Source organism: Paenibacillus glacialis, assembly GCF_001637205.1.
GTDB classification, from domain to species: Bacteria; Bacillota; Bacilli; order Paenibacillales; family Paenibacillaceae; genus Paenibacillus_AQ; species Paenibacillus_AQ glacialis.
In genome coordinates this window covers 1-115343 of record NZ_LVJH01000027.1, presented here as the reverse complement: position 1 = coordinate 115343, position 115343 = coordinate 1, and the positions used below count along the sequence as shown (strand labels likewise).

112 protein-coding genes and 3 pseudogenes are annotated in these 115343 nt (G+C 39.8%); 83 read left to right on the top strand and 32 right to left on the bottom strand.

Annotation, left to right across the window (positions count from 1 at the left end; genetic code table 11):
• Positions 1-160: 160 nt before the first annotated feature.
• From PGLA_RS15630 to PGLA_RS15615, 4 genes are all read right to left on the bottom strand, one after another.
• Positions 161-910 carry a (S)-benzoin forming benzil reductase gene (locus PGLA_RS15630; RefSeq protein WP_068534324.1) on the bottom strand — a complete coding sequence of 250 codons (750 nt, stop codon included), beginning with the start codon at positions 908-910 and terminating at the stop codon, positions 161-163.
• Between the two features lie 22 nt (positions 911-932).
• A complete protein-coding gene (locus PGLA_RS15625; RefSeq protein ID WP_068534323.1) occupies positions 933-1538 on the bottom strand; it encodes a TetR/AcrR family transcriptional regulator in 606 nt (201 codons plus the stop codon).
• A 345-nt stretch (positions 1539-1883) separates the two neighbouring features.
• Positions 1884-2417, bottom strand: a complete 534-nt coding sequence (locus PGLA_RS15620) for an SRPBCC domain-containing protein (RefSeq protein ID WP_068534322.1) — start codon at positions 2415-2417, stop codon at positions 1884-1886.
• 54 nt (positions 2418-2471) lie between these two features.
• Entirely contained in the window at positions 2472-2804 is a 333-nt protein-coding gene (locus tag PGLA_RS15615; protein WP_084411146.1) for an ArsR/SmtB family transcription factor, read from the bottom strand.
• 667 nt (positions 2805-3471) lie between these two features.
• Here PGLA_RS15615 and PGLA_RS15610 point away from each other — a divergent pair.
• The 3 genes from PGLA_RS15610 (at position 3472) to PGLA_RS15600 (ending at position 8713) form a co-directional block, all read left to right on the top strand.
• A complete protein-coding gene (locus tag PGLA_RS15610; protein WP_068534319.1) occupies positions 3472-4386 on the top strand; it encodes a class I SAM-dependent methyltransferase in 915 nt (304 codons plus the stop codon).
• A gap of 435 nt (positions 4387-4821) precedes the next feature.
• Positions 4822-5352, top strand: coding sequence for a DoxX family membrane protein (locus tag PGLA_RS15605; protein WP_068534317.1), 531 nt, complete (start codon positions 4822-4824; stop codon positions 5350-5352).
• Between the two features lie 160 nt (positions 5353-5512).
• A complete protein-coding gene (locus tag PGLA_RS15600; RefSeq protein WP_068534316.1) occupies positions 5513-8713 on the top strand; it encodes an S-layer homology domain-containing protein in 3201 nt (1066 codons plus the stop codon).
• A gap of 386 nt (positions 8714-9099) precedes the next feature.
• On the opposite strand, the gene PGLA_RS15595 is transcribed toward PGLA_RS15600, so the two are convergent.
• Positions 9100-9741 (bottom strand): DUF2306 domain-containing protein, encoded by a 642-nt coding sequence (locus PGLA_RS15595; RefSeq protein WP_068534314.1) that lies wholly within the window; start codon positions 9739-9741, stop codon positions 9100-9102.
• A gap of 1001 nt (positions 9742-10742) precedes the next feature.
• On the opposite strand from PGLA_RS15595, the gene PGLA_RS15590 reads away from it, so the two are divergent.
• The 11 genes and pseudogenes from PGLA_RS15590 to PGLA_RS29070 all read left to right on the top strand — a co-directional run.
• Positions 10743-10925, top strand: a complete 183-nt coding sequence (locus tag PGLA_RS15590) for a hypothetical protein (RefSeq protein ID WP_161487926.1) — start codon at positions 10743-10745, stop codon at positions 10923-10925.
• A 25-nt stretch (positions 10926-10950) separates the two neighbouring features.
• Entirely contained in the window at positions 10951-12129 is a 1179-nt protein-coding gene (locus tag PGLA_RS15585) for a hypothetical protein (protein WP_068534312.1), read from the top strand.
• Between the two features lie 290 nt (positions 12130-12419).
• Entirely contained in the window at positions 12420-13877 is a 1458-nt protein-coding gene (locus tag PGLA_RS15580) for a discoidin domain-containing protein (RefSeq protein ID WP_161487925.1), read from the top strand.
• Positions 13878-13901: 24 nt separating this feature from the next.
• Entirely contained in the window at positions 13902-15272 is a 1371-nt protein-coding gene (locus tag PGLA_RS15575; protein WP_068534306.1) for a hypothetical protein, read from the top strand.
• 34 nt (positions 15273-15306) lie between these two features.
• On the top strand, positions 15307-16053 hold the full coding sequence (locus PGLA_RS15570; RefSeq protein ID WP_068534304.1) for a hypothetical protein: 747 nt from the start codon (positions 15307-15309) through the stop codon (positions 16051-16053).
• A gap of 312 nt (positions 16054-16365) precedes the next feature.
• On the top strand, positions 16366-17457 hold the full coding sequence (locus tag PGLA_RS15565) for a hypothetical protein (protein WP_068534302.1): 1092 nt from the start codon (positions 16366-16368) through the stop codon (positions 17455-17457).
• A 25-nt stretch (positions 17458-17482) separates the two neighbouring features.
• Entirely contained in the window at positions 17483-18793 is a 1311-nt protein-coding gene (locus tag PGLA_RS15560; protein ID WP_068534297.1) for a hypothetical protein, read from the top strand.
• Positions 18794-18873: 80 nt separating this feature from the next.
• Positions 18874-19419 carry a hypothetical protein gene (locus PGLA_RS29080; RefSeq protein WP_245699980.1) on the top strand — a complete coding sequence of 182 codons (546 nt, stop codon included), beginning with the start codon at positions 18874-18876 and terminating at the stop codon, positions 19417-19419.
• 47 nt (positions 19420-19466) lie between these two features.
• Positions 19467-20126, top strand: a complete 660-nt coding sequence (locus PGLA_RS29075; protein ID WP_245699978.1) for a hypothetical protein — start codon at positions 19467-19469, stop codon at positions 20124-20126.
• A 14-nt stretch (positions 20127-20140) separates the two neighbouring features.
• Positions 20141-20287 (top strand): hypothetical protein, encoded by a 147-nt coding sequence (locus tag PGLA_RS28390; RefSeq protein WP_169810199.1) that lies wholly within the window; start codon positions 20141-20143, stop codon positions 20285-20287.
• 122 nt (positions 20288-20409) lie between these two features.
• A pseudogene (locus PGLA_RS29070) lies at positions 20410-20573 on the top strand (transposase domain-containing protein); the annotation flags it as partial.
• Positions 20574-20711: 138 nt separating this feature from the next.
• Here the strand turns inward: PGLA_RS29070 and PGLA_RS15550 are convergent.
• Positions 20712-22913 carry an NPCBM/NEW2 domain-containing protein gene (locus PGLA_RS15550; protein ID WP_068534294.1) on the bottom strand — a complete coding sequence of 734 codons (2202 nt, stop codon included), beginning with the start codon at positions 22911-22913 and terminating at the stop codon, positions 20712-20714.
• A gap of 680 nt (positions 22914-23593) precedes the next feature.
• On the opposite strand from PGLA_RS15550, the gene PGLA_RS15545 reads away from it, so the two are divergent.
• Both PGLA_RS15545 and PGLA_RS15540 read left to right on the top strand, forming a co-directional pair.
• Complete coding sequence (locus tag PGLA_RS15545; RefSeq protein ID WP_068534291.1) at positions 23594-24310, top strand: ABC transporter ATP-binding protein; 717 nt, start codon at positions 23594-23596, stop codon at positions 24308-24310.
• On the top strand, positions 24294-25901 hold the full coding sequence (locus PGLA_RS15540; RefSeq protein WP_068534289.1) for a hypothetical protein: 1608 nt from the start codon (positions 24294-24296) through the stop codon (positions 25899-25901). The genes PGLA_RS15545 and PGLA_RS15540 overlap by 17 nt, the downstream gene beginning before the upstream one ends.
• A gap of 437 nt (positions 25902-26338) precedes the next feature.
• Here the strand turns inward: PGLA_RS15540 and PGLA_RS15535 are convergent, their stop codons facing one another.
• A complete protein-coding gene (locus PGLA_RS15535) occupies positions 26339-26557 on the bottom strand; it encodes a hypothetical protein (protein ID WP_068534287.1) in 219 nt (72 codons plus the stop codon).
• Positions 26558-27002: 445 nt separating this feature from the next.
• Between PGLA_RS15535 and PGLA_RS15530 the strand changes: the two genes are divergently transcribed.
• Positions 27003-27188: a hypothetical protein gene (locus tag PGLA_RS15530; protein WP_068534286.1), complete on the top strand. Its 186-nt coding sequence runs from the start codon at positions 27003-27005 to the stop codon at positions 27186-27188.
• 66 nt (positions 27189-27254) lie between these two features.
• Here PGLA_RS15530 and PGLA_RS15525 read toward each other — a convergent pair whose 3' ends face one another.
• Positions 27255-29528 carry a preprotein translocase subunit SecA gene (locus PGLA_RS15525; protein WP_068534285.1) on the bottom strand — a complete coding sequence of 758 codons (2274 nt, stop codon included), beginning with the start codon at positions 29526-29528 and terminating at the stop codon, positions 27255-27257.
• A gap of 1181 nt (positions 29529-30709) precedes the next feature.
• On the opposite strand from PGLA_RS15525, the gene PGLA_RS15515 reads away from it, so the two are divergent.
• Positions 30710-31789, top strand: a complete 1080-nt coding sequence (locus PGLA_RS15515) for an NAD(P)/FAD-dependent oxidoreductase (protein ID WP_068534284.1) — start codon at positions 30710-30712, stop codon at positions 31787-31789.
• A gap of 295 nt (positions 31790-32084) precedes the next feature.
• Here PGLA_RS15515 and PGLA_RS15510 read toward each other — a convergent pair whose 3' ends face one another.
• Positions 32085-32930: a sulfurtransferase gene (locus PGLA_RS15510; RefSeq protein ID WP_068534282.1), complete on the bottom strand. Its 846-nt coding sequence runs from the start codon at positions 32928-32930 to the stop codon at positions 32085-32087.
• A gap of 237 nt (positions 32931-33167) precedes the next feature.
• Between PGLA_RS15510 and PGLA_RS15505 the strand changes: the two genes are divergently transcribed.
• The 4 genes from PGLA_RS15505 (at position 33168) to PGLA_RS15490 (ending at position 36331) form a co-directional block, all read left to right on the top strand.
• Positions 33168-34010: an aldo/keto reductase gene (locus PGLA_RS15505; RefSeq protein WP_068534280.1), complete on the top strand. Its 843-nt coding sequence runs from the start codon at positions 33168-33170 to the stop codon at positions 34008-34010.
• A gap of 232 nt (positions 34011-34242) precedes the next feature.
• Positions 34243-35076, top strand: a complete 834-nt coding sequence (locus tag PGLA_RS15500) for a DUF2785 domain-containing protein (RefSeq protein ID WP_068534278.1) — start codon at positions 34243-34245, stop codon at positions 35074-35076.
• A gap of 15 nt (positions 35077-35091) precedes the next feature.
• Positions 35092-35565: a DinB family protein gene (locus tag PGLA_RS15495; RefSeq protein WP_245699975.1), complete on the top strand. Its 474-nt coding sequence runs from the start codon at positions 35092-35094 to the stop codon at positions 35563-35565.
• Between the two features lie 37 nt (positions 35566-35602).
• Positions 35603-36331 (top strand): metallophosphoesterase family protein, encoded by a 729-nt coding sequence (locus PGLA_RS15490; protein WP_068534276.1) that lies wholly within the window; start codon positions 35603-35605, stop codon positions 36329-36331.
• Between the two features lie 316 nt (positions 36332-36647).
• On the opposite strand, the gene PGLA_RS15485 is transcribed toward PGLA_RS15490, so the two are convergent.
• Positions 36648-37637: an ABC transporter substrate-binding protein gene (locus tag PGLA_RS15485; protein ID WP_068534274.1), complete on the bottom strand. Its 990-nt coding sequence runs from the start codon at positions 37635-37637 to the stop codon at positions 36648-36650.
• Positions 37638-38058: 421 nt separating this feature from the next.
• Here PGLA_RS15485 and PGLA_RS15480 point away from each other — a divergent pair, with 421 nt between their 5' ends.
• The 4 genes from PGLA_RS15480 to PGLA_RS15465 all read left to right on the top strand — a co-directional run bounded on the left by PGLA_RS15480 (position 38059) and on the right by PGLA_RS15465 (position 42717).
• Complete coding sequence (locus tag PGLA_RS15480) at positions 38059-38628, top strand: TetR/AcrR family transcriptional regulator (protein ID WP_245699972.1); 570 nt, start codon at positions 38059-38061, stop codon at positions 38626-38628.
• A gap of 45 nt (positions 38629-38673) precedes the next feature.
• A complete protein-coding gene (locus PGLA_RS15475; RefSeq protein WP_068534432.1) occupies positions 38674-40116 on the top strand; it encodes a DHA2 family efflux MFS transporter permease subunit in 1443 nt (480 codons plus the stop codon).
• Between the two features lie 334 nt (positions 40117-40450).
• On the top strand, positions 40451-41119 hold the full coding sequence (gene fsa / locus PGLA_RS15470) for a fructose-6-phosphate aldolase (protein ID WP_068534272.1): 669 nt from the start codon (positions 40451-40453) through the stop codon (positions 41117-41119).
• 467 nt (positions 41120-41586) lie between these two features.
• Positions 41587-42717, top strand: coding sequence for a rhamnogalacturonan acetylesterase (locus tag PGLA_RS15465; RefSeq protein WP_425415396.1), 1131 nt, complete (start codon positions 41587-41589; stop codon positions 42715-42717).
• Between the two features lie 123 nt (positions 42718-42840).
• On the opposite strand, the gene PGLA_RS15460 is transcribed toward PGLA_RS15465, so the two are convergent.
• Entirely contained in the window at positions 42841-43056 is a 216-nt protein-coding gene (locus tag PGLA_RS15460; RefSeq protein WP_068534268.1) for a hypothetical protein, read from the bottom strand.
• A 78-nt stretch (positions 43057-43134) separates the two neighbouring features.
• Positions 43135-43566 carry a pyridoxamine 5'-phosphate oxidase family protein gene (locus PGLA_RS15455; protein WP_425415391.1) on the bottom strand — a complete coding sequence of 144 codons (432 nt, stop codon included), beginning with the start codon at positions 43564-43566 and terminating at the stop codon, positions 43135-43137.
• Positions 43567-43859: 293 nt separating this feature from the next.
• Here PGLA_RS15455 and PGLA_RS15450 point away from each other — a divergent pair, with 293 nt between their 5' ends.
• The gene (locus tag PGLA_RS15450; protein ID WP_068534265.1) at positions 43860-44411 is read left to right on the top strand and encodes a GNAT family N-acetyltransferase; all 552 of its coding nucleotides are present in this window, start codon (positions 43860-43862) and stop codon (positions 44409-44411) included.
• A pseudogene (locus tag PGLA_RS29050) lies at positions 44402-44656 on the top strand (LLM class flavin-dependent oxidoreductase); the annotation flags it as partial. The gene PGLA_RS15450 and the pseudogene PGLA_RS29050, both read left to right, overlap by 10 nt.
• Before the next feature lie 125 nt (positions 44657-44781).
• Here the strand turns inward: PGLA_RS29050 and PGLA_RS15445 are convergent.
• The gene (locus PGLA_RS15445; RefSeq protein ID WP_068534264.1) at positions 44782-44961 is read right to left on the bottom strand and encodes a hypothetical protein; all 180 of its coding nucleotides are present in this window, start codon (positions 44959-44961) and stop codon (positions 44782-44784) included.
• Between the two features lie 239 nt (positions 44962-45200).
• Between PGLA_RS15445 and PGLA_RS15440 the strand changes: the two genes are divergently transcribed.
• The 19 genes from PGLA_RS15440 to PGLA_RS28070 all read left to right on the top strand — a co-directional run bounded on the left by PGLA_RS15440 (position 45201) and on the right by PGLA_RS28070 (position 66343).
• The gene (locus tag PGLA_RS15440) at positions 45201-48494 is read left to right on the top strand and encodes an endonuclease (RefSeq protein WP_068534262.1); all 3294 of its coding nucleotides are present in this window, start codon (positions 45201-45203) and stop codon (positions 48492-48494) included.
• A gap of 885 nt (positions 48495-49379) precedes the next feature.
• The gene (locus tag PGLA_RS15430; protein WP_068534259.1) at positions 49380-49658 is read left to right on the top strand and encodes a hypothetical protein; all 279 of its coding nucleotides are present in this window, start codon (positions 49380-49382) and stop codon (positions 49656-49658) included.
• Between the two features lie 115 nt (positions 49659-49773).
• Complete coding sequence (locus tag PGLA_RS15425) at positions 49774-50709, top strand: DNA-binding transcriptional repressor DeoR (RefSeq protein WP_068534257.1); 936 nt, start codon at positions 49774-49776, stop codon at positions 50707-50709.
• 233 nt (positions 50710-50942) lie between these two features.
• Entirely contained in the window at positions 50943-51611 is a 669-nt protein-coding gene (gene deoC / locus PGLA_RS15420) for a deoxyribose-phosphate aldolase (RefSeq protein WP_425415390.1), read from the top strand.
• Positions 51612-51668: 57 nt separating this feature from the next.
• Complete coding sequence (locus PGLA_RS15415) at positions 51669-52064, top strand: cytidine deaminase (protein ID WP_068534255.1); 396 nt, start codon at positions 51669-51671, stop codon at positions 52062-52064.
• Between the two features lie 85 nt (positions 52065-52149).
• On the top strand, positions 52150-53331 hold the full coding sequence (locus PGLA_RS15410) for a NupC/NupG family nucleoside CNT transporter (protein ID WP_068534254.1): 1182 nt from the start codon (positions 52150-52152) through the stop codon (positions 53329-53331).
• Between the two features lie 38 nt (positions 53332-53369).
• Complete coding sequence (gene deoB, locus PGLA_RS15405) at positions 53370-54551, top strand: phosphopentomutase (protein WP_068534429.1); 1182 nt, start codon at positions 53370-53372, stop codon at positions 54549-54551.
• A gap of 46 nt (positions 54552-54597) precedes the next feature.
• Complete coding sequence (locus PGLA_RS15400) at positions 54598-55899, top strand: pyrimidine-nucleoside phosphorylase (protein WP_068534253.1); 1302 nt, start codon at positions 54598-54600, stop codon at positions 55897-55899.
• Between the two features lie 276 nt (positions 55900-56175).
• Complete coding sequence (locus PGLA_RS15395) at positions 56176-57747, top strand: ABC-F family ATP-binding cassette domain-containing protein (protein WP_068534252.1); 1572 nt, start codon at positions 56176-56178, stop codon at positions 57745-57747.
• Entirely contained in the window at positions 57748-58497 is a 750-nt protein-coding gene (locus PGLA_RS27490) for a M15 family metallopeptidase (RefSeq protein WP_211269556.1), read from the top strand.
• 15 nt (positions 58498-58512) lie between these two features.
• Complete coding sequence (locus tag PGLA_RS27485; protein WP_068534251.1) at positions 58513-59190, top strand: response regulator transcription factor; 678 nt, start codon at positions 58513-58515, stop codon at positions 59188-59190.
• On the top strand, positions 59187-60563 hold the full coding sequence (locus PGLA_RS15380) for a sensor histidine kinase (RefSeq protein ID WP_068534249.1): 1377 nt from the start codon (positions 59187-59189) through the stop codon (positions 60561-60563). The genes PGLA_RS27485 and PGLA_RS15380 overlap by 4 nt, the downstream gene beginning before the upstream one ends.
• A 77-nt stretch (positions 60564-60640) precedes the next feature.
• Positions 60641-60913, top strand: coding sequence for a hypothetical protein (locus PGLA_RS15375; protein ID WP_068534245.1), 273 nt, complete (start codon positions 60641-60643; stop codon positions 60911-60913).
• Between the two features lie 42 nt (positions 60914-60955).
• Positions 60956-61585: a class F sortase gene (locus PGLA_RS15370; RefSeq protein WP_068534243.1), complete on the top strand. Its 630-nt coding sequence runs from the start codon at positions 60956-60958 to the stop codon at positions 61583-61585.
• Positions 61582-62709: an amidase domain-containing protein gene (locus PGLA_RS15365; RefSeq protein ID WP_068534241.1), complete on the top strand. Its 1128-nt coding sequence runs from the start codon at positions 61582-61584 to the stop codon at positions 62707-62709. The genes PGLA_RS15370 and PGLA_RS15365 overlap by 4 nt, the downstream gene beginning before the upstream one ends.
• A gap of 85 nt (positions 62710-62794) precedes the next feature.
• Complete coding sequence (locus PGLA_RS15360) at positions 62795-64285, top strand: oligosaccharide flippase family protein (protein WP_068534239.1); 1491 nt, start codon at positions 62795-62797, stop codon at positions 64283-64285.
• Positions 64286-64378: 93 nt separating this feature from the next.
• The gene (locus PGLA_RS15355; RefSeq protein ID WP_068534237.1) at positions 64379-65497 is read left to right on the top strand and encodes an ABC transporter permease; all 1119 of its coding nucleotides are present in this window, start codon (positions 64379-64381) and stop codon (positions 65495-65497) included.
• Positions 65494-66177: an ABC transporter ATP-binding protein gene (locus tag PGLA_RS15350; RefSeq protein WP_068534233.1), complete on the top strand. Its 684-nt coding sequence runs from the start codon at positions 65494-65496 to the stop codon at positions 66175-66177. Before PGLA_RS15355 ends, PGLA_RS15350 begins: the two co-directional genes overlap by 4 nt.
• A gap of 28 nt (positions 66178-66205) precedes the next feature.
• On the top strand, positions 66206-66343 hold the full coding sequence (locus PGLA_RS28070) for a hypothetical protein (RefSeq protein ID WP_161487924.1): 138 nt from the start codon (positions 66206-66208) through the stop codon (positions 66341-66343).
• A 94-nt stretch (positions 66344-66437) separates the two neighbouring features.
• On the opposite strand, the gene PGLA_RS29790 is transcribed toward PGLA_RS28070, so the two are convergent.
• The 3 genes from PGLA_RS29790 to PGLA_RS15335 form a co-directional block, all read right to left on the bottom strand.
• A complete protein-coding gene (locus PGLA_RS29790; protein ID WP_068534231.1) occupies positions 66438-66950 on the bottom strand; it encodes a DUF1036 domain-containing protein in 513 nt (170 codons plus the stop codon).
• Between the two features lie 56 nt (positions 66951-67006).
• Positions 67007-67528 (bottom strand): DUF1036 domain-containing protein, encoded by a 522-nt coding sequence (locus tag PGLA_RS15340; protein ID WP_068534229.1) that lies wholly within the window; start codon positions 67526-67528, stop codon positions 67007-67009.
• A 341-nt stretch (positions 67529-67869) separates the two neighbouring features.
• On the bottom strand, positions 67870-69030 hold the full coding sequence (locus tag PGLA_RS15335; RefSeq protein ID WP_068534227.1) for an MFS transporter: 1161 nt from the start codon (positions 69028-69030) through the stop codon (positions 67870-67872).
• A 117-nt stretch (positions 69031-69147) separates the two neighbouring features.
• Between PGLA_RS15335 and PGLA_RS15330 the strand changes: the two genes are divergently transcribed.
• From PGLA_RS15330 to PGLA_RS15320, 3 genes are all read left to right on the top strand, one after another.
• Complete coding sequence (locus PGLA_RS15330) at positions 69148-70023, top strand: LysR substrate-binding domain-containing protein (protein ID WP_068534225.1); 876 nt, start codon at positions 69148-69150, stop codon at positions 70021-70023.
• A 65-nt stretch (positions 70024-70088) separates the two neighbouring features.
• The gene (locus PGLA_RS15325; protein ID WP_068534223.1) at positions 70089-71048 is read left to right on the top strand and encodes a phosphotransferase enzyme family protein; all 960 of its coding nucleotides are present in this window, start codon (positions 70089-70091) and stop codon (positions 71046-71048) included.
• A 181-nt stretch (positions 71049-71229) separates the two neighbouring features.
• Complete coding sequence (locus tag PGLA_RS15320; RefSeq protein ID WP_068534221.1) at positions 71230-71733, top strand: ferritin; 504 nt, start codon at positions 71230-71232, stop codon at positions 71731-71733.
• 184 nt (positions 71734-71917) lie between these two features.
• Here PGLA_RS15320 and PGLA_RS15315 read toward each other — a convergent pair whose 3' ends face one another.
• Positions 71918-72685 carry a class I SAM-dependent methyltransferase gene (locus PGLA_RS15315; protein WP_068534219.1) on the bottom strand — a complete coding sequence of 256 codons (768 nt, stop codon included), beginning with the start codon at positions 72683-72685 and terminating at the stop codon, positions 71918-71920.
• Between the two features lie 276 nt (positions 72686-72961).
• Here PGLA_RS15315 and PGLA_RS15310 point away from each other — a divergent pair, with 276 nt between their 5' ends.
• On the top strand, positions 72962-73486 hold the full coding sequence (locus PGLA_RS15310) for a sigma-70 family RNA polymerase sigma factor (RefSeq protein WP_068534217.1): 525 nt from the start codon (positions 72962-72964) through the stop codon (positions 73484-73486).
• Entirely contained in the window at positions 73476-74444 is a 969-nt protein-coding gene (locus PGLA_RS15305; protein ID WP_068534215.1) for a hypothetical protein, read from the top strand. Before PGLA_RS15310 ends, PGLA_RS15305 begins: the two co-directional genes overlap by 11 nt.
• A 102-nt stretch (positions 74445-74546) precedes the next feature.
• Here the strand turns inward: PGLA_RS15305 and PGLA_RS15300 are convergent, their stop codons facing one another.
• Entirely contained in the window at positions 74547-75380 is an 834-nt protein-coding gene (locus tag PGLA_RS15300) for an alpha/beta fold hydrolase (protein ID WP_068534212.1), read from the bottom strand.
• Positions 75381-75577: 197 nt separating this feature from the next.
• On the opposite strand from PGLA_RS15300, the gene PGLA_RS15295 reads away from it, so the two are divergent.
• From PGLA_RS15295 to PGLA_RS15265, 7 genes are all read left to right on the top strand, one after another.
• The gene (locus tag PGLA_RS15295) at positions 75578-75832 is read left to right on the top strand and encodes a hypothetical protein (protein WP_068534210.1); all 255 of its coding nucleotides are present in this window, start codon (positions 75578-75580) and stop codon (positions 75830-75832) included.
• A gap of 20 nt (positions 75833-75852) precedes the next feature.
• On the top strand, positions 75853-76068 hold the full coding sequence (locus tag PGLA_RS15290) for a hypothetical protein (protein WP_145939567.1): 216 nt from the start codon (positions 75853-75855) through the stop codon (positions 76066-76068).
• A 169-nt stretch (positions 76069-76237) separates the two neighbouring features.
• Positions 76238-79438 carry a bifunctional cytochrome P450/NADPH--P450 reductase gene (locus PGLA_RS15285; protein ID WP_068534205.1) on the top strand — a complete coding sequence of 1067 codons (3201 nt, stop codon included), beginning with the start codon at positions 76238-76240 and terminating at the stop codon, positions 79436-79438.
• A gap of 182 nt (positions 79439-79620) precedes the next feature.
• A complete protein-coding gene (locus tag PGLA_RS15280) occupies positions 79621-79932 on the top strand; it encodes an ArsR/SmtB family transcription factor (RefSeq protein ID WP_068534425.1) in 312 nt (103 codons plus the stop codon).
• Positions 79933-80017: 85 nt separating this feature from the next.
• Entirely contained in the window at positions 80018-81199 is a 1182-nt protein-coding gene (locus tag PGLA_RS15275; protein ID WP_068534203.1) for an MFS transporter, read from the top strand.
• Between the two features lie 325 nt (positions 81200-81524).
• On the top strand, positions 81525-82445 hold the full coding sequence (locus tag PGLA_RS15270; protein ID WP_068534201.1) for an ABC transporter ATP-binding protein: 921 nt from the start codon (positions 81525-81527) through the stop codon (positions 82443-82445).
• Positions 82438-83379, top strand: a complete 942-nt coding sequence (locus PGLA_RS15265) for an ABC transporter permease (protein WP_068534199.1) — start codon at positions 82438-82440, stop codon at positions 83377-83379. Before PGLA_RS15270 ends, PGLA_RS15265 begins: the two co-directional genes overlap by 8 nt.
• Before the next feature lie 150 nt (positions 83380-83529).
• On the opposite strand, the gene PGLA_RS15260 is transcribed toward PGLA_RS15265, so the two are convergent.
• Complete coding sequence (locus tag PGLA_RS15260) at positions 83530-84486, bottom strand: helix-turn-helix transcriptional regulator (RefSeq protein ID WP_068534197.1); 957 nt, start codon at positions 84484-84486, stop codon at positions 83530-83532.
• Positions 84487-84661: 175 nt separating this feature from the next.
• Here PGLA_RS15260 and PGLA_RS15255 point away from each other — a divergent pair, with 175 nt between their 5' ends.
• Positions 84662-85630: a Gfo/Idh/MocA family protein gene (locus PGLA_RS15255; RefSeq protein WP_068534195.1), complete on the top strand. Its 969-nt coding sequence runs from the start codon at positions 84662-84664 to the stop codon at positions 85628-85630.
• A gap of 274 nt (positions 85631-85904) precedes the next feature.
• Positions 85905-86111 (top strand): DUF5316 family protein, encoded by a 207-nt coding sequence (locus PGLA_RS15250; protein WP_068534193.1) that lies wholly within the window; start codon positions 85905-85907, stop codon positions 86109-86111.
• Between the two features lie 140 nt (positions 86112-86251).
• Here the strand turns inward: PGLA_RS15250 and PGLA_RS15245 are convergent, their stop codons facing one another.
• Positions 86252-86614 carry a DUF423 domain-containing protein gene (locus PGLA_RS15245; protein WP_068534191.1) on the bottom strand — a complete coding sequence of 121 codons (363 nt, stop codon included), beginning with the start codon at positions 86612-86614 and terminating at the stop codon, positions 86252-86254.
• Between the two features lie 185 nt (positions 86615-86799).
• On the opposite strand from PGLA_RS15245, the gene PGLA_RS15240 reads away from it, so the two are divergent.
• Positions 86800-87945 (top strand): metallophosphoesterase, encoded by a 1146-nt coding sequence (locus tag PGLA_RS15240; protein ID WP_068534189.1) that lies wholly within the window; start codon positions 86800-86802, stop codon positions 87943-87945.
• A 61-nt stretch (positions 87946-88006) separates the two neighbouring features.
• On the opposite strand, the gene PGLA_RS15235 is transcribed toward PGLA_RS15240, so the two are convergent.
• On the bottom strand, positions 88007-88807 hold the full coding sequence (locus tag PGLA_RS15235) for an arsenite methyltransferase (protein ID WP_068534187.1): 801 nt from the start codon (positions 88805-88807) through the stop codon (positions 88007-88009).
• 94 nt (positions 88808-88901) lie between these two features.
• Positions 88902-89351 (bottom strand): MarR family winged helix-turn-helix transcriptional regulator, encoded by a 450-nt coding sequence (locus PGLA_RS15230; RefSeq protein WP_068534186.1) that lies wholly within the window; start codon positions 89349-89351, stop codon positions 88902-88904.
• A 146-nt stretch (positions 89352-89497) separates the two neighbouring features.
• Between PGLA_RS15230 and PGLA_RS15225 the strand changes: the two genes are divergently transcribed.
• The 3 genes from PGLA_RS15225 (at position 89498) to PGLA_RS15215 (ending at position 92285) form a co-directional block, all read left to right on the top strand.
• Complete coding sequence (locus PGLA_RS15225) at positions 89498-89824, top strand: ArsR/SmtB family transcription factor (protein ID WP_068534424.1); 327 nt, start codon at positions 89498-89500, stop codon at positions 89822-89824.
• Between the two features lie 54 nt (positions 89825-89878).
• On the top strand, positions 89879-91174 hold the full coding sequence (locus PGLA_RS15220) for an arsenic transporter (RefSeq protein ID WP_425415389.1): 1296 nt from the start codon (positions 89879-89881) through the stop codon (positions 91172-91174).
• A 73-nt stretch (positions 91175-91247) separates the two neighbouring features.
• Entirely contained in the window at positions 91248-92285 is a 1038-nt protein-coding gene (locus PGLA_RS15215) for a DUF1835 domain-containing protein (protein ID WP_084411142.1), read from the top strand.
• A gap of 403 nt (positions 92286-92688) precedes the next feature.
• Here PGLA_RS15215 and PGLA_RS28385 read toward each other — a convergent pair whose 3' ends face one another.
• Positions 92689-92856 (bottom strand): hypothetical protein, encoded by a 168-nt coding sequence (locus tag PGLA_RS28385; protein ID WP_169810198.1) that lies wholly within the window; start codon positions 92854-92856, stop codon positions 92689-92691.
• Between the two features lie 169 nt (positions 92857-93025).
• On the opposite strand from PGLA_RS28385, the gene PGLA_RS29040 reads away from it, so the two are divergent.
• Both PGLA_RS29040 and PGLA_RS29430 read left to right on the top strand, forming a co-directional pair.
• Positions 93026-93454 (top strand): hypothetical protein, encoded by a 429-nt coding sequence (locus PGLA_RS29040; RefSeq protein ID WP_245699963.1) that lies wholly within the window; start codon positions 93026-93028, stop codon positions 93452-93454.
• Between the two features lie 59 nt (positions 93455-93513).
• Positions 93514-93639, top strand: a complete 126-nt coding sequence (locus PGLA_RS29430) for a hypothetical protein (protein WP_281197353.1) — start codon at positions 93514-93516, stop codon at positions 93637-93639.
• 478 nt (positions 93640-94117) lie between these two features.
• Here PGLA_RS29430 and PGLA_RS15205 read toward each other — a convergent pair whose 3' ends face one another.
• Entirely contained in the window at positions 94118-94825 is a 708-nt protein-coding gene (locus PGLA_RS15205) for a DUF421 domain-containing protein (protein ID WP_068534184.1), read from the bottom strand.
• A gap of 240 nt (positions 94826-95065) precedes the next feature.
• Here PGLA_RS15205 and PGLA_RS15200 point away from each other — a divergent pair, with 240 nt between their 5' ends.
• From PGLA_RS15200 to PGLA_RS29780, 3 genes are all read left to right on the top strand, one after another.
• Complete coding sequence (locus PGLA_RS15200; RefSeq protein ID WP_068534182.1) at positions 95066-95614, top strand: superoxide dismutase family protein; 549 nt, start codon at positions 95066-95068, stop codon at positions 95612-95614.
• A 126-nt stretch (positions 95615-95740) separates the two neighbouring features.
• A complete protein-coding gene (locus PGLA_RS29785) occupies positions 95741-96076 on the top strand; it encodes an IS3 family transposase (protein WP_068534180.1) in 336 nt (111 codons plus the stop codon).
• On the top strand, positions 96073-96363 hold the full coding sequence (locus PGLA_RS29780) for a hypothetical protein (protein WP_068534177.1): 291 nt from the start codon (positions 96073-96075) through the stop codon (positions 96361-96363). Before PGLA_RS29785 ends, PGLA_RS29780 begins: the two co-directional genes overlap by 4 nt.
• A 190-nt stretch (positions 96364-96553) precedes the next feature.
• On the opposite strand, the gene PGLA_RS15185 is transcribed toward PGLA_RS29780, so the two are convergent.
• From PGLA_RS15185 to PGLA_RS15175, 3 genes are read right to left on the bottom strand one after another with little or no spacing between them, the layout of a single operon-like run.
• A complete protein-coding gene (locus PGLA_RS15185) occupies positions 96554-97231 on the bottom strand; it encodes a hypothetical protein (RefSeq protein ID WP_068534175.1) in 678 nt (225 codons plus the stop codon).
• Between the two features lies 1 nt (position 97232).
• On the bottom strand, positions 97233-98102 hold the full coding sequence (locus PGLA_RS15180) for an ATP-binding cassette domain-containing protein (RefSeq protein ID WP_068534172.1): 870 nt from the start codon (positions 98100-98102) through the stop codon (positions 97233-97235).
• Positions 98103-98109: 7 nt separating this feature from the next.
• Positions 98110-98496 carry a GntR family transcriptional regulator gene (locus tag PGLA_RS15175; RefSeq protein ID WP_068534170.1) on the bottom strand — a complete coding sequence of 129 codons (387 nt, stop codon included), beginning with the start codon at positions 98494-98496 and terminating at the stop codon, positions 98110-98112.
• A 234-nt stretch (positions 98497-98730) separates the two neighbouring features.
• Here PGLA_RS15175 and PGLA_RS15170 point away from each other — a divergent pair, with 234 nt between their 5' ends.
• The 3 genes from PGLA_RS15170 to PGLA_RS15160 all read left to right on the top strand — a co-directional run bounded on the left by PGLA_RS15170 (position 98731) and on the right by PGLA_RS15160 (position 102172).
• A complete protein-coding gene (locus tag PGLA_RS15170; protein WP_068534168.1) occupies positions 98731-99435 on the top strand; it encodes an ABC transporter ATP-binding protein in 705 nt (234 codons plus the stop codon).
• The gene (locus PGLA_RS15165) at positions 99435-101759 is read left to right on the top strand and encodes an ABC transporter permease (protein WP_068534166.1); all 2325 of its coding nucleotides are present in this window, start codon (positions 99435-99437) and stop codon (positions 101757-101759) included. The genes PGLA_RS15170 and PGLA_RS15165 overlap by 1 nt, the downstream gene beginning before the upstream one ends.
• A gap of 188 nt (positions 101760-101947) precedes the next feature.
• Positions 101948-102172, top strand: coding sequence for a hypothetical protein (locus PGLA_RS15160; RefSeq protein WP_068534163.1), 225 nt, complete (start codon positions 101948-101950; stop codon positions 102170-102172).
• Positions 102173-102515: 343 nt separating this feature from the next.
• Here the strand turns inward: PGLA_RS15160 and PGLA_RS26915 are convergent.
• The 4 genes and pseudogenes from PGLA_RS26915 to PGLA_RS15140 all read right to left on the bottom strand — a co-directional run.
• Positions 102516-102888: pseudogene (locus tag PGLA_RS26915) on the bottom strand (transposase); the annotation flags it as partial.
• A 712-nt stretch (positions 102889-103600) separates the two neighbouring features.
• Positions 103601-103960, bottom strand: coding sequence for a VOC family protein (locus PGLA_RS15150; protein WP_068534159.1), 360 nt, complete (start codon positions 103958-103960; stop codon positions 103601-103603).
• Between the two features lie 79 nt (positions 103961-104039).
• Complete coding sequence (locus tag PGLA_RS15145; RefSeq protein WP_245699959.1) at positions 104040-104867, bottom strand: response regulator transcription factor; 828 nt, start codon at positions 104865-104867, stop codon at positions 104040-104042.
• A 76-nt stretch (positions 104868-104943) separates the two neighbouring features.
• On the bottom strand, positions 104944-105684 hold the full coding sequence (locus PGLA_RS15140; protein ID WP_068534157.1) for a spermidine synthase: 741 nt from the start codon (positions 105682-105684) through the stop codon (positions 104944-104946).
• A 192-nt stretch (positions 105685-105876) separates the two neighbouring features.
• Between PGLA_RS15140 and PGLA_RS15135 the strand changes: the two genes are divergently transcribed.
• The 7 genes from PGLA_RS15135 to PGLA_RS15105 all read left to right on the top strand — a co-directional run bounded on the left by PGLA_RS15135 (position 105877) and on the right by PGLA_RS15105 (position 110926).
• On the top strand, positions 105877-106497 hold the full coding sequence (locus PGLA_RS15135; RefSeq protein WP_084411139.1) for a bifunctional transcriptional activator/DNA repair enzyme AdaA: 621 nt from the start codon (positions 105877-105879) through the stop codon (positions 106495-106497).
• 407 nt (positions 106498-106904) lie between these two features.
• Positions 106905-107456, top strand: a complete 552-nt coding sequence (locus PGLA_RS15130) for a methylated-DNA--[protein]-cysteine S-methyltransferase (RefSeq protein ID WP_068534155.1) — start codon at positions 106905-106907, stop codon at positions 107454-107456.
• A complete protein-coding gene (locus PGLA_RS15125) occupies positions 107449-108162 on the top strand; it encodes a 2OG-Fe(II) oxygenase (protein WP_068534153.1) in 714 nt (237 codons plus the stop codon). Before PGLA_RS15130 ends, PGLA_RS15125 begins: the two co-directional genes overlap by 8 nt.
• 16 nt (positions 108163-108178) lie before the next feature.
• Complete coding sequence (locus PGLA_RS15120) at positions 108179-108997, top strand: SPL family radical SAM protein (RefSeq protein ID WP_068534151.1); 819 nt, start codon at positions 108179-108181, stop codon at positions 108995-108997.
• 28 nt (positions 108998-109025) lie between these two features.
• On the top strand, positions 109026-109505 hold the full coding sequence (gene ybaK, locus PGLA_RS15115; RefSeq protein WP_425415388.1) for a Cys-tRNA(Pro) deacylase: 480 nt from the start codon (positions 109026-109028) through the stop codon (positions 109503-109505).
• Between the two features lie 40 nt (positions 109506-109545).
• Complete coding sequence (locus PGLA_RS15110) at positions 109546-110163, top strand: DNA-3-methyladenine glycosylase family protein (protein ID WP_068534147.1); 618 nt, start codon at positions 109546-109548, stop codon at positions 110161-110163.
• 79 nt (positions 110164-110242) lie between these two features.
• Positions 110243-110926, top strand: coding sequence for a DNA alkylation repair protein (locus PGLA_RS15105; RefSeq protein ID WP_068534145.1), 684 nt, complete (start codon positions 110243-110245; stop codon positions 110924-110926).
• A gap of 132 nt (positions 110927-111058) precedes the next feature.
• On the opposite strand, the gene PGLA_RS15100 is transcribed toward PGLA_RS15105, so the two are convergent.
• Positions 111059-111505, bottom strand: coding sequence for a MarR family winged helix-turn-helix transcriptional regulator (locus tag PGLA_RS15100; RefSeq protein ID WP_068534143.1), 447 nt, complete (start codon positions 111503-111505; stop codon positions 111059-111061).
• Positions 111506-111783: 278 nt separating this feature from the next.
• Between PGLA_RS15100 and PGLA_RS15095 the strand changes: the two genes are divergently transcribed.
• The 3 genes from PGLA_RS15095 to PGLA_RS15085 all read left to right on the top strand — a co-directional run bounded on the left by PGLA_RS15095 (position 111784) and on the right by PGLA_RS15085 (position 115068).
• Positions 111784-113226, top strand: coding sequence for a DHA2 family efflux MFS transporter permease subunit (locus PGLA_RS15095; RefSeq protein ID WP_068534141.1), 1443 nt, complete (start codon positions 111784-111786; stop codon positions 113224-113226).
• A 43-nt stretch (positions 113227-113269) separates the two neighbouring features.
• Positions 113270-113626 (top strand): DoxX family protein, encoded by a 357-nt coding sequence (locus tag PGLA_RS15090; protein ID WP_068534139.1) that lies wholly within the window; start codon positions 113270-113272, stop codon positions 113624-113626.
• 311 nt (positions 113627-113937) lie between these two features.
• Positions 113938-115068 carry a hypothetical protein gene (locus PGLA_RS15085; protein WP_068534136.1) on the top strand — a complete coding sequence of 377 codons (1131 nt, stop codon included), beginning with the start codon at positions 113938-113940 and terminating at the stop codon, positions 115066-115068.
• Positions 115069-115343 lie beyond the last annotated feature (275 nt).

Genomic DNA, 115343 nt, shown 5'->3' with positions numbered 1-115343 from the left:
CTGTTTTGATTTCTGATTTAGGGAAGATGAACATTAGCTGTATTTAGGGTATACCTTATTAGTGCACTGGTCTTTGGGGGGGAGTTGGTTAAAATGAGAGGATTCGTTTGCTCAGTTACTGACTAGAAGTTACCTAAGAGTAAAACAAAGAGGCCTGGTCTCATAAATCTTCAACAACAACCGTGTTGCCAAAATATTCACTAAAAAGGATGTCAATTAATTTCTCTGCCGTATATTCGGGTGTTTGTAACTTTCCTTCTTGTGCTACCTGTATAAATTGATCCACGTAGGGAAAAAGTTCTTTGTTTGTCGAACGAATCTCAGTTTGCAATTGTGTGTCTATCATTCCAGGATATACGGAAATTACCTTGGTAGGATACAACTGATTCGACTGCTCTAAGCTCACACTCTTCGAGAAAGAATCCAAACCTGCTTTCGATGTGCTGTAACAGCTTTGAGATGGAAGAAGATAGCGGGCAGAACCAGAAGATATATTCATAATTCGCTTGTCTATGTTTAATTCCTGCGTATGCTTGATGAAATTCGACGTTATTATCATCGGAGCAATTAAATTAACATTTACATTTTCGGTGAGACTTGCAGATGAACATTGTTCAATTGGCGCGATAGGAGTTAACATTCCCGCATTGTTTATTAAGTAGATAGCTGTAATATCTGCTTCACGTTTGATCGTGCTGAATATCTCGTTGAATAGTCTATCAATTTCACCTACATGATTAAGATCGAATGGGTAGTAACTCAATCTGACATTCTTTTCTCTAGCGCGTTCAATCAGACATTCATTGTCAGTCCTTGATATACAAAATATATGATGATTCTCAGCTAATAATTGATAGGCCAACGCTTCTCCAATACCTCTGGATGTACCCGTAATAACAAAATATTTCATCCGATGTGTTCCTCCTAATATATCATTTCTGAAATTCTGCTCTGGCCTCTTCTATGAGAACGCTATTGACTGTTTCCTTCCAAACATCCTGATAGTTCATATCAAATTTCATCATCATGCAACGGGATATATTATCAATGACTAAGGCGAGCATATAAGCCTTGTTATCCGTAGTTTGAGATGAAACAACGCCATATGATACTCCCTTAAGTAACAAGTCACGGAATCCATTCAAAAATTCCTGATGCATATTAGTCAATCTTTCTCTGTAAATCTCCTCACGCTCTGCAAGCATCATAAATTCACCTAAAACCCTCAACACTGCAAAATGTTCTTTGTTCCCATCAGGAAGCATAACTAAGCCACGTTGGTACAAGGTTTCTATAAAATTCTCTTTCGTTATGGAATCCGTTTGAAAGTACTTGTCGTAATGATGATCTTTGAAAATATGGTCAAAAGTCCGGCTGATCAACTCTTCCTTGCTAGAGAAATGATAGTAGATTGAAGGCTTTGTTATACCAACCTTGCTAGCGATCATTCCTAAACTTGTTCGTTCTAGACCATGCTCAGCGAAAAGGTCAAATGCTGCTTCTATTAATTGATTAGTAGTGAGCTCCTTTTTCTTCATATGTAACGACTCCTTTAATCTACCTACCTTCTGGAAAATATTATAAACAGAGGGGACTAGCATGTCAATAATTTAACTATCGTTCGTTAAAAAAACTAACATTGACCAATACTCGAATCCCTGTATAAGAAAGCTAAAAAAAGGAGAGAGGATTGGCTTCATATTTAGATAAGTACAATCGTCAAATAACCATGCTGCACACAACTTGTTGATCAGTGGTGGCAGCATGGTTATTCGGTAATAACTGATTGACATTGATATGATTACCGTTGAGACACAGCATATAAGCAAGATACTGTGTCCCATATGTAATTTAAATAACCATACCATGGGTTCGAGTATTCTTTAGTTATTCTTCTGTATATTCTCTAGATGAATAACTAGGTTATCCAAGGTTTCAGTCATACCTTGAATCATCCCCATATCTAGCACCGTTTGCAACGCCTCAGGTGATGCGTATTTCCCGGTGTTAACTAGCTTTGTCTTACCATCCAGCTCGATGAAATCGAGTGTGACCAGCGTTTCAGGCAAATTGTCTGCAAGATTGCCTTCCGCATCCGAGAAGTAATCCGTATAGAGGATTTGCTTCGGCTCTGAAATTTCCCGATAAAGCGCTTTGCCCCAAGACTCCATACCATAGAAATCGCCCTGGTTCTTATCATCGCACTTCATGCAATAATGCCATGAACCGCCTGGACGGAAATCGATGTTGCATACGGGAATGGTCCAGCCTTTCGGTCCCCACCAATGTTTGAGATGTTCTGCCTCCGAAAAAGCTTTGAATACAAGCTCTCGTGGTGCTTGGAACACTCGCTCCAATACAAGTATGTTGCCTTCCACTTTGGATACTAATTGGTTAATTAGATTAGGGTTAGTCATGATATACATCCTCCTCATATTTGATTATATTGTCGAGCCGTTCACGGCCTATTTCTAATCGTGCTTTCCTGATTCCTTGCTTTGCATCTCAAGTAAATATTCATCCAGTCGATCGTAACGCTCTTCCCACATACGCCGGTACGATTCCAGCCAAGCGTCTAATTCCTTAAACGGATTCGGACGCAACTTGTAAATACGTCGGTTAGCAACCGCCTGTACCTCAACAATACCTGCCTCACTAAGGACGCGTAAATGCTTGGACGCTTGAGGCTGACGTAGCCCGAGTCTTTCGGCGATCTCCCCAACGGTTAGAGGACTCTCGCGCAATAGTTCAACAATCTGCAGGCGGTTAGGCTCAGCTAAGGCGCTCATAACGGTAGCATTCATAAGAAAAACATCCATTCGTTTTATTTGTTTATTTAATCCGTCTTTCTCTCGAGACGAACATCGCTTTATCGACTACGAAATGCCTCCTTTTTTGTATTTCCTTTTGTTGTTTTGAATATACCACATACGGAATATTCCTGTAAAGGAATATTCATAAAATTGTTAAGGCATGATCTTGTTAAGTAATAATAATCAAGAAAACGGATTTCCAACACGCTAATCATGAATGTATTATCAGCTTTTTCCAAAGATAATTAGCTGAATTCATAGGTTGATTTTCTGTTGATTTCATTTCTGTATAAGAATAATGAAAGGAGAGGAGGGGGTACATCCTATTAAACGTAAAAAGGGCAGTGGCCACTCGAAAGAGGAGGCTGCTGACCTTTGATTTGTGGAATAGTAAGGGGACTATAAGAAGTATAGGAGAGCATAATATCGTGCGCACGGTTCGGATCAAAATGTCTGTAAACATGTATACCCAGAAATTATAGACTCTTTATTGAATGGAGCTGCTTTGAATATTGCAGGCATAAAAAAAGCCGCTAAATGTGGCGAAAATGTGAATCTTTTTATAAATTTACCTATTATTATACCATAAATTAACATAAAAATCAAGTATTGTTTCGTTCCGTACCTCCATGTTACAACAGATATGAGGTGATGGATAATGGAAAATAAAAGTTTAACAGCTCTCGTCAGTGCGTTCTCAAGAGCGTATCACGCCCAGCAAAATCAGATCAAAATTTTTGATGATCAACTCGCCAGACAACTAATAACAGATGAGGAATTCAAGAATATCTCCAGCAATATGTCACAGGCAATTGCTTTCTTCCAGCCAGAGTTTGTTGGTTCACAGGAGCAAGCGCTACGTGAAATCGTTGATCATCAACTGTCTCCATCTCCACTTGGCAGGGCCGCATTTGCCGAACAGACACTTGAGGTTGCCGCGACGCTAAGCGCCAGACAATATCTCATTTTTGCGGCAGGTTACGACACCTTCGCTTACCGCCAGCCGAAGTGGGCAACCAATTTGCAAATCTTTGAAATCGATCATCCTGCTACAGCAGCCGACAAGCGCAGACGTGTATCGGCTCTACAATTGGACGTGCCGTCAAACATACACTACATTTCAGCCGACTTTCGTGAACCAGATTGGCAGAGTAGCGTCCTTGCCTGCCCAGCTTTTGACCCGAGTCTAATCAGCTTTAGTAGCTTGTTGGGAATCAGCTATTATTTGTCTAAGGATGTGTTTAAGCATTTGTTGTCTGCCATTGCTTCATTGGTACCAAGCGGTAGCAGCATCGTCTTTGATTATCCCGATGAGCAGACGTTCACCTCGCAGGCAGGTGAACGGGCGCAGAAACAGGTAATGATGGCTGCAAGGGCGGGGGAGCCTATGCAGGCAAGTTATTCCTATTCGGAGCTAGAGGAGATGTTGGAAGAGGTCAACCTGCTTATCTATCAGCATTTGACTCCAGCGGAAATTACCGAAGAGCTGTTTAAAACCTACAATGACAGTCAACCTTCATACAAAATAAAGGCATTCGATAATGTGAACTATTGCTTGGCGGTTAAACGATAGGTTCACTAAAACCTAGTCCTGCGTTGCGGTTGACTGCTTGTCAAACACCTGGATTTTTGAGCTCGATCTCAAGATGAAGTCATGAATTATCGAAGTGAATCCAAGCCCAGGTCCATATATTTTTAACAAGCTCGGGGATAAAACGATGTATCGTAAAGTCATGAATTATCGAAAGTTTAATGCTTAGAATAGAGGAGTCGAGATTCCAGTGATAACCAGAAGGCACTCTTAGGAGTGTCCTTTTTCATAGTTATTGTGGGTATATTCCCATTCTGACGAAGGATTTATATGGTTGATTATAGAATCAGGACCTATGCAGAATCATTAGTGAAGAAGCGGCTCAAGGAAAGAAGTTGTAATTTGTATTGACAACACCCTCCAAACAATTGATAATAATAATCGTTCTCAATTATAACTGACAAGGAGTTTTACTGGATGAATTTTTCTCATGTTTTAAAGCATCATGTTTTCTTATTTTTTGTTGTACTTATGCGAGTTTCCTTCGGGGTAGGCTGGGTGTTGGCCGGGGTTACCAAAATAACTGAAAAAGGGTGGTTCGAGCAGCCTAGTGTTTTTCTGACAAACTATCTGGAAGTAGCCTTAACGAAACCCAATGTCTCTTTATTCTACAAAGACTTTATCAAGCATGTATGTCTCCCTTATGTTGATTATTTTAATTATGTCATTCCCTGCGTTCAGATCGTGGTTGGCATTCTACTAATCGTTGGTTTGTTCACGTTACCAAGCATTCTCATTTGCTTATTTATGCATGTCAATTTCATTCTGTCAGGTAATATGAATCTGATCAGTCTTATTCTTTATACATGTTCTTTTGGGTTATTACTCTGCGGCTCGCGTACATTCACGCTTAGTCTGGACCGATGGTTTAAACGAGTGCCCTCATTTGCGCAGAAATCGAAATCTTCTTCCGACCTTACTATGACTAACAGATCCTTCGTGAACTGATTCGCGTGATTGCTCCAATACTCTTGATGTATAAGGCTGAATTTTTTAAAAAAGATTGACAATCATTAAAATTTAATTAATAATTTGATCTGACATAATTGATAATGATAATCATTATCGAAAATATGAATAGTTGATAAAAAGCAGGGGAGCAAACAATATGATACAGAAAAAGGCAATCTTTAATGTTATGGTTTCTACGAGTTTATTGACATCTTTGGTGTTACCGACTGTGGTGTCTGCGGATGGATTAGCCCAGGAGGTACAGAGCGAACAACTTCAAGGAAATTCGATTATTGAGGGGCCAGTGGAGAACTCGGAGTCTAAGATAAATGCGGCAAGCGTAAGTCAGGAATCCTATTCTACCGCGAATGACATCGTATCGGTACAAGCTATTCCAGATTCAACGTATCCGTACCGGACGAAGGCGTCGAATTTTGAGCTGCCAAGTCGGGTCATGGTCCAATTAAACGGCGGCAGTGAAACAGAGCTATATGTCCGTTGGGATTTTAATGATTATAATCCCGAAGATATTAAGGAACAAACGTTTACGGCAGTGGGAACACTAAGGGAAAATCCATGGGGCTCTGAACTCCCAGACGGAATAAATAACCCGCAAGATGTAAAGGCAACGGCTAAAATTACAATTTCTGTCGCGAAGCAGATTAAGAGTGTTGACCCGCTAGCTGATATGCTTGATGTAGAGAACGGTACAAACTACTATAGCCTTGGATTGCCGGATAGTGTCGGTGTGGTCTTGGATGATGATACAACGACTACGGTTGGGGTTACTTGGAGCCAGGGCGATTATGATATGCACGATCAAAGCGCGAATACGGTCGAGTTCACGGGGCGATTGGGAGACCGTTACGGTTTGCCGGTTGGGATTGATAACAGCAGCATGAAGTTGGAGGCCAAGGTGAAAGTCTCCTTCAGAAAGGCGCGTACAATTACGAGTCTTCAGCCTGTGGAAATCAACGACGTACCCAGCGGTACGAAAAAAGCAGAAAAAGCATTAGGCCTACCCGAACAAGTAGAGGCTACATTAAGCGACAATCAGAAGGTTCAAGTGCCGATTGAGTGGGATGTGGAGCACAGCGCCTATGATTCAAGCAAATCGGAAGCGCAAACCTTCAAAGTGACCGGTCGGGTACAAGATATTCCAGCCGGATTAACGAATCCAAGTGGAGTAACAGCGGAAGCGACGGTTACGGTCGCTGCTGCGATTCAAGTTACAGATATTGAAACTGTACAGGTGCTTCAAGTGCCCAATGGCATTAGCAAGACAGCTCTTGCTTTCTATCTGCCTAAGCAGGCAGACGTGACACTAAGTAACGACCGCAAGGAAAAAGTGGATGTGACGTGGGATTTGGCGGGATCGACTTATGACCCAACCAATGAACAGCAGCAAGCATTGAAAGTAATAGGCACGCTGGTGCATTTGCCTGCCGGGGTTGCGGCGCAGAGCCAGAAGGTAACGGCGAATGTCACGATTAGCGAGATGCGTTACGTGGAGTCGCTGAATCATGTGGTGGATATTATCGGAATCGTTAACGGCACGAATGCAACCACAGAAGCACTACACTTGCCAAAGCAAGTGAGTGTGGCCTTATCTGATGGAAGCACGATCAGCGTTGATGCTCAATGGGGATTACATAACATCGGCTATGAGAAAGGAAATGCAAAGGCACAAACATTGACGGCAACGGGAACGTTAATCAATCTTCCTCTTGGTGTAAAGGGCAACAACGTCCAAGCAAAAGTAAACGTCCAGGTTGATGCGAAGATCGAACCCAAGAAAAATGTGGGCGCTACGATGAGCGATGTGTCGATGGATAAGGAAGGTCGCAATACGACTGAGGTGCTGAGTGAATACTTCTTACCTTTGTCGGGAGATGTTGCAGGGTCGAATGGTCAACCGATCAATGGTCCTGGGACGGCTCTTATGGTATTGCAAATGTATATCAACGGTGAGGAAGTAAGGACTATTGACTATTTAGGGCGCAGTCTGTCGTTGAATACCAAACTATATGTGGGTTGGAAAAATGAGGACGTACTAGCCGAAGTATCCAACGTGTTGAAAGCTGCATTGTTGCATCACTCTGAGGGAAGGAATTATGAGGTTATCACCTCTACGTCTCCAGCTGGTATTATTATTAAGCAGAAACAAGGAACAGGGAGTAGCACAGATGTGTTTGGTTATGTGCTAGAGAATGGACAAGGTTCGGCTGTTGAAGGGCTAACATGGGGTGATCTGGAGACTAAAGTCGAAGGAAGATGGGGCATGGTCGGCGAAAAGTCTAAATTCAGCGTTCAAGTAAAGAACGGTGCGAGTGCGGATGGCGATCTTGTCGTACACGTGTCTGATGGAATCATCGATAAGCAGATTTCCGTACCTGTAGTGGCGAATGACGATGCGGCTACAGTTGCTCAGAAAGTAAGAGAAAGACTGGTTCAAGACTATGAGATAGTGAACGCTTATATTGTAAAGGCGGATGGAAGCACATTGGCTTTTGAAGCGCTGGAAGAGGGTTCGAAACAAGTGAAAGTATCGGTGAAGACTGCTATCGACACAGGTAGCAAGCCGGACGAAGGAAGCAACAAGCCAGACAGTGGAAATGGAAATAATAACAGCGGCGGATCCAGCAGTAATAATAACAATAATGGAAATAGCAGCAGTAACGGTAACGGCAGCGGTGCTGGAAGCACGGGTAGCGGCACAACCACGGATAAGGACAATGTTGGAGGCAAGGGAGGAACCCCCAGCCCTGATAAAGCTGAAAATGGTGACGGTAAGTCAGTGAGTACGTTTGTTGACTTGCAAAACCACAAGTGGGCCCAAAAATCGATCGATTTTTTGAATTCCAAAGGGATTATTTTAGGTACCTCAGAACATGTATTTGCTCCGAGTGCGGCGATGAAGCGTGGCGATTTTGCGCTCCTGCTTATGAAAATGTTCGGTCTGAAGTCGGACGCAACAGTCCGTTTCTCTGATGTTCCGCAAAGCAGCTATTACTATGAAGCGATCTCAAGCTTGAAGGCACAAGGAATCGTGCAAGGCCTTGGGGGAGATAAGTTTGATCCCGAAGCGCCGATGACTAGACAGGACTTGATGGTTATGCTGCACAAGGCATTGACCAAGTCTGGTATTAAGCTGAAAGTTGGCGAAGCGCCCTCATTAAATGGTTTTGCAGATTCCGATAAGGTGAAGAGTTATGCGAAAGACGCGGTGCTTGCTCTAATTACAGAAGGAATTGTAAAAGGAGACGGCAGTAAGCTGAATCCAACTGATCATGCTTCAAGAGCAGAAGTAGCAGTGCTGCTTGAGCAAGTTTTTAATAAAATTCCTGTTAATAAATAAATTAAATGAGAAAACAATAAAAGAGGATGGTATAGCCCCGTTAAGTAGACAGTAATAAAAAGAGTTTGTTAAGCGGCAATCACTTCTCGGTATTCTACCGATGAGAGGTCGCCTAGTTTTTCGGGAATCGCTCTTGCTTATTTATGAATAGCAAACGCCTTCGCATGATGAAATTGAAGTGGGCAGAAATTGAAAATATTGGGGTGAAGGTTTCGAGGACACCTCCGCGAATGAGTTTAAGTAATAAGAAGATTATATGTAAAGTAGGGACTGGGGGACATCTGTAACAAGGTGCTTCCCAGTTTTCTTTATGTCTATACAGAGAATAAGCGCAAACGCCGTCTCTTTTAAAAGTACACGAGAAAAAGGTGGAGTTTTACGATAACTTATATTGAAGACGCAGGAGGCCTATTCTTATATACTCTCGTACGAATCACTGCTTCGATAACAAGCAGGTTAGGAACCCAGCAAAGCCAAGCTACAACACGATAACCCGCCTCGAAATCGCTAAAGATCAGTACAAGCGGACCCAACCAAATTCGAAGCATAACCGCTGCAAAAGTAAGCGCGTAGCTGCGAAGCATCCATGCTTTATGAGCTTGAACGTTTTTGGTAATAATTTTGCGTAAGGCAATCCAAGTGGTTGCTACCCACAGTACACCTAATCCGACAAAGCCAAGTCCAGAGATCCAACCACCAGTCGCAAAAAGCGATAAATATAGGCTCACAATCCCACTCACAGTAACAGAAATAATATAAACATAACCTAGTCGCCTATGCATATGTACCCTAGTCTTTGATTGCTTCAGAAAAATCTGAAACGGTCCAATGACAAGGGCTAACAACGCAGTTAATATATGAACATACAGCACATACACCCAAGGCGTTAGGTGAAAATCCGGCTTTTGCAATTTGAAAGAAACGAGTCCGGCATTACGAGCACTTAATACGCCATACTGAACAATGACATATCCCGCTATTGCAAACGCTAAAATGAAAACGAGTACTCGAATGATTTTATTCCCCATGCTAAAACCAACACTCCTCTCTCACTTCAGTGATTCAAATATTTTTGACAAAAGTATGCTTGAACTTTGCCCTTCTTAGGCGTAGCGGTGTACGGTAAGCATTAGTAAGCTTTCATGCATGTTTCTTTGGACTTCTGAACGGAAGTCCAAAGAGGGCCGTACCAACCCTAAGCTGCTCTTCATTTTCCCAACGCCCATTTCGTCCGGCACGTCCTTCCAGAACTTATTGACCGCACCTGGAATGTGATCTGCTTTAGTGTCAATTGGTTCTTCCAGTTCAGCGTAACGAGGGCTCTCTGGAGTCGATCAGAAACAGAGCAGCATTGAAAGCCTAGTAAGCGGATTAACTTTCTTTATTCCCTCCGACAGCACTATAGGTACTTCAGTATCTATATCATTCCTCGTAGAATCTGCATCAGTTCTTTTAAAATGCGCTACAATCCCTGTGAAGTTGGCATCTGCCTTCGTCGGTTCTGTTTTAGCGGCACTCTTGCGAGAAAGTCGTTTGGAAAGCTACTGCACTTCTTGCATATCTACCAGCAGGGTGGAGTCACAGATAGAGCAAAGGAGCAGGGATTTACTGATCTACTGATAACTAATTTTATAGGTGTTCGAAATCAGTCTAACCGTTGAAGTGGCCTCGGGATGAAATATGAAACTTTCGTAAATGTGAATAAAAAAACATGGAAATAGTCTTATCTTATCATTGAAGTAATCAATATTTATTATATACTAGGAAAGCTATATATTAGGAAAAAAGGTGGATTTATGAATAGGGAAGAATCTTTGGAAGATTTCCGGAAAAATGATATAGAAGGACTAACCAAAGTATACTTAGGTAGGTTGGAAGAACTGTTTAATGATCAGAACACATTCCCTTTTCGATTAATACCCCCTAAGTGATTATTTTTAACTACAGCTTCTCTAAACTCTGAGTAGATACTGGTCCTTATGCTGGTCATGGGGGATGGGGAGACAGCGTGAAAGGTATATACAATAAATTGAGTGATCACCAAGCAAGTAACTACGATCTTTATTTAACAAGTATTAATAAGAGTTGTACTCAAAATATAGCTAAATCTGAAGGTATAAAGCTCCCTGCGATTACCTTTGGAGCGCTTCAAAATGCTCAAGATAGTATTGGTGATCCGAACAGGGAATGGACAATTACGGTGGAGCGCTAAATTGTAGTTAGAAATGGAGATAAAAATGAAGAGGTTGAAATTATATTATCTTATATCACTGTTGTTTGTAACAATATTAGCATTAACCGCATGTAAGGATTCAGATCATATGGATCGATTGAAAGAGGCATCTTATGTTCCACAAAGTAACACCCAGAGCAAAGAATCTGATCAGAATAATAGTGCGGTTTCCCTTAAACCAAAGCCGCTTCAGGAAGATGATTTCACAATCTCATATCGTTCCGAGCAGTTCACTAAAAGTACCAATATTAAAGATCTTATTGCCATGTGGGGATATGGTGAAGGGTTCGAATCGAGCAATAATGGATTCATCAGTGGAAATGGCGAGTTTAGACGATGGAACTTGTCCTATCCAGGATATGGAAAGCCAGAGATTCGATTTGTAGTTTTGTCTAAAATTGAACTTGAGGGCGAAGATCTGGTAGATGGAGAGAGTTATCTGGTAGCCGCCAGTATCGAATCTCCCAAAATAACGACCAGAAGAGGACTCAAAATAGGTGATACGCTTGAAGAGACGCTACAAATTTATGGGCAGCCAGATAGTGTTACCAATGGACGTTTGACCTATTCCAAAAATGGACTTCACTTATGTATTCACTGGGATACTTCAACCAGAAAAATAGATAACATTTTCATCGAATATAATATGGAAAAGTCTATCAAAGAACAACCTTATGTTAATTTATTAGAAGAGGATGGTCAGATAGCTCTTAATATGGAACAGTATAGTATTCAAGAGAAACAGTCTTTTGATACTTCTCTAGCGGGATGGAAGAACGTAAGATTTGTGTCTACTTTGAAAAATGAAGAAAATCACAGTTTCATACAAGCTCAATTTTTTTTGACAGAGAACGGAAAGGAAGACTATGAGAACAAAGTTTTATATCAGTTCCCTGAATTTTATGGTAATACAGGTAGAATGATTGATAAGGTTAAGGCTGTAGCATTTAAGGATTTGAACCAAGATGGACGAACGGATATTGTGATCATTGCGGATTATATTACGGGAGTCAATAAAAACGGAGTAGAAACTCGTCCTGTGGCCGGTGTTTATTTTCAGAAAAAAGACAATAAGTATACTACGCTGCCTGAACTGGATAAAGAAATAAATCAAACAGAACATAACCGTACACTTAATAATGTCATTCAATACGTAAGTAAACAACGGATAAACGTAAACTAGCCAATGAAAGAAGCAGGAACATGGGATATCCAATCATTAAATATAACGGGTTTGTTCTATCTCTTCGAAATCCGAAAGTTAAAATTGTGCAGAAAATGAACGAGCATGTGAAAGTTTTTTGACGAGTGTCTTGTCTGGTAATCACATGGAAGAGTACATGCATAAAGTCATCATGACATGACCTTTGAGGTGGAAAAGCCTTCTTCACAATAGAACCCAATTACCTACGATCTATATATAGATAGCGGTTTTCATAGAAAAGATTGCTACATATCTGAGGAGTAATGATTATGAGAAAAATAATTAAAAGGAAAGTATTGTGTTTAAACAGACTCTTATTATTTTTGTTCTTACTGTTCATCTTGTCGGCCTGTTCTGAATCTGAAACTAAAGAGGTACTCCATGATCCAATAATAGTCGGAGAAAACAGACCGCTCGAACCTGTAAAACATAGTGATGACATAAAAGTGAGAAACTGGATGTGGATGTTGGGTGAAAATGACAGTGAGAGTCTGGATCAGTTGGTAGACATGGATGAACCTAGCGGAAACAGGTATGTACGACTGGACGATATTATAAAGTCACTCCACGAGAAAGAACATGGAGATTACCCATGGTATGAACTGGATGTCGGAGGCATTACGCCAGATGGAAGCCGTATTGCATTAATTCGGGAATCACACGATTTAAATCATGATGTTATTAAAGTGTTCGAATTATCTACAAGCAAAAAAAAATATGAATTTAATATACCTAACAACAAATATTTTTTTATGTCATCCGATTTGAGTACATATGTCTTTGAAAATGATGACGGTTTATACCAATATAATATAAAAAATCAGATCAAAAAAAAATTAGATATAACTAAAGCGGATCTGGATGACCAAAAATCATATGGGCATATGCTCTCGCCAGATGGAACGAAGATAGCTTTAGGAGGAGCTCACCAGAAACTGATTATATTCAACCTATTAAATAATAAAATAGAAAAAAAATTAGCTATGGGGTCAAATGATTTTACAGTGAGGCAGTGGCTTGAAGATGATCGGTTACTGTATACCTTCGGTGAGCAAGAGCAACTTCATGTATTGAACGTGATCACTGAACAAACAGCGTTATTTGAAAAGATGTCTCCCAATGAAACCACACTACCCATTTCGACGCAAGATGGTCAAAACATAAGCTTCAAGGATGTTACAGGTGAGATCTGGCAACGAAATCTAAAAAACAATGATGAAATAAAATATTCTGGAGTGATGAATAGGATCGGGTATTCCTTACAACCGGTACAGTGGTTACAGACAACGACTGATCTAATGAAATTTAAGAAGAGCGTGTCTGTTAGGAAAATTAGTGCTTCCTCGACGCTTTCTGCACAAGCAGGAAATACTTATGATGCAGCTAATCTCGTTGATGGTAATCCAAATACAGCTTGGAGTGAAGGTGTGGCTGGAGACGGAATCGGAGAATCGATTATGATTGATTTTGGTTCAGTTCAAAGATTGAATGGCATTGAATTACTAAATGGCCTAGTTAAATCGAATAAATTATATAAGCAAAATAATAAAATCAAAAAAATGAAACTTGAATTTTCGGACGGCCAAAGCCTGACTCTAGACAGCTATTTCCTGAAAAATAATTTTGAAAAGCCCATCCAATCCTCATCTATGAAAATAACAATTCTCGAAGTAGAACGTGGAACAAAGTATCGGGATACTTGCATATCAGAGTTACGAGTATTCTAGCATATATGTAAAAGGAGCATATGTATGAAGTGGAAAGAGCCGACCTTTGGCGCAACGCCTATGTTAAAAGCGCTGACAGCAGCTAATGCACGTAGAAAGGCACAAGCATTTGATCTGGTAACAGAGCAAAAGAAGCAGAAGCTGAATTACCCCGATTGGGCACAGAAATGGATGCGTAAGTACAAAGAAGCCTGGAATATAGCCAAAGCGAACGGTGACGAGGTAGGGATGCGCAAAGCACAAAAGCTGGCAGAAGGACTTCGAAGCAAGCTGCGTGAAATGGCGACGATGCCTAAATGGGCACAGGAACAGATGCAGATGCAAACCATCCGCTGGATGGAAGGAAATGCGAGCGGAAATATCAAGCAAATGAAAGCGGCGGAAGAAGCAGGTAAAGCCGTTCGTGATAAAGTCGCCCTGATCCATACGATTTCCAAGACATCTAAGGCAGATGCCGACAAGCTAAGTGATCTGACTGCAAAGTGGTACGCGGCTCATGATCATGGCATCGTCGATGGCAAGGATCTAAGCAAAGACCCTAAAGCAGTTAAGGCTGCCATGGATAAGTACAGCAAGGAAGCGCAAGCGATTATTGGGAAATATCAAAGTCCACAAGTACCGCAAGAAAAGCCTGTTCCTTCAGAGGCGTCACCTAAGCCTGCTAACCAGAATAATAACTCTTCAAACGGAAGATGGATACCTACTATTGAATTAAAGTTAAATGGTACGTCTGAAGTGGAACAATATTTAAGAGATAGATTAGGAAGATTCAAGAAAGTTAAATGGACTCAAGAAAAGGTGAACTCGTTATGGGAGGGGACTAGAACGATAGAAAAAGCCTATCAAATTCAAATAGATCCCCGGTTCTTATTGGCCATCATTATTCATGAGGGTACAGGCAGTTTTAACACAAGTAGTACCAATAGGGCGGCGGATGGACAACATGGCGTTGAGACAGATTATGCTAAAGACTTAATGAAAGCTAATAGTCTAATATTTGGTAAAATTCTTGGCTATATTTATTACGGAAAAGATTTTAGAGAAGTGGTGGCAAAAAGTACGAGTCTAACTGGAATTAGTGGTAAAGGAAATGTATTTCAATATTGCAATTGGCACACACCCATTGTCAGAATGAACAAGAAAATAGTTGAATTAGGAATTTACGCTGGCGATGGTTCGTGGCACACGAGTGTGAAAAATATTTATGATAAACTTAGTAACGGATTATCTGACGAGTATGAGCAATATTTATCTGGTATTAACAAAAGTACAGCTCAAGAAATTACCCAGTCCGAAGGCATAAAACTTAAAGCGACTTCATTTAAGGCAAGTCAAAACGCAGAAGATTATAAGGCGGATAAAAATGGGGAATGGACAATTATTGGGAAATTTTAATGAATGTTAAAAACTACAAAGAGGGGGAACATTGTTGAAAATCAGTTATATAACTCTTATATGGTTAGCGATATCCATTTTTGAATTAACAGCTTGCCATAATCTAACTGAGAATAATAATGAGCAATCATACTTACAAGCGACTGATTCTGAGAGAAAACAGACAGATGGATTCAACTCATCTCTCCCTAAGATGAACAATCAGGATAATCTGGATAAAAAGGTGAATATATTAGAGCAAAGTGAACAAAAGCAGTTACAGGAAGATGACTTCACAATTTCCTATAAATCTATGCTAATTCGTAAAGACACAGACCCCAAAGAATTAATCAGTAGATTAGGGTATGGTGAAGGGTACGAAGCGAACAATAATGGATTCGTCAGTGGAAATGGCGAGTTTAGACGATGGAATCTATCATATCCGAACTATATTGACCCTGAAATAAGATTCATTATTTTTTCCGAGAGAGAAGTAAAAGATGAGGAGATTATGGATGGTGACAGTTATCTGGTGGGAGTTAGCTTAGAGTCTGAGTCTGACCGATTCCAAACCAAAAGAGGAATAAAAGTAGGTGATAATCGAGAGAAAATAATACAAGCATACGGGCGACCTTCCAGTATGAAGGGCGAGATTTTGAGATACTCAGTAGGTGGATTACATTTACAATTTAGGATGGATGATAAAACGGAAAAAGTTGAAAATATATTTATTGAATATAACATGGAGAAATCTGTAGAGCAGCAAAAAAGCGCCGACTACATTGATGATTCAGAAGAGTAAAAAGTGGATACGGATCAGTACTTCATCGATAACGAGCAATCCTTTACCACCAACCTGAAAGGATGGGGAAAGTAAAGTTTGTATCCGCCGTAAGGAACACAAATGGTCTAGATCAGGCAGATTTTTTTCATGTGCTACGAATATTATGGACGCATATAATAAATCAGATTTATTTTCTAAGGGAACTACAATGGTAGATGCCCCTATGATTTTTAGAATACCTGTATTTAAAAATATGCCATCCACTGCTTCGCCCGAGCCCTCACATCCATCATCTAGGTGAAATACATTTTCTACGAAAGAGGGGGAAATATGATTTTCAGAAAAAATTGTATGATGATCATTGGCTGTATCGCGATACTGTTCATTTCAGGATGTAACCCGCATACAGAATTAGATACAAAAACTACTACTAGTAGCAACACATCAGTATCTACATCCAATTCTCAGATGGATAACAGCGGCCAAACTGTGAAAGAAGTAAGTCAAGACACTTTGGACGAAGCTAACAAATTAAACCAGTTTATAGAACAAACTCGACCGCCTGATATGGACCAGCATAAAGTAATTAAAGAAGACGTTGATGGAGATGGAAATGCAGAATACATTATCGCCTTTGGAGACAAACCGGACGAATTTCAACAAATAAATGTGATAGGTAATAAAGAGGGGGAATTTAGTACGATTGGAAAGTTAAAGGATCCAATTGTAACAGCACACATTAATACGGATATGAAGATTATGAGTTTAGACCAGACATCGCGTAAATTTATCGTTGTCTATGCTTATGGAGAAATGTATGGTGCCGAAGGGTTTGTAATATATGAACTACAACATAATCAGATAGAAGTTATTAATTATAATTATCCTGACGCTACGGGGAGTGGAACCAGGAAGTTAGAAGATATTAATGAAGATGGTATTTTTGAAACCGTAAGTTATTATTATTTTCGAGATACTCAAAAGCATACAGTAATGTTCTACCAGAAATATGATGGAACAGGGCCTGAACAATCTGAGTTATTATATCTAGAAGACCCTAAGGAATTTATATATCCGGCTGATCCAACGGCAGTGATTCAAAATTATCTGGAAGATATGTATTTAATGAATAGATTTGAATTTCACATACAAGAGGTTGATTTATTTACTGATACGGTAGTAAGCCAAACTTATGATTTCGAACATTTTGAAGATGTGTTTAATTTTTCCTCCATGGATTACGGCGGGTTGGAATTAAACATCTCTGAGGTTGCTAACCAAGGTCAACAGAAAACATTCTTGGTTCAGGACGGATCAGACATGACGGAAGACGATGATGTAAAAAAAGAACTAACGTTCATTCTGGAAAAAAAATCAGGCAAATGGAAAATTGAAAATATAAAAAAAGTGGAAAGTCCGTAAATGATTAAATGGGGATATGGATTAAATGAGAACCTTACATGTTTTACTACTGTTACTGTTGTGTATTACATTGAACGGATGTACTAACTTTCAATCAAAACCGGATATAGGTTCGTCCCATACTAACGAGTCGGTCAAAAGCGGTTCCTATCAACGTGAATTGGAACAATTGAAAGATAGACTAAGTAACAGTAAAAATGAAGATTTAAAGATTGATATAAGACAAAGCAATCTGAATCAGTTTACATCGGGGCTAGTTGCTCTAATGAACATGCAGGAAAGTATAAAAATAAAGGATAGTGAACTTAGTAACAAGTTTGATGCTACAGTATTTTCATCTACTAAAGCGGTAGTACTTGAAGACAAAAAATTTAATATCAGAGTTGTTAATTTTCAGGCGCCTCTTTATCTAAAGGGTACGATAGAAGATAAATATACAATTATTCAGTGGTGGAATGATGAGCATCATGTACGTGCCCAATTAGTTATGAATGAAGGTGCAGAGATGGTTACAGATTTTGTGATCCGTACTAATAAAGATAAGATAGAGCTTTTATTAGGAGGGTACGTTTCTTTGTATTCACCTAAGCCGGTATTTGTTTCGTCGTGGGAGTTGGACAATCAGAAATGGACTGAGAGCAAAGATATTTTCACTAACACAATCAGCACTAATGATTTTTGGAACCTGAGTATTTATGATAATACACTAAATGTAGAAAACCAGCCGCATATAGAAATGAATTTAGAGATCTCAGAGGATACGAATGGATTTGTAATTACAAGTGATATGGATGAAAGTGTAACCGTTCAATTTTCTGGAAAAGGTGTTGAGATACGGCAAGCATTGAAATTATCTAATGTTGATGGGGCAGATCAGCAAAAAATAGACAACAATGAATACGCCATAGACAATAATCAATCCTTTACCACCAACCTGAAAGGATGGGGAAAAGTAAAGTTTGTATCCGCTACAAGTAATACCCATGGGCTAAATCAGGCGAATTTTTTTCTATTGGATAGCGAAGATACTATTTTATATGTGTTCCCTGAATTTAATGGGAATAACAGAGGGATGTTGGAGGCAGTGAAGGGAGTATCTTTCAAGGATATGAATCAGGATGGATACACTGACATTGCGATCATTGGCAAGTACTTTGCAGGGAGCGGCCCCGAGGGTGAAGTTCCATTTCCCGTAGCAGGTATTTATTTTCAGCAACCAGACCATAGCTTCATTACACGGCCCGAACTGGATGAGCAGATCAACGGAAAAGGGCACAACCGGACGCTTTATGATGTGATTCAATACGTAAGTAAACAACGGGCAACCGTACACTAACTGATAAGGGAGTCATAACAAGGGGATATCCAATTGTCTATTTCGACGGTACCGACCTCTCGCTTCAAAATCCTAAGATTATGCTGAAACAGAAGATAAATGAGCATGTGAAGGTTTATATGACAGGTGTGCTAACAGGCTCTCAGACGGAAAAATATGTGGAAAATTTAGATGACGGAATAGGGATGATGGTGTCCTACGAAAATGATGATCACAAGAGGACGTTATTATTCAAAGGTCTTGTTACACAAATTCGGATTAAAATGGTGGCTAATGTATCGTATTTGGTCGTAGAGGCAGTTTCTTATACTAGTCAGATGGATGAGAAGCCGTGTAGGCGTTCCTTTCAAAATAAAAAAATGAAGTATAAGGCATTATTGGAGCAAGTAATGAAGGATTATCCTCAAGCCAACTGCGCACATTCATTTAAAGAGGAAATGTTGCAGGGGTTTACGCTGCAATTTGATGAGACAGATTGGGCATTCCTTAAGCGTATGGTATCCCGTTTCGGGTCGGGCTTGATCCCTGATCCGCTCAGCAACAAGCCGCAGTTTTACTTTGGCCTGCCGGACGGTAATCAGAAGGCTGAGCTGAAGCAATTTAACTACTCCATCTGCTTAACATAGGAGATGAAACGAAATTTAGGGACAGGACGCTGCGGGTGATGCAGTCGGTGACTGTAATCCGCCACGGTTCCCTATGGCATGAATATGTGCTGACGACCGAGGATGGCATGAAGCAGGAGCTGATTCTGAACGAAGACATACGCGGAATGACCCTGAAATCTAAGGTGATTGGCATTGAAGAGGATCATGTAAAGGTCTTCTTTTATGAAATGGATAAGGTCAAACCTGCCGTTCCGGAGACATGCGCCTTCCCCTACGCTACATTTTATACCTCTGAAGGGAATACAGGATGGTATTTTATGCCTGAGCTGTTTGATTTTGTAGATATTTATTTCCCGAGTAATCAGGAAAAGGATGCAATTGTCACCCATTCGATACGCAAGAGATCTAAAGACGGCGATCTTATCAAAGACCCGTCAGTCAAACTATTTATGACGAAGCACCGCAAGGCAGTTATATTTGACAAAAATGAAATTCTAATCACCGGTAACGATGATGAAGTGGTGATCCGACTGCTGGATGACCATGGGATTGAACTGCGGAGCAACAAAGATATCCGGGTTAAGGCAGATGGAAATTTAATTCTGAATGCCGGCAACACCGTGCAGATTACAGCTAAAGATGCTATCGGGCTAAAATGTAAGACAAGTTTGTTAGAGATGGATGGCAACCTCAAAATAACAGGCGCTAAGGTAAATATGCAATAAAGGAGTGGACTCGTATGGGGAAGGTGACGACAGGAGCCAGGGTGAATGAGCAACCCCGGACCAAGCAGGACATAATTCAGGAATGGAAGTTGAAGATAAGCAAAGGCGAGTACCCCTTCATTTATGTTGCAAGCCCCGGGAAGGCAAACGATACTAAATAAAAGAGAAAAGCATAAGGGATTCTGCGGTCATACCTTTGTACTTCTCTGTTTTGAGATGCGAAAAGAAGGATTCGATGATGCGTTATCCAGGTAGTTTGCTTTGCGAGAGTGGCTGCCTTTGACTATATAGCGTGATCGAGACGGCGAAAGAAAACCAACTGAACCCGTTCAAATATTCGAGCAGCTCCCGCAGCTTCTCGATCCCCAAGATCCAGAAGCGCTAGACAAACTGCTGCCATGGTCATCTTCGCTACCACTAACTTGTAGGGTATTTAAGGCCGATTAAAAGCAAAATAGCCCTCATCTTGATAACAAGGGGTGGGCTATTTGACGCTTACTATTAAAGTTACATATTGTCAATCAACCCTAAAACTAAAGAGAGGGAATGACCCCTCTCTTTTTGACGTGCTTTAGCCTTACAATACTATTTGATAAGACGAGCATTTACCCAATCGGCATGGTCACTATTTATACCATCTTCACCATCTGTTACAATAAGTTTTAGCTCATTCTTTCCAGAAAGATTAACGTTTACCTCTTTTGGCTCTGTATTGTTATGCATTATACCACTAGAGAATACAACTTGATTGTCTACTTCAACTTGGAACTCCACAGAACCTACAAAACCTACCTCACCATCTACCCCAACTAGCGCGGCAAAGGATGTGTACTTCCCATCCAGTTTGTAGACAATTTCACTGTTAGCATGTGTGCCCAAACCTTTTGTATAGGTCTTGTCATTTAACTTAAGTGTACTTCCATAAACACTACGATCTTTTTGGATTGTTCCCCAACCTGTTGTGGCAGAAAACCAATCAATATCGCTGAGATACGTTGTAACAGGTTGTGGTGTTATTGAATCGGTTTCAAAGATTTTAATCTCACTTGCAGAGGCAAAACCATTTGTTCCACCACCTTGAGGTACTTCAAGTCGAACATATCTAGCAAGAGTAGGTGTGAAAGTTACTGTCTTTTCTATGCTGTCCTTTGCCCAAGTGCCTGTTTTAATCTCATTGAATGTTGCCCCATCAAGACTAGTTAGGATTCTATAATTTGTAATAATACCATTTTCTCCACCAGTTTGTCGTGGTAGATAGGTTAGTTTGGAGAATGTAGATGGATTTGCGTACTTTGCTGTAATATTGTAAGGGAACTGATTTTGTTTATTCCATGCACTGTGCCAGATACTATTTGTATTTCCATCAAATGCATTTACTGCGGGCTCACTTGAAGTCTCTTGGCTATTTGTTGTTACCCCAATGATACCTTTTACCTTATCCATTCCATCAGTCGGTTTAATGATGTTATAATCTGAACCAAACCAAATTGGTGCAGTTAGAAGAGGTAAATTCAATGAATTAATCTTGTTTCGTGTTTCATTTGTTGCAGACAAACCCCATTTATCAAAGAATGGCGTCAAGTCATAGTGAGCTACTTTTGAAGTGTTTAGAATAAATGCCTGTTTTTTCTGATCATCTGTAGTTGGCAGATCAGCATTTGCCATCTCACGATATAATCGATGTAACTCTGGGTAGAAGTTATCCCCAAAAGCAAGATTAAGTTGCCACAACATTTCTAATTTTGAATTAGAGTCTGAAAAATTCTTGGTTGGCTGATCTACAAATGAGAATGCGGCTAAGTACTCGCCTTGTGACCTTGCAGGCTCAGTAGGTTTAAGAACCTTCTTAGCAGCTAGAGAATATAGATTTACTGTCACCTCACCCATCTCACCCCAAGTCCAAGGTCCTTGTTGTCTCAAATGACCTGCCTCATGATACTGCCCCCAACCCATTCTTGTAAGGTCTAAAGCATCGGCACTTGCTCCAGTTTCTTTAGGCATAATTGCCCCATCCCAACCTGCATATGCATACGCTCCTGGTATGGTTTTTTCTGATTCAACAAAGCCAATCAAATGCCTATCTAACCGATGCCTAGGATCAGAATCAGAATTAGATAGTCCAGATATTTGATCCTGTGCTGTAATAAACGTATCATAAGTCTGTAAAACAGCAATTGGGTCTTGATTCAAGATATGATCTTTAGCAGAAGCATAATAGAAGACAAAGAGAGCTCTTTCTGATTGAAGAACAACAGAAGGTGCATTAGGATAAGCATTCATCATTGCCTGCCAATCCGCATTTGTATTCTTGCCTAATACAAAGAATGGAACAGGACTCCCCCCACTCACTACATTTACATTAATACTACCTTCATTGTTGCTGTTATCAAATGACAACAAACCGCCATTTGGTGAGGAAATTGTGTTTATGCCTGGTTGTAATGGATAAAAAAGTGCCCATTCTTTATCATGACGATGTACCCCAATAACGGCTGTAATTGGTTTGTTACCTGAAACTTCAATCGTAATTTGTTCATTGGGTTGTGCATATAAACCTGTTGGCTGATATATTTTTCGAGCATCTATCGCTCTACGCTCTCGCGCGCCTTCCGCCCATATATCTCCAAGGGCTTTTACTTCAAAATTTCGCTGAACAACAAGATTACTTTGCTGTGTGATGGCTGCCTCTGAAGTTTGGGCTAGTACCCCAGATGGCGAGACAGCTACTACAACTGCTGTTACCACCATTAGAGTCAAAATTTGAAGCGACTTCTTAAATTTTCTCATCAAATCCTCCTAAAATAAATTAAATTTATGCATAGCTAGCATTTAAATGCTGGCATATCCATCTTGGTAAGTGTTAAATGGATTTCAGACTAATGTGATGACGCTATTCAATACCATTTTTTACCAATAATAAACGACACCAATTATTTCTATTGCTTCAATTCCATCTTTATTCTTCTTTTAATGGAATCAATTTCATAAATCGTTTTCTCACTAAATCAGATTAACAGAATATTTACGCCAGCATTTTTAAAATTAAGAGCTACGCAGTTAATTTATTCGCTTTACCTTCAAATAAGCATTCACACGTTCTACAGCCGTTCTCTTTTTATATTGTTCATAGTAACTATCACTGCCTCGAGCAGGGACGGTGTATCTTCTTGGATGATCTTCGACTTTTTTCTTGAATACCTTCTGGTATTGTCCAATCCCGATTGAAAGATATAAAAAACCAATGGTGGAAGAAGGTTGCGATCCGTAGAGGCTTTAGGCTTCTGAATGCATTGCCCCTTTTCTAGAAAAGGAGGGCATCCATCTTTCTGTGTATCCACAGTCCATTTGGCAATTCTACCTCTCTATTTCCGTTGTTCAGTCTATGTGTTAATGAAACTATGCTGTCTCCTATTACGTATAGAAGTAAAAATCAAATGGCATTTTTAGTCGAATGGGGGGATTTGTAATTGCGTCTGATCATAGAAGATATTGTTAAAGAATTTGACGGAAAAAAGGTACTCAAGGGAGCTGGATATACCTTTGAGAAAGGAAAGATTTACGGTCTGCTGGGCCGGAACGGCGCAGGCAAAACGACGTTGTTCAACTGCTTGAGCGGAGAGATGGCCATGGACGGAGGGAAAGCGCTATTGGAGGAGAATGGACATGTTCGGGAGTTGAGCGAGCAGGATATTGGGTATGTCTATTCACTGCCGATTCTGCCTGAGTTCCTGACTGGCTATGAATTCGTAAAGTTTTTTATGGATATTAACCGTGATAAGCTGCGAATGGATCAAAGCATCGACGATTATTTTGATATGATGAGTATGTCAGAGGAGGATAGGCACCGGCTCATTAAGGGTTACTCACACGGGATGAAGAACAAGCTACAGATGCTATTGTTCCTCATTACGAAACCGCTCGTGATTTTACTCGATGAGCCGCTTACCTCTTTTGACATCATCGTAGCGCTAGAGATGAAGGAGATGTTGCGGGAGATGAAACAGAATCATATTCTGGTGTTCTCTACGCACATACTGCAATTGGCCTCCGATCTATGCGATGAGTTGGTCGTGTTGAACAACGGACGGTTGGCTGCTGTACCGACAGAGCTGTTGCATAGCGTGGAATTTGAACAAAACATTATTAACTTGCTGAAGGATGAGGGCCATGCTGAGAACTCTTAATACGCTTCTTGCCATTCGGACATCCATTGCAGCGAATCTTTTCATTTATTACATCCAGAAGCTACCGTTGATTGGCAAGCATGTAACGGATAGTATTTACTCCAATTTAAACTTGAAAAAGGCCGTTTCCGTTATCGTATTTCTTATAAGTTTACTATGGGGATTTGTAATTAGGCTAGCATATGTAGGTCTGCTTATCTACTTGCCTGTAGTCGGGTTAGGTAAAGAGCTCTCTGCGGAAGATCAGCTTCAGCATTTTGTACATATTTATTTTCTAATCAGCTTTGTGGTCGCAGGTGTCAGTAGCGCCACCATATTGGAGCCGAAACGGGAAAAGTACGTAGCTGTGAAGCTAATGAGACAGTCTCCTACAAGATATATGAAGGCTACTCTTGGTTACCGTTATGTTACGTTCATGGTCTATTTATTGCCTGCGATGCTTCTATTCGCCTCAATGCTAGGAGCCTCCATCACAGAGACTATCTTGTTGGTGGCGTCTGTTACCTTGTGGAGGATTCTAACGGAGTATATGCATCTTAAGCTCTTTGACAAAACGGGCATGGTCTTGATAAAAAATAACGTGATTGTCTGGATCGTCATCGGGATTGGTTATGCTGCCGCTTATATACCGCTACTGTTCGATCGGATACCGGTAACCTCAACGATTCTGCTGAGCCTGCCTATCTATCTTGTTCTCGTGGTTGGAGGTATCTTCGCAGCTGTTCGACTTGCCCGTTATTCCAATTACAGTGGGGCTGTCGATGCCGCAACTAAAAGGGACGATCCCCTGCTGGATCTTGGGCGTATGATGTCGGAGGCGCAAAAAACGAGTGTGAAATCGAAAGAAAGCGACTATGCCTTGAATGGGAAGCATCAGGAAAATATCGGAACAAAGGAAGGCTACGGCTATCTGAACGTTCTGTTCTTCTCTAGACATAGGAGTCTTATTAACGACCCAGTATACAAGAGGATGGCTATTACAGGTGCATTTGGTGTCGTGGGAGTTGCAGTCGTGATGATACTATCACAGAGGGCCGAATTCATAAGACCGGATCTGGGAGTTGTATTTCCCTTCCTAGTTATGGCTATGTATTTCTTGTCCGTGGGAGAAAAGATGTGCAGAGCTATGTTCTATAACTGTGATCTCAGTTTGTTGCGGTATAGCTTCTATCGAGTTGCATCTTTCGAGCATTTTCGGATTCGACTAATTAAAATAACGGTCCTCAATCTAAGGATTGCAACAACTCTGGCTACGGCATTAACAACCATTACGTTAGTTGCGAACGGAGGGGGGGGAAGCACTGAGCTACTCATGATGTGGGTGTGCATACTCTCGTTGTCCGTATTTTTTTCCATTCATCATCTATTTATGTATTATATCTTTCAACCATATGCTACAGAATTGAATGTGAAGAATCCGCTGTATTTTATTATAAACATGCTTGTATCATCCGCAAGCGGTATTAGCATTATCGTACGAGCTCCAGCAGATATTTTTACTGCCATTGTGGTTATTCTTACGATTGTGTACTTACTCATTTCGCTTATTCTCGTTCGAAAATACGGAAGCCGCACATTCCGAGTGAAATAAATCGATTGTTGACTAAAGAATTTGCTCTTCTTCAGTTTCTGTACCGCATCAGGGGACTTGTGTTTTTCTGAGTGCTATTATCTAGGGGCAAAGAGCGTTATAAAAGTATAAAGCAGTCAGCGGCACAGTGAGTTAAATACATCAGAACAAGGACATCGATCTAAACCCCAAAGGTGATTATTGTGAAGGAGACCTATACGAGTAGCCCCATGATTATATTCATGGGGCTACTCGATCATTCATTCATATCCAGTGAGAATAGGGTTATCTTCCCATTCGATCAAGTCACCCAGCAAGTAAGCTACCTGTTACTTGGACATGCGAGAGTATGGTTGTCTGAACCCCATTGTATCCATTTTCATGCGCTCTTTGTTGACTCCATGTTGATTTTGAACCATCATAGAACCTCAAAAAGTAAACAATGAGATAAGTGATGTCTATCTGAGATCACATCCCGGTGCCATTAGTGCAGCTCTCGGTGTTTTATCGTCTGCTATATAACATTCTGCAAGCTTCCACATCATCTGCAAAAGAATTTCAAAGGAAATCCACTTTTGCTTTTCCGCAGCCTCGTATTCAACACTCCCAGAAGTAACCAACGGAAGCTCAGACAGCTTGGTTGAATAAAATTTAGGAATTTGATTTAAAGCATTCACAGCACTTTCAGATTCCCTTTTTTCTTTCGCAACAACCTGATTTTATTTCCAATGATAACGTTCAATGGCTTCACCTCTAAATTAAAGTAAAGAGCGCTCTTTCTGATTGGAATATAGAGTAGAGTATCCCAATGCAAAACAACCGCTTAATTGATTAAAAATCAACTCCAAGTTGAATATAGGAAGAGTAATCTGCCCAGTGCGATTGATAATAAAATCACTTCGCATGACATGCGGCATGACTGGGGGGATGCTCATGTAGTTTGGTTTTTGTTGTTGATTAGCTAGACTCCAAGAGTAGCATCGATTAATCTGGATAAGTGGAAACCGGATTTTGCTTGAATTGTGGACTTGAAATCCATGTGTAGAGAAAAAAAGAAGCTCTCCTGAAGTTCAATTGAACTTTGTGGAAGGCTTTTCTTAATTAGAAAAAAGGAGGCTGGCTATGACTTATTCACAGATCTGGAACAACTCAGGAAATGAAGCCGATATTCTCTATTTGGAACAGCAGATTAAGGACATCAAAAAAGAAATAAAACGAGCGGAAGCCGCAGAGCTTCAGGAAATATTGGATCAAGCGAATCGCAAGCTGGCTGAACTGGAAGCGAAGCTGGATGAGCTTGAGGATTAGGGATATCAACCGGGTTGGGTCGGTTATTGCGGATAAATTATCAATACCTATTCAACCAGTTGTATATCAGATTGAATACCGCCCCAAAATCTTGCGAAGCCAATAAGCCATAACGGTCACTGGGGTCCATGAGCTACGCTTATTCTGCATGTATTGATCGTTGATAATATAAGTCCGAGTGGAAGTAGGGCTCTTCAGACCGAACTTTTCCCACTTCGCCGGATCATTCGAACCTCCGAGCCTTACAAGCATAATCGCCGACTCACTATTTATTTTAGCCGGAATTTGTTCGTATGCTTGGGTGATTTGCACATGAAATTCGTCGATCGGATTGCGGCTAGCAAGGCTCTCCAAGTGGATGCCTTCGCGAAGGTAAGAAACGTATGCCAGATGGTCAGCCCAGAACTCGTCGATATAAAAAAGCCGGACCCGCTGCTCCGAAGGGCTCATCAGTTTCTCGCCTTTCAAAATTCCAAGCCGCTCCTCGTATAGAATTCGCCTCTGATCTTCCACCATATCCGAATAACAGTTCAGTTCCTGGCAGATATCGAAGTTTTGGCCCATAATAACGCGCTGAATATGCGTGATTTTGCTGCGGAACACCGACTCTTCGAGAGCCTCATCCTGCCTAGGAGCGCGAATCACTTTATTGATGCCGAACCGAAGCATCAACTCGTCCTCCAAGCTTACGAAAAATGCGGAAGCCCCCGGGTCGCCTTGGCGACCAGAACGCCCACGCAGTTGGTCGTCGATCCGCATGCTTTCGTTCACATGTGTACCAATCACGTACAACCCGCCCAGCTTGGCGACAACTTCTGTTTGCGTGGGGTTGCCGCCGCCGAGCCGAATGTCGACGCCGCGTCCCGCCATATTCGTAGACACCGTCACGGCGCCGATTTCTCCCGCTTTGGCGATGATCTCGGCTTCTTTTGCGTCGTTTTTCGCATTCAGAACATGGCAAGGTACGTCAGCAACCGCTAGCGCCTCCGCCAGTATGTCAGACTCCTCTACGCTTGACGTACCAATGAGAATTGGACGTCCCGTCGCATGGACGGACGAAATCTCTTGTACAAGCGCCTTAAGTTTGGCTTCTTTATGGGTATAAATCCGGTGCGGATAGTCTATTCGTATGTTTGGCCGGTTCGGCGGGATTCGCACGACCTGAAGCACATAAATATCTTCGAATTCCATTGCGGAGGCGTGCGCGGTAGCCGTCATTCCGCAAATCCTCGGATACAGGCTAATGAAGTGTTGAAGGGTGATCGTCCCGAGAATTTTCCCGCCGGCTTTCGACAGTAGCCCTTCTTTGGCCGCAAGCGCGGCTTGTAGCCCTTCCGGCAAATGCCTGTTCTCCGCCACACGGCCGGTATATTCGTCGATCAGCTCGATATTACCATCCCGTACGATGTAATCGACGTCGTTTTTCAATAACAATTCCGCATGCAGCGCGCAATTTAACGACATTAACAAATGACTATTATGGCTTTCGTACAAATTGCCGCATCCCAGTAGCGATTCCGCTTTCGCAGAGCCAGCTTCATTTAAATAAACGTTCCGCATGAACTCGTCGAAGTCGTAATACTCTACTTGCGAGAGCTGGTGAGCCACTTCTGCGAAACGAATGCCCTCGTTTCCGTCGTTGCCGAAAGAGCCCGGTTCGCCGGCGATGACTAGCGGCACCCGCGCTTCGTCAAGAAGCAAAGAATCCGCTTCGTCGACGATGACGTAGTGGAAAGGACGATGCACGGTATCGGCTTCGTTTAATGCGATCGTGTCGCGCAAATAATCAAATCCCGCCTCTTTGGCCGTAACATAGGTTATATCCGCGTCGTACGCTTCCCGTTTCTCGGACAAGCTCATGCCCGCTTGAACCGAGTTTACCGTTAGCCCGAGGAAACGATAGATCGGGCCCATCCACTCCGCATCTCGATTTGCCAAATAATCGTTAAAAGTCAGGACATGAACGCCTTCGCCGGTTAGCGCATTTAGATAAGCAGGCATAACAGCAGAGAGCGTTTTTCCTTCGCCTGTATGCTGCTCGATCAAAAATCTCTCGTGCAAAGCGATGGCAGCCATGATCTGGACATCGTAAGGCTGTAATCCGAGCTTTCTCTTCGCTGCCTCGCAGACTAACGCATATGCATCGACAAGCAGCTCGTCCAAAGGCGTACCCGATTTTGCTTCCTTTTTCAGCCGGAGGGATTCCGCTTGAAGCTGTTGATCGTCCCATGCTTCCAAATTCCGTTTCCTAATGAGCTCCGCTTTGTCCTGATAGACTTTCAGCTTATTCTGGTTATCGCGGTCTTTGAATTTATGCATCAACTTGACGGCTATATTCATAGGAATTTGATCTCCCCTCTATAGAAATACGCTTAGAACAATATTTGCGCTGATCTGTCACCCATCAGGTTCAAATCCACTTCATATAAGCAAAACCATATACCGCACCTACCGCTATCACCGTGCTCCAAAACGCAAGGCTGACCGCCATCCAGCCGAGGACGCGTTTTGGCAAAAAACCGAGCCAAGCGCTATTGCAGCGGCTATGTCAGTGCCCGCGGCGAGGGGGGCTAGAAGAGCCAACACGGGAGGCCATATCGTTCCCAAAGTCTCCTTTGCCTTGGCCATCCTGCGTTTTTCCCGCCAGGCTGAAACCTGCCGAGAGAAAATGCATAACACGATAACAGTTAACAGTTAACAGGTTGCCGGCGAATCCGATGATGCCTACTCCAATCGGAGATAAACCCCACGAAATGCCTAGAGGTACGACAAGAAATACATCGAGCCAAGGGAGCGCAGCGAGAACAAACAAAACCACATACTTCCAAACAGCAGCGTCTATTTGACTTCCCCAACTCACCACGGACTGTCACCTACCCGTTTTAATAGAATCAGACGCGGCTATACTGCCTGATTTATATTTATAGTAAGCTTCAATGTTTGAGGTTTCGAAGAACTGATGAGCATTAATATTAGAAGTAATGGAATCGGCGATATCTAAAAAGCGTCTGATGTATCTCAAATAGTTAGATATAGAGGATTGCACCATTTCTTATTCAGAGTTCAGATACTCTTCGAAATCTAATAACCAATTTTTTCCTTGGATTCAATCTACCAATAAATTCTATTAAATGCAATTGGGACAAATGATAGTGACTATTGAAACGTGAATCAATATTACTTCCTCAGTATTTCAATCTTAAAACTCTAAGCATTCAACACCAGCTTATTTCGGTTGCTATAAGGTGGATACTTCTGGGTACTATGCAACTATTTTCTTCGAGTTCTTGTTTGCAGATTGTTTGCAAAAGAACCTAAAAAGGACTAAACTAGGCAGCTTACTCATCACCCAGTCCAGTCCACAAAACTACTTATCCAAATCCCTCGCGGCCCTATTCTTCCCCAGTAGCCACCGGATTCCCCTCATAACTAATCCAGTCGCTCCAGCTACCCTCGTATGTTATGACGTCGGATTATCATGACGCCTATGTTACAATAGGGTGACAAAGGGGGAGTAATTATTGAGAAAACAAAAAATCGTGATTATTGGCGCAGGGATTATCGGGGCGTCTATGGCCTATCAGCTGGCCAAACGAAATCAAGATGTAACCGTTATTGAACGACACCCCGCCGCGGCGCGTGAAGTCACGGAAAAATCTTTTGCCTGGATACATACGACGCATAGGGTGGCTCCTGAATACTGGCATTTGTACGATGCGGCTTGTGAAGAATATCATGCGATTCAGCAAGAGTTGTCCGAACTGCAAATTCATTGGCACGGAGCGTTGACTTGGGGCAATCCGACCCTAAGGGAGCAACTCCGCTTTCAAAAATTAAACCGGGAGCAGCTTGAGGCATTGGAACCGAATCTGGAGGAATATCCGGATGAAGCGATGTTTGCCAGTGAAGAAGGTGCGGTGGATCCGATAGGGTTAACGGAGCTGTTGTTGAGCAAAGCGCGGGAGTACGGAGCAAAGGTTCAGTTCGGTACTAACGTTACACAGCTGCAGCAAGAAGATTCCTGCCTGGTCGGCGTCCATACTTCCAAGGGTTTTTTGGAGTCGGATGTCGTGGTATTGGCCGCAGGCACGGGCGTACCCGAACTTTGCGACCCGTTAGGTTATCCCGTGCCGGTAACGCCGTCGCCTTCCATTCTGATTCGAATGAAAACTGCGAATAGGCTGATACGCACATTAATCTCAAATGCGCAATTTGAAGCGCGTCAACTGACGGATCATACGTTGCTGGCTGCGGAAGATTATATCGACGAGTCGGAGGAAAACGGGCCAGAGGCGGTCGGCAAGCGAGCGTTCGAGACGTTGCGGCGCAGTCTGAAGGGCGGGAAGCAATTGAAACTGGAAAGCATCAAGGTCGGGATGAGACCAATGCCTGAAGACGGCTATCCGATCGTGGGCTTCCATGATCATATAAAGGGACTTTATCTTACGGTGATGCATTCTGCGATTACGCTGGCGCCGCTGATTGCGCGTCTGGCTGCAAGTGAAATAATCGATCGGGAAGCAAGAAGTGAATTAGACCCTTGTCGACTCTCCCGATTTAAGGACCACTTAAGGGATGATCCCGCTGTTTCTCGCGCGTGAGGTTGTGAATCAAGTGGAATCGCATGCAAGTGAGGCGCTGTAGAGCAACATACAGCTCCAGCATAACGATGGTGGTCGTCCGACATGAGCAAAATCGCAGTGTCTTTCAACTTTCAAAAGTTGGGGGACCAGAATGTAGAATACAAAACTCCCCAAAATCAACATTACCGTTTTGTAAGTACGTTCACCCCCATTCGTTGACTTCGTGTTGCCCTCGATACTCCTGGACACAAAGCAAAGGAGTACATCATCACATGAGCGACGACGTACTCCTTGTCACAACCTGTATAACTGCTTACGCCTTCTCCTCTTCTCCCGTCGCGACCGGATTCTCCTCATAGCTAATCCAATCGCTCCAGCTTCCCGCATACAATTTTACTTTCGTAAATCCAGACTCTACGAGTCCGAGGATATTGGGACAGGCAGTAACACCAGAGCCGCAATAGACGATGATTTCTTGATCTTTCGGGATATCCTTGAAATGTGCTTGTAGTTCATCCGGTGACTTCCAAGCACCGTGTTCATTCTTAAGTTCTTTCCAGAATCTATTAATAGCACTTGGAATATGACCTGCAACAAGATCGATAGGCTCTTCCAACCCTAAGTATCGATTAGTTTCTCTGGAATCGATAATAAGAGAAGTGTGGTCAAGTGTAGACGTTCTCACTTCTTCCATAGTAACAACCATGTCATGTTGAATGTGTGAAGTGAAGGACTGAGGTATTCGAATAGGTTGCTTATTGGTCAGAGGATAACCTGCTTGTTTCCAATCCGTGAATCCTTCATTCATGATATATGTCTCGGAATGACCAATATATTTAAGAAGCCACCAGAGGCGAGAAGCCATGGCACCACCTTGATCATCATAAGCTACAATTCGTGATTCGTTATTAATTCCTGCACGTTCAAGGGTTTTTCTGAAGCTTTCCATATCAGGTAGGGGATGTCTACCACCATGTTCTTCAATTGGACTAGAGAGGTCTGTCTCTAGATCGAGATAAATTGCACCGGGAATATGTTCTTCCTCATAAGCAATACGTCCAGCTTCGGGTTGTCCCATCACAAATCGGCAATCTACAATGACAAGATCTGTTTCATATAACCTAGCAAGTAACCACTGTTTCGAAATGATAGAGGTCATGATTTGACACCGCCTTTTAACGTTATTATGATAAATATAAATACTAGTAAACTTTGGGTATATTCTTTATATTAAGTGTAATATAAAGAGGACTACAAATGCTAGTTAACGCTTCCGAAGTAGTTTTGACGAAGCATTAACTGTAGTATCGCTACAAAACTTTGTAATGCTTACGAAGTAGTTTTGACGAAGTATAATTCCAAGTAACGCTACAAAACTTTTAGGAGGTTCACTCACATGCCAAATAACTTACAAGCTACAACGACACTTCACAACGGAGTGAAGATGCCATGGTTCGGATTAGGAGTATACAAAGCACAAGATGGTGATGAAGTTATTCAAGCTGTGAAAACAGCGATTAAGAATGGCTATCGCAGTATTGATACAGCGGCTGTATACAAAAATGAAGAAGGCGTAGGTCAAGCGGTACGTGAAGCCTTGGAAGAATCGGGACTATCACGTGATGATCTATTTATTACCTCCAAGGTATGGAATTCTGATCAAGGATATGAATCTACATTGGCTGCTTTTGAGACTACGATGACGAATTTAGGATTAGAGAAATTAGATCTATATCTTGTGCATTGGCCAGTGAATGGGAAATACAAAGACACTTGGAGAGCGCTAGAGCAACTATATAAAGATGGACGTGTACGTGCCATTGGCGTAAGTAACTTTCATGTACATCACCTACAGGATCTTTTGCCAGATGCGGAGATCAAGCCGATGGTCAATCAAATCGAGTATCATCCTCGTTTAGCTCAACTGGAATTACACACATTCTGTAAGGAACAAGGCATTCAATTAGAAGCATGGTCACCACTAATGCAAGGTAAATTATTGGACAATTCCACACTACAAGAGTTAGCGAACAAACTTGGCAAATCGGTTGCTCAAGTCATCTTGCGTTGGGATCTCCAGAATGGCGTTGTCACGATACCTAAGTCTACTACAGAACACCGTATCATTGAGAATGCAGATGTATTCAACTTTGAATTGTCAGCAGAGGATATGGAGCAGATCAACGCCTTGAATGAGAATCTCCGTACAGGTCCAGATCCTGATAATTTCAATTTCTAAACTCGCTACACTAACAATCTAACTCATACGGACTTGCAAACTCTATTTGTAAATGTACGTTATGAATCTTAGTAAAGATATGGATGATCGTCCTCTAATGAGGACGGTTTTTTCTGTTGTTCCCTTATTTTTACTGTTTGGATAATTGGGTTTATAGTATTCTTTTAATAGGAAACAAATTATTGAAATATTGGATATAACATCCTACAATATTATTTACAGGGGGATAACGATGACTAGTAGCAACACACAATTAAAAGAAAAATTGATTCAAATCGAGAAAGATGAATATAAAGTACCGGTGTCTTTGAATGCATTCGAGATCGGATTGGAAATGATGAAGTATATCGGTGATGTTGATTCTGAATTGCGTGATAATCTGATCTATTCGACGTTTGCAGAGTGGGTCGATCGTGGTGAATTTACGGATGAACAAGTAAGAGAACTGTTACATATTTGTTTAGATGAACAACACTTATTCTATGGGATTGGGGAGAAAGAGAGTGATTCTGTCTTCACTCGTACTTTCTCCGTACTTATCATTCCACTGGTCATGGGGAAGGATAGAGAACGACCTTTTTTATCCAAAGAAGATATCATGTTGATTAAGAATAAACTGATTAAATACATTGATCTTGAGCAAGACTTTAGAGGATATGTGGAAGAAAAGGGTTGGGCTCATTCCATTGCGCACGTATCTGATGGATTTGAAGCGATTGCGCGATCTCCTTTTCTAGAAAAAGAAGACTTGATTGATATTTTAAATGCCATTCAACCCAAGTTTCTTGTGAATAACTATGTATATATTCATAAAGAAGATGAACGAAATGTTAGTGCAATCATAAGTGTATTTAATCGAGAGTTACTGGAAGATCATGAAATTACGAGTTGGATTCAAAGCTTGGGTAAAAGGAAGAAGATCGGAAGCCATTCGGAAGATGATATTCAATATATAAATATGAAGTGTTTGTTACGAAGTTTGTATTTCCGAATATTAGATGACCCACAATTGGAAAGGTTCACCGTTACCGTTGTTGAAACGCTCCAGATGCTAGATAAGAAATAAAGGGGAATACCAACCATGAATGAAGAGATGATCATAACGCCTATATTTAATCAACTCAACATCGCGATTCAGTCTCTCATTCACATGAGTGAACAATTTACGGAAGAAGAACTATCGAAATGCCCGATCACGAATAAGAGATCTATGATGGAAGTACTTATTCATATTGCAGTCATATGTAGAGCAGATTACGTGATATCTTGTGAAGCTACGATTGATGAGATGAGTGAATTTTACAAGCGTAACGAACCGATCACGTTGTCGGAAATTCGTAGAGATTTGAGTGCGAACTACCAGTATTTATATCAAGTGTATGCTGGATACACGCAAGAAGAATTGCATGAAATCAAGACATCCTATTGGGGAGTATCTTATAGTAGATATGAGTGGTTATTGGAGATAGTAGCACATGTATATCATCATAGAGGTCAATTGCATAGCATGTTAGCGCAAAATGTAAGAGATCCGTTAGTCGCTTTATTTCAATAGATTTGTAGGCTTGAAAAAGAAGAACGGAGATAAACACATGGAGCGTATTGCAATCATTTCTGATATACATGGAAATATGCCAGCTTTAGAAGCTGTGCTGAAAGATATTGGGCAACGAGGCATTACTAGCATTTATTGTCTGGGAGATTTAATTGGTAAAGGTCCCAGTTCTGCCCTCGTTGTAGATACCGTGAGAGCTCACTGTGAACATACCGTTAGTGGGAATTGGGATGAGTTCATTGCATCAGAAAGTGAATTAGCTGTCGTACGTTGGCATCAAGCTGCATTGGGTGAAGAACGTCTTCAATTCTTACGCGAACTTCCGTTTGCTATCGAATTTGTCATGAGTGGTAAATTCATAAGGCTCTTCCATGCCTCACCGAGAAGTTTATACGAACGAATTCAACCATGGGACGAGCAAGAACGCCGAGAATCCTTATTTGAAAGTTCTGATCGTTGCGAGCAAGCTGTATCAGCGGATGTCGTAGCCTATGGGGATATTCATAATGCTTACATGCAGCATCTTAGGGGGAAGACATTAATAAATGTAGGAAGTGTAGGGAATCCATTGGATATGACATTGGCCTCCTATGTCATCATGGAAGGTGAAATGCATAGCATAGATCCGGCTCCCTTTAATATTCAGTTTGTGAGAGTTCCTTATGATATTGAGCTCGCAATTCAACAAGCGATGAACACGGATATGCCAACACTTGAGGAATATAAGAATGAGCTTAGAACAGCCGTGTACCGGGGACTGAAATAAACACGTAGTCACCATCTACGTCGTATTTCCATACGCCTTAGGCGAGGTTCCTTTTATTTTCTTGAACATTTTCGAGAATAATAAGGGGTCTTCGTATCCTTCAGAACGACATACGGGGGAGACAAACAGATGCAAGGTGGACTACATATCCCGTATCTTCATGGTGATTTTGTAAGCAAATGTTATCATTTGAAAGCTAAAGTGTAATCGTAAGCAATGTCTATAATCGAGACTGCGAAATATTAATTAAACAACCCACCCACCTCTTGGATAGTCCTTGAGGCGGGTGGGTTGTTTAATAACTTATCATAAATTGTTATTTATTCTCTTTACTTCGTTCAATTAACATATCTACGATAAGATCAATTTGTCCAACGATAGCAATCGGATCATAACGGTAGAATGTATCAAAGTCGTTGTAGAATAATGTATTATTCTTTATGGAATCTAAGTTCTTCCACACAGGTGAAGACTGTAATTTTTTTAATGCATCACCTTTTTTCTCAGGGTCATATGTTGTCAGAAACATATAATCTGCTGCATATTCTGGGAGTAATTCCATGGAGAGTTGTAAGGTTTGTTCGCCATTACTGTCTTTATGTGGTTTGTTTAACTGTAGTGCATTATACAATACTTGACCTGCACGTCCAGCATTGTCTCCAAAGATCCAGAGTTCGTCTTTATCGGTCAGTTCATAGATGCCGAATGTAGCATTCTTATCAATGACACCTTCAAGTTTGTCACGACCTTCTTTAGCTTTCTGCTCAAAATTAGCAATGAATTGCTCAGCTTTTTCTGAATCACCTACGATGTCACCGAAGAATTTAACAGTTTCAGTAATGTTAGAAGTAGTACCATATGGAATGTGTATCGTTGGCGCAATTTTGGATAACGCCTCATAGTTCTCATCATACATAACTACAATTAGATCGGGTTGTAGTTCCAATACTTTCTCAGGATTAACGGGTGTACCCACATCTTTCGCGTCTTTAAGTAAATCGGTTAAAAAAGGGTTATCAAAAGCTGTAGGTTCAACACCAACAACATTAGCACCCACAGAGAGCAACTCACCAGCATAATAATCCGTGACGATCCGTTGAGGTTTGACAGGTATTTCAACTTTTCCCTTAGCGGTCTCATAGGTTCTTAAAGCAGCAGGTGCCTCCGTCACTGATTCAGATGGGGTAACCTTTTCTTCCTTAGGAGCATTACTCGTTGCATTGTTCTTCCCTCCACATGCCGTTATCAACATGGATAGTATTACTATTAGTGTTGCAACGAAAAATAATGATTGTTTCTTTAACATGATGAACCTCCTAGAAGATATGTATAATTATTGATAATGGGAATCATTATCAGTTAGAACTATAACAAACACCTTATTTTGTGTCAATACAGCTAATGAAACAATTATTTCCTTCTATCCGATGGCTGCTGCGATCAGTGCTGCGACCATTGTCCTCACGCTGAGTCTTAGCCCAGAGAATTATCAATTCGTAGCCTCTTGGATAGCAGGTAGTATTTGTAGGAAGGACAATTTGGGGAAAGTGACCTATCTACAAGTCATTTTTAATCTCTTGGGATTCTTATTTCATATGGTATGAAATTTTTCATGGAAATCATTACATGTTCAAAATCTTTAATTTTAAATAAAAATGGATTGACTCTAGCGTTCAAACCATGATTATATTATATAGACCAATTGTTATAATGAGAGGAGTAGAACGGTGACAAAGAAGTCAAATTCACGTGAAATGATTGTGGACACTGCTTCAAGGCTTTTTTTCACACAGGGTTATCATGCTACTGGATTGAATCAGATTATCAAGGAAAGCGATTGTCCCAAAGGATCACTTTATTATTATTTCCCTGAAGGGAAAGAGGGACTTGCTTCGGAATGTATTGAGCATACACGAGTAGTGGTATTAGAAAAGTTAAATCAATGCTTTGCAAATGCGAGTAATGCAGTAGAAGCGATACAAGCATTCATTCAGAGTGTGGGTGAAGAGGCTGTTGAGTCTCAGTTCGAAGGATTTATGCCGTTTAGCTTTTGGGCAGCTGTAGAAACATCATGTATAAGCATGAACCTGAGAACAGATTCACAAGCTGTATTTAAAGACTGGCAAGATCTTATAGCCTTAAATCTTCAAAAGGAGGGAATGGTAGAAGTCAAATCCGTCGAGGTGGCTTCCATGGTATTATCCCTTCTTGAAGGAGCACTTATACTTACCCTTACCAATCGAAATGAGCAAACGCTCATGAGCGCATCGAAGTACGTAGCATATTTAATAAACTAAATAGAGATAGAGAATATTAGGAGGATGGACTGTTTGGAAGCAACCATGCAACAAGAAACAACACAAATAGACCCAAAGAAAATCAAGGCATTACCAATACTTATTGCATTATTATTAAGTGGATTTATCGGGATGTTCAGTGAAACAGCATTAAATGTCGCGCTTAGTGACTTAATGCAGCTGCTTAGCATTACACCAGCAACGGCACAATGGTTAACGACAGGATATCTATTAACACTAGGTATGCTAGTTCCAGTCTCAGGAATGCTATTACAGTGGTTTACAACAAGACAGCTGTTCGTCACATCGCTTGCTTTCTCCATATTAGGTACATTAATAGCAGCATTAGCTCCATCTTTTGAGATGTTGCTTACGGCAAGAGTAGTTCAAGCGGTAGGAACGGGATTGTTACTGCCACTTATGTTTAATACGATATTGATTATTTTTCCAGCAGAGAAACGTGGCGCTGCAATGGGAATGATTGGTCTAGTTATTATGGTTGCACCAGCCATTGGGCCAACGATCGCAGGACTTCTTATTGAGAATTTAAGTTGGCATTGGATCTTCTGGTTGGCTTTGCCATTCCTTATTATCTCTTTGGTGTGTGGAATTCTATTTATGCAAAATGTAACTAAGATTACTAAGCCAAAAATTGATGCATTATCTATTCTTTTGTCATCTGCTGGTTTCGGTGGAATCGTATTTGGTTTTAGTAGTGCGGGTGAAGCTGCAGGATGGAGTAGCCCTAAGGTTATTATTTCCATCATTATTGGCGTCGTTTCTCTAGCGCTATTCGGAATTCGACAAAAGTATATGAAACAACCAATGATAAATCTACGTGCATTTAAATTTCCAATGTTCTCTATGGGAGTTCTTATGGTATTCCTTTGTATGATGGTTATCTTATCATCCATGTTGATCCTTCCGATGTATTTGATACGAGGTCAAGGTTATACTGCATTCAAAGCCGGTCTAATTCTTCTTCCGGGTGGTATTATTAATGGAATTATGTCACCCATTATGGGACGGTTATTCGATAAATATGGACCGAAGTGGCTTGTGATTCCGGGTCTTGCCATTGTTAGTGTTACACTTTGGTTCTTCTCAAGCATCTCAGCAACTTCTACCATCGCATTCATTATCGTGCTACACAGCACATTAATGATCGGGGTTTCGATGGTGTTCATGCCAGCTCAGACGAATGGGATTAATCAACTTCCTCGAGAACTTTACCCTGATGGTACGGCGATCATGAATACGTTGCAACAGGTAGCTGGTGCGATCGGTACAGCACTTGCTGTTAGTATTATGGCAGCGGGGCAGAAGAGTTATATGAGTGGTATCACGAATCCTGAGGATCCATCGCATATGCTTGCAGCATTTACGCAAGGTGTACAAGGGGCATTCCTCTTCGCAATGACTATTGGTATTGTTGGTTTTATTATCGCTTTCTTTATCAAACGTGTCATTGTTCAACACCAGAAATAAATGTAATGGAAATTCAAAAGGCTCGCATGTAACTTATGCGGGTCTTTTTTTGTGCGGAAATCAGAAATTTAGTGGAAATCATAGCGTTGAAGGTAGAGAGGGAGGTTGATGGAAAGGGCTCATATGTTATGACAATGCTGAAGCATAAATTGATATGAGAAAGTTAAAGCTATATTCGGAATGATCAGAGTAAATGCATTGGAAAAAAATATCATTACTATTATAATTTAATAGTGATTAACCCTAAAATCAATTCTTGATGGAGCGGAAAATGAATAGGGTTGGTGTGGGGTTATGATCCATAATTTTTATAAAAACCAGGAGGTAATTGTTCATGAAATTCTTTATCGATTCGGCAAATGTAGAGGATATCAAAAAGGCGTATAAGATCGGAGTTCTTTCTGGTGTTACAACTAATCCGTCTTTAGTAGCAAAAGAAGGTGTGAAGTTTGAGGATCGCATTGAAGAAATCTTGAAATTAGTTCCTGAGGTTGAATCTGTATCTGCTGAAGTAACACCGGATGCTATCACGGCTGAAGAAATGATTGCTGAGGCAAATGAACTCGTTAAGATTAATGGTGGAGACAAGAATATTACGATCAAAGTTCCTATGAATATTGCTGGTCTTGAGACTTGTCGTTATCTAAATCAAAAAGGAGTTAAAACCAATGTCACCTTAGTGTTCACTGTGAATCAAGCACTTCTTGCTGCTCGTGCCGGTGCTACATATGTATCGCCTTTCTTAGGTCGGTTGGATGATATTTCTGAAGACGGCGTGTTGTTGGTATCTAAAATTGCAGAATTGTTCCGAATACACAACCTAGATGCACAAATCATTGCCGCATCAGTTCGTCATCCGGATCACGTAACTCGTGTAGCTATGGCAGGTGCCCACATTGCAACCGTTCCTTATAGTGTCATTGAGCAACTTACGAAACACCCATTAACTGATCAAGGCATGGAGAAATTTGCTGCCGACTGGGTAAAAGCACCTAAGAACTAGGATTAAATTTTGTGTTTTATAATTCACAATTTATGCTCCTACGCTCATTTAGAGATAGGGCATAACAATGAACCTGACGATACCGCATTCGTCAGGTTTTTTGATTTAGAGAAGAAAGATTTTCTAAAAGAAGGGGTCAAACATAATAAAAATACATCATATGAAAAATTCACAACAGAAAATGGAACGCTCTCTAGTCACATTACAAAATGCAACATTTTGATCTATCTATTCGTTTAAAGAGGTACATCTCCTAACCCGTTCTGAAAGAAAAAGCAACATTAAAAGAGGATTGAATCATCCTAATCATCCTAATTGGGCAACTTATGTCAGTGATGTTTTAAATTACGTTTTATTGTGATATTCTTTAGAACATATGAAATATTTACTAAAATCATCATATTAACGACAAGATTCGTCATTCATAAGGGGGACTAATAGTGAAGACCGGCAGATTAATAACACTCTTGAGTACGATATTATTGACAACGACATTACTTGGACCAGTAAACGTTAAGCAGGTAGATGCAGAAGCAAGTTCGTATAAGTTTGACTTCGGGAACGAAAGTGTTGTACCAGGTTACATAGGTGTAAGCGCAGCTGAGGGATATACAAAGATTAAAGGATACGGATTTAACACACCAGATAAAATGAAGAATGTGAAAAGCTCGGGAATAGGCGTCAACCGTGATGCAGTTCAATTTATAACTTCGGGTACAAAGAGCACGAATACTTTTAACATTGATCTTCCCAATGGACTGTATGAGGTAACTGTAACTTTAGGAGATACGGTAAAAGCAAGTGTAGCTGCGGAAGAGGTTTATCAAATTATGAATATGACGGGGAACAACCCAACAGATAAATTTCAGATTCCGATTACAGATGGTCAATTAAACCTACTTGTCACAGCAGGTGAGGCAGGAACCGCCTACACATTAAGTTCTTTGGAGATTAAACAATTGTCAGAAGAACCAGTTACGAATAGAACAGTCTATATTGGTGGAGATTCAACAGTATGTAATTTTTATCCATTAATGACCAGTGAGCGTGGTGGGTGGGGACAAATGTTATTCCGATATATAAAAAAGGATACATTTCAGCTGAGAAACATGGCTACGGCTGGACAGGCTTCAAGGGGATTCCGAAATGATGGTCAATTAGAAGCTATCGCTAACTATATTAAACCTGGGGATTATTTCATCCTGCAATTAGGAATTAATGATACGCATCCCAAGAGCACGATTACCGAAGAAGAATTTAAGTTCAATATGCGTGATATGATTCAAAAAGTGAAAGCAACGGGTGCAACAGTTATTCTAGCCACCCCGCAAGGATTAGCATCAGACTTTAACGAATATGGAATTCACTCATCAGAAAATAAGTTTTATCGTGGAACCATTCTAGACTTGGCACGTGAGGAAGGTACACATCTCGTTGACTTAAACATTCTCAGTTCAGCGTATTACACATCCATAGGACCAGAGGCAACAAGCGCTCTTTTTCTAGCTGATGGATTACATCCTACACGTGAGGGTGCAAAAGAACTCGCAAGAATTGTTGTTGAGGACTTAGGAAATCAAGGCATAGATGGTTTTTAGAAATGTTACACAAATGATGATTCAAAGTCAAAAGAAAAAGACAGCGTATTTCGCTGTCTCTTTTGCATTAACTATGACTAATCAATTATGTATTTCAAATCATTTTTGGTAAACTTTAAATCGCTATATTCTAACAGAAAGATATATCACTAAACCCCCAACCCCAGCAATAAATGCGACAATATAAAATAAGGAGAGTTTACCTAAATTACGTTTTGTTCTTCGAGTATATTCAGGATTTCTTTTATTGTTTTCTTTTGAAGTTCCAATGACAAACGTGCCAACCCCACCAATTAAGGCAATAAAGATAATGATAAAATACAAAATAGAATAAGGCATTTCAACAACTCCTCTTTTTATTTTGCCAAACGGCGATTATCCATTCCCGTAACATGTTTCGAATGGTTTGAACAATAATTATCTAAGTAGATCTGCTACAGTTTCTTCCCATCGCTGAAGTACTGGTTCAGGTTCTTTGAGATTAATACGTACGCCTGATACAATATCCGCATATTTAGCAACATCTGCACGGAACGACACTACTTTGGCCACAAAGCATTGTCGATCATGTCTAGCATCTGAGATAAACATTTCTTGTACTGAAATCTTGACATAATAAGCAACACCTTCAAAAATTACAACGAATGTGGCTTGACCGGTTCGACTAAGATTCGTTGTGGTTACAGTATTTCGCCATAAGCTAAGTCGAAGTTCGGTTTCATCGATAGCAACAATTTCACCGACACTAATCATAGCAACATGGGGAAACTGATTCTCGTCCATAGATAGAAGTAGGATAGCTTCATGCTGTTTGTCAGGCAGGTTCTGTCCATTTAATAATTCGAGCAAAGGTGTAGAGAGTTTATGTAAGATTCGGTTCACCTTCTTTATCATGATCTTAAAAGGTAATCATAACCTGAAGTGGTGTTGATAATCTACTATGAAAAATGATTTATTTCCAATTAACTGTTAATTAGAACATTCATTCATATTTGATTTATGTATATAGAGATAGATATAATCAATTAGTATGTTGTAATAGAAGATGTTAAAGTGAGTTTAATTAAATTCTGATTAATTCGATGCGAATTATACAAATTTAATGAAAATTCAATAAATCTAAATGGAATGAGTTGAAATATATGAGTGAAATATACAGACTGGCAACGGTTGAGGATATTGAAAGACTTGTTTATGTAACTTATGAGGCTTACGTTACCATTCGTGAACTAGACCTCAAATGGCCTGCTGCACATGCTGACCATGATTTGATCGAAAACAATATACTTAAGAATGAGTGTTATGTCCTTGAGGTTGACGGAGAGATTAAGGCCACAGTAACTCTAAATAAGGGAAATGAGATTAAGTTCATCACCGATTTACCATTCATCATGTGGTTTGCAGTAGATCCTGCTGCCCAAGCGACAGGTATTGGCAGCAAACTACTCACATGGGTAGAGGAGACCATTATTCGAGATAAGCTTGGAGCATCAGCAGTCACACTTGCGACAGCAGAGAAACATCCGTGGCTTCTTCCCATGTATGAACGGAAAGGTTATGAGCGTATTAAGGCTTTCGATTCAGAAAAAGGGGATGGAACGATGCATCTTCTAAGAAAAATAGTAAATCCTTCTGGATTCGAAATATATCTTCAAGAGAAAGAGATCGAAAAAGAATCAGAACAAGAGCATTGATGGATCATTACCGTGAGCGTTTGTCTTATTACGGTCATGATCCCAAGAACGCCATTGTTGACTCAGGTGCAATCAGGTGCAAGTAGTCTATATCTTGCGAACACATCTGAAGAAGCCATTAAACGATTCCGTCCATATAATAATGCGTTTCAGGCAACAGAGCGGCACAGCACAACCAATTACCTTTTAAAGATTTAGCGGACAATATTGAGAATGGGCCCATATTGGTAGGTAATGCTGAACAGTCTAACCTTTCTAAGGAAGATATATACACAAATAGACACATGCCAGATCACTCTGGTATGTGTCTATTTGAAATGAGTTGATGGAGTGAATGGGTGAATAAAAGGTAGATTCGTACAAAGGATATTCAGCTAGGTTCACTCCTAAGTAAATGGAGCTGATTCCTCATACTTAGGTGAAAGCGAATGCTATCCATTATTTTTATATCATTAGATTGTACAACTTCAGCAATACATTTTTGTTTATCTTGATCAGGACAACGTAGAAATATCGTCATCCACAAGGTTTTATGGATATCATTAATCATGATTTATTCCTCCTTTAATGATTGAATGCGGTATTAAAAGAATATATTAATATTGTTAATAGAATATGATAATTTCGTTAAATTCGAATAAATTAGTTGGCGATATAGATACTAAATTACAGATGATATAATTGATTGTTCGCAAAATTATTACATTATTTTAACAAATATGAACACTTTTAGAAGTGTTTCCATGATAGACTGAAGTTGAATTACTAGTCTTTAATCATGGGAGGAATATGATGAGAAAGTTTACTAGATTCCAAGCCGGATTTGTGAAGTCAGCAATTGCAGTGTCTTTGGCGTTATCGTTTCAAGTAGGGTTGAATAGTGGTAATCCATCAGTATTCGCAGAGGGACCAACTGACGCGGCACCTTACATCCAAGCTAAAGTTGTCAATGAAAATGCAGGTAAGAAGGTTCTATTCGACAACACGCATGGACAGACAGCTGGGGCGGCCGACTGGGTCATTGATGGAGCCTTTTCAGATTTCGGAAATGCACTAGCGAACAATGGTTACGATGTGAAAGAACTTCGTAAAACAACCCCAATTACCTACAATGATTTGAAAGACTATGATGTGTTCGTCATTGCAGAAGCTAATATTCCCTTTAAACAAAGTGAACAAATTGCTATGGAACAATATGTGCAAGGCGGTAACAGTATCTTCTTCATAGGAGATCACTATAATGCAGATCGTAACAAGAATCGATGGGACGGATCAGAGGCGATGAATGGTTATCGTCGTGGTGCATGGGTCGATCCTGCCAAAGGAATGAGCACAGACGAACGTAATTCTGCAGCTATGCAGGGTGTTGTAAGTTCTGACTGGCTTGGGTCGAAGTTCGGTGTTCGTTTTCGCTATAATGCGTTAGGTGATATTACAGCGAATAATATCGTAGCACCTAACCAAGCCTTTGGAATTACGTCAGGTGTATCGACAGTTGCCATGCACGCTGGATCAACACTTGCGATAATGGACCCAACCATGGCCAAAGGAATTGTGTATCTTCCTAATACAAATCAAGCTTGGCCAAATGCTGTTGATCAAGGGGTATATAATGGTGGCGGAGTCGCCGAAGGTCCATATGCGGCTGTATCCAAAGTGGGGGCGGGGAAAGCTGCATTTATTGGAGATTCCTCACCAGTTGAAGATGCAACACCTAAATACCTACGTGAAGAAACAGGCACGAAAAAAACAACTTATGACGGTTTTAAAGAACAAAATGATGGTGTGTTATTGGTTAATATCGTTAACTGGTTATCCAAGAAAGAAAGTTATACAAATCTAAATCAGGTAAGCAACTTACAGCTTGATCAGAAGACCGTGTTGTTACCTATTGAAACGCCAGAGACTTCAACAGAACCTCAATCAGAACCATGGTCAGCACCTGCTGCTGGCTACAAATGGTGGGATAGTTCGACGTTTAAACCTGGATCTTATGGAAGTTCAACACCTAGTGCTGCTGTGACTTACAGCTTTGTACATCAAGCTCAACTTCCTAACGCCCAGGATTTCAAAATACGCGTAGTCGTCGACAACCTAGCAGCGAATACTACCGTGACAGGATTCAGTACTGGTATTTACCTGACAAGTGGTGGGACACAAGTGGCTAAGGTTCAAAATGAAGACGGTACTTGGCCATCCGCTTTTGCTTATAGTTCGACTTATAGCTTAACATCGAATGCAAATGGACGTGCCTATAAAGACCTTACGGTTAGAATTAAGCCTGGGACACTGGGTGCGGCTAATCTCAGACTGAGACAAAATGGTAACAATCTCCTCACTTCATCGGTCCAGTTAGCCAATGTTCCTGCTGAGGAACTACCGGCTGAAGGAAATCCAATTCCGAGCAAAATTACGCTTGCTGAAGCTCGTAATAAAGCTCTGGGAACAACCGTGACAGTCGAAGGTGTTGTTACGACTGAACCAGGTTCCTTTGGGGGTCAGGCATTTTATCTTCAAGATGAAACAGCAGGCATCTATGTTTTTCAACAACTAAGCGGATTTCATCAAGGCGATACTGTGAAAATAACAGCGCCACTTGCACTCTATAACACAGAACTTGAACTGATTGATCCCATTGCTATTGTTAAGACAGGAACAACTTCTCTTCCAGTTCCGCAAGTAGCAAGTGCGAATGATGCGAACCAAGGACAACTCGTACAACTTCGTGATGTTACGATTCGCAATATCATCGGTGCAACGCCTACGGGTTCTTTTGAATTCGATGCAGTTAACGGATCTGTAAGCACTCATGTAAGAGTAGACGTACGAACTGGCTTGAATTTAGCAGACTTTTCTTATAAAGAAGGACAAGTTGTTGATGTGACAGGGGTATCAGCAATCTTCAAAGGTGTATATCAATTAAAACCTAGAGGTAGCAGCGACTTCGCTAGTTCTGTTGTACCGATCGTACCCGTTACAACGGCTTCATTCTCCTCCGTACCTAATCTGAATGGTTGGTACAACAACGATGTAACACTTACATTGGCGGCAAAGGGGAGTCAAACGGATATCATTTCGACGAAATATACTATAAATGGTGGATCAGAAGTATCTTATACGGGGCCAATTAACTTCCAAACAGATGGAATTCATACGATTCAGTATTATTCCTCGACAGCTACTGGTCTAATTGAAGCGGTGCAGTCTTTGCAAGTGAAATTGGACAAGACAGCACCTTCAGTAACTGTCACTCAAAACGGTAAAGAGGTAACTGATGTAAAACTAGAGGATGTTCTGAAGTATGAGCTTGTAAGTACGGATTCGTTGTCTGGCCTATCAACACAAAAGTTATTATTAGATGGTAAAGAAATCAATAGTGGTGATGTAGTGAAAGCTGCAGACCTTGGTCTAGGTGTTCATACCATTCAATATATCGTGCTCGATCTAGCTGGCAATCAATCTGAGAGAAGTATTAACTTCAAAGTTAGTAATCCTCTAGCAACGGGGTTACCAGGTAAACCCGTATTATCCGATACGAGTGGAAATGTTAATGGATTTAAGAATGGTAATTACACGGTAACAATGGATTTATGGTGGGGCAATAACGGTAGTGAGTTCAAACTATATGAGAATGGTGTACTCATTAACACACAGAACTTAACAGATGCTTCGCCTTCTGCCCAAAGCGTAAAGACTGAAATAACGGGAAGAACCAATGGGACTTATAAGTATACTGCTGAATTAACGAATGCATTCGGCACAACGACAAGCAATGAACTCATTGTAACGATATCCGCAGCTACTCCTGCACAATCTGTGTTGTCTCACGATAATTGGGATGGAGACGGGAATTATAATGTTACGATGAACATGTGGTGGGGAACGAACGGTTCGGAATATCGACTATATGAGAATGGCGTATTAATCGATACTAAGAATCTCGTGGAGACAGCGTCAAGTGCGCAAAGTGCAGTGACAGCATTGTCAGGCAGAGCGCCAGGCAAGTATGAATATCGGAGCGAATTGATTAATGCTGCGGGAGCAACTTCAGGTAACACTATTACGATTAATGTCGTGAAATAAGAGACCGAATTAGCATTTCATCTCATATACAAAAAGAACCAGCCTAAACACAGAATTGTGTGATGAACTGGTTCTTTTGGATTAAACAATCGTTCGTTATAACATACCATTTATCAATGAATGATAAAGGAATAAACTAAATTAATTTAAAATTTAATAGAATATCGATCTTTTTATTAACAATATATGTTAATATAGTTATAGATATACAATCGAAAACTGACAACAGAATGAAAGGAGGAGCACTCGTTAATCGCAAAATAATTATATATTTTCTATATCAAAGGAGGAATAAAGATGTTGTTATTGAAAAGTAGGCCGCAACACTCGGTTTTCCGTATCCTGGTTTTATGCTTCATTCTGATGTTTTCGATTATTCCGATCGCCTCGGCGGCCGCGCCGGACCCAGTCACCAACCTTCATATTACCAGTACTAACCCAGTAACTCTCGAGTGGACGAATCCCACGACTGATTATGATTATGTTCGGGTTATTAAACTTAACAGAACCAATTTGGTTGAGGTATTCAAGAAACAATTGACAAAAGGAACCACCGTCTTGTGGGATAACACTACTGTGAGTTCTAATAAGCAATACTGGTATATCTTTCAAACGGTCAAAAATGGAGTATACTCCGAACAAGTAAAAGAGATAGTAAACTGATTTTCTGAGCAAGCAAGTATTCATTCTTGCTGGTGTGCTCTTGTAATAACGTAATGAGAGTCCGAATGGACTCTCATTTTTGTGCGACGGCAGTCACTTGAAATAAAACGGTTATATCATGGATGTCAATAGTCGAATTTATCTTTGATTTAACTCATGAACATTTTCTAGGTATAATAGATATTAACAATAGTAATTTAGGACATCATGAAGGGAGCCACAATGAATTGGATCGCTAAACAATCGTATTACAAAATTCATAGAAAAGTTACCAGTACCGAACAAATGACGGTAGTAAATGATCGCGATATGTATTTGTATGAAGATAAAGTAATGACTCAATATCAAGAGTTTCCCATAGAGGATGTATTTGACATGTCGTATAGAAATATCGGCGGCGAAGGAGGTTTCCTATATCTACACACCAAGCAAGGCGTATACCCTTACACGGTGAGAGCAGACCCAAGAGTATTTATTGATTCTTTTAAAGAGCTAAAATAAACGTGTGCGATAGCTTTTGGATTTTCCACCGTTAATTCATATATAAAACCAAGCGGAACTATGTATAATTAGAGGATACATAGTGGGACAAATAAAATAAGTGAGTTGGATAACAATGGATAGTGAGAAGCAACGCTTAAGTATTGAAGCGGCAAGACTATATTACCAGTCTGATTATAGTCAGCAACAGATTGCGAGCTTATTGGGTGTATCCCGGCCGACAGTTTCTAGATTACTACAGCATGCGAAAGAAAAAGGATATGTGAGAATTGATATTATTGACCCCCGAGAAGACTTGGATATATTAGCGAGTGAACTGAAGAATCGCTACCAATTAGATACGGTTCAGTTATGTTATTCACCACTCAATGAATATGAAGAAATCAAAAAACATATCAGCAAAAAAGCAGCTGAATTTATTCATGAGATCGTACAAGATGGAGATATTATCGGAGTTACGTGGGGAACAACCATGCATTCTGTAGCTCTTCATTTACAATCGAAACCACTGAAAGGCGTAGAAGTGGTCCAATTAAAGGGCGGAGTAAGTCATTCTCAAGTGAATACGTACGCTGCTGAAATCGTGAATTTATTCGCAGAGGCATTCCAGACGATTGCACGTTATTTACCTTTACCTGTTATTTTCGATAGTATCGAAGTAAAACGAATGGTAGAGGAAGACCGACACATTGGGCGGATCATTGAATTAGGTAGACAAGCGAATATTGCTGCTTTTACGGTTGGGACTGTACAGGAGAATGCGCTTCTATTCCGACTAGGTTATTTCAATGAACAAGAGAAGGAATTGCTCGGACGTACGGGGGCGGGAGATATTTGCTCGCGGTTCTTCAATACTGAAGGGGAAATATGTAGTGAGGCAATCAATAATCGTACGGTAGGAATTGATCTTTCTGAACTTAGAAAAAAAGAAAAATCTATTCTTATTGCAGGAGGGCAACGCAAAATTGAAGCTATTCAAGCTGCGCTTGCAGGTAAGTATGCGAACATATTAATTACGGATCAATTCACTGCTCAAACGTTGTTAAGATAAATCAGAGCAATGATTTTATTAAGTATAGGATGGAAATGAGCTTTTAATGCCAATTTTTACTGGTGTTGAAGGCTTGTTATATATTTGGGTAAGTAATAAGATAACCAAATGATAAAGGGATCAAGAAAAAAACTCTATTGAACATAATTTCAATAAGGTGTTTACAAATGTTCAACATGGTGGTATTGTAAACATGTACTTAAGGATTCGTATAAAAGAAGGGTGATGACGAAATGATTAACTTATCAGGAATGATCGATCATACGCTTTTACGTGCAGACGCAACAAAGAATGAAATTACAAAATTAACAGAAGAAGCTAAAAAATATGAATTTGCATCCGTATGTGTGAATCCAACATGGGTAGCTTATGCTGCTGAACAGTTGGCGAATAGCAAAGTGAATGTGTGTACGGTGATAGGATTTCCACTTGGAGCGAATACTAGTGCAACCAAAGCTTTTGAAGCAAGCAATGCCATTGAGTGTGGAGCGGATGAGGTTGATGTAGTTATTAACATCGCTGCTTTGAAAGACGGAGATTATGATTATGTTGTACAAGATATTAAAGGGGTCGTTGATGCCGCAACTGACAAAGCGCTTGTAAAAGTAATTATTGAAGCTTGTCTCTTGACGGATGAAGAAAAGAAATTGGCTTGTGAACTATCGGTTAAAGCTGGGGCTGAATTTGTTAAAACATCGACGGGATTCTCGACTGGAGGAGCAACGGTTGAGGATGTGGCTCTGATGCGCAAAACTGTAGGTGAAAATATCGGAGTTAAAGCTTCCGGAGGAGTTCGCAACCTTGAAGATATGGAAAAATTGATTGCGGCAGGTGCATCCAGAATCGGTGCTAGTTCAGGCGTGAAAATAATGGAAGGCGAGCAATCATCGTCGTCGTACTAATTATATTTGTATATCTGTGCTGCTCCATCATGGAGCAGCCTTACAGGGGGAATAACAATGAAGGAACAGTTGATTAAAGAAGCAATAGAGGCACGAAAGCATGCCCATATCCCATATTCCCATTTTGCAGTTGGAGCTGCTGTATTAACAGGAAGCAAGCGGATTTATACAGGATGTAATATTGAGAATGCTTCTTTTGGACTAACTAATTGTGCAGAACGTACAGCTATTTTTAAAGCAGTCTCAGAAGGAGAACATATTATTGAAGCCATTGCTGTGGTAGCAGATACAGAAGGTCCCGTTTCACCTTGTGGTGCCTGCCGGCAAGTATTGGCGGAGTTTTGTGATGAGAATACCAAGATTTATTTAACGAATCTGCATGGAAATACAGAAGAATGGACCATGGCACAGCTTTTGCCGGGAGCATTCCAATCTAAGGATATGAATAAATAATTTGGTTTTTTTGGTCAAATATGTAAGCGCTTCACACCATTTTAATGTAATATAACTCAATTATTTACTAGGAGAAATACACAACATGAGATACTTACTTGTTATACTTGGCATACTTATTGTTTTTGGGCTTTCGTACATCGGAAGCAACAATAAAAGGGATATCCGCTATCGACCATTGATTGTCATGATTATCTTACAGTTCATTTTAGCGGCTGTGTTATTAAATACAGTTGTGGGAGCTTACTTAATTAAAGGTGTTTCAAGTGTATTTGAGAAATTGTTGGAGTATGCAGCAGTTGGTGTTGACTTTGTATTTGGTGGGGTTCTTAACGAAGGGCAATTCTCGTTCTTTATATCGGTGTTATTGCCGATTGTGTTTATTTCAGCCCTCATTGGAATTTTGCAGTACATCAAAGTTTTACCCTTCATTATTAAATATATTGGTCTTGTTCTAAGCAAGGTGAATGGTATGGGTAAGTTGGAATCGTATAATGCGGTTGCTTCCGCTGTTTTGGGACAATCCGAGGTATTCATTTCTGTTAAAAAACAGATAGGTATGCTACCAAAACATCGGCTCTATACATTATGCGCCTCCGCAATGTCTACAGTATCCATGTCCATTGTAGGATCATATATGGCAATAATAGATGCCAAATATGTAGTAACGGCGCTTGTTCTTAACTTGTTTGGTGGATTTATTATTAGTTCTATCCTAAATCCTTATACCGTCGAGAAAGATGAGGATATTATAGAGATGCAGGCAGAAGAAAAACAATCGTTTTTTGAAATGCTTGGGGAATATATCATGGACGGCTTCAAAGTCGCTATTGTAGTAGCCGCGATGTTAATTGGTTTTGTGGCTTTAATCGCACTGATTAACGGGCTCTTTAGTGGCATCTTCGGAGTATCGTTTCAACAATTACTCGGTTACATTTTTGCGCCATTCGCTTTCATCATGGGTGTTCCATGGAAAGAAACAGTTGATGCGGGGAGTATTATGGCTACAAAAATGGTCTCCAATGAGTTCGTTGCCATGCTTGAGCTTGGTAAGTACACCGATCTATCCTCACGCACAGTTGGGATTATATCTGTATTCCTTGTTTCGTTCGCAAATTTCTCGTCCATCGGTATTATCGCCGGTGCAGTAAAAGGTCTAAGTGAGAAGCAAGGGAATGTTGTAGCACGTTTTGGTCTGAAATTACTATATGGAGCAACCTTAGTTAGCATTCTTTCTGCAACGGTTGCTGGGATATTTATTAAATAGGATAACAGAGACTCAGTTAAGAAAGGAAGGAATCAATGATGACAGCATTTAAACGGATTCACTTGATTGTTTTGGACTCGGTAGGAATCGGAGCAGCACCTGATGCAGCTCAATTTGATGATTTTGATGTTGATACTTTAGGACATATTGCCCGTGAATGTGGAGGGCTGAACATGCCGAATATGGCTAAACTTGGGTTATCTAATATTGAGGAGATCAAAGGGATTCCAATTGCCGAGCAACCACTCGCGTATTACACAAAGATGCAAGAAGTTTCTAGTGGTAAGGATACAATGACTGGACACTGGGAAATGATGGGTTTAAGAATTGATACGCCATTTCGTGTCTTTGAGAATGGCTTCCCTGTTGAGCTTATTTCTCAAATTGAAGAGAAAACTGGCCGCAAAGTTATTGGAAACAAGCCTGCGAGCGGAACGGAGATTATTGAAGAACTCGGTGAAGAGCATGTCAAGACAGGCGCTTTAATTGTCTATACTTCTGCCGATTCAGTGCTGCAAATCGCAGCACACGAAGACATCGTGCCACTGAAGGAATTATATGAGATTTGTGAATTTTGCAGAAAGATAACATTAGAAGATCCGTACATGTTAGGCAGAATTATCGCGAGACCCTTTATTGGTGAAATAGGAGAGTTCAAACGAACTTCCAACCGTCATGACTATGCCTTGAAACCGTTCAATCCCACGATCATGAATGCATTGAAAGATGCAGGTCATGATGTCATTGCCCTAGGGAAAATTTCAGATATATTTGACGGTGAAGGAGTAACCCAGGTCGTGCGTACGGATTCTAATTCAGATGGTATGGATAAATTTATTGCGACTTTCGATGAATCGTTCCATGGATTTAGCTTCTTAAATCTAGTTGATTTTGATGCATTATATGGACATCGTCGTGATCCCAAAGGGTATGGTCAAGCTTTAGAGGATTATGATACCCGCTTACCAGAAGTATTCGCCAAAATGACTGAGGATGACCTTCTAATCCTCACAGCAGATCATGGGAATGATCCGACCTATCGTGGAACGGACCATACTCGTGAATATGTTCCACTCTTGGTGTATTCTCCACGATTTAAACAAGGCGGTCAGGCACTATCTATACGGGAAACTTTTGCTGATATTGGCGCAACAATTGCCGAAAATTTCGAAGTTACGATGCCACAGCATGGTAAGAGCTTTTTATTAGATTTGAAATAAGTCATTAGATAGTACAATAAATAACGAACTGCGAGGAGAATATATGATGAGAATGGTTGATCTTATTGCAAAAAAACGTGACGGTAAAGAACTAACGACAGAGGAAATTAATTTCATTATTGAAGGTTATACGAACGATGAAATTCCAGATTATCAAGTTAGTGCTTTGGCGATGGCAATATTTTTCCAGGATATGACGGAGCGTGAACGGGCTGATTTGACAATGGCAATCGTGAATTCAGGGGATACGATTGACTTGTCCGCCATTGAAGGCGTGAAGGTAGATAAGCACTCCACAGGCGGAGTAGGCGATACAACTACTTTAGTTCTTGCTCCTCTTGTTGCTGCACTGGATATTCCGGTTGCGAAGATGTCAGGACGTGGGTTGGGTCATACAGGTGGTACGATCGATAAATTGGAAGCTATTGAAGGGTTCCATGTGGAGATTACTAAAGAGGAATTCATAAACTTGGTGAATAAGGATAAGATCGCTGTCATCGGTCAGTCTGGAAATCTTACACCTGCGGATAAGAAGTTGTATGCGCTACGTGATGTAACTGCGACGGTCGATTCGATTGCACTTATTGCTAGCTCCATTATGAGTAAGAAAATTGCTGCTGGAGCGGATGCCATTGTTCTGGATGTGAAAACAGGAGCAGGTGCATTTATGAAGACTGTAGATGATGCTAAAGAACTTGCTCATGCGATGGTTAGTATTGGTAATAATGTAGGTCGCAAGACGATGGCCGTTATTTCAGATATGAGTCAACCTCTTGGGTTAGCCATTGGTAACGCGCTTGAAGTGAAAGAAGCGATTGATACTTTGCAAGGGAAAGGTCCTAAAGACTTGGAAGAACTGTGCCTAGCTTTGGGGCGTCAAATGGTGTTTCTAGCGAATAAAGCAAGTTCACTTGAAGAAGCCGAAGAAATGTTGAAAGAAGTTATGCTAAATGGTAAAGCATTAGATAAATTCAAAGAATTTATCACCAACCAAGGTGGAGATGCGTCTGTAGTAGACCATCCGGAGAAATTGCCACAAGCGAAATATCTAATTGAAGTTCCTGCTAAAGTGAACGGCGTAGTAGCTGAAATTGTAGCGGATGAGATTGGTATCGCTGCGATGTTGTTAGGTGCTGGCAGAGCAACAAAAGAATCGGAAATCGATTTAGCCGTAGGTATTATGCTGAACAAAAAAGTTGGTGATCCTGTAAAAGCGGGAGAATCCCTTCTAACGATTCATTCAAACCGAGAAAATGTGAATGATGTCATAACGAAAATTTATGAAAATATTCGCATTGGTGACCATGCGGAACCACTTGTACTTATCTACGATATCGTAACGGAATAATAAAGAAACGCAGCCTAAACTATATATACAAGTAAAAACGTCTACGGCCAAGTGAATCTACTTCACTTGGTCGTATTTATATTGTATGAGCGTGAAGCGAGTATAAGCGAGAGTTAAATCGTCGCTTCAAGCCAATGAACAGTCTGTCTTATATCAATGGAGTATGTATGGTTAGCGATATAGTGATATAATCACGCTTGAGCGGATGAAGTGTTCACTCTGATATCCAACAACATTATTTTAAATATAATAGAGAGACTAGAGGGGTAAACTGACATGAGCGTTATTCGTTTGGAGAATGTAACTAAGAAATATGAAGATACACTGATTTTTCGGGATATATATTTTCGCGTAAGCAAAGGTGAACGTATAGGACTAATTGGGCGAAATGGTGCTGGGAAATCGACGGTATTTAAGCTGATTATGGGTAAAGAGGAGCCTACTGCTGGCAAAGTGGAATTGGATCCTCAAGTGAAGATCAGTTACTTCTCTCAATTCTCTGAATTAAATGGAGGGTTGTCTGTTCAGCAGGAGTTAGAATTATGCTTCGAGCAGGTTGCACTTATAGAACGGGAACTATCGGAAATAGGAGAAAACCTAGGTATAGTAACAGATGACGCTCAAATGGATCGACTATTAGAACGCCAAGCAGAGCTTTTTGAACAAATGGAGCATTTGGACGGTTGGAATGTATCTGTCGAGATTGATACTGTTCTAACGAAGTTGGGTTTCAATGAAAGATCGCGCAATCAACCCGTTGATGAGTTATCTGGAGGTTGGAGAAACCGTGCTGCACTAGCTAAAATGCTAATTGAGATGCCGGATGTCGTATTGCTTGATGAACCGACGAACTTTCTGGATATAGAAGGTATTGTGTGGCTAGAGCAGTGGTTACACCGCTTCAATGGGGCGATGATCTTGGTGTCGCATGATCGACAATTTATCGATAGAGTAGTTACGCGAACGATTGAAATCGAGAATTATCATTTTCAAGAATACGACGGTAATTATACGGATTACATACGGAAGAAGAAGATGCGTAAGAAAGTATTGGATCGCCAATTCGAATGGGAGGAAGAACTTCTCATTATGGAATCTGAGGCTATCGATAGTCGTTCGCAGAAAAAGACTTCCAAAGACCGACTCTCACGTAAACTTACTGATATGAAGAAGCGCGTTGATCCTCATCCTGTGAACGTACTTATCACAGACATTTATGAAAATTTACGGTTCCCAGACAAGTTGTGTGAAGTGAAAGGAATCGGACAGACATATGACGGACGCTCTATATTCGAGAACATCAGCTTTGACATTCAGAAGGAAGATCGTTTGGCCATAGTGGGTCCTAATGGAAGCGGGAAGTCGACACTTATTAAGGTTCTTACGGGTCAAGAGACACCAGAATCTGGAGAAGTGATTTGGGAGAAGGGTGTAAGCTACGCCTACTTCAATCGGATGTGGGACGAGCTTGACCGTAAAGATACCGTTAGCCATGCAGTAAACATCTCGGGACTTGGTTTAAATGCGACTCGGAAAAAAGTAAACAAATTCCTAACGATGCTTCAATTCTCGGAAATAGATCTAAGCAAAGTCATCGGTAGTCTATCAGGTGGGCAGCAAGCCCGAGTGGCGCTAGCCAAATGTCTCCTCTCAGGAGCTACGGTCATTATATTGGATGAACCTACTAATCACCTTGATCTAACAAGCATTCAAGTCATGGAGCAGGCACTTATTCATTTCCCTGGCGCTGTCATTACGGTAAGTCATGATCGATTCTTCATAGATAAAATAGCGACCAAGATGCTTACCTTCGATCCTATCTTGGGAATAAGTGAGGAGAACGTATAGATGAAACCCTTTGGATGGGAATTGAAAATGACTTTAAGTGCATTGTTGGTTAGCGTATTCCTTACATCATTAATTTGTGGACAACCCGTAAGTGCTCAATCACTGGTCGTACCTGAACTAAAGGTCGAGAAGAAAAACGCGTTACCTAAGGGATTTGTCTATTTAGATGACATCATTCCTTCTGCACACTATGACATAAGGTATTACGGAGAATATAATTTTGTAGGGAAAAGAATTGATGGGTACAAGGCACCTCTAGCGATCATGTCGCTAAAGGGAGCTACAGCACTAAAGAAAGTTAGCGATGAGTTGGAGAAGAAAGGGTATCTTCTACTAATATATGATGCTTATCGTCCGCAAAAAGGGGTCAATGATTTCGTAAGATGGTCAAAGGATGCAAAGGATACCAAGATGAAGAAAGAATTCTATCCGTTGCTCAATAAACGTAACTTGTTCAATATGGGGTTTATTTCCAGTAAATCAGGACATACAAGAGGCAGCACAGTTGACCTGTCTCTTGTTCACAAATCAACGGGTAAAGCAGTGGATATGGGAGGTCCATTTGATTTCTTTGGAGATATCTCTTATCACGGCACGAAGCTTATTAGCAAACAACAGACAGCTAATCGTAATTTACTTAAGAACGCTATGGTGAAGTATGGATTCAAGCCTTATAGCAAGGAATGGTGGCATTATTCATTAATGAATGAACCTTTTCCAAAGCAGTATTTCAATTTCGATGTGGAGTAACAAGGAGAGTGAATTATGAGAAAGCTATTGGTCGCAGACGATGACCCGAATATTCGGATGTTATTGAAACATGTTCTAACCAGTCATGGTTATGGTGTGATTGAGGCAATGGACGGAGAAGATGCAATAGATCAGTTAAAAGAATCAACGGTTGATCTAGCTATTGTAGATGTCATGATGCCGAATATAGATGGTCTCGAACTGTGTCAATACATTCGTGAAACCTATGATATTCCAATTATATTACTCACGGCACGTCAACAGTTAAGTGACAAGGAACAAGGGTATTTGCGAGGTACGGATGATTATGTAACGAAACCTTTCGAACCAGAGGAATTATTATTCCGTATTACAGCGTTATTTCGCCGTTATTCCATAGCGTCAGATGATAAGATTCGGTTGAATCGGCTCATGATTGATCGTAAGAATTATGAGATAACGGATGGACAACAAGTGCTACTGTTACCGGTGAAAGAATTTGAGTTATTGTCACAGTTAGCGCAATATCCGGGTCGATTATTCTCTCGTAGTGAATTGATTGAGCTCGTATGGGGAGCAGACTATGAAGGAGACGAACGAACGGTAGATGTTCACATCAAGCGTTTACGTGAGCGATTCCTAGATTACCAGGAAGACTTTATCATTCGAACGGTTCGAGGAATTGGGTATAAGGTAGAGGTAATCACCTCATGAAGTCATTGTATGTAAGAATGTGCCTCATTTTTTGTTCCGTTATTCTCGTAAGTAGTGTTCTGGGATTTCTAGTATCTAATGTGCATTATCACACCAAGCTTAAGCCATTAAATGATGCAAAATTGACTCAAATGGCTCTTCAACTGAAGGGATTTAACGAATCACATCCGGAGTCGATTGAAGCGTATTTACAAAGCGTAGCTTCTTTGGGATACAAAATATACTTAAGTAATGGTAAAGGAGACGAAAGATTCTTCGGAAGACCCTTTAGTAAAGTGGAGTTAATAGAAGGAGAATTCCAAAAAGTATTAGATGGACAGATATACCATGGTGTTGGAGATTTTCCGAACGAGGCATTTATTACAGGTTTCTTTGACAATCAATTACGAAATAGCATAGGTGTCCCACTTGATATGAATGGGGAACGGTATGCCTTGTTTATGCGTCCCGATGTGGAAGTGCAATTTGGTGAACTACGTATATTTATTGCAATGCTCATTGGAGTCACCCTATTGTTCTGTTTAGGCTTCGTATTGATCACAGCACTCCACATTGTTAGACCGATTACTCGACTAACAGGGGCAACCAAGAAGATTGTTAAAGGAAGCTATGATATTAAACTGAATACTTCGAGGCGGGATGAAATTGGTCAACTAGCTTCTCACTTCATGACAATGAGTCAAGAGCTTGAACGGACCAATCGAGCTAGACAAGAATTTGTCGCTAACGTTTCTCATGAAATCGAATCTCCTCTGACCTCTATACAGGGGTTCGCTAATACCCTTAAGGATTCATCGCTACCTGAAGATCAACAAGAGCATTACCTCTCTATTATTGAAGAAGAGTGTCGCCGTCTATCCTTACTTAGCAAGCAATTACTCACCTTATCTTCTTTGGATTATGACCACAAATCATTACAGGTGAAATCGTTCGACTTGCGCTCTCAATTACGTCAAGTTGTTCAAATCATGGAGTGGAAATTAACAGATAAGCAATTGGCACTTCGGTTGAGACTACCAGATGTTTCTATTCAGGGTGATGCAGACTTGTTATATCAGGTGTGGATGAATCTAATATCCAATGCTATCAAACATACACCCGAAGGTGGGACCATTACAATTTCAGCGAATATTGACAGTGGAAATTGTGTGATAACGGTATCTGATACGGGTGAAGGTATTCATGCTGAAGACCTACCGATGATATTTGATCGATTCTATAAAGTAGATCGGGCACGAACTCGAGAAACCCATAGTACCGGTCTAGGGCTTTCGATTGCTCAGAAAATTATACATTCGCATAAAGGAACCATTGAAGTCTCAAGTATAATTGGAGAAGGAACGACTTTTAAGGTTTCAGTTCCATATCTGTAATTATTCCCAGCATAATGGTTTTTTCAATTGGAGATTATACTTCTTGGGGAAGAAAACAAACACTAGGAGGGTTACCATTGAAAAAGATCTCAGTTGCTATTATGTCTGCCTGTTTGTTGCTTTCCAGTGTTTCCGCAGTAAGTGCAGCTCCGGTGAATGAGAAAAAAGTGCATGAGGAAAAGATCCATTCCAAAATGATTCACAAAGAAAAAGCAAAAGAAAAAATTCATGAAAAAAAACTTCATAAAAAGAGTCTTCACAAAAAGAATATTAAATTAAAAAGCATGAAGACTAAAGCAACAAAAATGCCGAAGTCAGGGTATGGCGGCGCAAGCGAGCAAACAGAATAGGGAGGACGAAGGAGGGTTCCCCCCTCTTTCTATTCTTAAATTATGAAAACATGGCGATGGATATATGTTCTTCTAACATTCGCAATTTTTACAGTGAATTGTGATCCTAATCCTAATTCTATTCAGTTAGAGACAAATCAAGGGAAACGAAGTTACGATAAAAAATTATCAGACGCTCCTGAAATAATAAAACCACATAGACCACTGGCTCCACCATTAAAACCTTTTATGCCAACGCAACTTATTATTCCATCCATCCATGTATTCTCCAAGATAAAACCAGTGGGTGTTCTTGCTAACGGTCAAATGGACGTTCCACAATCCACGGATCTCGTTGGTATATTACATCCGGGTGTTCTAGCAGGTGCAAAGGGAAACTTGATTATGGATGGGCATGTTGACAGTTATACAGGTCCTGCAGTTTTGTTCGATTTAAAAAAGTTGAAACCCAGAGATATTATTATTGTTCGGGATAACTTGGATCGTCAGTTAACTTATAGGGTCGAGTCCGTTGAATCATTTATTACCTCAGAAGCTCCCATAGAAAGAATCTTTGGGGAGACAGATGAAATAAGACTGAATCTCATTACTTGTACTGGAACATACAGCCGGAAGAAAAAAGAACATCAAAAAAGACTTATCGTTTTTGCGAAGCTGGATGGTGAAAGATGAGCATTTTTAGAAAAGCTATATTAGTCTTGATATTGATCTGTTCAGCTTTATTCTTCAATCTAATGGGAAATGCTAATGCTAATGATGAGAACCCAAAGGAAGAATTAGAAATTGAAGCGGTACTAAATCATATATTTCACCTTAGAGTCGAAGTAATGATTAATCAGAATATACATGAGTTAGACGCACATTACTTAACAAAGCAACAAGTAAGTAGATATGCCTATCAACATGAGAAGAACAGGGTAAACTATCTCAACGAATGGGCTAAAAAACGATCAATAACACTGGTTGATGCCAAAAGTGACATTCGTTTGGTACGTGTTACAAAAAAAGCGGACAAAGCTATTATCTCGCTGATTCAATCACTTCAAATTAGTTATGATTACCCCAATAAGATTGTTCCAACACAATCCTTTGGAGTGGGAACTAGGCACTTTATTACACTTCATAGGGTCAATGGGAAATGGATGATATACAAAGAATGGTACTTGGATCCTCTCGATGAGAATCCTAATAAAATTGCAAAGACTCCCAATGGAATGGCTCCATCCATTAAATCTCCTCGAGAAGTATCCAAAAGTAATAAATATAACCGTTCACGTGCCATTAGTTATGCTAATAAATATGCGGGGGTTGCTTGGGGAGCTGGCAACAACCATCGTTACAATAATAAATATAGGGATTACACTAGCAAGGGTGGAGATTGTACGAATTTCGCTTCTCAAGTTATGGGAGATAAGGAAGCTGGCGGATTACCTTTGACTAATATTTGGCGTTACGATAAAAGGTCTGGAGGCTCGGAGAGATGGATTAGAACAGACTCCTTTAGTAATTTCATCCTACGTAGTGGTTACGGAGAATCTGTTTCTTTAGGAGATTTTGAGCATATTATTTCTCCAACTCCAAAGTATCCTGATGGAGCTCTATCACATATCCAAGCGGGTGACCTTATTGGATATATAATACAAGGAAACGATGTCGATCATTTTTCAATTGTTGTTGGTTATGATGCATACGGATACCCTATTGTAAATTCACACACGGCAGATCGTTATCGCGTCCCATTCGATTTAGGTTGGGATCAGAATACGAAATATATACTGATCCACATCAAAGATTAAATAAATTGTGGGCTTGTCAGCATAATGGTTGTTCAATATCATAAAATAGAGATAAATGATATGGATGGTTATGCTGGGAGGAATTATGAAACAGTCCCACTTATTGAAGCAATCTACCATCAGGGTCGGTGCGATGATTATTGTCAAACTGTTTGGTCTGATCGGTCGTGTAATCTTAACAAGACTTGTGGGTGCCGAAGGCATCGGATTGTATTCAATAGCCTACTCCTTTTATGGATTTTTAGTTATGATTTCAGGGGGATTACCCACGGCCTTGGCTATTATAACGGCAAAAAAATCAGTTTTCGGTTGGCACTTTCTCAAAATAACATCTTTTTATATTGTGCTGTCAGGCAGTATTATCAGCTTGACAGTTTTTTGGAATTCTACTCAAATAGCCGAACTTTTAGGGAATTCCAAATTGGAATATGCTCTTCGTAGCCTCGCTCCAGCTATATTGGCAGCCCCATTATTAGGATTATTGAGAGGTTATTTGCAAGGCTTGGAGAAATTCAGTATTATTGCAGCTTCGGAAGTGTTTGAACAAGGATGTCGGATTCTTTGCATGTTGTTGCTAGTCTATCATTTAATGCCAATGGGAATAGACAGGGCGGTAGGAGGAGGGATTTATGCAACTTTTATAGGAGCTTTTATCTCTTTTGCTATGTTAGCCACTTTCATATCCATCGACAAGAAAAAGTTAGTTCACTCTCCGAATGAATCGCCTACTTTGCCGTTTGTCTGGTTTCTAAGGACATCCGTTATTATCTCTTTCACGCGTTTACTTATTCCAGCATCTGAATTCATTGATGCTATACTTATCCCTAGTAGATTAATTTCGGCTGGATATACTTCTTCGGAAGCTGTATCTATGTTCGGTATTATAAGTGGTATGGCGACTGTTATTGCCTATACACCTACTCTTGTGACAGGAGCTCTGAGCCATACAACAACCATCCGAATCGCAGCATACTGGCAGAAAGGGAATCATGATGAATTCCATCGTCTATCAAGACTTTCTTTTACAATAGGATGGTTATGGGGATTAATCTCAGGAACATTTTTGTTTGTTTATGCTAAAGAACTTTCATTATTCATATTCAATACCGAAGATGCCTATCTTTCGATAAAATGCTTGTCATTGATTCCTCTGATCGTCGGATTTCGCGAAATATCGACCAGCATATTATGGTCACAGGATGTTAAAAAGATACCTTTTTGGGGTCTGTGCGTAGGGATTTGTTGTTCTACACTTGTCCAATACTTCCTCATAGGAATTCATGGATTAGGTTTTATTGGCGCAGCAACAGGAATTCTTTCGATGGAGATCATATCCTCTGCTTGGAACCTCAGAGCATTAAACATCGGAAAGGGTGTATTCATCAGAATGATCCCTTTCATTATTCTAGATACTGTGGCTATATGTGGCGCCATGTCGTTGATATACCTATTTGTCCATTCATTTCAAGACACACTGCTAGATATAACGAGATTTCTAATGAGTGGATGTTTATTCGGTCTAATGTCAGGGCTATATATGTATCTTCGTTGCGTCGCGTTTCCTAAAAATACATAAATACTAGTCGCCTTATTTGTAATTTGTTATTCATACTCCGTTCATTTTCGCCTTCTAAAATGAACCTATAGAGAGTTTAGAAGGAGTGATTACATGTTTCTATCATTAAGAGAACTACGCCATTCAAAAGCTAGATACGCGCTTATTATGGTTATTATGTTGTTGGTTTCTTTTCTTGTGTTGTTCGTAACAGGCTTGGCTAAGGGATTAGCTTATGCCAACATATCAGCGATTGAGAATCAATCAACGAATTATTATGTTGTTCAGGGAGATGCTGAACATAAATTCAGACGTTCGCAGCTGAATGAATCGAATCTGAAAGATGTTCGATCCATTGTTGGAAATGACAATGCAACACCACTAAATATTCAGATGAGTACAATCACAGCCACAGATCTTGATATGAAGGCTGATGTAACTTTCTTTGCAGTTGATATGACAGGTCCAATTGCACCTAAGGTTGTAGCAGGAGATGCGATTACAAATGATACGTTAGGTAGTGTCATTGTTGATCGGAAGCTGGAAGAGTCGGGAATCAAGATTGGAAGTGTTATAAGCGATCAGCAGACTGGAATGACTTTGAAAGTTGCTGGCTTTGTAGAAGACAATTCCTACAGTCATACGCCCGTCGTGTATATGAATCAACAGGATTGGTTGGAAATGATGCAAGGCGATGGCGTTAAGGGTGAAACTGTACGTCTAACATCATTTAATGTCATTGCCGTTCATGCAACAGCCGACCAAGCGACAAGCTTACAAGAAGGGCTGACTGGCGTGGATGTCATTACACAGAAAGAAGCCATTGCTAGTATTCCTGGATACTCCGAGGAACAGGGTTCGTTACTTATGATGATTGCTTTCTTATTCGTAATTTCTGCAGTAGTTCTAGCTGTCTTCTTCTACGTCATAACAATTCAGAAGACAAGTCAGTTCGGGATCTTAAAAGCAATGGGAACGAAGACGTCTTACTTAGCGTGGAGTGTCCTTGGACAAGTGTTGATTTTATCTGTCACAAGTCTTGTAATAAGTCTATTGATGATAGGCGGAATGACAATGGTTCTTCCAGAGTCGATGCCGTTCCAATTGAGCACACCTACCCTGATATTAACCAGTTCATTGTTTGTAGGTATGTCGTTAATTGGATCACTTATATCTGTATTGAAAGTAGCCAAAGTTGATGCGTTAGAAGCGATTGGGAGGGTTGGAGCATGACAACAGCTAAATTAGTAATGACTCAAGTGACTAAAACCTTCGGAGACGGTGATTCAACGCTGTCTGTGTTAAATAAATTAGATTTTACGGTAAATGAAGGAGAATTCGTTGCTATTCTAGGACCATCGGGTTCTGGTAAGAGTACATTTCTTTCAACAGCGGGAGCGCTTCTGAGTCCATCAAGTGGGGAAATACTTATCGATGGAGAATCGATTGCAGATTTAAATAAGGCCGAACTGACAGAATTCCGGTTGCACAAAATAGGTTTTATGTTTCAAAATGCTCAGTTACTTCCTTATTTAAAAGTGGAAGAACAGCTATTATTTGTTGCTGGAATCGCAAAACTAAGTTCAAGTGAAGCCAAGAAACGCTCAGCATATTTATTGAAACGTCTAGGCATATGGGAACGCCGTAATCATTATCCTGAGAAATTATCTGGTGGTGAGAAGCAGCGTGTTGCGATTGCGAGAGCATGGATGAACAATCCTGCTATTCTATTCGCAGATGAGCCCACAGCAAGCCTTGATTTCAAACGTGGTAAGGAAGTTGTGCAAATGTTGGCTGACGAAGTGAAGAGAGAAGGGAAAGCGGCCGTCATGGTAACGCATGATGAACGAATGCTGGAATGGTGTGATCGTGTACTTTATTTGCAGGATGGTGTTCTGGTAAGCCCATTGTAAACATGTTTTAGATTAGGTTGGTCTATTTGTGATTCATAAGTTAATGGAGTTATTGGATGTGATTCCAGAAGAATCCTTAGATTTCACCGTAGAGAATAATATGGTTAATATTAGGAAACAGTATAGGCATATTGGGAACGCGCTCGCAACGAAGTTATCCCGGTGAACATCCCAAGTATCAATACAAGAAAGCCACTTCGGAAAGCATCCGAATGGCTTTTTCGTTTTGTACGAATTTAACTTGGCTAACCTGGATTAACTTATCTAGAATTTCTTTTTTTAGGCAATGACGTGCGGTTAAGCAATATAGGTTTTCCTTTTGGCAGCTTTCCAGCAGATTTCATAGGGATTTTACGCAGTCTAGACTTTACTTTTGTAGGCAATACCATGATGTTATCACCCGAAGTAGATTTTCTTTGTCCGACACTTGAAGTCAAGCTGATTGTCTGGTCCAGTCTGTACCAGCTCACATTAATCTTCTTAAACTTTACAGTAGTGCAGACATTGCAGCCAGTGTCCCAGCACCACGTGAACTTATTTTCAGGGACTTGGGTAGGATACTCTCCCGACCACTCGCTAGATGAATTATAGGCGTAGTAATAGAAAGTGCGTCCACCCGCGTATCCGCTCCAAACCTGCCCTTTCTGCCCAGGGGCCAAACGGAACCAACCAAGTTTAGTCCATTTTGTGTCTCCGTCGGTACAGGTGGGATCGTAGTAGGCGTAGGCAACATATGCGGTTGAGTTGGAAAGGTTACGGAAATAAAGACCCATTGTCATCACTCCTTCTTAGATGGATAATACTTACTTTGCCGATGTCCGTTTTTGTGTTATTTCCCTCTTGATTTTAATGGCAAAGATGAACGATTCGTCATAGCTGATCTGCCTTTAAGCCGTCTTGCCGACATGGACATAGGAACTCCACGCCAAACCTTTTTGTCAGCATTACGTTTTGAAGGCAATTCCATGCGCATATTGCCCATTTTCAATTTTCTTTGGCTGCTGCTAGAGATCAGATTGAGAATAGAGTCCGGACTATGAAAAAATTGTCTCATTCCAACCCTTCTACTATTCGTTGTTCCTAAATCCCAGCACCAGCGGAATTCCTGATTAGACACTTGGGTAAAGTACTGCCCACCCCATACAATCCCAGCCAAATTGTAGGCGTAGTAATAAAAGTATGCATTTACATACCCTGGAAAAAGTCGTATCGTTTGTCCAGGACTAATACGGAACCAGCCTCGTTTTTCGTAGTTGACCGGTTTACATAGTCTATTCTCGTAGGCGTAAACTAGATAAACGGTTGAGTTCGTGCTATTGCGAATATTGAGGTAAGAAACCGTCTGGCTCATCGTCCACACTCCAATCTATTAAAGTTAACCTTTCGGTTATGATTTATAGTATGTGAATGATAATGAAAGGAAATGGACAAACGTTGGTTAAAAAAGAGAGGCCCCACACCCTTTTTTCAAGGTGGAATCGAGGATTCCAGTATAATCATCAGCAGTTATTCATAAATCGCTCAACGAAACAAAAGATTCTCTTCTATTAGCTGACCGGATTTATTCAAATATAAAATGGAAGATTCCCGAAAAGTTCCATGACTTCTCTACGAGCCAATGATTTGCTGAAAGTTTTCTAAGCTTCCATAGAATCTAATTCAGAGTCTCTAGTTCATACATCATCAGCTATTTTACTTAGTAGCTTGTTCTATGTGTTCTGTTGTGTTCCCTATTTTTAAGATTGCAAAAGTCATGATACATATAATGATCACTAATACAATCAATGCTGGAACGAAATTGCCAAATAGATCTACTGTTAGCCCAATAAATGCAGGACCAAGAGATCCTAACAGATAACCTCCGAATTGTACCATCGCAGTCCATGATATGGCTTCGGTTGTATTCCTAGCTTCTTGTATAGGCATGAGTATGGCTAATGGGAATAGACCACCAGCACCTATACCTAGAAATACTGTAGCTACCCATGGGTAGAAGTGTAGCATTAGCAATATTATGCCTATGACTTCAGATAGACTACAGAGTAGTAACCACATTTTTCGATTACCTGTTTTACTAACAATCATCGGCATTGTTAAACTGATCGGAATTTGAATCACTGTAAACAAGGTGAGGATATTGCCAGATTGAGCTTGGCTTAAGCCTGTTGATTGCACGATGGGAGCTAACCAAGCTGTTATAGAATAAAAAATAGCTGCCATACACCCGAAAAATAACATGAGTAGATTCACACGTTTATTTTTTATAAATAAGGACGAAATGGATATGGGATTGTTATTAGGTTTACTACTTTTTAAAAGTGGGAGTAGAAGTAAAGAAGCTGGGATTGCTAATATGCTCCAGAAACTTAATGACTGTTGCCAAGAATCATTCAGGCTGTGGAATAAAGGTATAGAAAAGCTAGATGCAATCGCCGCACCAATGACCATGAATACGGAATAAATACCTGTGAATCCTGGTTTTTCGGGAAAGTACTTTTTAATAAACCCTGAAATTAAGGGGCCAGCAATGCCTATACCCATACCAGATACAAAAGCTGTACTTAGCAATAAAATGCTATCATTGACGGACATACGGAGTAAAGTCGCCGTAAATATTAAGGACATAGCTAACAGTAGAGATTTCTCGATTCCTAAACGGTTATTTAACTTGATGGATGCAATAGCGAATAGGCCCATACATAATACTGGTAGGGTGGTTATTAAACTAGCAGTCAGCCCGCTCATTCCTAAACTGGTCTGGATAATATCGAGTAAGGGACCCACAGAAGTAATGGAGGGCCTTAAATTCAATGAAACTAAACATATAATCATAACGAGGTAAACAACACGCATATGAAGCACCTTCTTCCTTTATCATAGATTTCATTGTAGACTTGCATTTATGATAGATCAATACTACTATTTCTATTAGAACTATAGTTTAAGGCTATAGTTGAAGGAGGATGTCGTATGGAAATCAGGCAACTGCAGTATTTTCTTGTATTATGTAGCGAACTACATTTTTCTGAAGCGGCATTTAAACTGCGGATTTCGCAGCCTACGCTAAGTCAACAAATTCGTGTATTAGAAGATGAGTTAGGCGTACCTCTGTTCGATCGTATAGGAAAAAAGACGTTTAAGACTGAAGCGGGTGAGCTCCTTCAGCATCACGCTTTACAAGTTATTCAACAATTAGAAAATGCTACGAATGCCATAGCTGATCTTACAAATCTGAATTCCGGTTATTTACGGGTAGCAGTCCTACCATCCGACCTTGATTATCGATTAACCTCTTTACTCGTAGACTTCCACAAGGAATTTCCAAATACGAAAGTTCAAGTGATACCATCCATGGATATTTTAAATAATGTGCTAGATAATGAAGTTGATATTGGTGTTGGGTTAGAGATTCAACCTGATCATCGATTACATCGGATACCTTTCTATACAGAGTCGTATAGTCTTTATGTTAATGAAGAACATGATTTAGCAGATAAAGAGGTTGTTGTGCCTGCGGACTTGGTGAATCTACCTTTGGTTATGTATCCTAAGGGCTACTATGGTCGTGATTTAATTGATATGTGGTGTGAAGATCAGGAAATTTCTATCGATACTTGTATGGAGACTGGATCCGTTGCATCACTCTTTCAACTCGTAAAAGAAGGCATAGGAGCTACTATTCAACCTAGTCAACTGATTGAAAGTTTCCAATCCATCGGAATTTGTGCAATTCCAATCAGTCATTCACCTACGAGGAAGTTGGAGATGTTTTATCGTAATGATAAATATTTAAGTCAAGCTGCAAAGGCATTCTTGAGAAGGATGGCAACTTTTTTTGGAGGCTAATCGTAAAAGGTAGAAGATTGTTCGCTGAAATAATCATAAAAGGTAGATGTAGGGGGAGATCATGAATGGTTGAAAGATCTATATTAAATCAAATCCTTAATGTCATCGGAGATCCATCGCAGGATATACATTTGCTCGGTGGATATTTCAATAATGTTTACGAAATCCGCGCTGAAAAACCGATTGTAGTTAAGATATTCAACAGTGAAGTTGATCATGAAGAACAGATCGCATCTGAAATTGATTGGACTCGATATCTTTATGAGCATGGGATCAACGTAGCTATTCCTATATTTATTAAGGAAGAATCGTATATCCATCGGTTGAACGACAATCTTTTTTTCATAGCATACGAGAAAGTAAAAGGAAATCATGTTGATATACATAGTGAAATCTGGAATGAGGAATTATTTAATCAATGGGGTAGAGCGATGGGGAATATGCATTTCTTATCGAAGTTATCTAAAGGTAAATACAAGCGACCTGAGTGGTATGAGCATAAGATTTATCAGATGGATATGAGCCAGTTTGATCCTGTTATTAGAGAGAAATGGGAGAATTGCCTTGAAGTTATTAAATCAATGAACCCAAACAATGATACATACGGAGTAATACATGGGGATTTACATCATCATAATTTCTTATACGATACAGGGGAATTGACAGTGATTGATTTCGGAGATAGTGAATACAATTTCTACGCATATGATATTGCCATCGCTATTTATCATGCTTCTCAAACGGTTAAAGACATGGACAAGCGAAAAAGGTTTGCGAACATTTTCTTCAAGTTATTTATGGAAGGATATTCAGTTGAGAACTCGGATGTTAATAAAATAGTAAAAGAAGTAGATTTTTTTATTAATTATAGGCATCTATATTCATTTGTTTACCACACTCAGTTTTTAGATAAAGCTAACTTAAATGAACAACAACTGCAGTATTTAGAGGATATGAGTAGAACAATCATTAACCAAGATTCTTATTTAGGGATTGAATGTTTTTTTGAAAGTGGTTCATACTAATTGGGCTCGACTTATCCCTTGACCAAGAATGAAGACTTGCCGATGAAATAGGTACCATGTTACGATGGACAAGACATGGTGATCTTTTCCTTACATCATATGTTTATAATGATACAAACACATGATGGAGATTACTTTTTTCCATGATCACAAATTATAAGAAGCTGAGGTGACTTGTTCAATGAATGATGGATTAGCAAAAGCTCTAAATACACAGATGAATTTTGAATTTTATTCTGCTCATGTCTACTTAGCTATGGCTGCATATTGCTCGGGTGAAAGTCTTGATGGATTTGCGAATTTCTTCACAGTTCAGGCTGAAGAAGAACGTTTTCATGCAATGAAAATATACAAGTTCCTCAACGACCGTAGACAGCGTGCGACGCTGGAAGCTTTGCCGGAACCGAAGAACGAGTATGCTTCAATGCTTGATGTGTTCGAACATGGTTATTCACATGAGAAACAGAATACTAAGAAATTCTATGCCTTGGCTGATTTAGCTACGGACGAACGTGAACATGCTACGATTTACTTCTTGAAATGGTTCATTGATGAACAGGTTGAAGAAGAGTCTCTATTCGATAACATCATTCAGAAGCTTAAACGTATTGAGAAAGACAGCAACGCATTCTACAGCTTAGATGCAGAATTCGCTTCTCGTTCATTCACACCACCGGCGGAATAATAGATTGAACATAATGGATGAGTAAGACAAAGGGTGAGGACTCTTTGGCTTACTCATCTTTTTTTATTTGTTTTAAAACCAATATTAATTAGTTGAATAAAAAATGACCCCTTGATTAAGGAGTCATCTAAGATCATACATGTAAGTAAACTTTGACATCGATGATGGTTCGATTATTCTTTGTTTACTTTCGTACCGCTTCATATACGAATTTCTGTTGTCCATTGGATGGAGATTTACCATAGTCGAAATCAGCACATACAACGACGTCCGAGAAGCCGATGTTTTCTAATATGAGCTTAAATTCTTCGATACCATACCACCGTAGTGCAAATCGTTGCAACTCGGTCTGTATAAGGGAGCCGTCACGCCACTTTTCATATTTTAAATAGGAAACTTTATGTTGATTGAATAAATCTGCTTCTACAAGCTTGTTTTCCAAGGTGATGATATCACCATTTGGTAAGTTGAAGGTCGATGTATCGATATACTGACCACACATAAAGTTATTGTCTGTTAGGAAAATATCAAGTATAAGACGTCCGCCTGGCTGAAGATGGTCGAATAGGCGCTTCAAGGCTTGAAGTGATTCATCACGCTTTTCGATTAACAAGAATGAGCCAGCTGGAATAATGATCGCTTCATATTTATGAGGTAAAGAAAGTCCTTGGATATTGGACTCATACAAATCTGCCACTAATCCTCTTTCTTCACAACGCTTACGGCATGAATCCAACATTTCGGGTGAATAGTCAATTCCATCTACTATAAGACCTGATTCGAGAAGCGGAATGATGACACGTCCTGACCCGACCATGGCTTCAAGAATTCGTCCTTTACAATCTTTGAGACGGTCTCGGTAATATTCTATATCACCATCGAATGAATGACCGATTTCCTTAGTGAGATCATAGACCTCTGTACAAAGTTCACCATAATAACTAAAAGACATATATTGTTTCCTCCGTGAATTAAATTATTTTACTACGGAAAAGGATCTTTATGATTTATCCCTTTCGCACCTTATTAATGTGTAGTACGGATTTAAGCATTTGCATGAGAATCACTCACTTTCGATTTGAATTAAATTCAGTATAGGTTTAAAGGTAAAATGTGGTCAATAGTAGAGAATGAATAAAACAATATTTTCCTGAAGTGAGAAAGCCAAATACATAACCTCGAACGTCTAATGGATATACAGTGAAAATACAAGAAGGAGGCGGGTAAGATTATACGATTAATTGATAAAGCTCGAAGTGGAGATGACAAAGCATTCTTAGAACTATTTCAGGTATATGAAAGTGATATCTACAGAACAGCATTTGTATATGTCAAAAATCAAAGTGATGCGCTCGACGTGGTTCAAGAAACAGCATATCGGTCATTCAAATCAGTCAAAAATTTAAAAGAGGCGAAGTACTTTAAAACGTGGCTAATCAAAATTGCGATAAGCTGTTCTATCGACTTACTTCGGAAAAGAAAAAATGTTGTACAGATGAAAGCTGTCATGATGGAACAAATTACTGAAGATGTGCAAGAAGATATCGATTTAGAAGTGACGGTTCAAGAACTGGTTGAACTGTTAGATGAGGATGAGAAAAGCGTCGTTATTCTGAGGTTTTACCATGACTTAACTATAAAAGAAGTTGCAGAGACCCTTAATATTCCATTGGGAACTGCAAAAACGCTTTTATATCGTGCTTTGAAAAAACTCCGAAAAGAATGGAAAGGAGACGGTTATTATGAGCAATAAGATAAAACTTGAAATCGATAAAATAGTTATTCCTAATGAACTTCATGAAAGAAGTAAGATGGGGGTTCAGAAAGCAAAATTAGAAATCCCAAAAAATAAACGTTACTGGTCAAAGGCGATCACGCTTGCAGCTAGCGTGGTTATCGTGTTTGGTGGCTATGGTGTGTACATGGATTACTTTGAAAGAGATCAAAACCCAATGAATACACCCATAGTTGTCAAGAATCCTGGTCTTCAAATTCCGGTAATTAAATTACCTGAAGTTAGTGGGAATGAGAAAGTAGATATGGTGGGGCTAATCGTATATAACGGAAAGATTTATACGCAAACAGCAACAGAAATAGATCCTAAATTCGCCAAAAACATGTTGGGTGAGAAACTTGGGACGACAAGAGGGGGAATTGATGAGTGGAGTAAGCAAGATAAATATGCCGTTCAATTCGCTTCAACTATCGGAGAAATAGATGTGTATTCCGTGAAAGGATACGATAAGAGTTTTAGAATTATGTCGTATTCTGAAATTGATGGTGAAGTCTATTCGGAGTACTATGAGTGCCTCAATGGAATAACCATTCATTCTGGTGAAGATGTGTTCGGCAAACTAAATATAACTGGGAATATTCAAAGCGCACAATACCGAATTCATAGTGATTGGGACTATGGTGTAGAGCGGTTCTTTCCCATACAAGTGGATTTGTTAAAAAGCTTTGCTGAAACACTAAATCATGCCATTCCGTATTCACGTGCAAGTGTTGAAGAGAAACTTGGTGACTTCAGAAACGATGAGAACTACAGACAAATGATTCTTCAATTGAAGGATGGTTCTAAAGTAAGTGTTGTGGTCCTTAAAGATGGGTACATTAGTTATGGAAATGCAGACGTATATTTTAAAATAGATAGTGAGATTTTCAAGGGAATATGGGGGGCATTGAATATCCACAGCGTTTCTGGAAAATAATTAATCTGATGAAATTTAAGTCAACATTAATAGAATGGATAGAGAGTCAGATGAGTCTGATCACGCTATCCATTCCTTTTCGTTGTGTGGTATGAATTACGATTAAATGATATCTTTAAAAAAATCAAAAAATGCATCTTTTACTTGTTGTCTTGGTTCAAAAACATCATGTCCTGCATGCTGAACTCGCACTACATCGGGGTTGTATTGTTGGTATACCGTTATTTGTTCTTCGCTTAAAAGAGAACCTGGTTCATTTCCTTTCAGAATTAGCAGATTGCCGTTTATACTGTCTAAAGCAGATGAAAGGTCAACATCATCAGATTCAAGTTGAAGTAGAATAGGAAACTCCTTTGAATAATTTTTGTGGATTAAGCCCTCTTTTTCAACATAATAGATGTCTTTCTGATCATCAAATTCTTCTCTGCTTAAATGTTCGGTTAAGGCTAAGGTGCCATATAAATGATCCCAAGAATCATACTCTTTGTAGGAATTGACCATTCGATGTGCCCAGTCTTCCTGTATCTTCGTATAATGAGTTGGGAAATCGCCAATTATAAGTCCTTGAATACGCTCAGGATGTTGCAAAGCATATTGTAGAGCATAAGCTACACCTCTTGAATAAGCAATGAAATGAGCCTCGGTAATCCCCAAATGACTCATTACAGCATTAATATCAGATGCCATATGTTGTAGTGTAAATCCTTGTTCAGGCATACCACTCTCGCCGCAACCTCTAATGTCTATCGCAATTACATGTCTTGGACTCTCATTCTTAACGGAGACCAGTTCCTCACCGATCCAAGTATACATCCTAGCATTTGAGAGGTTTCCATGTATGCATATCACAGGGAGTTTATCACTCGTCCCAGGGGGTTTCCATTCTAAATAGTGAGTTTTAAAACCTTCATTTCTTTCGATAAAATGGCTCTGCATGTTATTCCACCTCCTGTAATACTTTCCCAAGAGTATACTTGAATATCTGGAATTTGCAACGGTTATGAAATGAAATTGTTAGTTATCTGATAAAAACCTTGTTTGTAATGACATATTCGTATAGAATTCTGATAGTGCGTCTGAAGATATTAATTTAAGATGTTAAATATAAATAGGCATAAAAGGGGAATATCATCTTGAGCGAAGAACTGGCCCAAAATGCAGTTATGGTTGTAACTGGGATCCCAGCAAACTTGCTGATAGTGGATGCTCAAAGCTACGAGGGCTGTTATGTGTTTGTATCGAACTTGTCGCAAAAAACATACCACGTTGAAACAACACACAAGGTGAATCGCTATTCGCCTGAAGAAACACAGGACATGAAGATCATTGGAGAGCACGATGGACTATGTGTATATGAAATGACTCCTTGGTGGAATGAGCTTGTATAATGAATTAGAGAAGGAGTGTTATGATGAGTAAAGGAACGGTATGGAACAAAGGTAAACATAATGGTGGACCTGATCGTATTAAAAGAAACGCTACGGATAAGAATAAAAAATCTGCAGAAGTTGTCACACCTGAAAGAATAGACTTGGATAATCCGATCAATAGTGTAAAACCGATGAAACGTGATAATACGGTCGTTAGGCCAGCACGTATAGTTCAAAAAGATGCAACTAAATAAGTAAGTCCATTTATAAACTAATACGACTTTAGAAGAAATGCCATCCAACGAGAATTGCTGGGTGGCATTTCTTCGTCGTTAGAAGGTTGTATAGTCTGTTTCATATAGGTTAATCCTATGCTATCGACATCCTTGAAAAAGGGTTTAAATATGATGGGAGGACGACAATATGGAGAATGATAAGGAACCTCAAATACCCCAACCGAAAACATATGGTCCGCTGGGTAATCTTCCGCTACTAAACATTGATGAGCCAATTCAGTCGCTGACGAAACTTTCATATGAGTTCGGACCTATATTTAGAAACGTGTTACCTGGAGGAAAGAGCAACGTCTACATTTCAAGCGAGGAATTAGTGGCTGAGGTGTGTGATGAATCTAGGTTTGATAAACGGGTATGGGCGCCACTACAGAAAGTCCAAGCTTTCACGGGAGACGGGTTGTTCACAAGCGAGACGGTTGAACCAAATTGGCAAAAGGCTCATAATATTCTGATCCCAAGCTTCAGTCAAAGAGCCATGCAAGGGTACCACGGTATGATGGTGGATATAGCTGTACAACTTGTTCAGAAATGGATGCGCTTAAACCCCGATGAGAAAGTAAATGTCCCAGAAGATATGACCCGTCTTACACTAGATACAATCGGTTTATGCGGATTCAATTATCGATTTAATAGCTTTTATCGTGATGAACCTCATCCATTTATCGTAAGTATGGTGCGAGCACTTGATGAGGCGATGGCTCAACTTACACGATTTGAGATTCAGGATAAACTGAAGATCATGACGAAACGGCAGTTCAAAAAGGATAAAGATGCATTATTTTCCTTAGTTGATAAAATAATTGCTGAACGTAAATCGAGCGGTGAGGAAGAAACAGAAGATCTCCTATCTCGAATGTTAACGAGTAAAGATCCTGAGACAGGTGAAGGATTAGATGACGAGAATATTCGGTATCAAATGATTACGTTCTTGATTGCCGGTCATGAGACGACGAGTGGTTTGCTTTCTTTCGCCATTTACTATCTTTTAAAGAATCCAGATAAGTTGCAAAAAGCTTATGCAGAGGTAGACAGTGTTCTTTCAGATTCAACGCCTACGTATAAACAGGTTCTTGATCTGAAATACATACGAATGATTCTGAGTGAATCATTACGCTTATGGCCAACGGCTCCAGCATTCTCTCTCTATGCGAAGGAGGATACACTGCTTGGAGGTAAATATCCTTTGAAGAAGGGAGAGAGTGTTAATGTACTAATCCCCAAACTTCATCGTGATACAAGTGCTTGGGGGGAAGATGTGGAAGATTTCCGTCCAGAGCGATTTGAGGATCAGAGTAAGGTGCCGATTAATGCTTACAAACCGTTCGGTAACGGTCAACGGGCATGTATCGGACAACAGTTCGCCTTACACGAAGCCATATTAGTGCTTGGCTTAGTTCTCAAGCATTTTGAAATCATAGATCATTCGAACTATCAGCTCAAAGTAAAGGAAACGTTGACGCTGAAGCCAGATAATTTTGAAATTCAGGTTCGCCCGCGTGAGCATATTAAGGTAGAATCTTCTATTAACAATATGTCGGCTAAGGCAGATGTCTCTAGATCGTATTCGGAAAAAGATCAACCACAGGCTGCTTCAATCATTGGCGTTAATGATCAACCACTACTTGTGTTGTATGGATCAAATTTAGGTACAGCCGAAAGCATCGCACGTGAGTTAGCAGATATCGTACGATTATATGGTGTGAAATGTGAGGTAGATTCCCTTAATTCCCGCATAGGTCATTTACCTACGGAAGGTGCCGTATTGATTATCGCCGCTTCCTATAATGGTAAACCTGCTAGCAATGCACGTGAATTCGTACAATGGTTGGAAGAGGTAGATGATGGTACATTTCAAGGTGTAAATTATGCCGTATTCGGGTGTGGAGACCGTACTTGGGCTAGTACGTATCAGGATGTGCCAAGATTCATAGATGAACAGCTTTCTCTTAAAGGAGCCACAAGGTTCTCTGAACGGGGAGAGGGTGATGCTAGTGGAGACTTCGAGTTAAATCTGGAAGAATGGCGAGAACGCATGTGGTCAGATCTGATGAACGCATTTAATCTGAAATTCGACCACAAGGTGGAGAACGAACGAAATTCCCTTAATGTTCAATTCGTCAGTGGAATAGCAGGTGCTCCTCTCGCCCAAACCTACGATGCTGTTCACGCTACCTTAGTGGAAAATCGTGAGCTCCAATCATCAGACAGCGACCGGCGAACACGTCATATCGAGGTAATACTGCCGGAAGGCGTTACTTATACAGAAGGGGATCACCTTGGTGTATTACCAAGTAATAGTAGTGTGAATGTCAATCGAATCCTTCAACGGTTCGGATTGAGTCGGAGTGATCAACTGATCTTATCAGCAAGCGGACGCAGCGCGGCACATCTTCCGTTGGATCGTCCTGTTAGTCTATATGAGCTACTCAGTCATAGTGTTGAGGTGCAGGAACCCGCGTCCAGAGCGCAATTGCGAGAGCTTGCCTCTTACACAAGTTGTCCTCCTCATAAACGTGAGTTGGAGGTTTTGTTAGAAGAAGGGGCCTATAAGGAAGATATTTTAATGAAACGTATCACCATGATTGATCTTCTTGAAAAATACGAAGCGTGCGAAATGCCATTTGAGCGATTCTTGGAACTGTTGCCACCACTTAAACCGAGATACTATTCCATATCTAGTTCACCAAGGGTTCGTCCTGATCGGGCTTCTGTCACTGTGGGTGTTGTAATTGGTCCTGCTTGGAGTGGTCTAGGTGAATACAGTGGAGTTGCGTCTAATTACTTGGCCGAACGACAGCCAGGGGAAGATATTATTATGTTCGTACGTACACCGGATTCTGGATTTGGACTTCCTGAAGATCCGCTAACACCAATCATTATGGTGGGTCCGGGAACTGGGGTAGCTCCATTCCGTGGTTTCCTTCAGACGCGTAGATCATTGATGGAAGAAGGAGAAACCTTAGGCGAAGCGCATCTTTATTTTGGCTGTAGGAACGATACCGATTTTATCTACCGTGAGGAACTTGAACAATTTGAGAAAGAAGGGGTGGTCACGCTTCATACCGCCTTTTCACGCAAGGAAGGAACATCCAAGACGTATGTGCAACACTTGCTGAAGCAGGATTCAACTGAAATGATTGATATATTGAACGGGGGAGGCGTGTTGTACGTATGCGGGGATGGTAGTAAAATGGCTCCGGATGTAGAGAAAACCTTAGAAGAAGCGTATCAAATCGATCAAGAAAAGAATGAACATGACTCAAAAGAGTGGTTAAATCAACTGCAAAAAGAAGGTCGTTACGCCAAAGATGTATGGTCACGTGTTTGATAAATTGATGAGTAACGCAAAGAGTTAACAACGCTTTGTGTTACCCATCTTTTTTTCGTTCAGGCTTATGTCATAAGCTTCTGTACGACAGATAGTGCCATACACTATCACATTGTGACATGGTAATTTTTGTGTGTTGCATTTGTATTTACAAATCTATAAAAGTAGATATAATGATATACATGGAACCTTTATTGATTTATAAAGCTTTGTCTAACGAGACTCGTAGTCAAATTATGCTATGGTTAAAGAATCCAGAGGAATTCTTTGATGAAAAGGCTTATTTTCAACAAGGCCTCAATTTTCGAATTGGTGTATGCGTGGGAGATATTCAGGCTAAAGCGGGACTTGCTCAGTCTGTAATCTCGAGTTATTTGTTGACTATGCAAAAAGCTGGTTTGTTGGAATCTGAGCGAATTGGGAAATGGACGTACTATCGTCGGAACGAAACGACAATACAGGAATTTTCCGAGTACATTAAAAAGAAACTATAGACAGAAAGGAGGTCTTTTTTTTATTTTTATATATCTATAATTCTGTATATGTAAATATCAATATCAACGGAGGCTTACATTTAAAATGAAAAAGGTTAACCCTTTGCTTATCATTATTCTAGCTTTAGGCGTATTCGGCATTATTACTACTGAAATGGGTATTATAGGTGTTCTACCCCAGGTAACTCAAAAATTTAATATATCGAGTTCACAGGCTGGATGGCTTGTAAGTATATTTGCTTTAGTCGTTGCCATTTCAGGTCCATTCCTGACATTACTCGCTTCTGGTATTAATCGTAAAGTTATTCTATTAACCGCTGTACTTATTTTTGCGATTTCAAATATTGTTTATGCCTATACGACCATGTTTGAAGTGATGCTTATTTTCCGTATTATCCCTGCTATTTTTCATCCCGTCTTTTTTTCGGTTGCTCTTGTGACCGCAGCCCAACTTGTCCCTCCGGAAAAGAGCACTAAAGCAGTTACAAAGGTTTTCGCCGGAATAACGGTCGGATTTGCTTTTGGTGTACCTTTGACTTCTTATCTCGCGGATAAAATTTCGTTAGAAGTCGCTTTCCTGTTTGGAGCTGTTGTAAGTATAATTGCCTTTGTAGGGATACTAGCTTGGCTTCCTTCCATGCCTGTTAAAGAAAAAATGTCTTACGGCAAGCAACTTGGTATATTACGCAAACCCCTATTATGGTTAAATGTTGTGACAGTTATTTTTATCTTTGCAGCTATGTTTTCTGTGTACAGCTACTTTGCTGAATATCTTGGACAAGTGACACATATGAACGGGTCATGGATTAGTATCATGTTGATGGCCTTTGGTATAATCATGATTTTTGGGAATTTTTTATTTGGGGGCCTTTTGCATAAAAGTATTACAAAGACCGTCATCATGTTTCCACTACTATATGCGGTAACTTACCTATTCGTTTATTATCTAGGTTCTTATTTCATTCCGATGATTATTATCATAATCATTTGGGGGGCAGTGCATTCCGGCGGACTCATTGTCAGTCAAGCATGGTTAACGACTGAGGCGAGAGAAGCTCCCGAATTCGGTAACAGCTTGTTTATTTCATTCTCCAATCTTGGAATTACTATAGGGACTTCTATCGGTGGTTGGTTTATTTCTCACTCGGGAATACATCAACTCATCTGGATCGGAATTATGTTTTCACTGCTTGCTTTCTTATCGATCATGATAAAATTAAAAATTTCCAAATCAAGCGAGAGAGGAAGAAAAGGTATAATGAATTAACAGAACACTATAGCTTAATTCAATGATTTCCCGAATAAACCAAGATGGGGATTTTTTCTGAAGTTCACAAATAACACTGGATGAAAATCAAATTCTAGAGAATGAACAGTGGAGTGGACATCTAATGTTTTTTATATCATACTGTGTTTGGATGAACACCAATCGTTGTTATTAACGAATGGTGTTCTTTTTTTTAACTCGTCTTTAGTCTAGGAAGGAACTAGACCTTGGACAATAAATAAGCCAACCTTTAGTCCATTCTGTTTCCTAGTAATTATCAAGTATGCTAAGCTATAGTAAATCTGAAGCTTAAAAGGAGCTAATAATGACAACACCTATTGTTCAAATTCGAAACGTCACTAAAAAAATTGGAAGAAAAACCATTATCGATCAACTGAGTTTTGAAGTTCCGAAGGGTGAGGTATTTGGTTTTCTTGGACCCAATGGTGCTGGGAAAACTACAACCATTCGAATGATGGTCGGGTTAATGAAAATCAGTAAGGGAGAAATACTCATTGATGGTCACAGCATTACTAATAACTTTGAAGACGCTATAGCTAAAGTAGGTGCCATTGTTGAAAATCCAGAAATGTATAAATATTTGACAGGATATCAGAATTTAGTTCATTTTGCGAGAATGTCGCCAAACGTAACGAAGGAGCGGATCAAAGAAGTAATTACTTTGGTTGCATTGGAGAATCGGATTCATGATAAAGTCAAAACGTATTCGTTAGGCATGCGCCAAAGATTGGGTGTAGCCCAAGCACTTTTACATAAACCTGCGTTGTTAATTCTCGATGAGCCAACCAATGGATTAGATCCTGCGGGAATTCGTGAGTTACGTGATTATCTACATAAGCTGACCCGAGAGGAAGGTATTTCAGTGGTAGTATCCAGTCACCTTTTATCTGAAATGGAGCTGATGTGTGACCGTGTCGCTATTATTCAGAATGGTAAGTTGATAGATATACGCTTAATCAATGATTATTTCAATGATGGGGAACAGAACAAAGTCGCTATTGAAGTGGATCAACTTGAGCGGGCATTAGAGATCTTACAAACAATACCTGCATTCGGTGCAACTACAATAGAAACACATCTTGAGTTAACTGTGGGACGTGAGCAAATTGCGGAAGTGGTTGTTCTCATGGTTCAAAATGGAATCAAGGTATATAGTATTAAACCAATGACACAATCACTAGAAGATAAATTCTTGGAAATGACGGGGAGTGATCAAATTGTTTAATCTGCTTCGAAATGAAAATATGAAAATTTACCGTCGTCTTCGTACTTGGATGTTAATTGGGATACTAATTGCTTTAACCAGTACGGTTCTTATCCTCATTCACAATTATACCCCATCATTACAAGATGGTAATTGGCAAGCTGAGACACAACAGGAAATTGTCCATTTAAAAAATAGTATGGCAGATAATAAACTTCCTGATGAGATAAAATCTGATTTGGCGGATCGTCAACTGCTAGCTGAATACCGGATTACGAATAACATACCGCCTACTGAACATTCCATATGGGGCGGAGTTTTGAATGCAGCCAATTTAATCATCATTGTTACTATATTTACAGTAATCATAGCTGCTGATAGTGTTGCTGGAGAATTTGGCGGAGGAACCATTAAGCTACTATTGATACGACCAGCTAGTCGTTCGAAAGTATTACTATCCAAGTATATTTCAGTTTTTGCTTTTTCTGTTATGTTATTAGGCGTTTTATTTAGTTCTTCATTTCTCTTATGGGGGTTTATGGAGGGGTTCGAGAATATAGACATACCTTACATCTTTGTGGGTCAGGATCATATTGTTCATGAGGCTAACATTGTCGGCCATGTTCTAAGTACTTATGGTTATATGTGCGTCGAATTAATTATGATGGTCACGTTGGCCTTTATGCTGTCAACAGTATTTCGCAGTAGCTCGCTTGCAATTAGCTTATCTTTAGGAGTCATGTTTGTAGGAGCTACCATCGCTGGATTATTATCTCGCTATAGCTGGGCTAAGTATCTTTTATTTACCAATACTGATTTAACCCAATATTTGAACGATAAACCAATGATAGAAGGAATGACTCTACCATTTTCGATTACCGTACTAATTATTTATTTCATAGTATTTAATCTATTATCTTGGTTTATTTTTAAGAAAAGGGATGTTGCATCTTAAGTTCTGTGTATTGATTAATATGTCACAAAATTAACCTAATAATAACACGTCTTAAAAAAGATCCGCGAAAGCGGGTCTTTTACATTTACAATACGAGAGAATGAGATCAAGTTCTTGAGATCCGATGATAGTTGAATGTTTGGAATGTGATTAAGCATAAATATCAAGTAGTTTCAGCAGTCTTACTTTAATATATTGCCTAAGCTGTTCAGGTTCTAATATTTCCACATGATCAATGATTTCGAGTACAATCTGGCATGCAGCTTCGTAGCTATACATTTCAGCCGTAATTAGACGATGATCGGAATACTGTTGCGTATGAAGGATTTCTAATTTATGCAGAAAATTCTTATTGGTCTTAGTTACTTTGAGTTTTACTAGATAATGTTCAATATTTTTGCGAGACTGTTTGAAATTAGTTTCTTGTTTTTTCCAGTGGTCCTCTATTGAGAAATATTGCGGGGACTCAAATATCTCCTCCTGTAGTTCTGCTTTTATAATTCTCTGGCATTTAAATGTACGAATTTCCTTTGCTTCTTCACAGAATGCTACAAGGTACCACTCAGTCTTTTTAACTACAAGTCCGTATGAATGTAACGTTCGGGACGAGGAATCCCCATTCACCTTACTGTATACAATTCTTATTTTCTGAGAACGTAATACCGCTACTCTCAATATTTCTAGGGATGGAATTATCTCACGTTCTGTCCACCATGGCGTATCGTCAAAATAAAACCGGGCTTTTACTTTTTGAATGTCAGTTTGATAGGACTGTGGTAATGTTTGCTCCAATTTCAGCAATGTATTTTTCAGCTTTAAACCGGATTCCGTTTTTCCATCTGAATATATTCCAATACCCGTTAAGTATAAATTGATAACATCGTCGATATGCAGTTGTTTAGGATTTACTGCATATCCTTCCATGAGGTAGACGCCGCCGTTTGAACCTGAAGTAGTGGCAATCGGGATTCCTGCTTCGGCCAGAGCATCGATATCTCTATAAATGGAGCGAGTTGAGGTTTCTAAAGCGTCGGCGAGTTCTTTCGCTTTTATTTTCCCTCTTGATTCGATTAACAACAATATACCAATCAGTCTATGTAATCTCATAAAAGCACCTCCGCTATTGTTGCCAATATGGTGTCAACAATAGAAGTATATCATAGAGATATGTTAAGGAGGCGAGTCAATGAATTTAGAGGGCCAATAATAATATGATTCAGGAAAGTGTTCAAATGTAATTTTAAAGTTGATTGTCAGAACTCAAAAAAATGGAGGTTTTTGTGTGGTTAAAGTAGGAATATTGGGAACGGGGTTTGGAAGACAGCATGCAGAATTATATAAAAAAATGACAGGTTTTGAGGTGGTTTTAATATATGGTAGGGATGAAAATAAATTAAGAGAAATAAATAAGACACTTAACATAGAAACTACCACAGATATATATGAAATATTAAAAAATGAGGAGATCGACTTAGTCGATATTTGCTTACCTACCTCTCTACATACGAAATGGGCAATTGAAGCTTTAAAGCATCATAAGCATGTTTTTTGTGAAACACCACTATCTTATCAAATAGATGAGGGTGAAGAAATTCTAAATATTTCAGAAGAATATCAAAGAAATGTATTTGTGGATTTGTTTTATAAATTTTCGACTCCGCATCATATAACGATAAACAAAATCAAAAACCTTGAATTTGGGGAGGTAAAATCTTTTCGTTCGTATAATAGAACGGCTCCAAATTGGGGCGACCTGGGATTGCAAAAAAATGTTTCCGATTTCCACATCCATAATTTTGATTTCTTGATTGAGATTCTGGGAATGCCTGAAAATGTCCTTTCTAATGGCATAGACTTGGGGGACCAATCAATCGCAATCACAACGTTAAATTATAATAATAAATTCGCAGTTGTTGAGAGTTACACAAATTTGCCAAAGAATTCTCCATTTTATATAGGATTTGAGGTTATTTGTGAACAAGGTTCTATCAAGTTTGATGCTGAATATGGGGTGAACACAAAAGAAGAATTTGTGATTTATTATAGTGATGGAAGCAAGGAAGTATTAAATCCTCAAATGAAGGATGATTATGAACAAGTCATACATCATATTAGCGATTGTTTGGAAATGAAGAAAAAAAGTGGGCTTCTCGATATTACATCCGCAATTCAGGTTATAAAGATAAAGGACGCCGTATTAAAGTCTTTAGAAGCCAAAAAATCTATTCACATAGGTGGAAGTTTAACGTAGAAAACCCCGCATGGTATATTCGATAAATCGTGAAAATGTTACTTTTAGGTGGTAATGTGTGAACATAGAGACGAAAACTGAGAAATGATATAATCATGAGGGTTACAACTATCTGCGGTTCTACAAAATTCCGAGAAAGGCTGTTGGCATGATCGAGAGCCTTTGTTGAGAACAATATTGGAGGCAGTTCAATGAGTGAACGTTACCGAATTACAAGAGCACTTCAGGAAAATGGGAATTCGGCGCAAACAATATCTTAGGAAGGCGGATCAATATGAAATTTTTTATCTACCTTGGTATTGTTCTCATTTTTGTTTCAGGTCTTTGCATTGGAGCGTGGACGACGGGTAACCAACAAAGACGTAATTTTTATTCAGAGCCTAAGGAAGGCCGTAAAATAAAGAACAAAGTTGCGACATGGTCAGCTTTAGTGGGAGTCGGTTCGTTTGCTATTGCTGGTTTAATGTATTTAATATGCTAACCGAATAATTATCAATTCATAATGTAATGGGTAATCATGAGAAAAATGGACAAGGTCACCAGAAAACAGCTGATGACCCTGTCCATTTCCATATTCTTCATATTACTTACAAAGAACTTTATGCGAGGATTTTCTTATTGTTAGATTAAAGTAATGATAACCATGACCCAGCCAATCAAAAATGCCACGCCACCTAATGGAGTGATAGCACCTAGCTTACGAATTCCGCTTAGACTTAAAGCATACAAGCTACCTGAGAATAAGATAATCCCAGCGAAAAGGAACCATCCTGCCATCACGATAAGAGAAGCGTTGGAAGAACTATTTGCCAGTAGACCGAGTATCAATAGTCCAAGGGCGTGAGCGATGTGATATTGTATTCCTGTTTCGTATACCTTCATCATATCTGGGGTTAATTTCATCTTTAATGCATGGGCTCCAAAAGCTCCTAATGCAACAGCAAGGAACATCAATATACTTCCGAGTAGCAATAATGTATTCAACGATAACCCTCCCTAATTCAATCTGTTATGTAAGCAGCTAGCATATCACACCATGAAGTGTCTGACAATTTCCCTATCGATCTCGAGTGTATCATGTATATAGTTGAATAGACTAGCTTTAATCTATATTATTTACCATGGGAGATAAGGACTAAGATTATCATAAAAGGAGAATGTAATCACCTATGAAACGAGTACCACGAATGATTCTGAATGTTGTTTTGATTGTAATCATCTTCTTAGGTTTAAATACTTATATTGGCTGGAATATCTACGTATTCAAGGCACATTATACTACATCAATGTCACCGGTATGGTTCTCTATCGTTTTCACCATTCTGGTATTCTCTTATCTGATAGGTCGATGGGGTAAACATAACCCCGTAGGTCGCTTACTCAAAGTAATAGGCTCATATTATTTAGCCCTTATGGAATTTATGATTATTTTATTGCCGTTCGCAGATATCTCAGCATGGTTGTTACAAAGAGTAGGGTACTCAGAATCCTTTTATATTCCTGTTGTCGGTTGGACGACGACTATATTGTTAATTATTCTCTTCATCTGGGGATCGTATAACGCTTGGAGTCCGATCCTTCGGACCTATCATGTACCGATCTCTAAAAAAGCTAGTGTTAACCGGAAGCTAACTATCGCCGTAGCATCAGATATCCACTTAGGCAATATTGTAGGGAATCGCCATCTAAAGCGTCTCATCAAAGGGATAAATCAAATGAAACCTGACCTTATTCTTTTACCGGGGGATATTATCGATGACTCTATTGAGCCATTTATGCGGAATTCGATGTCGGAAAGTCTGAAACAACTACATGCAACTTATGGCGTATATGCCGTATTAGGAAACCATGAGTATTATGGTGGAAACATCGAACAATATATCAAAGAGATGAGTTTAATTGGTATCCGTGTACTACGCGATGAAACAGTTTCTATAGAGAATGCTGATATTATTGTTGCAGGTCGGAAGGACAAATCGGCAGAAAGCATGGATCCGGAAGGGCGCGTTAGCATAGAAAAGCTTCTTGAGCCTTCGGATAAATCGAAGCCGATCATTGTCATGGATCATCAGCCTTATGGTTTTCAACAAGCTGCTGAAGCGGGAGCGGATATTCTATTGTGTGGACATACGCATCGTGGGCAATTTGCACCAAATCATTGGGTTACTCGTCGACTGTTCGAGTTAGACTGGGGTTATATGCTTAAACATAGTATGCATGTCGTCGTTTCATCAGGATTTGGCACTTGGGGACCCCCAATTCGGCTTGCTAGTCGATCTGAAATCATCAGGTTAGATGTGGATCTAGAGGGGTAACAAATCTGAAAAAGGGTGTCCCCAATGTCATTATTGAAATGACTAGGGACACTCCTTTTTATTATTTAACAGCTTTAATTACAGCCGATGTGATGTAATTATCGACATTAGCACCGGGCACCCAGTCTTTAATAAAGGATCTAGACTCATCTTTAGGCTCGATTGAAATATCAGAAAATCCGCTTTGCTGAAGCATCGCTGTAAGTTCAATAATGGATGAAGCACCGGAGATGCATCCGGAGTACAAATCATTCATATCATTTTTAATTGCGGGTGGAAGTTCCGTAGTCGTGACGATGTCGGAAATGGCAAGACGACCACCTTGCTTAAGTACACGATAGGCTTCATTAAATACCTGTTGTTTATCCGGAGAGAGATTAATGACACAGTTCGAAATAATGACGTTCACCGTATTGTCTGCGGCAGGCAGGTGTTCAATCTCTCCAAGACGAAATTCCGTATTATGAAATTCACCTTTAATGGCATTGGCCCGAGCTTTACTAACCATTTCGGGTGTCATATCTACACCGATCACTCGACCGGTAACCCCAACTTGGCGTGAAGCTAGGAAGCAATCAAAACCACCACCGCTACCAAGATCCAGAACGATTTCACCATCGCTCAATGAAGCAATCGCTTGTGGATTACCGCAACCCAAGCCCATATTTGCACCTTCAGGAACAGCAGACAATTCATCATTGGAATATCCTAATTGCGATGAAATGGCTTTGAAATCTGTGGGTATGTCGCAACAACTCTCAGCTGAACTGCTTGAAGAATGTACTGGTACTTCATTGACTGCGATTTGTTGATATCGACTTCTAACATTCTGGCGGATTTGATCATTGGTTAATTTACTCATAAATAAACACTCCTTGTAATGGTTAAATAGAAAGCAACTGTGCTATTTACTCGAGATTTAATAGTTGTATAATGCAAATATATAATAAAGGGGATCACCCTTTAACAGGTGCACAACATCGACTTGATTTCCCCATAGCTTCATTCAATATTTGAACCGAACGTAGTACGGATTCTTTCTCAAATTCTGTCATGAAGGAAAAGACTTCTTCCAGATAATCGTTCATTTGTTGATCGATCATGGTAGCAATCATTTTTCCTTCCGTTGTTAGAGAGAGGGTAAAGACTCTTCGGTCTGTGGGATCTGGCATTTTTCTTACTAAATTCATCTTAATGAGGGATTGTATTTGCCGACTAAAAGTTGTAATATCCGTTCCTAGTGTTTCTGCGATCTGCTGCATGGAAGGGTTGTGCTGAACATCGATTTCATATAACAAATGACTCTGGGTGAGTGAGATATCACAACCACCGACACTACAACAATTTTTGTTAAGTAACCCAAACCGACGGGTCATGATCTGAAATAACTCTCGTGTATTTTCCATTTGGTATCACCTCAGGACTCAGTTTACCGTGTGTATTTGCACTTTGCAAGTAATTATTTAGTTCTTGTACAAATACAGTTGTAGAGATAGTATATAAGCATATGCTTATATATGAAGTTGAAGTTGAAGTTGAAGGAGGAGAGGTTGTGGAGGAACTATCTAATATTGCAGACAACTTGAAGCTTCTAGGCGACAAAACACGTCTCGCTATGCTGTCACTTTTGAAAGAACGTGAATGGTGTGTCTGTGAGTTCGTTGAAATCTTTGATATTTCACAACCTGCGATTAGCCAGCATCTAAAGAAATTGAAGGCACAGGGTATAGTGAAAGAGAATAAACGAGGACAATGGGTGTTCTATTCACTTCATATTGAAGACAAAGCCTACATTCAAGCTGTTCTTGATCAAATGCCTGATTCAAAGACAATATTATCTCAATTGAACAAAACACAGATTAACGTCGTATGTGAGTAAAGTAAAGTAGTGAAATTAACTTAAATGATTCACACAATAATGGAGGTTTGGGTAGTGAGTTCTGTAATATTAGCAATCATTATATTTGTAATAACATTAGTTTTTGTCATCTGGCAGCCTAGAAATTTATCGATTGGATGGTCTGCATGTGGCGGAGCTATATTGGCATTACTCGCAGGTGTAGTAAGTTTCAGTGATGTTCTGGATGTAACCCTAATTGTATGGAATGCTACTTTAGCTTTTATCGCGATTATTCTGATTTCATTGATTTTGGACAAAATCGGATTCTTCGAATGGGCTGCATTACATATGGCACGAGCTGCTCGAGGTAATGGGATTCGGATGTTCATATATGTCACCATACTTGGAGCGATCGTTGCTGCATTCTTCGCAAATGATGGTGCAGCCTTAATATTGACTCCGATTGTACTTGCGATGGTTAGAGCACTGAATTTTGATGAGAAAAAAGTATTCCCTTTCATAATTGCAAGTGGATTTATCGCGGATACAACCTCATTGCCACTAGTAGTTAGTAATTTAGTTAATATTGTTTCAGCAGATTTCTTTGGCATAACATTTATGGAATACGCAGGTCGCATGATCGTACCGACACTCTTCTCGTTGGTAGCTAGCATCTTGGTGCTTTACTTCTTCTTTAGAAAAAGCATTCCGAGAAAGTTCGATGCAACCCAGCTACGAAATCCAGCTGATGCTATCAAAGACAAGAAGATGTTCAAGCTATCATGGATCGTTCTCGCCGTACTCTTAGTCGGATATTTCGCAAGTAGTTTATTGAATATTCCTGTATCGGTTGTAGCTGGAGTTATTGCGATCCTATTCTTATTGATGGCGAGAAGAAGTCCGTTCGTACCAACGAAAGAAGTAATTAAAGGAGCTCCATGGGCGATTGTGTTCTTCTCCATCGGGATGTATGTCGTGGTGTATGGGCTACGCAATGCTGGACTTACTGATCTGTTGGGTAGTGTGATTCAGGGGGCCGCCGATCAAGGGCTATTCATAGCCACGATGTCTATGGGCTTTATAGCTGCGTTTATTTCATCTATCATGAACAACATGCCAACGGTGTTGATTGATGCACTGGCCATAGATGCTACGAATACGACTGGCGTTATCAAGGAAGCTTTGATCTATGCGAATATCATTGGATCTGATCTAGGTCCGAAGATTACTCCAATTGGTTCGCTGGCCACGCTGTTGTGGCTCCATGTTCTATCAACCAAAGGGATAAAGATCCCATGGGGAGTGTACTTTAAGACTGGAATAATATTGACTATTCCAACGTTGTTTATCACACTCTTGGGCCTATATTTATGGTTGATAATAATATAATTCATAAGGCCTAACTCATGCAGGAGAGTTGAATAAATTAATTTTAAATTTTCTTACAGAAGGAGGAGGAATATTGGATAAATTCCTAAAGCAACTGAGAGAGTTTCAGGAATGGGAAATAAGGGCGGTTCTTAATGATGTTTTGAATATGACGGCACTTACTGCCTCCCAAGAAAAAGGGGAGGAGAGGATGCTTGCAGACGGAATAATGAAGTTGTGGGACGACCATCTAGAAGAAGCACGCAAACGCCGCGTAGAAGTTGAAGAACTTCAGAGTACTGTCCATCTTGTGTTCGGTCTGTCCGATGCAGGTTCCTTGAAAGTAACCCTTAGCGAACTAGGTAGACGCGAAGAGAATAAAGTTCTGGCGTTTAACGACCTGTTTTCCATCGGACCCATTATGCATTTAGATAAGGCGGAAGGACAGCAGCGCAGGATGCATTGGCTAATGGAACGGTTTACTGTTTATAAATTCGATCGCTTTATTAACCAAGAGCAACAAATAGGGAGCATGATAGAAACGATAGCGAGTATTCCTGAACATAAGTCTGTTACCATTTGGTGCGGTGACAATTCCCATGATCAGACTGGCTTACGTTTTGCATTGTATCTTTTGAAGGAACGGAAGCAGCCTGTCAGCGTTGTGAATGTATCGGAAGTCTCCATGGAAATCCCGACGTACACGAAAGAGGAATTGACGCCCTATGCGCAGGGTTTAATTGAACAAGATATTTATAAAGAGATTGTCAAAAGATGCAATGGTGTTATGCCTTTGGACGCTGACCGGAGGCGGTGCTATGAATCGGAATGGTTAGAGATTTCGAGTCAGGGGCATATGTTGCGCTTATGGCAGGACGGAGAGATCAAGGGCCGGGAAGAGGATGAACTGGATAATATCATCTTAAGCGCGATTACTAAACTTAAAGAGGAAGAGAACAGTGATGGGTTCGTCAAGGCAGGTAGTGTTGTGGCCAAAGTATTCGAAAATTTACAGCAGCTTGTCGGGGACCAATTTATTGAGTACAGGATGTGGACTTTAATTAGCGATGGTATTCTGACATTCAAAGGGCTTCCAGGCGCAATGCATCAGTATTCAGTTCGAATTCTGTGACATCAGCATGAAGAATGTATTGAAAATATTGGAATTACCATGTGTAAGTATATATAACGAAATACTATGTGTGACTGGCGTAAACATCAAAAACTATAAGGGAGTACATAGATAAAAATCCGTATACCTGGGCAAAGTATTTGATCTATGATCAAGTGCTTTTTTGTTTTTTATAGAATATACAAAGGCAGGTGTTAGGTTTATGAAGATAGCATTTATATTATCTGATGGAATGACAACACTTGATATAACAGAAGATATAAGATCGTTTTCAATAATAAAATAAATAATAGACCTTCTGAGAAGCCAAAAGGTCTATTATTGTTCAATTTATCCTTAAGGTGATCAAAGATTGGTATACCAGTTCAATGATCGTAGGATATGTGTTATGGATGTTCTTTCGTTATTCTTGATTCTGTGATCTGTTCTCAGCGGACGGATGTTCTTCAAACACCTCAGCTGCTTCTTCTGCAGAGAATTCCGTGTCAAATTTACCCGCAAGAGGTAATTTGTTTAATTTTGTTGTTTGCACTTCTGCTTTAGAAGGTTGATTGTTTCTTGAGTTGCTCATGTAGACACCTCCTTTAGTTTGTACAACATGCTGTAGTTTACCAAAAAGGCGAAGATATTATACAAATTGGAATTTTGATTTTAAAGTAGATGGTAAAAAGGCAAGCGAAGCGATCTATTCACGTAAACTGCAAACGAGCGCTGAGTTCCAACAAAAGACCGGAATCCCGTTGGAAAAACTCGTTATTACGCCACTGGAAATTGATGTTAATATACCAAAAGACGAATCACTGGAATTTCCTAAAGAAGGAGAAGTCAGTTATAACACGGTACGGCTAGTTGTAGGTGACAAAGAGATTAAAGGTGATTACTACTTAAAGGGCGTTGACCCGAAAAATTATCAACATATGTACCTGTTCCAGTCACCGGAATGGTACAAAGACTGGTCTCAAGTTCCGATCAAGCTTATCTTGAAAGATGCTTTTGTTAGAAAATACGATCCGTCCAAGAACTGGATCACGTTGAGCCAACCGGTTGAGAAGAAGCAGTCAACTCAGCTAACAGTGGAGGATTATAATGTCCATTTTACTTACTATACAGACGGTAAAGACTTGATCGTGGAATCAGAGTCAGACTCTCTCCAGGGTTCAAGAGCGTAGGTCAAACCTTGATGCGTATTAACGGCGAAAGAGTGTATCCGGAAAGCATGTTTAAGGGAATGGTATCAACGAGAGTAAATCTGGATCGTTACAAAAACGTTGCTATGGACGGAAAGTTGGAGCTTAATCCGGGAAGTTACAGCTATTATGATTCGAGCAGGGACATGGAAGTGGAACTTAATTAGAGATGAACTTGTTATATTAAGTAAATGGATAGAGAGTCAGATGTTTTCTGACGGCTCTATCCATTTTTTTGAACTCATAAGTTAACATTTTATACTAAGTGGATGACATCCTTAAGCCAAGATATTATTCTTTATATGACTCAGCAATGGCATTTATGGAGGAAGTTATTATCTTTTCTCTAGAAATGAAACTTTTTTGGTGGATCAAGATAACCTAATCACGATCTGCTGAAACATTCCAAACTGTCAAAAATATAACGATGATATTAAAAAAGAGAAAGGTACCTTCAAGTGTATCCGTGGCATGGATTCTCTCCAATACGAGATCTGGATTAAAGAACCAATTCCCATGAGGTACATGATAGGTGGTAAAGAGTAAATAACAAATATTTACTCGAGGTCGACGAAACAAAATTCATTTTATCAAAGTATTAATTCTAAGCCTGATGTGATTTCTCCATAATTGAGGAATTACTTTTTATTCTTTATCGATGGGATTACTCAACTTGTCTTGATAATAATCAAATATAACATTCCCAGTGGTTGATTTTACGGCATAGAAAATGTCATGAATTGCTTTATCTTTATTTATTATTTGTTGCATCAGCCATTCCTCTGATATATTATTCTCCTTTAAATTTTTATGCATGATTTGTCCATCCATTATTAATTCAATCGGGAGGATAGAATGACCAGATGTAATATGTAAATCTTGTTTAGTTACGGTCAGAAATGGCTCTTTCTTCTTTACGGATAGCTGTCCATTCGTCTCTAAAATGGCATAGTCTACCTCATCTAGATTAAATACTTCCTTTTCTCTTAAAGATTGGTTAAGGGAGTCCATCGTGTAATGTAGTTTTCGCATGTTCCCTTCAAGAATATTTCCTTTATCAATAACTACTGTCGGTGCCCCTGCTAGCCAATGTCTTGTTCTCTGAAACTTCAGAGCTACCGCAGATGAAACATAGGAAATGAGAGTTAAGATAACCAAACACATGAGAAAATACAAAGTATGAAATTGTCTATTAAAAGCCATATTTGCTGCGATCGCCCCCATCATAATTCCAGTTGCGAAATCATGAAAAGTCATATTTGAAATGGTTTGTTTTCCTAAAATTCTTGAAATTAACAATAAGGCTATAAAAGCCAGAATTGTCCTTCCAATCATCTCCATATATTCTTGCACTCTTAAATATCACCTCTTTAGGTAGTATTTTTTGAAATGTTAAGATATGGATCTATTCATTTCCTAATTAACAGAGTCACATACTTTATCATAGAGACGACTTTTCTGTTTTTTTCAAAAGAAATTGGGAAGTGAATGTCTAACTTGAATTTATTGTGTGAGGATGCACGTTTTCTTTTACTGGAATAAGGTAATCCTAATAAGGAAAACCCAACCAGATAAAGGAGGATGAATAACGTAATGAAGAAAAATATTGTATTGGTCAGACTTGGAATGCTTAGTCTGCTATTATTAGTGGCTGCTTTTGTGATCCCACAAGTATTCGCTGATTCGAAAGAGATACAGGTAAAGACCACAATGATTGACACAAAGGGAACAGAGATAGGTACTGCTGTAATAACTCAAAAAGCTGACGGAGTTCAGTTACATATTGAAGCAAAGAATCTTACACCAGGTGCGCATGGGATTCATTTTCATGAAATGGGAAAATGTGAGCCACCTGACTTTAAAACTGCAGGAGCGCATTTGAATCCAGACATGAAGCAACATGGATTTAACAATCCTAAAGGGTTCCATGCTGGCGATCTGCTGAATATTGAAGTCAAAGCCGATGGAACGGTAATGGCTGATTTGGAAAGTAAAACGGTCACACTTAAAAAAGATGAGCCTAACTCTTTGTTGAAGGTCGGTGGATCAGCCCTTGTGATTCATGAGAAGGCCGACGATTATGTAACGGACCCATCAGGTAATTCTGGGGATCGAATTGCGTGTGGTGTTATCAAAGAATAATGTTCTGATGTATTAGAAAAAAAGACTAAGATCCCGATGGGTGTTTGGTATTATCCCCTTAGGTAGACAGTGAAAAAAGAGTTCATGATATTATGGACCTAATCTGTTGACCGGAGGGTTTTTTTTATGGCTACAAAAGGACAGAAGTTTATAAAGTACTTTGAAGAAATAAAGAAAGAAGTAGTACGGTTGAGAGTTAAGGAGGAACAATCTATCGCTCAAATCAAGGAACGATATGGCATTAAAAGTGATGCACAAATTGTGAACTGGGTACGTAAGTCTCAAGCAGGTGAAACATTTGAAGACTTTCGCGGCCGTTGGAGTAAGAAACATTTTAGTAGTATCGAAGAGGAAAATATGCACCTAAAAGCACAGGTGGAATATCTAAAAAAGCTCAATCCGAATCTACACGGGGAGGAAAGTTGGATAAGCAAACCAAGTACAGGACCATCGAAAAAATGAAACATAACTATTCTATTGTCATGTTATGCGAAATCGCTGAAGTATCGAGGGCAGGGTTCAATAAGTGGAAAGCAAACATTGACTCGCGTAAAGCACGTAGGGAAAAGGATTCCCAACTAAAGGATCATATCTTAGCCATTCATCGACTACGGCCTTTTTTTGGTCGTAAAGTGTCTGTTATCTTTCCTAATATCCTTAATCGTGAATTTACTGCGTCGAGAGCTAGAACCAAACTTGTAACGGATATTACTTATGTACGAATTGGGCATGATTTTGGATCTCTTTAATAATGAGGTTCTAGCTTGGAAACTATCCAACCGCAATGATTTACAACTGGTATTAGACACGGTAAAGGAGTTGGATGCACCAGAAGCGCTTCTATATTCCGACTAAGGGTTTCAATACACCACGAAAACGTATGCTCGTCTCTTAGAAGAAAATACACTTAAAGGAAGCCACTCTTAAATTTGAGTATATTTAGTGTGTTCTTCCCCTGGTAAAAAACCAACCGCCGGCCATGAAAACGAAGAAAAGTACGAGATTAAATCCGACGCCCGCGAGCAGTGAGCCGTTGAATAACAATGCTTCGAAAAAAGAAACAACATGAACGCGTAGCGAAGGAATCGCCGTTCCGGTCGGAATCGCCACAATGAACAGCGCCCACAGCAGCCAACCGACAAGGTGGTAGTAACCGGAGATCAGCATGCTTAGGAGCGCCATCGCCATCAAATAAAAAATGGTTTGGTAGAGAAAAGAACCTGCCACGCCAAATTCATTCCAATGAAATGTTTCAATAAGATTAACGGTGTTCTTGTGGAGCACATTCACTTCAAGCATAGGCCATAAAGAATTGAATAAAGCGATGGCCACTGCCCACACGGCATAAACGAAGTGAAGCCCCCAAAAATATTGTTTTCGGCTTGCACCTAAATGTACGATGCGTTTGTAATAACTAAGCGGAAGTACGATTGCGATAATGAGCAAAATGAGAAGCAGCAGGTTTCCATCCGAAAGTACTGTGTTTTGGCTGCTGTCTGTAAAGAGACCAACAATGAATTCCACCAACCTGCCAAGGAGGATGAAAATAATGACCATCCAGATGTAAATCTTCAATTGCAAATAGGTCGCCTTTAAATGAACGGCCAATGAACCCAATTTAGTGACCTCCTTCGATCAAATACGAGAAAAACTTTTGAAGCGTCAAATTTTCAATAGTAATGTCTAGTTTGCGCGCCTGCAGCCTGTCTCCATCGTTCAACTTTTCGAAAATGGCGGCAAGCTTCCCGTGGCCGTAGGATTCCGTATGTAATACTCGCTTCCCTTCTGTAAACGAAGCCACGGCATCCGAATTTCCACGAATCAAATAAGCTGACATGCGTATTCGATTCATCTCGTCATGAAGCAGGAGTGTCCCCTCATCAATGATATAAACTCGCTCTGCGATTGGGGCGATTTCGTCAATCAAATGCGTAGAAAGTAAAATCGTACGGGGGTGATTGGCGTAATCCTCCAACAGTTCCTTGTAAAACCTTTCCCGCATCAAGACATCAAGTCCAAGCACCGGTTCGTCGAATAATGTCAACGTCGCCCGGCTGGCCAGACCGATGATATTTCCTACGAGCGATTCCGTACCTTTTGAGAGTTGTTTGATTTTTTTGTTTGGATCGAGCTGAAACGTTTGAAGCAGCTTATGAGCAAACGTCCAGTCCCAATTAGGATGGAAATTCGCAGCGAACTGCAAAACCTCGATCAATCGCGCTCCTCCGAATAGTTTGTTGTTCTCCCGTACGAAACAGCAATCTTCCGGAAATGCTCCTTTGCCCAGCTTTTTTCCTCTTACCTCAATGGTGCCGTCGTTCGCAAAGATTCCGCCTGCTATTATGTTAAGCAAGGACGTTTTGCCAGCGCCGTTTCGCCCGAGCAAGCCGTAAATAACGTTTTCCTCCAGTCGCATATCCAGATCCCGTAATGCGTAGGTTCGACCGTATTTTTTGTTTAATTTGTCGCAACTCAGTACGATGCTCACAATAAATTCATTCCTTCTTTAATTGTTTAATCATGTTCATGATATCTTCGGTTGTCAGCTCGAGTTTGTCGGCTTCACAAAGCAGATTGGACAGCAATTCCTTGTAGAAACGATCTCTTCGCTGATTCTGAATCTTTGGTTTGGCATCAGACGAGACATACATGCCAAGCCCTCTTTTTTTATACAAAATACCTTCATTTACGAGCAGGCCGATCCCCTTCACTACAGTCGCAGGATTGATTTGAAACAGCTGAGAAAACTGAGCCACGGAAAGAATCTGCTCGTCCTCTCGGTAAGTTTCGTTCAGGATATCGTCCTCAATTATATCCGCTACTTGTTGAAAAATTGGCTGCTTTTCATCGAAAGTGACGTTCATTACCTCACCACTCAGCATCGTAGTTTGTTATCCATCTAGCAGAAAACCATAACTTATATGCAAACATTTGTCAATAATTAACTGCTCGAAGAGAGTGGGGTGATGTTTTTACATACAAACCAGTTATTGACAATTCATTTCGATTGAATTACAGTATGCTACATGAGTGACATACTGACATACTTGTGAATATACTTGGCCAAAGGGAGCACTCCAGAAGTGTGACAAATAGATAACGGGGAGATAGAATTTATGAAAACATTAATCGAATTCAAAAACGTAACGAAAGAATACAAAATAGGCGAAGTGCCGATCAAGGCGCTGAACGGCGTTGACTTTTCCATCAACGAGGGCGAATTCGTCGTTGTTCTGGGTGCAAGCGGCGCCGGTAAAAGCACGATTCTGAATATACTTGGTGGCATGGATACGGCTACCTCGGGTAAAGTGACTGTTGGCGATAAGGATATTACTAGCTTCAACGAGAAGAAGCTTACGGGATATCGCGCCGAGAAGGTAGGCTTTGTCTTTCAATTCTATAATTTAATCCCTAATTTGAATGCTTTAGAAAACGTTGAATTCGCCACTGAAGTATGTGAAAACCATCTGGATGCTAAAGAGATATTAAATAAAGTCGGGTTAAAGAACCGGATGAAAAACTTCCCGTCTCAGCTCTCCGGAGGAGAACAGCAGCGAGTCGCCATAGCTCGCGCCGTTGCTAAAAACCCTTCGCTATTACTCTGCGATGAGCCCACCGGCGCGTTGGATTATATGACTGGTAAGTCCGTCTTGAAGCTTCTTCAGGATTTGAACAGGGAAACGAAAAAGTGTGTTGTATTAGTCACGCATAACTCCGCGATTGCGCCGATGGCGGATAAAATCATTCGGGTGAAAAGCGGAAAAATCGAAAGCGTAACGGTCAATGAGCACAAACAAAGCGTTGAAGGGATTGAGTGGTGATGAAATTATTCAAAAAATTGTTAAGGGATATCAAGCAATCGATCGGCCAATTTCTTGCCTTTGTGTTGGTTATCACCATAGGCGCTTTTTTCTACACGGGGTTAGTTACGTTAAGCGATAATCTTAGCGCATATACGAAGGACTACTTTCAAGAACATAATTTAAGTGACTTGAACGTCTACTATGACCAAATTTCCAAGCAGGACACGTCGGAGTTGGGTGAAATTGAAGGGATAAACAAGGTTGAAGGACGGTACACCTTCGATGCGACGCTATCTTTTGACGATACAAAAGCGATCTTAAAGATCCATTCGATCCCCGACAACAATATCATTAATACGCCTACGATGATCCAGGGCAGTCTCCCGTCTGGCAAGGATCAAATCTTGCTGGATTCCCATTACGCCAGGGAACATCAGTACGAAGTCGGTGATCAAATAAAGTTAAGTGTCAATGACGATAATGTGGCATTCAATGTTAGCGGCTTGGGCGAGAATGTGGAATATGCCAAAAAGAACGAAACCCAGGACCATAAAACGTCTGGATTCGCATATGTGGCTGAAGCGGGAGTTCCTCGAATCGCCGGTAGCCTTTACTATAATGAAGTTTTGATCGATGCGGAAGAAGGGTACGATATAGACCGATTAGGCCAAAACGTTGAAGCGCAATCCCAAAAACTTTCCTATGTAAGCCAAATAAGCAAAGATCGAACATTCAGTTATTCGCAGCTCCAACAAACAGTCTATAACAATAAATTGATGAGCAGGGTTATTCCGTTGGTTCTCTTTATAATCGAAGCGATCATTCTCTTCCTCACTATGTCTCGGATCATCGATTCGCAAAGGAACCAAGTAGGAATTATGAAGGCGTTAGGAGTGAAGAACAGCAGCATCATGCTCCATTACATGGGGTTCCCGGTGCTTGTCGGCATCATAGGTTCCATTCTTGGTTGCATCGTTGCGGCAATCATATTCATTCCAATGATTGAGACGTCGAATGCTAGATCCTACTCGCTGCCGAGCATTAGCTTCTCCCTATCCTCCTTCTCGGTCATTATGCCTATCCTGTTCTCGAGCGCATTCGGCATGCTGGCTTGTTACTTGAGCGGCATAGGTATTCTGCGAGAACGCGCAGCGCAGGCGATGAGGCCTAAACCTCCGAAGAAGATGAAGAAGCTACTCATTGAACGGTTTCCGGGAATCTGGAGACGCATTTCCTATAGCTACAAACTCATTTTGAGAAACATCTTTCTTAATAAGCAAAAGGCGTTAGCGAGCTCCGTTGGCGTTGTGGTGAGCACGGTGTTATTGATCACTGCTTTCGGAACTCAAACGTCCTTGCAAAGGGTGGCTGACCAGATCGAAGAGGTAAATACCTATGATCTGAAGGTCGAATATTCAAGGGGAGCAGAGTTAGAGAAGGTTCAGCTACCCACCGGGATTGAGGGCAGCTATTATCTATCGGCCTTTCCCGTGGAATTCGTCAAAGGTGATGATCATGAGAACGCCACGTTGACCGTTACGGAGAAGGACAACGCTCTTATTCAATTTATCGACGAGAACGACAATCCGATGACGCTTATGGACAGCGGCGTGCTGGTACCCAAATCGTATGCGGATCACTATAAGGTTGCGATAGGGGATACGATCCGAATGCAATTCACCGATCCGTCGTTTGAGAATAAAACGGTCGATATGAAGGTTACGCAAATATCCAATCAATATTCGAATCCGTCGTTCTATTGCACAATTGCGTATCTCAAGAGCTTTGGCATCGACTACAACCCAACCTCGATTCTAGTGAAAGCCAGTAACGCCGCAGACCTTACTAACGTCCGACAGTTCTTCGAACAAGACAATCAGGTAGATACAATCGCGGACAAAGATGATTTAAAAGAATCCGCACAATATATTCTGAAGCAAAATAGTTTCATCTTCATCATGTTTATCATTAGTGCCGTCATTCTTTCGTTTGGCGCCATCTACACGATATCCTCCATCAATATTTATGAAAGGAATCGCGAGCTGGCTACTCTTAAGGTATTGGGTTATCAAAAAAGCAAAATAAATCGGCTTATCTTCTTTGAGAACTTGATACTCACCTCTTTTGCGGTCATTATAGCACTGCCGATCAGCGGGTATATGTATTCCATTATTATAGAGGCGCTGTCGAGTACCCATCAGCAAATCCCAGATCAAATAAATATGTTTGTTATGCTGGTAGCAGTCATTCTTGCATTTTTGCTTACCACTCTCTCTAACTTGCTGCTTCGGAGAAAGGTATCCCGAATCAATATGATTGAATCGTTAAAAAGTATAGAATAATCGGCTAGCCCCGTCCTTTTGTGAAAGTGAGAAGGGCGATCAATGAGATAAAACTACATCTGTGCTTCCAAGGGTCTTGCCAATTTGATTCCGAGCGGACTTGCGCAAGGTCTAAGCGGCTACGGCTTTAACTGCCCTGACATGTTTGGAGGCGGCTAGTACTCCGACAATGATTCGAGGCGAAGACAATGGTTCAAACGGTCGGATTCATCGATCAGGCATTATCTGATGAAAACATGCGTGAGTCTTCTAGACAACCTAGGCCACCGCAGTCAAAAACACTGCTTTCTTATGTATGGTTCCTTGATGAACTTGAACCAGGTGGGCATGTATATAACATTGCAGACAGCATCCGAATTAAAGGAGACTTGGATACGGATAAACTTAGAATGGCCATTGAAGCTGTTATTTAGCGTCATGAAATATTACGCTCAACCATCGGCAGTATGGAAGACGAATCTGTTCAAATCATAGCTAGTCAGTTAAATATCGAGCTGCCGTGTATCAATCTTGGAGGAACAGGCAGAGCAAATTAAGCATTGAGGCAGGCTTGAGGCACAGATGCCTTTTGATTTGAAGACTGGGCCATTAATTTGAGTGCGTTTACTTGGAAATCACTGTTGTTAACGAAGACTCCATTTTGAGCACTTAGTTTAGCGGTATCCGAGCTCATTTTATTGACGCACTCATCTGAACAATACTTTTTATAATGAGACTTGCTTGCCGGTTTCTTCTTTTCCCGTTGCCGATAAATTCTTGATCTTCTTGTTTTTGTGCTACTTCAATCGTTGCAAGCGGGGTTTGTACTTTCTCTTGAAGCTTGGCTTTATGCTTGATGACAGCTTTTCCCCAGACAAATGTGTACCGATTCGCATTGGCTTCGATCTTGGTACCGTCCAGAAAGTAATGTTCCAATGTGACGTACTTCTCTTCGATGAGAAACTGAAGGACGGCAGTAAACACACATTCAAGCACGTCTTTCATCGCTGAGAACGAAAGCGATTGTCCGGGCGTTGTCATCCAGCTTATTTACAGCGGTATTCACAAGACGAACAAGGTGATTGGGTGGAATGTCTTCTTCTAAATTCATTGGCAGGAAAAGTTGGTCCATGGAATATTGAATGTACATAGAAATCGCTCCTTTTGAATGGTTGGTAGTACTTCCATTTTACCAAAAAGAGAGATTTCTTTGTGTTGTTATGTGTTAATAAAATTGACAATTCATGCTCGAAGTAGCGTAGAGGACGAAACGATTTCGAAAAAGCGTTAGCGGTCGCCTTGGTCTCCGAATTTCAACCGCTACCGGTTTCAATTCAGAAATTTGGGGACCACAGCGATTGTAGGATCGATCCGTTCTCGGAGCGTCCGCTCACACCATCTTTTTACTTCAACAGAAAAAGGGTGCCCTAGCCATTTCTCAATGGCTTTTGGGACACCCTCTTCTTCTTTAGGTTCATTTAAAATCTACGTATTATCATTTCGTTTCTAGCTGAACTCTAATATTTCAATGACATTGCCAAAAGGGTCTTTAAAAGCGCTGTAGTATCCCGGGAGGCAAGGTTGAGGCGTGTCATAGATCATTTTTATTCCTTGGGCTGACAATGGATTCCGTACTCCGCGATACTTCCAACCCTAACTTTTCACAATAAAACTGTTTTGCCAGTTTCATATTATAGACGAAAATCGGAATGAGACGTGTTCTTTGCACTTTTTAATCCCCCAATAGCCTTGTCCATAGCTTTTATCATTATAAAGGGGGAAGGAAGTGAAAAATTATTCTACATTGCTAATTCTTCTTCTGATCGAATATTTTGGGATTCAGACTCCAGAAAATCCGGTGTCTAGTTGAATTGTAATAATTCAATGACATTGCCAAATGGATCTTTAAAAGCACTGTAGTATCCCGGAGGACATGGTTGAGGCGTGTCATAAATAACTTCAATTCCTTTTTCCGTCATTTCAGTAATGGATTGCACCAGATTATCTGTCTGTAGGCCTAGAACGACTTGAGATTGATTTGGATAGTTTGATTGAGCGGATAACGCAACCTGACACAGAATAACTGGAATACCGTCATGTACTAATTCTACTAATGTGTCATCGAAATCCTGCGCTACTTCAAATCCCAATTTCTCACAATAAAATTGTTTGGCAAGTTCCATATTAGATACATAAATCGAAATGACACATATTTTGTGCATGTACTATTCCTCCTATTTGTTGTATATAAGTCAAATTATACAAGGAGTAAGAGGTGGGAAATTCTTCTACTTTGCTGTTTTACTTCACTTTTTTGTGCTGTTCGAATAATAGAAGTGGAAGGTTAACAACAATCGGTGGATCAAAAGGTAATGGAGATCTTAATCGGATCGTCATATTGATATCTGTATTGTCCGTCACATGAATAGCCGAAGGGAATATCCCCCGCAAGGAATCATCAAGTACAAAATAATTTTTAGGATTGATACTCCATGGAATCCCCGCAACTAGAGTATAATACGTTCCTTCTGGGACATTTGTAAAAGTACACGTACGATTCTTTCGATTCATTGCGGTACCCGCAATAGGTCGCTGATCGGGAATAGGTCGCGGAAATAAACCTACGAAAATCATTCCACGAAAAGAATCAGGAGCCTCGATGTGGCAGCAAATCTTCTGAGTAGAGTTAAGGTCAGTTGCATTCAGCAATAATTCTTGATTCTCATATTGATTCATATAGGCAGATAATGCATCAGAAAGATTACGAAATTTCTTTGGTGTCACACCGACATTTTCCTTGAATCGTGTGTTAAATGTTCCTACACTTCTAAATCCAATAGCCATTAAGACCTTTACAAGTAGTGAGGGGGCTTTAAGTAACTCCAATTTGCCAGATTCGATCCGTAAGGCCGAGAGATAATGACGGGGGGAAATACCCGTAACGCTTTTAAATATTCTAGTAAAATGATAAGGGCTATAACTAACGTGGACAGCCAACTGCTCAGATGTAATATCTTCATCTAGATGAGCTTTCATATAGCTGATCGCTTGTACAGTAGCCGAAATATGATCATCTTTCATATGGATATACCTACGAAGTGGAACACAAGCTGAGTCAACAAGGTTCATAGCCTCCTTAAGCTTAAATTCATTTTATGATGATATTACCTCTACAGATTCTGACCCACAATCTACTAAATAATCCTTACTTGTCCCAAATAATATAGCCTTCTTCAAGTGTCATTTCATTGAAACCTGCCATATTGCGCGCTTGATAATTAATGGGCTTGTAACTACCCATAATAATGATATTTTGAATGTCAGTCACACCTTCTGAAGGTAGGGAAAAGACTTTGGAATAGTTATACGATTCTCTAAGCGTAGAGTGGATAGCATTAATGAGTGTATCATTATCGACTCTCCCCATTAAATTCAATATGACAGAGCCATCGGAACGAAGTTTGTCTCCTGTTATTTGAAAAAAGTCCTTAGAAACTAATTGCCTAGGAGTACCTTTATCGGTGAACGCATCCAAGATGATATAATCATAGACGTCCGTTTCTTCACTCTCGAGAATAGAGCGTCCATCCCCAATGATCACATTATCCTTACTATATCCGAAATATGTCTTACTTAGCTCTACAACTTTCTCATCCAGTTCTGCTACCTTAAAATTCTTCTCTGAAAAATAGCTAGCCATCGTCCCAATGCCATGACCGATAAGAAATACCTCGTTGAATGATGGATCATTAAACTCCATAAGATGTATGATGGCTCTAGGATATTCGAACATAACGCGCTCTGAATCATTTAAATCCATTGCACCCTGGGTTGCATCATTTGAGAATTGAAGTACTCGGAAATTTCCTTTCTCACCATACCATTCGTTAGTATCATAGACTGTGATCTCATGATTATCGCTCAGTTCTTTAAAAAGTAAATGCAAGTTATCGCTCTCCTTTACGATAGGGTGGATTGACACTAAATGATACCTAATATAGTAGATATGTATATTACGATTGTTGTTACTCTCTATATAATAGCCTAATTTTATATGCTCGTTATAGAGAAACAGACAATTTCGTTATCTTGCTCTTATATTCCCAAACGCGTACATTCGGTCATTAATATGGTTATAATGTTGAAAGTGGAGGTGAGATCAATCGTGAAAAAAGAAGATCGGTTCTACAGTCATGCGGAAACGGTATCGGAGGAACACTGGCTAGCCATCATCTCGAATGATATTTCTTACGACGGTCAATTTTTTTACGCTGTGAAGACTACAGGCATTTTCTGTCGCCCATCTTGTAAATCCAGACCTCCTAGAATAGAGAATGTCACAATATTTCAAACTGCCGATCACGCATTAACTGAAAATTTCCGTCCATGTAAACGATGTAAACCCACTGGGCAACGATTGCCCGACCATGAATGGGTGGCGGTAGTTACAGAATATATCGATCGAAATTATATGGATAATCTAACATTAGAGAGTCTTGCAGAAATATGTCATGGAAGTCCATACCATTTGCATCGTACGTTCAAACGAATTCAAGAGATTACACCCGTTGAATATATTCATATGATCAGAATAAAGAAAGCCAAGGAATATTTAGTAGAGACAGACAAATCGATATCGGATGTAGGTCATCTTATTGGGATGCACAATACGTCTTATTTCATAACATTTTTCAAAAGAATGACAGGCTCTACGCCATTAAATTATCGGCACAACCCAAAAGACCATCGTAGTGAATGATGGTCTTTTGGGTTGTGTAGTTGATAAAACATATGTATATGACGCTAGTTGTTACTCTTAACATATTTCAGAACAGATTTTCCTAGGGCTACAAGAATTATGATTATGGAAATGACATCCAGGGAGAATCCCACAAACGCCCCAATATATAATACATAAACACTACCCATATAAAACAATAAAAATATCGATAAATGATTCCTGAAACAGGAGCAAGAAGAAGAAGAAGAAGAGCACCTGAGAAATATAGATTCTTATATTTTTTATAATTTAGAAAAGCGATAATATTTGGGAAAACTAAACACAATGTTATATCGGTTCAATTTCGTTATCTTGCTCTTACATTCTCAAATACGTACATATGGTCATGAATGTGGTTATAATGTTGACAATGGAGGTGCAGCAAAATGATAACCAAATCTAAGCAAACAATGTATTGGACACGATTGACTCATGATGACTGGAGTATATATATAGCAGCAACAGCAACTGGATTATGTTATGTAGGCTCGCAAGACAAACCTTTTGAAGAGTTGGATGATTGGGCAAAAAAGAAGTTCTCAGGTTGTGATATGATCGAGGATGACGAGAAGCTTCAAACCTATGCGAAAGAACTCATCGAATATTTCGAAGGACAACGTCAAAGCTTCACCGTACCTTTTGATTTCCATGGAACGCCATTTCAATTAGCTGTGTGGAACGCTCTATGTGAAATTCCATTTGGACAGACCCAATCCTATTCAGATATCGCGAATGCTATCAATAAGCCAGCTGCTATACGTGCTGTCGGTACTGCCATTGGTGCGAATCCCGTTTTAGTCACCGTACCTTGTCATCGAGTCATTGGTAAGAATGGATCACTCACTGGGTATCGTGGAGGTTTGGATATGAAAACCAAGCTTTTACAACTAGAACGGACTTATGCGGTACTTACAGGGAGTACACCAAACCATGTCTAATTCTCTTTCAGATAAGATGGGTGGACTAGATTGGGATTCATTACAACTGACATTAGATGAGCAAGGATATGCTCATATTCCTAAAATTTTGAATTCTGATCAATGTATTGAAATCATGAACACCTACGAAGTTGAGAAGTATTTCCGCAGTACTATTAATATGTCTAGATATCGATTTGGACTTGGTGAATATAAGTACTACGAAGCACCCTTGCCTGACCTAATTGAACAATTACGTGCTGGTTTTTATCCAGAACTCGCTAAGGCAGCCAATCGTTGGCGAGAACAGCTTGGACGTGATCACAGCTATCCAACGGTCTTGTCGGAATTTCTAGATCAATGTCATGATCAAGGTCAGTATCGCTCTACACCTCTAATACTTAAGTATGAAGTAGGCGGGTATAACTGCCTGCATCAAGATTTGTATGGTGACGTGTATTTTCCTTTTCAAGTCGTATTTGCTTTAAATGAAAAAGAGGTCAATTACACTGGTGGAGAATTTCTATTAGTGGAACAGCGCCCACGTGCACAAAGTAGAGGGCATGTGATAACGTTAGAACAGGGTGCTGGACTAATATTTCCGACGAATAATCGTCCTGTTGCTGGATCACGCGGATACTATAAAACGATTCTTCGGCATGGAGTCAGCACTATTACATCAGGAACAAGATACAGCTTAGGTATTATTTTTCATGATGCCAAATAGGGATGTGAGTTAACATATGACAACGGAGTATCTCTATAAAAACCCCAAGACCCTTCTTAATAAAGGCACAGGCTTTCTTTCAGGGTATAGTCATTCCTTAAATCCTTATACAGGGTGTATATTTGGTTGCTCCTACTGTTATGTGCGTCAAATGCCTGTATCCACATTTCGCGGAGATGAATGGGGGAAATGGGTAGATATCAAGCAAGGTGCTGCAGACATTTTTCGTAAAGAGCTTAAGAGAGCTAATGCTAAGGGTGACGTTTCTATTTTCATGTCATCGAGTACGGATCCCTATCAACCTGTTGAGCAAACAGAGAGGGTGACGCGATCCCTTCTTGAAGTTATAGTGGAAGATCCCCCTGAATTTCTATTTGTTCAAACGCGGAGTCCTCTTGTTCGGAGAGATATCGATTTATTACTACTTCTTCGAGAACGAGTGAGAGTAAGTATGACCATTGAAACGGACCGAGAAGATATACGTAAACATTTCTCACCTCATGCACCCCCAATCCAAGGTAGACTAGAAACACTTCGATTGTTAAAAGAAGCGGGTGTCCCAACACAAGCAACGATTGCTCCAATGCTACCGAGTAGCGAAGGGTTTGCGGATTTATTAAGACCACTGGTCAACCGAATATGCATCGATGATTATTTCATGGGAGACGGTAGCGGTGGCAAACGAACTCGAAATTTAAAAATAGATGCGATGTATAAGGAATTAGGTTTGGAAGAGTGGTACCAACCTTCAGCGTATAAGATGTTATATGATCGATTTATACAGGTTTTCCCTGCAGAACAGATTTTCATTAGTCAAAGAGGATTTGAACCCTAATCTCTAAAAGAAACGAAGGTATGTGTATATGAGCAAGACAAACGCCATGAGAATTCTTGATAAGAATAAAGTAACGTATGTAATCCACGAATATGACAACGAAGATGGGCAGATTCATGGTGCCGCAGTGGCAGAGAAAATCAATAAACCAGCAGAAATAGTATTTAAAACGCTAGTAACGCATAGTAAGCAGGATTTGTTTGTATTTGTCATACCAGTAGCTGAAGAATTGGATTTGAAAAAGGCGGCAAAAGCAGCTGGGGAGAAGAAAATCGAAATGTTACCTATGAAAGAATTACAACAGTGGACCGGATATATCCGCGGCGGTTGCTCTCCGGTAGGCATGAAAAAGCTGTTTCCGACTTATATTGATCTGAGTGCAGCAGATTTAGAAAAGATGTTAGTGAGTGCTGGAAAAGTAGGACTACAGATGGAACTGAATCCTCAACATCTGAAGGGAATTGTATCTGCCACATTTATTGATCTGACTAGTGATGACCCCGCATAGTGTAAGTGAGGATTTCAACAGAGTAATGGAGGAAAGTTCGTTGCAAAGCATCCCAACTAAATATTTTGAATATGGCATAGAAGAATTAGAATATTTGAAAAGTGTTGACCCTACCCTAGGAGCAGCGATGACAAGATTGGGTAAGGTCGAACGTGTTATTATTCCTGATTTGTTCACCGCACTCATTCATGCTATTGTAGGTCAGCTTATTTCTGTGAAGGCAGTTCACACGATTTGGACAAGGATGCAGGAACAACTCGGTGAGATTTCCCCACAGAATATTGCAAGCCGGAGCGCTGATGGTATTCAAGCTTGTGGAATGACGATGAAAAAAGCCCTGTGTATTCAACGTATCGCCCATACGATTGCGGAAGGTGCCTTTAACCTGGATGAACTGCATCGTCTATCAGATGTCGAGGTTATTAAGAAATTGATGACCTTACATGGTGTAGGTAAATGGACGGCTGAAATGATGCTTATTAACTCGATGGAACGTCGTGATATTGTCAGTTGGGGGGATATTGCTATTCGTCGTGGAATGATGAAGTTGTATGGTCTTAGTGAAATTTCAAAAGAACAGTTCGAAGAATATCGTCTTAGATATTCACCTCTAGGTTCAATTGCTTCCATATACCTTTGGAATCTTTCATTTGAATAGAGTAGGGGAGACATATAGGAGTAATTGCAATGATGAAGTTATAAGGTTAATTGAAATTTAGTGCTAAGGGGTACATGAAGTGGAAACAACGATTAGAGAACAATTATTAGAGCTAGTTGATGAGAAATATCAAAAATTCAGTTCTGCACTTATTCCCAATACTAATAATATTCTAGGGGTACGGCTACCAGAGCTTCGTAAAGTTGCTAAGAGTATCGCAAAGGGCGATTGGCGTTCCTATCTGGAACATGCTGAGACTGAGTATTTCGAGGAAATCATGGTACAAGGTATGGTCATTGGTTATGTCAAAGCAGATATCAAAGAAATACTGCTGTATGTCGCCGCGTTTGTTCCCAAGATTGATAACTGGTCTGTATGCGATAGTGTTAGTATAGGCCTTAAATTTACTAAAAAGAACATGAAGCAGGTATGGGACTTCTTACAACCTTATTTGGCTTCTGACAAAGAATATGAAATTCGGTTTGGTGTAGTGATGTTACTTAATTACTATATCGATGAAGAGTACATTAGCCTTGTTCTACAAACGTTAGATAACATCAACCACGAGGGATATTATGTGAAAATGGCTGTCGCTTGGGCAATATCTATTTGTTATATAAAGCTCCCCCAACCTACGATGATCTACTTAACAAGTAATTCCCTCGACGATTTTACATACAATAAATCTCTTCAAAAGATTACAGAATCTTTCCGAGTGGATCAAGATACTAAACAGATCATTCGTAGCATGAAACGAAAATAATACTGAATTTGTCATATTTGATATTTCAAATGGTCAACACAGTGGTATGAACGATCTTATATGATTGATCCAAATCGCTCACTTCTTTGAGAAAGGAAGTGAGCGTTTTTTTTATACAGCAAATGCGGTGTGTTATTTCATATTATCCAAATAATTTTCAGCATTTATTGACATTTTATTTAGCAATTTCATGGCGAATGCATGCTCTTCGGAAGACAAATCTTTCGTTGTTATACTGGACCATCCAGATAGAATTGACGTTAGGGTTGATTTGAAGGCATGTGCTTTATCGGTTAGATACAGTTTCTTTATTCGTTTATCTACACTAAATGTTTTTCTCTCTACATATCCTTCTTTCTCTAATTTCGCAATTGCTCTAGCGGCGGTGCCCTTGTCCATTTTTAATTGTTGTGCAATTTCATCCTGAGATAAACCTTCATTATCATATAACACTGCGAGGAATTGATATTGACCTGCGCCTAGATTATATTCTTTCAACTGCTCATTCATATAAACATTGCCGTATCGATGGAGTAATGATATCCAACGACCGACAGACTGTTGTTTCATGTTGTCCATTGGTATTCCCCTTTCAGAGGTTACACTCTTAATTCATCTATTCTCATTGTAAGCGATAGTGCAGCATTTAAACAAATGAAATGATGGGCTTGATACATGAGGGATTATATTGTAATATTAGTTGCATACACAACAGAATGTTTTATTTGTATAATTTTAAACATGATTATAAGCTTTTTTATTAGTTGTTTACGCAATTGAATTCAAATTATGAGATGTCCGGACACATTCTCTAATAAGTCGAATTATTTTCTTTTCCAAATATATAAGATAGCGAGATGATGATCATAGAAGCAGTTATTAGTAAAGCAAACCCACTTCATATGAGTAGTAAGGCGAAAATTTTAATGCTAGCCATTTTAATTCTCGGCTCTTTCTCAGCTTTGTTGAATCAAACCCTATTGAATGTTGCTATCCCAGAATTGAGTAAGGTATTTAATTTAGAAGTGAGTACCGTCCAGTGGTTAAGTACAGGATTTATCATGGTAAATGGAATAGTCATACCGATTATGGCCTATCTCATAGGGAAATTCTCTACAAGACAATTATTTATAAGTGCCATAGGGCTATTTACAATCGGTACCATCGTATGTGCGTCTGCACCAAGTTTTTCCTTTCTGTTAATAGGTCGCTTACTTCAAGCCGCTGCTGCTGGAGTCATGATGCCACTAGTACAAACCGTCATTTTCAGTTTATTTCCTCCAGAGAAAAGAGGGAAGGCCATGGGTATGGTTGGTATTGCCATGACATGTGCGCCTGCCATTGGTCCGACCTTATCTGGATGGGTCTTACAGAACTACTCTTGGAGAGTGTTATTTTACATTGTTATTCCAATTGGGGTTTCAAACATCATTTTAGCTTACTTCTTCTTACGAAATGTGACTGAGAGAAGCAATCCGAAATTTGATACGTTAGGGGTTATAACATCGACGATCGGATTAGGATCATTATTATATGGATTCTCGACAGCTGGAAGTTTAGGTTGGGGTGCTACACAAGTCATCATAACGATCATTATTGGTGTAATATTTATAAGCTTATTTATATGGCGAGAGTTAGTCGCTGAACAACCGATGCTTAACTTATCTGTCTTTAAGAATAAGCAGTTTTCCATCACGATAGCCATTGGTGCTTTTGTCGCACTTGCTATGTATAGTGTGGAACTCTTAACGCCTGTCTATATTCAGAACATATTGGGTCAGTCTACATTTCAAACAGGTTTAATGTTATTACCTGGTGCAGTTTTGATGGGAATCATGTCACCTATTACTGGCATCATATTAGATCGTTATGGCATACGTCCATTAGCTTTTACAGGAATGTCTATTCTTGTTGTAGCATCTTGGTTATATACTTCATTAAGTCTAGATTCTAGCTTACTGTATATATCTGTGTTGTACTCTTCATTTATGTTGGGTATCTCATTTATAATGATGACCGTCATGACACATGGATTAAATCAACTGTCACATTCGCTGAGCAGACATGGTGCAGCTGCAGCCAATACCGCACGTATGGTTTCTGGTTCAATTGGTACAGCGTTATTAACTACCATTATGTCTACACAAACAAAGAACTATTTACCTGAATTATCAAATTCATTCTCAGAATCAGAGGGTATGAAATTAGCAAGTATTATGGGCATGCAAGATGCTTTTCTTGTGACTTCATTGCTGGCTGTTATCATATTTATTATGACATTTTTTCTTAAAAAGAAGTAAGAGTACATGTTAATGTATTAATATTCCAAAGGAGAGTTTTGAATTGAATATCGTAATGATTGTCATACAATGTTTTTTCGTATTTATGTTTCTTGTAGCAGGTACAACGAAGTTGCTAGGTAGTAAACAGCAAGAAGAGATTTTTAAAGAGATTAATTTACCACAATGTCTTCGGGTTGTAACAGGATTGGTTGAAGTACTTGGAGCTATTGCCTTAGTCATTGGCTTTTGGGATGAAATGTTTGTAGCTTTAGGTGGGCTGATTATCGGATCGACAATGCTCGGGGCTACAGGGATTCACATGATCATTAAGGATGCATTCAAAAAAGTGCTACCTCCATTCATTTTCGCCTTACTGGCGCTTTCATTAACATTAGAATGGATTCTACAAGTATTATAAAATGGAATGGACTGACCCAAATAAAAACCTAATTTTTCTACTATACGTAGAAAAATTAGGTTTTTATTAAATATAGAAGAAAGTATAAATTTCACTTGATACTCTTTCTTATAATTCCGAAGCGAAGGATACCTGTCATTAAGGTACCGGATAGTCGTTTCTCCTTGTGGAAATACATTAAGTAGTTGGCCTCTATTTTTTAATTGTTTAAAAATGTCATAAGCAGATTGTCTAATCTCGTTTAATAGATGATAATAATTAAGATGCTAAGTCATATTTTGTTTTTTAATACCTTAGGAGGTAGAGAAAGATTGGTTAATAAAGAACACTATATGGAGATTTGTTTAGATGCTAAGAATAATTATGAACAATATAAAAAGGAAGCAGAGGATTTCGTTGTTAGAACGGAGTATGTTTCGGATAAACGTTATGATTTGACTCCTTATTGGTTCGAACGAAACCATGAAAAAAGAGGACGAATATTAAAAAAGGAAACCGATACATTTTATGGATTTGATAAAGATGGCAAATTACGTGTTACTTACTGCGATGAACTCATCAATGGAATTGGCTACACAACGTATTCAGATAATCAAATTTTGACACGACTATATCGGAATGGCAGGATTGATTCAATCAAAGAAATAACATATGAGGATGGTCGCCCCATACGAAGTGTCGAATTCGTTACACGTCACAACCTAGATATAAATGATGCTTGGCTTACGGACGAAGAATATATTTATGAGCAAGAACGTTTAGTTAAAGTGATTTGTCCAAAATACAGTGAGCCATCCCAATCTTTAGGTTTGAACAGACTTTATACATACTTGGAGTACAATGACAATGGTGAGCTTTACAAAGTTCTAGATGGAAATCATCGTATTCTCTATATTAATATTTCAAAAAAAGAAGCAGATACATTACGTGTTGAAGTAAAGTCGGAACTGATTGATGAAATGGAAATCATCGTGAGAGATATAAGAAACAAAGTACAGGGGAAAAATGTGTGTTTTATTGCGATTTACTTACATGATGATCTTGATGGTATCTATGATCCAGTATTTCATCCCGGTATTGAACAAGTTAGACTTGAACAAATTGAGCAGAAAAAGGATATATATACGATATGGGCTTCTGGCGAGCATCCGGTAAACTACCAGGTAGGGCTCAGAAATAAGGAAATACTGGAAAAGCTTCAGAAACTAACGATGTATTGGGAAATGAGAGGTAGCTGGTGGATTCAAGGAAAAAAACTGTGGCAAGAAGTTGCATATACAGTAAACCAGCAAGATTATTCAGAGAATTTATTGGTGACCAATGACTTTATATTCTTTGTGGATTGGGAAAGTTTTGATGTGAAAAAGGGTGGGCTTGCTAAAAGCGTTCCTGAAGTAAAATTAGAGAAATTACGTGCTGTAGGACTGTTAAAGAAAGCTTGAAAATCTAATGAAGTAGACGTAATCCCCCACGACGACAAGATCATTCATGCTATTATAAAGTAAAAATTTGTAAAATAATTATCAAAGAGATATTCATTATTGGATGTCTCTTTTTGTAGGAGAGGATTCAAGTGATTGATTTTATAGAATTGAATGGTCTCCCTCTACCTAGCGTTCAAAAAACTTTTATTTTATATGATGGATTGTAATATGAAGTGCGACAGTTTGAAATGAAAATATCCCATGGAAGATTCGTGTAAAATGGAGTCACCAAA

What these genes read in the sequence shown, in the direction of transcription:
- PGLA_RS15410 (WP_068534254.1), top strand. Translation starts at nt 52,150, where the DNA reads ATGAGATACTTACTTGTTATACTTGGCATACTTATTGTTTTTGGGCTT.
- PGLA_RS15505 (WP_068534280.1), top strand. Translation starts at nt 33,168, where the DNA reads ATGCCAAATAACTTACAAGCTACAACGACACTTCACAACGGAGTGAAG.
- PGLA_RS15565 (WP_068534302.1), top strand. Translation starts at nt 16,366, where the DNA reads ATGATTTTCAGAAAAAATTGTATGATGATCATTGGCTGTATCGCGATA.
- ybaK (WP_425415388.1), top strand. Translation starts at nt 109,026, where the DNA reads ATGAGCAAGACAAACGCCATGAGAATTCTTGATAAGAATAAAGTAACG.
- PGLA_RS15285 (WP_068534205.1), top strand. Translation starts at nt 76,238, where the DNA reads ATGGAGAATGATAAGGAACCTCAAATACCCCAACCGAAAACATATGGT.
- PGLA_RS15600 (WP_068534316.1), top strand. Translation starts at nt 5,513, where the DNA reads ATGATACAGAAAAAGGCAATCTTTAATGTTATGGTTTCTACGAGTTTA.
- PGLA_RS15485 (WP_068534274.1), bottom strand. Translation starts at nt 37,637, where the DNA reads ATGTTAAAGAAACAATCATTATTTTTCGTTGCAACACTAATAGTAATA.
- PGLA_RS15395 (WP_068534252.1), top strand. Translation starts at nt 56,176, where the DNA reads ATGAGCGTTATTCGTTTGGAGAATGTAACTAAGAAATATGAAGATACA.
- deoC (WP_425415390.1), top strand. Translation starts at nt 50,943, where the DNA reads ATGATTAACTTATCAGGAATGATCGATCATACGCTTTTACGTGCAGAC.
- PGLA_RS15120 (WP_068534151.1), top strand. Translation starts at nt 108,179, where the DNA reads ATGACAACGGAGTATCTCTATAAAAACCCCAAGACCCTTCTTAATAAA.
- fsa (WP_068534272.1), top strand. Translation starts at nt 40,451, where the DNA reads ATGAAATTCTTTATCGATTCGGCAAATGTAGAGGATATCAAAAAGGCG.
- PGLA_RS15145 (WP_245699959.1), bottom strand. Translation starts at nt 104,867, where the DNA reads ATGAACCTTGTTGACTCAGCTTGTGTTCCACTTCGTAGGTATATCCAT.
- PGLA_RS15250 (WP_068534193.1), top strand. Translation starts at nt 85,905, where the DNA reads ATGAAATTTTTTATCTACCTTGGTATTGTTCTCATTTTTGTTTCAGGT.
- PGLA_RS15280 (WP_068534425.1), top strand. Translation starts at nt 79,621, where the DNA reads ATGGAACCTTTATTGATTTATAAAGCTTTGTCTAACGAGACTCGTAGT.
- PGLA_RS15230 (WP_068534186.1), bottom strand. Translation starts at nt 89,351, where the DNA reads ATGGAAAATACACGAGAGTTATTTCAGATCATGACCCGTCGGTTTGGG.
- PGLA_RS15490 (WP_068534276.1), top strand. Translation starts at nt 35,603, where the DNA reads ATGGAGCGTATTGCAATCATTTCTGATATACATGGAAATATGCCAGCT.
- PGLA_RS15240 (WP_068534189.1), top strand. Translation starts at nt 86,800, where the DNA reads ATGAAACGAGTACCACGAATGATTCTGAATGTTGTTTTGATTGTAATC.
- PGLA_RS15400 (WP_068534253.1), top strand. Translation starts at nt 54,598, where the DNA reads ATGAGAATGGTTGATCTTATTGCAAAAAAACGTGACGGTAAAGAACTA.
- PGLA_RS15580 (WP_161487925.1), top strand. Translation starts at nt 12,420, where the DNA reads ATGAGAAAAATAATTAAAAGGAAAGTATTGTGTTTAAACAGACTCTTA.
- PGLA_RS15380 (WP_068534249.1), top strand. Translation starts at nt 59,187, where the DNA reads ATGAAGTCATTGTATGTAAGAATGTGCCTCATTTTTTGTTCCGTTATT.
- PGLA_RS15440 (WP_068534262.1), top strand. Translation starts at nt 45,201, where the DNA reads ATGATGAGAAAGTTTACTAGATTCCAAGCCGGATTTGTGAAGTCAGCA.
- PGLA_RS15605 (WP_068534317.1), top strand. Translation starts at nt 4,822, where the DNA reads ATGAATTTTTCTCATGTTTTAAAGCATCATGTTTTCTTATTTTTTGTT.
- PGLA_RS15260 (WP_068534197.1), bottom strand. Translation starts at nt 84,486, where the DNA reads ATGAGATTACATAGACTGATTGGTATATTGTTGTTAATCGAATCAAGA.
- PGLA_RS15315 (WP_068534219.1), bottom strand. Translation starts at nt 72,685, where the DNA reads ATGTCTTTTAGTTATTATGGTGAACTTTGTACAGAGGTCTATGATCTC.
- PGLA_RS15320 (WP_068534221.1), top strand. Translation starts at nt 71,230, where the DNA reads ATGAATGATGGATTAGCAAAAGCTCTAAATACACAGATGAATTTTGAA.
- PGLA_RS15495 (WP_245699975.1), top strand. Translation starts at nt 35,092, where the DNA reads ATGAATGAAGAGATGATCATAACGCCTATATTTAATCAACTCAACATC.
- PGLA_RS15560 (WP_068534297.1), top strand. Translation starts at nt 17,483, where the DNA reads ATGAGAACCTTACATGTTTTACTACTGTTACTGTTGTGTATTACATTG.
- PGLA_RS15430 (WP_068534259.1), top strand. Translation starts at nt 49,380, where the DNA reads ATGAATTGGATCGCTAAACAATCGTATTACAAAATTCATAGAAAAGTT.
- PGLA_RS29780 (WP_068534177.1), top strand. Translation starts at nt 96,073, where the DNA reads ATGAAACATAACTATTCTATTGTCATGTTATGCGAAATCGCTGAAGTA.
- PGLA_RS15160 (WP_068534163.1), top strand. Translation starts at nt 101,948, where the DNA reads ATGGTTCAAACGGTCGGATTCATCGATCAGGCATTATCTGATGAAAAC.
- PGLA_RS15540 (WP_068534289.1), top strand. Translation starts at nt 24,294, where the DNA reads ATGCTGAGAACTCTTAATACGCTTCTTGCCATTCGGACATCCATTGCA.
- PGLA_RS15175 (WP_068534170.1), bottom strand. Translation starts at nt 98,496, where the DNA reads ATGCTGAGTGGTGAGGTAATGAACGTCACTTTCGATGAAAAGCAGCCA.
- PGLA_RS15135 (WP_084411139.1), top strand. Translation starts at nt 105,877, where the DNA reads ATGTTGAAAGTGGAGGTGAGATCAATCGTGAAAAAAGAAGATCGGTTC.
- PGLA_RS15365 (WP_068534241.1), top strand. Translation starts at nt 61,582, where the DNA reads ATGAGCATTTTTAGAAAAGCTATATTAGTCTTGATATTGATCTGTTCA.
- PGLA_RS15290 (WP_145939567.1), top strand. Translation starts at nt 75,853, where the DNA reads ATGATGAGTAAAGGAACGGTATGGAACAAAGGTAAACATAATGGTGGA.
- PGLA_RS15450 (WP_068534265.1), top strand. Translation starts at nt 43,860, where the DNA reads ATGAGTGAAATATACAGACTGGCAACGGTTGAGGATATTGAAAGACTT.
- PGLA_RS15130 (WP_068534155.1), top strand. Translation starts at nt 106,905, where the DNA reads ATGATAACCAAATCTAAGCAAACAATGTATTGGACACGATTGACTCAT.
- PGLA_RS15335 (WP_068534227.1), bottom strand. Translation starts at nt 69,030, where the DNA reads ATGCGTGTTGTTTACCTCGTTATGATTATATGTTTAGTTTCATTGAAT.
- PGLA_RS15550 (WP_068534294.1), bottom strand. Translation starts at nt 22,913, where the DNA reads ATGAGAAAATTTAAGAAGTCGCTTCAAATTTTGACTCTAATGGTGGTA.
- PGLA_RS15595 (WP_068534314.1), bottom strand. Translation starts at nt 9,741, where the DNA reads ATGGGGAATAAAATCATTCGAGTACTCGTTTTCATTTTAGCGTTTGCA.
- PGLA_RS15300 (WP_068534212.1), bottom strand. Translation starts at nt 75,380, where the DNA reads ATGCAGAGCCATTTTATCGAAAGAAATGAAGGTTTTAAAACTCACTAT.
- PGLA_RS15615 (WP_084411146.1), bottom strand. Translation starts at nt 2,804, where the DNA reads ATGAATGCTACCGTTATGAGCGCCTTAGCTGAGCCTAACCGCCTGCAG.
- PGLA_RS15095 (WP_068534141.1), top strand. Translation starts at nt 111,784, where the DNA reads ATGATGATCATAGAAGCAGTTATTAGTAAAGCAAACCCACTTCATATG.
- PGLA_RS15150 (WP_068534159.1), bottom strand. Translation starts at nt 103,960, where the DNA reads ATGCACAAAATATGTGTCATTTCGATTTATGTATCTAATATGGAACTT.
- PGLA_RS15510 (WP_068534282.1), bottom strand. Translation starts at nt 32,930, where the DNA reads ATGACCTCTATCATTTCGAAACAGTGGTTACTTGCTAGGTTATATGAA.
- PGLA_RS15325 (WP_068534223.1), top strand. Translation starts at nt 70,089, where the DNA reads ATGGTTGAAAGATCTATATTAAATCAAATCCTTAATGTCATCGGAGAT.
- PGLA_RS15100 (WP_068534143.1), bottom strand. Translation starts at nt 111,505, where the DNA reads ATGGACAACATGAAACAACAGTCTGTCGGTCGTTGGATATCATTACTC.
- PGLA_RS28385 (WP_169810198.1), bottom strand. Translation starts at nt 92,856, where the DNA reads ATGAGCAACTCAAGAAACAATCAACCTTCTAAAGCAGAAGTGCAAACA.
- PGLA_RS29080 (WP_245699980.1), top strand. Translation starts at nt 18,874, where the DNA reads ATGCTGAAACAGAAGATAAATGAGCATGTGAAGGTTTATATGACAGGT.
- PGLA_RS15425 (WP_068534257.1), top strand. Translation starts at nt 49,774, where the DNA reads ATGGATAGTGAGAAGCAACGCTTAAGTATTGAAGCGGCAAGACTATAT.
- PGLA_RS15525 (WP_068534285.1), bottom strand. Translation starts at nt 29,528, where the DNA reads ATGAATATAGCCGTCAAGTTGATGCATAAATTCAAAGACCGCGATAAC.
- PGLA_RS15625 (WP_068534323.1), bottom strand. Translation starts at nt 1,538, where the DNA reads ATGAAGAAAAAGGAGCTCACTACTAATCAATTAATAGAAGCAGCATTT.
- PGLA_RS15200 (WP_068534182.1), top strand. Translation starts at nt 95,066, where the DNA reads ATGAAGAAAAATATTGTATTGGTCAGACTTGGAATGCTTAGTCTGCTA.
- PGLA_RS15235 (WP_068534187.1), bottom strand. Translation starts at nt 88,807, where the DNA reads ATGAGTAAATTAACCAATGATCAAATCCGCCAGAATGTTAGAAGTCGA.
- PGLA_RS15330 (WP_068534225.1), top strand. Translation starts at nt 69,148, where the DNA reads ATGGAAATCAGGCAACTGCAGTATTTTCTTGTATTATGTAGCGAACTA.
- PGLA_RS15415 (WP_068534255.1), top strand. Translation starts at nt 51,669, where the DNA reads ATGAAGGAACAGTTGATTAAAGAAGCAATAGAGGCACGAAAGCATGCC.
- PGLA_RS27485 (WP_068534251.1), top strand. Translation starts at nt 58,513, where the DNA reads ATGAGAAAGCTATTGGTCGCAGACGATGACCCGAATATTCGGATGTTA.
- deoB (WP_068534429.1), top strand. Translation starts at nt 53,370, where the DNA reads ATGACAGCATTTAAACGGATTCACTTGATTGTTTTGGACTCGGTAGGA.
- PGLA_RS15500 (WP_068534278.1), top strand. Translation starts at nt 34,243, where the DNA reads ATGACTAGTAGCAACACACAATTAAAAGAAAAATTGATTCAAATCGAG.
- PGLA_RS15460 (WP_068534268.1), bottom strand. Translation starts at nt 43,056, where the DNA reads ATGCCTTATTCTATTTTGTATTTTATCATTATCTTTATTGCCTTAATT.
- PGLA_RS15370 (WP_068534243.1), top strand. Translation starts at nt 60,956, where the DNA reads ATGAAAACATGGCGATGGATATATGTTCTTCTAACATTCGCAATTTTT.
- PGLA_RS15275 (WP_068534203.1), top strand. Translation starts at nt 80,018, where the DNA reads ATGAAAAAGGTTAACCCTTTGCTTATCATTATTCTAGCTTTAGGCGTA.
- PGLA_RS27490 (WP_211269556.1), top strand. Translation starts at nt 57,748, where the DNA reads ATGAAACCCTTTGGATGGGAATTGAAAATGACTTTAAGTGCATTGTTG.
- PGLA_RS15575 (WP_068534306.1), top strand. Translation starts at nt 13,902, where the DNA reads ATGAAGTGGAAAGAGCCGACCTTTGGCGCAACGCCTATGTTAAAAGCG.
- PGLA_RS15165 (WP_068534166.1), top strand. Translation starts at nt 99,435, where the DNA reads ATGAAATTATTCAAAAAATTGTTAAGGGATATCAAGCAATCGATCGGC.
- PGLA_RS29785 (WP_068534180.1), top strand. Translation starts at nt 95,741, where the DNA reads ATGGCTACAAAAGGACAGAAGTTTATAAAGTACTTTGAAGAAATAAAG.
- PGLA_RS15125 (WP_068534153.1), top strand. Translation starts at nt 107,449, where the DNA reads ATGTCTAATTCTCTTTCAGATAAGATGGGTGGACTAGATTGGGATTCA.
- PGLA_RS15360 (WP_068534239.1), top strand. Translation starts at nt 62,795, where the DNA reads ATGAAACAGTCCCACTTATTGAAGCAATCTACCATCAGGGTCGGTGCG.
- PGLA_RS15270 (WP_068534201.1), top strand. Translation starts at nt 81,525, where the DNA reads ATGACAACACCTATTGTTCAAATTCGAAACGTCACTAAAAAAATTGGA.
- PGLA_RS15585 (WP_068534312.1), top strand. Translation starts at nt 10,951, where the DNA reads ATGAAGAGGTTGAAATTATATTATCTTATATCACTGTTGTTTGTAACA.
- PGLA_RS29430 (WP_281197353.1), top strand. Translation starts at nt 93,514, where the DNA reads ATGGTATCAACGAGAGTAAATCTGGATCGTTACAAAAACGTTGCTATG.
- PGLA_RS28390 (WP_169810199.1), top strand. Translation starts at nt 20,141, where the DNA reads ATGGGGAAGGTGACGACAGGAGCCAGGGTGAATGAGCAACCCCGGACC.
- PGLA_RS15170 (WP_068534168.1), top strand. Translation starts at nt 98,731, where the DNA reads ATGAAAACATTAATCGAATTCAAAAACGTAACGAAAGAATACAAAATA.
- PGLA_RS15530 (WP_068534286.1), top strand. Translation starts at nt 27,003, where the DNA reads ATGACTTATTCACAGATCTGGAACAACTCAGGAAATGAAGCCGATATT.
- PGLA_RS15610 (WP_068534319.1), top strand. Translation starts at nt 3,472, where the DNA reads ATGGAAAATAAAAGTTTAACAGCTCTCGTCAGTGCGTTCTCAAGAGCG.
- PGLA_RS15350 (WP_068534233.1), top strand. Translation starts at nt 65,494, where the DNA reads ATGACAACAGCTAAATTAGTAATGACTCAAGTGACTAAAACCTTCGGA.
- PGLA_RS15305 (WP_068534215.1), top strand. Translation starts at nt 73,476, where the DNA reads ATGAGCAATAAGATAAAACTTGAAATCGATAAAATAGTTATTCCTAAT.
- PGLA_RS29790 (WP_068534231.1), bottom strand. Translation starts at nt 66,950, where the DNA reads ATGGGTCTTTATTTCCGTAACCTTTCCAACTCAACCGCATATGTTGCC.
- PGLA_RS15340 (WP_068534229.1), bottom strand. Translation starts at nt 67,528, where the DNA reads ATGAGCCAGACGGTTTCTTACCTCAATATTCGCAATAGCACGAACTCA.
- PGLA_RS15445 (WP_068534264.1), bottom strand. Translation starts at nt 44,961, where the DNA reads ATGATTAATGATATCCATAAAACCTTGTGGATGACGATATTTCTACGT.
- PGLA_RS15620 (WP_068534322.1), bottom strand. Translation starts at nt 2,417, where the DNA reads ATGACTAACCCTAATCTAATTAACCAATTAGTATCCAAAGTGGAAGGC.
- PGLA_RS15355 (WP_068534237.1), top strand. Translation starts at nt 64,379, where the DNA reads ATGTTTCTATCATTAAGAGAACTACGCCATTCAAAAGCTAGATACGCG.
- PGLA_RS15475 (WP_068534432.1), top strand. Translation starts at nt 38,674, where the DNA reads ATGCAACAAGAAACAACACAAATAGACCCAAAGAAAATCAAGGCATTA.
- PGLA_RS15630 (WP_068534324.1), bottom strand. Translation starts at nt 910, where the DNA reads ATGAAATATTTTGTTATTACGGGTACATCCAGAGGTATTGGAGAAGCG.